Origin of the sequence: Clostridium sp. HMP27, from assembly GCF_000765165.1 — a bacterium.
Taxonomy (GTDB): domain Bacteria; phylum Bacillota; class Clostridia; order Clostridiales; family Clostridiaceae; genus Clostridium_AK.
This window is the reverse complement of the sequence record NZ_JMFY01000002.1, coordinates 115343-230685: the sequence shown is the minus strand read 5'-3', so window position 1 is coordinate 230685 and position 115343 is coordinate 115343. Positions and strand designations below refer to the sequence as shown.

General features: G+C 33.1%; 113 protein-coding genes and 3 pseudogenes (2 of these 116 running past the window's edge). 19 read left to right on the top strand and 97 right to left on the bottom strand.

Annotated elements, in window-relative coordinates; translation table 11 throughout:
• On the top strand, positions 1-10 hold the 3' end of the coding sequence (locus DP68_RS02515) for a (2Fe-2S)-binding protein (protein ID WP_035305566.1). The gene continues 317 nt to the left of window position 1, outside the view; the window shows 10 of its 327 coding nt (coding positions 318-327); the start codon falls outside the window, past its left edge; the stop codon is at positions 8-10.
• A 97-nt stretch (positions 11-107) separates the two neighbouring features.
• On the opposite strand, the gene DP68_RS02510 is transcribed toward DP68_RS02515, so the two are convergent.
• The 3 genes from DP68_RS02510 to DP68_RS02500 form a co-directional block, all read right to left on the bottom strand.
• Positions 108-854: a class I SAM-dependent methyltransferase gene (locus DP68_RS02510; protein ID WP_035305564.1), complete on the bottom strand. Its 747-nt coding sequence runs from the start codon at positions 852-854 to the stop codon at positions 108-110.
• Between the two features lie 114 nt (positions 855-968).
• Entirely contained in the window at positions 969-1232 is a 264-nt protein-coding gene (locus DP68_RS02505; protein WP_035305562.1) for a CD3324 family protein, read from the bottom strand.
• 241 nt (positions 1233-1473) lie between these two features.
• Positions 1474-2043, bottom strand: coding sequence for an XRE family transcriptional regulator (locus tag DP68_RS02500; protein ID WP_035305560.1), 570 nt, complete (start codon positions 2041-2043; stop codon positions 1474-1476).
• Between the two features lie 88 nt (positions 2044-2131).
• Here DP68_RS02500 and DP68_RS02495 point away from each other — a divergent pair, with 88 nt between their 5' ends.
• On the top strand, positions 2132-2716 hold the full coding sequence (locus DP68_RS02495) for a LysE family transporter (RefSeq protein WP_035305559.1): 585 nt from the start codon (positions 2132-2134) through the stop codon (positions 2714-2716).
• Between the two features lie 460 nt (positions 2717-3176).
• Here the strand turns inward: DP68_RS02495 and DP68_RS02490 are convergent, their stop codons facing one another.
• Both DP68_RS02490 and DP68_RS02485 read right to left on the bottom strand, forming a co-directional pair.
• Entirely contained in the window at positions 3177-4103 is a 927-nt protein-coding gene (locus tag DP68_RS02490) for a DUF2935 domain-containing protein (protein ID WP_035305557.1), read from the bottom strand.
• A gap of 132 nt (positions 4104-4235) precedes the next feature.
• Positions 4236-4649, bottom strand: a complete 414-nt coding sequence (locus DP68_RS02485; RefSeq protein WP_035305554.1) for a CGGC domain-containing protein — start codon at positions 4647-4649, stop codon at positions 4236-4238.
• A gap of 163 nt (positions 4650-4812) precedes the next feature.
• Between DP68_RS02485 and DP68_RS02480 the strand changes: the two genes are divergently transcribed.
• Complete coding sequence (locus tag DP68_RS02480; RefSeq protein ID WP_035305551.1) at positions 4813-6219, top strand: PLP-dependent aminotransferase family protein; 1407 nt, start codon at positions 4813-4815, stop codon at positions 6217-6219.
• 191 nt (positions 6220-6410) lie between these two features.
• Here DP68_RS02480 and DP68_RS02475 read toward each other — a convergent pair whose 3' ends face one another.
• The 16 genes from DP68_RS02475 to DP68_RS02400 all read right to left on the bottom strand — a co-directional run bounded on the left by DP68_RS02475 (position 6411) and on the right by DP68_RS02400 (position 20856).
• Complete coding sequence (locus DP68_RS02475) at positions 6411-6809, bottom strand: GNAT family N-acetyltransferase (RefSeq protein WP_035305549.1); 399 nt, start codon at positions 6807-6809, stop codon at positions 6411-6413.
• Positions 6810-6881: 72 nt separating this feature from the next.
• Positions 6882-7352 (bottom strand): YbaK/EbsC family protein, encoded by a 471-nt coding sequence (locus DP68_RS02470; RefSeq protein ID WP_035305546.1) that lies wholly within the window; start codon positions 7350-7352, stop codon positions 6882-6884.
• 198 nt (positions 7353-7550) lie between these two features.
• Complete coding sequence (locus tag DP68_RS02465) at positions 7551-8927, bottom strand: APC family permease (RefSeq protein WP_035305543.1); 1377 nt, start codon at positions 8925-8927, stop codon at positions 7551-7553.
• Between the two features lie 253 nt (positions 8928-9180).
• Entirely contained in the window at positions 9181-9681 is a 501-nt protein-coding gene (locus tag DP68_RS02460) for a GNAT family N-acetyltransferase (RefSeq protein ID WP_052085600.1), read from the bottom strand.
• 197 nt (positions 9682-9878) lie between these two features.
• On the bottom strand, positions 9879-10355 hold the full coding sequence (locus DP68_RS02455) for a hypothetical protein (protein WP_035305540.1): 477 nt from the start codon (positions 10353-10355) through the stop codon (positions 9879-9881).
• Between the two features lie 145 nt (positions 10356-10500).
• On the bottom strand, positions 10501-11568 hold the full coding sequence (locus DP68_RS19425; protein WP_035305537.1) for a response regulator: 1068 nt from the start codon (positions 11566-11568) through the stop codon (positions 10501-10503).
• Positions 11569-11588: 20 nt separating this feature from the next.
• Complete coding sequence (locus DP68_RS02445) at positions 11589-12812, bottom strand: PocR ligand-binding domain-containing protein (protein ID WP_035305533.1); 1224 nt, start codon at positions 12810-12812, stop codon at positions 11589-11591.
• Positions 12813-12925: 113 nt separating this feature from the next.
• The gene (locus tag DP68_RS02440; RefSeq protein WP_035305530.1) at positions 12926-13630 is read right to left on the bottom strand and encodes an MIP/aquaporin family protein; all 705 of its coding nucleotides are present in this window, start codon (positions 13628-13630) and stop codon (positions 12926-12928) included.
• A 111-nt stretch (positions 13631-13741) separates the two neighbouring features.
• Entirely contained in the window at positions 13742-14899 is a 1158-nt protein-coding gene (dhaT, locus tag DP68_RS02435) for a 1,3-propanediol dehydrogenase (protein WP_035305526.1), read from the bottom strand.
• A 44-nt stretch (positions 14900-14943) separates the two neighbouring features.
• A complete protein-coding gene (locus DP68_RS02430) occupies positions 14944-15369 on the bottom strand; it encodes a heme-binding protein (protein WP_035305523.1) in 426 nt (141 codons plus the stop codon).
• A gap of 30 nt (positions 15370-15399) precedes the next feature.
• Positions 15400-15915, bottom strand: a complete 516-nt coding sequence (locus DP68_RS02425) for a cob(I)yrinic acid a,c-diamide adenosyltransferase (protein ID WP_035305520.1) — start codon at positions 15913-15915, stop codon at positions 15400-15402.
• An 18-nt stretch (positions 15916-15933) separates the two neighbouring features.
• A complete protein-coding gene (locus DP68_RS02420; protein ID WP_035305517.1) occupies positions 15934-16284 on the bottom strand; it encodes a glycerol dehydratase reactivase beta/small subunit family protein in 351 nt (116 codons plus the stop codon).
• Positions 16284-18125, bottom strand: coding sequence for a diol dehydratase reactivase subunit alpha (locus tag DP68_RS02415; protein ID WP_035305515.1), 1842 nt, complete (start codon positions 18123-18125; stop codon positions 16284-16286). The genes DP68_RS02420 and DP68_RS02415 overlap by 1 nt, the downstream gene beginning before the upstream one ends.
• A 27-nt stretch (positions 18126-18152) precedes the next feature.
• Complete coding sequence (locus DP68_RS02410) at positions 18153-18575, bottom strand: diol dehydratase small subunit (protein ID WP_035305513.1); 423 nt, start codon at positions 18573-18575, stop codon at positions 18153-18155.
• 21 nt (positions 18576-18596) lie between these two features.
• On the bottom strand, positions 18597-19172 hold the full coding sequence (locus DP68_RS02405; RefSeq protein WP_035305510.1) for a propanediol/glycerol family dehydratase medium subunit: 576 nt from the start codon (positions 19170-19172) through the stop codon (positions 18597-18599).
• A gap of 19 nt (positions 19173-19191) precedes the next feature.
• The gene (locus tag DP68_RS02400) at positions 19192-20856 is read right to left on the bottom strand and encodes a propanediol/glycerol family dehydratase large subunit (protein ID WP_035305507.1); all 1665 of its coding nucleotides are present in this window, start codon (positions 20854-20856) and stop codon (positions 19192-19194) included.
• Positions 20857-21358: 502 nt separating this feature from the next.
• Between DP68_RS02400 and DP68_RS02395 the strand changes: the two are divergent.
• A pseudogene (locus DP68_RS02395) lies at positions 21359-21799 on the top strand (NUDIX domain-containing protein).
• A 265-nt stretch (positions 21800-22064) separates the two neighbouring features.
• Here DP68_RS02395 and DP68_RS02390 read toward each other — a convergent pair.
• The 11 genes from DP68_RS02390 to DP68_RS02340 all read right to left on the bottom strand — a co-directional run bounded on the left by DP68_RS02390 (position 22065) and on the right by DP68_RS02340 (position 32562).
• On the bottom strand, positions 22065-22634 hold the full coding sequence (locus DP68_RS02390) for an NAD(P)H-dependent oxidoreductase (RefSeq protein WP_035305504.1): 570 nt from the start codon (positions 22632-22634) through the stop codon (positions 22065-22067).
• Between the two features lie 120 nt (positions 22635-22754).
• Positions 22755-23102 carry a hypothetical protein gene (locus DP68_RS02385; RefSeq protein ID WP_291546919.1) on the bottom strand — a complete coding sequence of 116 codons (348 nt, stop codon included), beginning with the start codon at positions 23100-23102 and terminating at the stop codon, positions 22755-22757.
• A gap of 113 nt (positions 23103-23215) precedes the next feature.
• The gene (locus DP68_RS02380) at positions 23216-23587 is read right to left on the bottom strand and encodes a DUF1232 domain-containing protein (protein WP_035305501.1); all 372 of its coding nucleotides are present in this window, start codon (positions 23585-23587) and stop codon (positions 23216-23218) included.
• A gap of 411 nt (positions 23588-23998) precedes the next feature.
• Entirely contained in the window at positions 23999-24541 is a 543-nt protein-coding gene (locus DP68_RS02375) for a hypothetical protein (RefSeq protein WP_035305498.1), read from the bottom strand.
• A gap of 28 nt (positions 24542-24569) precedes the next feature.
• The gene (locus tag DP68_RS02370) at positions 24570-25142 is read right to left on the bottom strand and encodes a GNAT family protein (protein ID WP_052085598.1); all 573 of its coding nucleotides are present in this window, start codon (positions 25140-25142) and stop codon (positions 24570-24572) included.
• A 61-nt stretch (positions 25143-25203) separates the two neighbouring features.
• Entirely contained in the window at positions 25204-25752 is a 549-nt protein-coding gene (locus DP68_RS02365) for a GNAT family N-acetyltransferase (protein WP_035305493.1), read from the bottom strand.
• 58 nt (positions 25753-25810) lie between these two features.
• Complete coding sequence (locus tag DP68_RS02360) at positions 25811-26281, bottom strand: GNAT family N-acetyltransferase (protein ID WP_035305490.1); 471 nt, start codon at positions 26279-26281, stop codon at positions 25811-25813.
• A gap of 225 nt (positions 26282-26506) precedes the next feature.
• Complete coding sequence (locus DP68_RS18795) at positions 26507-28588, bottom strand: methyl-accepting chemotaxis protein (protein ID WP_052085597.1); 2082 nt, start codon at positions 28586-28588, stop codon at positions 26507-26509.
• A gap of 763 nt (positions 28589-29351) precedes the next feature.
• A complete protein-coding gene (locus DP68_RS02350; protein ID WP_035305487.1) occupies positions 29352-30890 on the bottom strand; it encodes a DHA2 family efflux MFS transporter permease subunit in 1539 nt (512 codons plus the stop codon).
• Positions 30891-30902: 12 nt separating this feature from the next.
• A complete protein-coding gene (locus DP68_RS02345; protein ID WP_035305486.1) occupies positions 30903-31556 on the bottom strand; it encodes an efflux RND transporter periplasmic adaptor subunit in 654 nt (217 codons plus the stop codon).
• A gap of 19 nt (positions 31557-31575) precedes the next feature.
• Entirely contained in the window at positions 31576-32562 is a 987-nt protein-coding gene (locus DP68_RS02340) for an efflux RND transporter periplasmic adaptor subunit (protein WP_035305484.1), read from the bottom strand.
• 233 nt (positions 32563-32795) lie between these two features.
• On the opposite strand from DP68_RS02340, the gene DP68_RS02335 reads away from it, so the two are divergent.
• Positions 32796-33446 (top strand): TetR family transcriptional regulator, encoded by a 651-nt coding sequence (locus DP68_RS02335; RefSeq protein ID WP_035305482.1) that lies wholly within the window; start codon positions 32796-32798, stop codon positions 33444-33446.
• 85 nt (positions 33447-33531) lie between these two features.
• Here DP68_RS02335 and DP68_RS02330 read toward each other — a convergent pair whose 3' ends face one another.
• From DP68_RS02330 to DP68_RS02315, 4 genes are all read right to left on the bottom strand, one after another.
• Complete coding sequence (locus DP68_RS02330; protein WP_035305480.1) at positions 33532-34443, bottom strand: PhzF family isomerase; 912 nt, start codon at positions 34441-34443, stop codon at positions 33532-33534.
• A gap of 121 nt (positions 34444-34564) precedes the next feature.
• Entirely contained in the window at positions 34565-35176 is a 612-nt protein-coding gene (locus DP68_RS02325) for a class I SAM-dependent methyltransferase (RefSeq protein WP_035305478.1), read from the bottom strand.
• Between the two features lie 131 nt (positions 35177-35307).
• Positions 35308-35673, bottom strand: a complete 366-nt coding sequence (locus DP68_RS02320) for a DUF4180 domain-containing protein (protein ID WP_035305475.1) — start codon at positions 35671-35673, stop codon at positions 35308-35310.
• 71 nt (positions 35674-35744) lie between these two features.
• Positions 35745-36224: a helix-turn-helix domain-containing protein gene (locus DP68_RS02315; RefSeq protein ID WP_035305472.1), complete on the bottom strand. Its 480-nt coding sequence runs from the start codon at positions 36222-36224 to the stop codon at positions 35745-35747.
• A gap of 401 nt (positions 36225-36625) precedes the next feature.
• Between DP68_RS02315 and DP68_RS02310 the strand changes: the two genes are divergently transcribed.
• The gene (locus DP68_RS02310; RefSeq protein WP_035305469.1) at positions 36626-37285 is read left to right on the top strand and encodes an elongation factor G-binding protein; all 660 of its coding nucleotides are present in this window, start codon (positions 36626-36628) and stop codon (positions 37283-37285) included.
• 254 nt (positions 37286-37539) lie between these two features.
• On the opposite strand, the gene DP68_RS02305 is transcribed toward DP68_RS02310, so the two are convergent.
• Both DP68_RS02305 and DP68_RS02300 read right to left on the bottom strand, forming a co-directional pair.
• Positions 37540-39888, bottom strand: a complete 2349-nt coding sequence (locus DP68_RS02305) for a PEP/pyruvate-binding domain-containing protein (RefSeq protein ID WP_363330940.1) — start codon at positions 39886-39888, stop codon at positions 37540-37542.
• Between the two features lie 21 nt (positions 39889-39909).
• Entirely contained in the window at positions 39910-40521 is a 612-nt protein-coding gene (locus DP68_RS02300) for a TetR/AcrR family transcriptional regulator (RefSeq protein ID WP_035305465.1), read from the bottom strand.
• Positions 40522-40766: 245 nt separating this feature from the next.
• On the opposite strand from DP68_RS02300, the gene DP68_RS02295 reads away from it, so the two are divergent.
• Both DP68_RS02295 and DP68_RS02290 read left to right on the top strand, forming a co-directional pair.
• The gene (locus DP68_RS02295; RefSeq protein WP_035305462.1) at positions 40767-41642 is read left to right on the top strand and encodes a response regulator; all 876 of its coding nucleotides are present in this window, start codon (positions 40767-40769) and stop codon (positions 41640-41642) included.
• Positions 41624-42085 carry a chemotaxis protein CheX gene (locus DP68_RS02290; protein WP_035305459.1) on the top strand — a complete coding sequence of 154 codons (462 nt, stop codon included), beginning with the start codon at positions 41624-41626 and terminating at the stop codon, positions 42083-42085. Before DP68_RS02295 ends, DP68_RS02290 begins: the two co-directional genes overlap by 19 nt.
• 82 nt (positions 42086-42167) lie before the next feature.
• On the opposite strand, the pseudogene DP68_RS19130 reads toward DP68_RS02290, so the two are convergent.
• A pseudogene (locus DP68_RS19130) lies at positions 42168-42293 on the bottom strand (DUF2812 domain-containing protein); the annotation flags it as partial.
• A pseudogene (locus tag DP68_RS02285) lies at positions 42276-42484 on the bottom strand (PadR family transcriptional regulator); the annotation flags it as partial. The pseudogenes DP68_RS19130 and DP68_RS02285, both read right to left, overlap by 18 nt.
• A 285-nt stretch (positions 42485-42769) precedes the next feature.
• Here DP68_RS02285 and DP68_RS02280 point away from each other — a divergent pair.
• Positions 42770-44509: an ABC-F family ATP-binding cassette domain-containing protein gene (locus tag DP68_RS02280; RefSeq protein WP_035305456.1), complete on the top strand. Its 1740-nt coding sequence runs from the start codon at positions 42770-42772 to the stop codon at positions 44507-44509.
• Positions 44510-44672: 163 nt separating this feature from the next.
• On the opposite strand, the gene pepF is transcribed toward DP68_RS02280, so the two are convergent.
• From pepF to DP68_RS02235, 9 genes are all read right to left on the bottom strand, one after another.
• On the bottom strand, positions 44673-46481 hold the full coding sequence (gene pepF, locus DP68_RS02275) for an oligoendopeptidase F (protein WP_035305452.1): 1809 nt from the start codon (positions 46479-46481) through the stop codon (positions 44673-44675).
• Positions 46482-46657: 176 nt separating this feature from the next.
• Complete coding sequence (locus tag DP68_RS02270; protein WP_035305450.1) at positions 46658-47008, bottom strand: PqqD family peptide modification chaperone; 351 nt, start codon at positions 47006-47008, stop codon at positions 46658-46660.
• Positions 46998-48917, bottom strand: coding sequence for an oligopeptide transporter, OPT family (locus DP68_RS02265; RefSeq protein ID WP_035305448.1), 1920 nt, complete (start codon positions 48915-48917; stop codon positions 46998-47000). The genes DP68_RS02270 and DP68_RS02265 overlap by 11 nt, the downstream gene beginning before the upstream one ends.
• A 246-nt stretch (positions 48918-49163) precedes the next feature.
• The gene (locus DP68_RS02260; RefSeq protein ID WP_035305446.1) at positions 49164-50621 is read right to left on the bottom strand and encodes an aminoacyl-histidine dipeptidase; all 1458 of its coding nucleotides are present in this window, start codon (positions 50619-50621) and stop codon (positions 49164-49166) included.
• A 219-nt stretch (positions 50622-50840) separates the two neighbouring features.
• Complete coding sequence (gene hflX, locus DP68_RS02255; protein WP_035305444.1) at positions 50841-52109, bottom strand: GTPase HflX; 1269 nt, start codon at positions 52107-52109, stop codon at positions 50841-50843.
• Between the two features lie 91 nt (positions 52110-52200).
• Positions 52201-53679 (bottom strand): Lsa family ABC-F type ribosomal protection protein, encoded by a 1479-nt coding sequence (locus tag DP68_RS02250; RefSeq protein WP_035305442.1) that lies wholly within the window; start codon positions 53677-53679, stop codon positions 52201-52203.
• A 562-nt stretch (positions 53680-54241) separates the two neighbouring features.
• On the bottom strand, positions 54242-54940 hold the full coding sequence (locus tag DP68_RS02245) for a DapH/DapD/GlmU-related protein (RefSeq protein WP_035305439.1): 699 nt from the start codon (positions 54938-54940) through the stop codon (positions 54242-54244).
• A gap of 160 nt (positions 54941-55100) precedes the next feature.
• The gene (locus DP68_RS02240) at positions 55101-55580 is read right to left on the bottom strand and encodes a GNAT family N-acetyltransferase (RefSeq protein ID WP_291546906.1); all 480 of its coding nucleotides are present in this window, start codon (positions 55578-55580) and stop codon (positions 55101-55103) included.
• 29 nt (positions 55581-55609) lie between these two features.
• Positions 55610-56083, bottom strand: coding sequence for a MarR family transcriptional regulator (locus DP68_RS02235; protein WP_035305434.1), 474 nt, complete (start codon positions 56081-56083; stop codon positions 55610-55612).
• Between the two features lie 226 nt (positions 56084-56309).
• Between DP68_RS02235 and DP68_RS02230 the strand changes: the two genes are divergently transcribed.
• Entirely contained in the window at positions 56310-56768 is a 459-nt protein-coding gene (locus tag DP68_RS02230) for a MarR family winged helix-turn-helix transcriptional regulator (protein ID WP_035305431.1), read from the top strand.
• A gap of 197 nt (positions 56769-56965) precedes the next feature.
• Positions 56966-57355, top strand: coding sequence for a hypothetical protein (locus DP68_RS02225; RefSeq protein ID WP_035305428.1), 390 nt, complete (start codon positions 56966-56968; stop codon positions 57353-57355).
• A 473-nt stretch (positions 57356-57828) separates the two neighbouring features.
• On the opposite strand, the gene DP68_RS02220 is transcribed toward DP68_RS02225, so the two are convergent.
• The 9 genes from DP68_RS02220 to DP68_RS02180 form a co-directional block, all read right to left on the bottom strand.
• Positions 57829-58806 (bottom strand): Gfo/Idh/MocA family oxidoreductase, encoded by a 978-nt coding sequence (locus DP68_RS02220; protein ID WP_035305426.1) that lies wholly within the window; start codon positions 58804-58806, stop codon positions 57829-57831.
• A gap of 16 nt (positions 58807-58822) precedes the next feature.
• Positions 58823-59557, bottom strand: coding sequence for a copper homeostasis protein CutC (locus DP68_RS02215; protein ID WP_291546904.1), 735 nt, complete (start codon positions 59555-59557; stop codon positions 58823-58825).
• Between the two features lie 56 nt (positions 59558-59613).
• Positions 59614-62148 carry a transglutaminase-like domain-containing protein gene (locus tag DP68_RS02210; RefSeq protein ID WP_052085596.1) on the bottom strand — a complete coding sequence of 845 codons (2535 nt, stop codon included), beginning with the start codon at positions 62146-62148 and terminating at the stop codon, positions 59614-59616.
• A 39-nt stretch (positions 62149-62187) separates the two neighbouring features.
• Positions 62188-63168 (bottom strand): ABC transporter ATP-binding protein, encoded by a 981-nt coding sequence (locus DP68_RS02205; RefSeq protein ID WP_035305423.1) that lies wholly within the window; start codon positions 63166-63168, stop codon positions 62188-62190.
• Positions 63161-64180, bottom strand: a complete 1020-nt coding sequence (locus tag DP68_RS02200) for an ABC transporter ATP-binding protein (protein ID WP_035305420.1) — start codon at positions 64178-64180, stop codon at positions 63161-63163. Before DP68_RS02200 ends, DP68_RS02205 begins: the two co-directional genes overlap by 8 nt.
• Positions 64181-64191: 11 nt before the next feature.
• Positions 64192-65118, bottom strand: a complete 927-nt coding sequence (locus DP68_RS02195) for an ABC transporter permease (protein ID WP_035305417.1) — start codon at positions 65116-65118, stop codon at positions 64192-64194.
• A gap of 7 nt (positions 65119-65125) precedes the next feature.
• Complete coding sequence (locus tag DP68_RS02190) at positions 65126-66064, bottom strand: ABC transporter permease (RefSeq protein WP_035305414.1); 939 nt, start codon at positions 66062-66064, stop codon at positions 65126-65128.
• Between the two features lie 129 nt (positions 66065-66193).
• Positions 66194-67813, bottom strand: a complete 1620-nt coding sequence (locus DP68_RS02185; protein WP_035305411.1) for a peptide ABC transporter substrate-binding protein — start codon at positions 67811-67813, stop codon at positions 66194-66196.
• Positions 67814-68028: 215 nt separating this feature from the next.
• Positions 68029-68988, bottom strand: a complete 960-nt coding sequence (locus DP68_RS02180) for an ROK family glucokinase (RefSeq protein ID WP_035305408.1) — start codon at positions 68986-68988, stop codon at positions 68029-68031.
• A 498-nt stretch (positions 68989-69486) separates the two neighbouring features.
• Between DP68_RS02180 and DP68_RS02175 the strand changes: the two genes are divergently transcribed.
• Positions 69487-70518, top strand: coding sequence for an ROK family protein (locus tag DP68_RS02175; protein ID WP_291546899.1), 1032 nt, complete (start codon positions 69487-69489; stop codon positions 70516-70518).
• A 194-nt stretch (positions 70519-70712) separates the two neighbouring features.
• Here DP68_RS02175 and nagB read toward each other — a convergent pair whose 3' ends face one another.
• From nagB to DP68_RS02140, 6 genes are all read right to left on the bottom strand, one after another.
• Positions 70713-71480, bottom strand: coding sequence for a glucosamine-6-phosphate deaminase (gene nagB, locus DP68_RS02170; RefSeq protein WP_035305402.1), 768 nt, complete (start codon positions 71478-71480; stop codon positions 70713-70715).
• Between the two features lie 3 nt (positions 71481-71483).
• A complete protein-coding gene (nagA, locus tag DP68_RS02165) occupies positions 71484-72620 on the bottom strand; it encodes an N-acetylglucosamine-6-phosphate deacetylase (protein ID WP_035305399.1) in 1137 nt (378 codons plus the stop codon).
• 17 nt (positions 72621-72637) lie between these two features.
• Entirely contained in the window at positions 72638-73372 is a 735-nt protein-coding gene (locus tag DP68_RS02160) for a GntR family transcriptional regulator (protein WP_035305396.1), read from the bottom strand.
• 295 nt (positions 73373-73667) lie between these two features.
• Positions 73668-74081, bottom strand: a complete 414-nt coding sequence (locus DP68_RS02150) for a hypothetical protein (protein WP_035305389.1) — start codon at positions 74079-74081, stop codon at positions 73668-73670.
• 120 nt (positions 74082-74201) lie between these two features.
• A complete protein-coding gene (locus DP68_RS02145; protein ID WP_035305386.1) occupies positions 74202-75158 on the bottom strand; it encodes a DUF4367 domain-containing protein in 957 nt (318 codons plus the stop codon).
• The gene (locus DP68_RS02140) at positions 75148-75663 is read right to left on the bottom strand and encodes a sigma-70 family RNA polymerase sigma factor (RefSeq protein ID WP_035305383.1); all 516 of its coding nucleotides are present in this window, start codon (positions 75661-75663) and stop codon (positions 75148-75150) included. Before DP68_RS02140 ends, DP68_RS02145 begins: the two co-directional genes overlap by 11 nt.
• Positions 75664-75859: 196 nt before the next feature.
• Here DP68_RS02140 and DP68_RS02135 point away from each other — a divergent pair, with 196 nt between their 5' ends.
• Positions 75860-76621 carry an SIMPL domain-containing protein gene (locus DP68_RS02135; RefSeq protein WP_035305379.1) on the top strand — a complete coding sequence of 254 codons (762 nt, stop codon included), beginning with the start codon at positions 75860-75862 and terminating at the stop codon, positions 76619-76621.
• A 59-nt stretch (positions 76622-76680) separates the two neighbouring features.
• Here DP68_RS02135 and DP68_RS02130 read toward each other — a convergent pair whose 3' ends face one another.
• Entirely contained in the window at positions 76681-77304 is a 624-nt protein-coding gene (locus DP68_RS02130; RefSeq protein WP_035305377.1) for a TetR/AcrR family transcriptional regulator, read from the bottom strand.
• 155 nt (positions 77305-77459) lie between these two features.
• On the bottom strand, positions 77460-77840 hold the full coding sequence (locus DP68_RS02125) for a hypothetical protein (protein ID WP_035305375.1): 381 nt from the start codon (positions 77838-77840) through the stop codon (positions 77460-77462).
• A gap of 283 nt (positions 77841-78123) precedes the next feature.
• On the opposite strand from DP68_RS02125, the gene DP68_RS02120 reads away from it, so the two are divergent.
• A complete protein-coding gene (locus DP68_RS02120) occupies positions 78124-78615 on the top strand; it encodes an RNA polymerase sigma factor (protein WP_035305372.1) in 492 nt (163 codons plus the stop codon).
• The gene (locus DP68_RS02115) at positions 78608-79750 is read left to right on the top strand and encodes an anti sigma factor C-terminal domain-containing protein (protein WP_035305368.1); all 1143 of its coding nucleotides are present in this window, start codon (positions 78608-78610) and stop codon (positions 79748-79750) included. Before DP68_RS02120 ends, DP68_RS02115 begins: the two co-directional genes overlap by 8 nt.
• Before the next feature lie 122 nt (positions 79751-79872).
• On the opposite strand, the gene ppsA is transcribed toward DP68_RS02115, so the two are convergent.
• The gene (gene ppsA, locus DP68_RS02110; protein ID WP_035305363.1) at positions 79873-82497 is read right to left on the bottom strand and encodes a phosphoenolpyruvate synthase; all 2625 of its coding nucleotides are present in this window, start codon (positions 82495-82497) and stop codon (positions 79873-79875) included.
• Between the two features lie 148 nt (positions 82498-82645).
• Between ppsA and DP68_RS02105 the strand changes: the two genes are divergently transcribed.
• The gene (locus tag DP68_RS02105) at positions 82646-83245 is read left to right on the top strand and encodes a TetR/AcrR family transcriptional regulator (protein ID WP_035305360.1); all 600 of its coding nucleotides are present in this window, start codon (positions 82646-82648) and stop codon (positions 83243-83245) included.
• Positions 83246-83415: 170 nt separating this feature from the next.
• On the opposite strand, the gene DP68_RS02100 is transcribed toward DP68_RS02105, so the two are convergent.
• The 5 genes from DP68_RS02100 to DP68_RS02080 form a co-directional block, all read right to left on the bottom strand.
• On the bottom strand, positions 83416-83922 hold the full coding sequence (locus DP68_RS02100; RefSeq protein WP_035305357.1) for a cysteine hydrolase family protein: 507 nt from the start codon (positions 83920-83922) through the stop codon (positions 83416-83418).
• 169 nt (positions 83923-84091) lie between these two features.
• A complete protein-coding gene (locus DP68_RS02095) occupies positions 84092-84439 on the bottom strand; it encodes a helix-turn-helix domain-containing protein (RefSeq protein WP_035305355.1) in 348 nt (115 codons plus the stop codon).
• 45 nt (positions 84440-84484) lie between these two features.
• On the bottom strand, positions 84485-85414 hold the full coding sequence (locus DP68_RS02090) for a DUF5107 domain-containing protein (protein WP_035305351.1): 930 nt from the start codon (positions 85412-85414) through the stop codon (positions 84485-84487).
• Positions 85415-85431: 17 nt separating this feature from the next.
• Entirely contained in the window at positions 85432-86595 is a 1164-nt protein-coding gene (locus DP68_RS02085; RefSeq protein WP_035305348.1) for a galactokinase, read from the bottom strand.
• A 13-nt stretch (positions 86596-86608) separates the two neighbouring features.
• Positions 86609-88168, bottom strand: a complete 1560-nt coding sequence (locus tag DP68_RS02080) for a UDP-glucose--hexose-1-phosphate uridylyltransferase (protein ID WP_035305641.1) — start codon at positions 88166-88168, stop codon at positions 86609-86611.
• A gap of 360 nt (positions 88169-88528) precedes the next feature.
• Between DP68_RS02080 and DP68_RS02075 the strand changes: the two genes are divergently transcribed.
• On the top strand, positions 88529-89416 hold the full coding sequence (locus tag DP68_RS02075) for a MerR family transcriptional regulator (RefSeq protein ID WP_035305346.1): 888 nt from the start codon (positions 88529-88531) through the stop codon (positions 89414-89416).
• Between the two features lie 148 nt (positions 89417-89564).
• On the opposite strand, the gene DP68_RS02070 is transcribed toward DP68_RS02075, so the two are convergent.
• The 18 genes from DP68_RS02070 to DP68_RS01985 form a co-directional block, all read right to left on the bottom strand.
• On the bottom strand, positions 89565-90101 hold the full coding sequence (locus DP68_RS02070; RefSeq protein ID WP_035305344.1) for a nitroreductase family protein: 537 nt from the start codon (positions 90099-90101) through the stop codon (positions 89565-89567).
• A gap of 78 nt (positions 90102-90179) precedes the next feature.
• Positions 90180-91361: a CoA transferase gene (locus DP68_RS02065; RefSeq protein ID WP_035305341.1), complete on the bottom strand. Its 1182-nt coding sequence runs from the start codon at positions 91359-91361 to the stop codon at positions 90180-90182.
• A 28-nt stretch (positions 91362-91389) separates the two neighbouring features.
• Positions 91390-91767 (bottom strand): hotdog fold domain-containing protein, encoded by a 378-nt coding sequence (locus tag DP68_RS02060; protein WP_035305337.1) that lies wholly within the window; start codon positions 91765-91767, stop codon positions 91390-91392.
• A 54-nt stretch (positions 91768-91821) separates the two neighbouring features.
• Positions 91822-92280, bottom strand: coding sequence for a beta-alanyl-CoA ammonia-lyase (locus tag DP68_RS02055; protein WP_035305334.1), 459 nt, complete (start codon positions 92278-92280; stop codon positions 91822-91824).
• Positions 92281-92360: 80 nt separating this feature from the next.
• Complete coding sequence (gene brnQ / locus DP68_RS02050) at positions 92361-93722, bottom strand: branched-chain amino acid transport system II carrier protein (protein ID WP_035305331.1); 1362 nt, start codon at positions 93720-93722, stop codon at positions 92361-92363.
• Positions 93723-93844: 122 nt separating this feature from the next.
• On the bottom strand, positions 93845-94951 hold the full coding sequence (gene acrA, locus DP68_RS02045; protein WP_035305328.1) for an acryloyl-CoA reductase electron transfer subunit beta: 1107 nt from the start codon (positions 94949-94951) through the stop codon (positions 93845-93847).
• A 21-nt stretch (positions 94952-94972) separates the two neighbouring features.
• Positions 94973-95776: an acryloyl-CoA reductase electron transfer subunit gamma gene (gene acrB, locus DP68_RS02040; protein ID WP_035305326.1), complete on the bottom strand. Its 804-nt coding sequence runs from the start codon at positions 95774-95776 to the stop codon at positions 94973-94975.
• Positions 95777-95794: 18 nt separating this feature from the next.
• Positions 95795-96940 (bottom strand): acryloyl-CoA reductase, encoded by a 1146-nt coding sequence (acrC, locus tag DP68_RS02035; RefSeq protein ID WP_035305640.1) that lies wholly within the window; start codon positions 96938-96940, stop codon positions 95795-95797.
• Between the two features lie 275 nt (positions 96941-97215).
• Positions 97216-98121 (bottom strand): hypothetical protein, encoded by a 906-nt coding sequence (locus tag DP68_RS02030; protein ID WP_052085594.1) that lies wholly within the window; start codon positions 98119-98121, stop codon positions 97216-97218.
• Positions 98122-98149: 28 nt separating this feature from the next.
• Positions 98150-98785, bottom strand: a complete 636-nt coding sequence (locus DP68_RS02025) for a DUF5412 family protein (RefSeq protein WP_035305324.1) — start codon at positions 98783-98785, stop codon at positions 98150-98152.
• A gap of 206 nt (positions 98786-98991) precedes the next feature.
• Positions 98992-99453 carry a DUF1097 domain-containing protein gene (locus DP68_RS02020; RefSeq protein WP_035305322.1) on the bottom strand — a complete coding sequence of 154 codons (462 nt, stop codon included), beginning with the start codon at positions 99451-99453 and terminating at the stop codon, positions 98992-98994.
• Positions 99454-99681: 228 nt separating this feature from the next.
• The gene (locus tag DP68_RS02015) at positions 99682-100803 is read right to left on the bottom strand and encodes a DegT/DnrJ/EryC1/StrS family aminotransferase (RefSeq protein WP_035305319.1); all 1122 of its coding nucleotides are present in this window, start codon (positions 100801-100803) and stop codon (positions 99682-99684) included.
• Between the two features lie 31 nt (positions 100804-100834).
• Positions 100835-101605, bottom strand: coding sequence for a DeoR/GlpR family DNA-binding transcription regulator (locus DP68_RS02010; protein ID WP_035305318.1), 771 nt, complete (start codon positions 101603-101605; stop codon positions 100835-100837).
• Between the two features lie 211 nt (positions 101606-101816).
• The gene (locus DP68_RS02005; protein WP_035305316.1) at positions 101817-103703 is read right to left on the bottom strand and encodes an endonuclease MutS2; all 1887 of its coding nucleotides are present in this window, start codon (positions 103701-103703) and stop codon (positions 101817-101819) included.
• Between the two features lie 356 nt (positions 103704-104059).
• A complete protein-coding gene (locus DP68_RS02000) occupies positions 104060-105406 on the bottom strand; it encodes a radical SAM protein (protein WP_035305314.1) in 1347 nt (448 codons plus the stop codon).
• Between the two features lie 65 nt (positions 105407-105471).
• Positions 105472-105681, bottom strand: coding sequence for a helix-turn-helix transcriptional regulator (locus DP68_RS01995; RefSeq protein WP_035305312.1), 210 nt, complete (start codon positions 105679-105681; stop codon positions 105472-105474).
• Positions 105682-105691: 10 nt separating this feature from the next.
• Positions 105692-106168: a DUF2975 domain-containing protein gene (locus DP68_RS01990; protein ID WP_035305310.1), complete on the bottom strand. Its 477-nt coding sequence runs from the start codon at positions 106166-106168 to the stop codon at positions 105692-105694.
• Positions 106169-106368: 200 nt separating this feature from the next.
• Positions 106369-107748, bottom strand: coding sequence for a cell wall-binding repeat-containing protein (locus DP68_RS01985; protein WP_052085593.1), 1380 nt, complete (start codon positions 107746-107748; stop codon positions 106369-106371).
• 151 nt (positions 107749-107899) lie between these two features.
• Between DP68_RS01985 and DP68_RS01980 the strand changes: the two genes are divergently transcribed.
• Positions 107900-108823: an AEC family transporter gene (locus tag DP68_RS01980; RefSeq protein ID WP_035305308.1), complete on the top strand. Its 924-nt coding sequence runs from the start codon at positions 107900-107902 to the stop codon at positions 108821-108823.
• Between the two features lie 114 nt (positions 108824-108937).
• On the opposite strand, the gene DP68_RS01975 is transcribed toward DP68_RS01980, so the two are convergent.
• The 6 genes from DP68_RS01975 to DP68_RS01950 form a co-directional block, all read right to left on the bottom strand.
• Positions 108938-109753: a CPBP family intramembrane glutamic endopeptidase gene (locus DP68_RS01975; protein ID WP_035305306.1), complete on the bottom strand. Its 816-nt coding sequence runs from the start codon at positions 109751-109753 to the stop codon at positions 108938-108940.
• 315 nt (positions 109754-110068) lie between these two features.
• A complete protein-coding gene (locus tag DP68_RS01970) occupies positions 110069-110671 on the bottom strand; it encodes a TetR/AcrR family transcriptional regulator (RefSeq protein ID WP_035305305.1) in 603 nt (200 codons plus the stop codon).
• Between the two features lie 50 nt (positions 110672-110721).
• Positions 110722-111108 carry a VOC family protein gene (locus DP68_RS01965; protein ID WP_035305304.1) on the bottom strand — a complete coding sequence of 129 codons (387 nt, stop codon included), beginning with the start codon at positions 111106-111108 and terminating at the stop codon, positions 110722-110724.
• A 233-nt stretch (positions 111109-111341) separates the two neighbouring features.
• Positions 111342-111863 carry a PadR family transcriptional regulator gene (locus DP68_RS01960; RefSeq protein ID WP_035305303.1) on the bottom strand — a complete coding sequence of 174 codons (522 nt, stop codon included), beginning with the start codon at positions 111861-111863 and terminating at the stop codon, positions 111342-111344.
• 26 nt (positions 111864-111889) lie between these two features.
• Positions 111890-112738, bottom strand: a complete 849-nt coding sequence (locus tag DP68_RS01955; RefSeq protein ID WP_035305302.1) for a sialate O-acetylesterase — start codon at positions 112736-112738, stop codon at positions 111890-111892.
• A gap of 357 nt (positions 112739-113095) precedes the next feature.
• The gene (locus DP68_RS01950; RefSeq protein ID WP_035305300.1) at positions 113096-113476 is read right to left on the bottom strand and encodes a hypothetical protein; all 381 of its coding nucleotides are present in this window, start codon (positions 113474-113476) and stop codon (positions 113096-113098) included.
• A 159-nt stretch (positions 113477-113635) separates the two neighbouring features.
• On the opposite strand from DP68_RS01950, the gene DP68_RS01945 reads away from it, so the two are divergent.
• Positions 113636-114358 carry a MerR family transcriptional regulator gene (locus tag DP68_RS01945; RefSeq protein ID WP_035305298.1) on the top strand — a complete coding sequence of 241 codons (723 nt, stop codon included), beginning with the start codon at positions 113636-113638 and terminating at the stop codon, positions 114356-114358.
• Positions 114359-114599: 241 nt separating this feature from the next.
• On the opposite strand, the gene DP68_RS01940 is transcribed toward DP68_RS01945, so the two are convergent.
• Positions 114600-115343 carry the 3' portion of an ABC transporter permease gene (locus tag DP68_RS01940; RefSeq protein WP_035305295.1) on the bottom strand. It continues 21 nt past the right edge of the window, so only the last 744 of its 765 coding nucleotides appear in the window; the start codon falls outside the window, past its right edge — the gene reads right to left on this strand; its stop codon occupies positions 114600-114602.

Below are 115343 nucleotides of genomic sequence, written 5' to 3'. Positions count from 1 at the left end.
AGGCAGATAATAACATAAGTCTAGTTAAATATAGAGTTTAGAGTCCTATGTTTCTAAGCTCTATATTTAATTGATACATATTTATGTTCCTTTAGATGCAGGCGTTATTAAAAATTATCGTTACCTTTTTTTGCGGATATAATCAGCATCATTGGTCTACGTAATTCATCCACCATCCCTGGAATGGTATGAATAAGCTCTTCTGCTGGTTTTGGCTCAACAAGTCCTGTTATTTTAAATCCTGCTTTTATAAGAGAATTTACGTATGTTGTCAATGTTTTATGATACTTTGTAACTTCCTCGCCTAAAAAAATGGCTTTACGCTCACCCTCGATAAAATACCTATCAACAGGCCAATGCATAGGGTTCCTTTCAATATCATAATACCAATCCTGTGTTCCATATGCAGTAAAAACTGGATGCTCTACCGAAAACACAAAATCCCCACCATTTGAAAGACATTTATTTATCTTCTCCAAAATTTCTTCAAATGATTGAATATAATGAAGAGCTAATGAACTAATAATCACATCAAAAGAATTAGGTGGCAAATCAATATCCTCTATAGGCATGCATGTATACTTAATTTGCTCAGACTTTGTTTTATTCCTTGCCTCATTTAACATCCTTTCTGAAATATCAATTCCAATAACTGATTTTGCCCCATTTTCTATAGCGTATCTACAATGCCATCCAAAACCGCAGCCCAAGTCCAAAACCCTTTTGTTCTGAAAACTAGGCATCATTTTTCTCAATTCATGCCATTCTCCAGCAGCTTCAAGTCCTTTTTTAGATCTATCCATATTACTATATTTATCAAAGAATATATTATCATCATATTTGTTTTCTTTCATTTCATCTCCTCCATTCTAACTATATTTTATTAATTCATTATGATAGATTCAAGATAATATATGATTCTATGTTGTTTTATAAAAACAGGGCTGCCTACTGGCAACCCTTGTAAATCACTTTTTATAAATTATTTGTTTTATTGAATGTATAGAAAGACAATACTCCCCTGCTAAATCTGCTATACTAAAACCCTGCTTATGTTTTTTTATGATTTCCTCATTTCTACATGCTAAAATTTTACGTATTCCAGACTTTTCTCCCCACTTTTTATAACTGGACTTTAGTGCAGGAATATATAGATATTCACCTTGAATATATTTTTGTATTTCAAGTAATAAATATTCTGGTAATATGTTATTTGCATTTTTATATTTCATACAAGCCCACTCCTAAATCTTTAAACTAAATTAGGAAACAAAGCCGTATGTATTAAACTTTTATTAGCGGCTCATTACTCCATACAAAATGCCGCTGCTATTACATACCAACTTTGCATGGAGAAAATCAATTTTTTGACCTATAATCATATTTACACCCCCAATATAACATATTGTAAATTATCTAAAGTAAAACATCAATTAAATCCTCTATATCAAATTTAAAATACACACTACTAATTTAATAATTATTAAAAAATCTTGAATAATAAATAACCATACTAATTCTTGTTAATTTGTCACCCGAATTATGATATATATGCGGCTGGTCAGCTTTTAACCTTATAGAATCCCCTTCCTTCACAGTAAATTCTTCATTATTTACTCTTATAGTTAACTCACCATAGAAGACGGTTATAAATTCTTCTGTGCCTTCTCCATGGGAATCCGCACTTAAATACCCACCTTTTTCTATCTCAACAGTATACATTTCAAATTGTCTTTCACTCTCATAAGGAAAAAATGGATATACTTTATATTTCCCATTATCTTCAACTAATGGATTGATACTTTCTTTGTGAATAACTACAGCATTTTCTTGCGTGGATTTTATCAATTCAGTAAATGATATTTTTAGCCCATTTGCTATTTTCCAAGCAGTAGTAATTGTGGGGTTTGATTCACCTCTTTCAATCTGGCCAAGCATGCTCTTACTTACACCAGTCATCTGTGCTAAATTATCAAGGCTCAATTTTCTATCTTCTCGAATTTGTTTTAAGTTTGTTGCTAATATCATATTTAAATTTTCCAAAATACTTTCACCTTCCCTTGTGCATTATAACGCACATATTATATAATTATATTGTACGCATTTAATTTTTGTTAGGGGGCTTCAAACAATGTTTAGTTTATCCGCATTTTTATCCTATGTGTTTGTATCCAATTTTACACCAGGGCCAAATAATATTATGGCTATGTCCAATGGAAGTAATTTTGGATATAAAAAAACGTTTAAATTTGTTTTAGGTGTTACTACTGGTTTCGGAATAATCATTTTGTTATCTAGTTATCTTAATTTAATTTTACTTAACTTTATTCCAAAGATTAAATTATTTGTTGATTTTGTTGGATTTGTGTATATGGCTTATTTAGCTGTAAAGATTTTAAAAAGCAAACCTCAATCAGATGATACCATATCTAACAACACGAATACTTTTCTTATAGGGATGGCTATGCAGTTTATTAATCCAAAAGTGATAATTTATGGCATAACTGTAACCTCAAGTTTTATAATACCATACTATAAGACAAATTTATCACTCTTTTTATTTTCTATTTTTCTTGCATTAATAGGATTTATAGCAAATTCCTGTTGGACACTTTTTGGTGCTTTATTTCAGAAATTTTTAATGCAATATACAAAACTTTTCAATACTTTTATGGCATTACTCCTAATATACAGTGCAATATCTATTATAAATTAGTTTATTTGATCATATCTTAAAATCTATTAGTCCTGTTTATTATCAATTTAAACAGGACTAATGCTTTATAATATTATAGTTTTCTTATCTCTAATTTATTTTTTATGACCGGTCACTAGCTGCAAATTCTTCATAATATCTACATATTGTTTTGTTATTTTGTAGCTATTAATTTAAGGAGGTGCTCTATGGTTGGCTTAGCTTTAGCTCAATGTATCCAAGCATGTGATGCTTTAGGACAAAATTTAGCAAGATGCATATCAATGATGTTAAATATGTAATTAAAATTTTTATAATTTTTCACTTAAAAAAGACTTGTGATTTAAATTATCACAAGTCTTTTATTAAACTATTAACCTATATATTCAAATGGTTTCATTAATAAACACTACTGTCCTTATATATTTAACCTTATATATTTAAAATCACTTCTTTAAAGGCTTCAATTTATCCTTATATTCTATGATCCTTGTTTAAAGTTCTTTAGCATTCTAATATAATGATTTGCTTCCCTAACCACGTGGTCACCAAGCAAAGGAAACGCAATAGATTTAATTTTACATTGTGTAAGCCCTTCCGTACCCTGTCTTTTAAAATCTCGAATATCAATTGTATTTTTAAGACTCTTTTCAGTTACTGCTGGCAAGAGGCCTAAATTATTAGCCAAGTTTTTAGCCTCAGCTGTAAGTTCATCGAATTTTCTTCCAAAATCATTTGCAGTGTCAAATAATTTATCTTCAGTGGGATCTAAGAGTCCTCGAATAAATTTTGAGTGCTCAGCCATTATCCTATTCCAAAAAGTTTCCTGGAAGGCAGCTTCTCTAGCTAAATCTATCTCTTTTCGACTTTGCAATATTCTAAGTAGTCTTAAATAAAATTTTGCTTCTCTAAGAATATGATCTATAAGTAATGGGTAATTTGAGGTAAACATCCTGCAGGATAGCACATCTCTTAAGATTCTGCTCTTGAACATTGCAATTTGCTCTGCAGCTTTAATTGCTCTATTGTTTAAATCTTCTACCATTCTTACAGTATTCATGGTAATTTGTTTTGGACTACTGCTAGCTAATGATGCCTCCATTATAGTTATATTAGGATCAATAAAAATATCAGTGTAAAATTGAGTCTCTCTTTCTGCTAGTAAAGTCAAATCAGTTATAAGTTCTCCTGAGTTTACTGTTTCCTGACTAATTATACCATCAGACATACAAATAGTTTCTACTAACAATTTACTGAATATATTCTTTAATATTTCTGCTTGTTCAATGAATGGGTGATCTCTTGTAGTAAATCCCGCTTCTAAAAAAATAGAGTGCTCCTTTGCAATTCTCATAAAAAACAAGTTTAGCTCCAAAGATTGTCTTACAAATTCACTATTTGATAACATATTAAACTCCTATATTATTTAATCACCCTAATATATATTATTAACTCGATTAACTTATTACTATTGAATAAAATATAGGCACTCATTGTATATAAATGAATTAATTTTCATTACTACATATTAAGATCCATTTTACTCATAACAATTATATATACCTTCTTCTCTTTTCCTTTTTGCATTACCACTTACATAAGACCCCTCCACTATATTTTTATAGCCCTTCTTGTGGACGATACTCTTAATATAATCTACGTGTGGACATCTATCGTAATGATAATTGTCGGTTACCATGCAAGATGATAAGTGAACTATAACCTCATCTTTACTAATATTATTTTTCTTATATAACTTATTCGATAAATGTTCTAATTTGGAGGCAACTCCCTTTCCACAGCATCCACCACAAGTAAATGAAATATATCTTGTAGTATCCTCGTAATCCTTAAAAACTTCATCCTTATTGTAAAAAGCATTTGTACATGCAAATCCACTACACCTTCTGTGTGCAATATCGCACTGAATAATAACCACATATTTAGTATTCATACTTACCCCTCCCTATATTGATTAATTTAGTTTACAAGTTTGTACTAATTTTATGTCCTTGTTTATTTAAGATGTATTATTTCAATTATAATTTCAATCTGATATTATTGAAAGTATCAGATTTTATATTTTTAATAGTATCAGTTATAGGAGGGCTATAAAAATGCTTGAACTTATGCCTACTTTAGATAATACAAAAGATACTCCACTATATGTTCAACTTTATAAGTATATAAAAAAAGAGATAGAAAATGAGACAATTAAACCAGGGATAAAGTTACCATCAAAAAGAAAATTGGCAAACCATTTAGGAATAAGCCAAAATACTATTCAAACTGCCTATGAACAATTATGTGCAGAGGGATACGCAGAAAGTAGTCCGCGTAAAGGTATATTTGTAGCAAGTATAGAAGATGATTTATTTCATCACTCGCCAATTGAAACTAAGCTGGTCAAACACAAAGATGAAAAAAAAGAGCTAGAGTGTCTAATCGATTTTAACTATGGTAAAGTTGATTTAGACTATTTTCCCTACTCTACTTGGAGAAAGCTGACAACTCAATCATTATTTTTAGAAAACAGTAATATTTTATTATTAGGTGAACCACAAGGAGAGAAATATTTACGCAAAGAAATATCAAAGTACCTTTTTCAATCAAGGGGAGTTAAATGTTCATCAGAACAGGTTATCATTGGAGCAGGTACACAATTTCTTCTTATATTGCTATGTACGCTTATAGGAAAAAAACATAGTTATGCCTTTGAAAATCCTGGTTTCTATAGAGCAAGGCATGTTTTTAAAGACCAAGGCATTGATATACACTCTATCTCAGTAGATGAAGATGGTATTTGTATAGAAGAGTTAAGGAAAAGTTCTGCTAAAGTTGTCTATGTTACCCCCTCTCACCAGTTTCCATATGGAATGGTTATGCCAATTTCACGAAGGATGGAACTATTGAAATGGTGTACAGAACGAGATGGATTTATAATTGAAGATGATTATGATAGTGAATTTAGATACAAGGGAAAACCTATACCTTCTCTACAAGGATTAGATGCCATTGGCAATGTTATTTATATGGGTACATTTTCGAAATCTTTAATACCTTCAACTAGAATAAGTTACTTAGTTTTACCATTAAAATTAATGAATAAGTATGAAGAACATTTAAAGGTGTATAAACAAACTGTATCTAAGCTTCATCAAAATACACTTTATAAATTCATGAATGAAGGACATTGGGAAAGGCATTTAAACAAAATGAGAACAGTATATCGAAAGAAACATAAAATATTGCTATCTGCAATTAATAAACATATGGGTATGAAAGTGGAAGTTATAGGCGAAAGCTCCGGATTGCATATCTTATTAAAGGTTAAAAACGGCATGTCAGAAGAAGATTTAATTAAAACTGCTCTAAATATGAAAGTAAAAGTTTACCCAACGTCAATATATTATGACAAATATGAAAATAACGGATTGCCTTGTGTAATGTTAGGCTTTGGTGGATTAAAGGAAATGCAGATTGAAGAAGGTATAAGTATATTAAAAAACGCGTGGCTATTATAGTTTATGAGTTTTTCAAGAATTTTTATTAATTTTACTATTACCATTATATCATTGTTTGTCTATGACCAATTTCCAAGAAAGTAGATAATTTGATCAATAAAAGTTATAATGGAAAAAGTATGCTAATCATTTTACAAACATACTTTTTCATTTTTTTAACTTATATGAATACCAAGTATTGTAATAACTTTTCAACATCTATAAAAACGGTTGTTTTGGTTATATGTAAATCCAAACTTTTTATAAAATCTATCAAGCTCACTTATTGCAATCAGCCCAATAATAGCACCTTCTACACAATTCTCATCAATGTAATCCATTATTTTTTTCATAATTAGCGTACCAATCTTCTGCTTTTGATATGAAGGCAGAACTATTATATCTTGTATGTAAAAAACTGTTGCACCATCTCCAACAATTCTGCCAAACCCTATTATATCACCTTGGTCCTCCACACAAACACAGTAAGTTGAATTATTCAATCCTTCTTCAATTTTACCATGCTGCAGTACTTTCCAACCAATAGAATTTCTGAGTTTAATATATTCTTCAACTAAGGGTTTCCTTTCACTTATTGTAACACTACTCATATTTAAATCCTCCAATTTTCAATCCTTTTTGCAAAAATGAAGCAACACAAACTGGCTTATTTTTCTCAAGCACTACTCCCATCCTTTACAAACGTCAACCCATGAAGAATAGTTCGAGTACTTCTCGATTTCATCAATCGTTAATTCGATTGCACTATTACTGCTTCCACAAGCTGGAAACACTGTTTTGAATCGTTTTAGAGAATCATCAAGATAAACAGTGACACCATCATTAATACCAAATGGACATACCCCTCCGACAGCGTGACCTATCAAATCAATTGCTTCATCTGGTGTAAGCATCTTTGCTTTTGTTGAAAATTGTGCCTTATATTTTTGATTATCTATTTTGGTATCTCCTGCTGCTACAATTAAAATAGGTTTTTCACCTACCATAAATGATAAAGTTTTTGCTATTCTTTCAGGTTCACAGCCAACTGCCTGTGCAGCTAATTCAACCGTTGCACTTGAAGCATCTAATTCAAGTATTTTATCTTCCACGCCCCATGTCTTAAAATATTGTCTTACTTTTTCTATTGCCATAATTGCCCCTCCACATTTATAAGATATATACTTTGTTTTCTTTTATCTATAATTATAGCTTAATTTTAATATTATTATATAAAATATAGGTATTCTTTGTATATAGATGAAATATTTTTCAATGACTCTCTTAAATAGTAAAAAATAAGAGAGGTGCTTTAAAACTAATTAGTTAGTTTTAAAGCACCTCTTAATTAATTAAAGATCCTTACTAATGAAACCTTGACTTGCAGACTTTGATTTATCAAAGAACACGCCAATTAACATAATCCCTGCAAAAGTAATAAGATACCATACAACTGCCATTTTATGAGAAAAACATGCCGCAACAATCATAAACAGGCATCCACAAATTGCAAGGATAGGAGCAACAAAACGCTTAAAGACTCCCAAATCCTTTTCATTTTTAATAAGCATAATGAAAATTGGAATATATGCAGCATAAATTGTAACGATAGGTAGCTCTGTCATGTCAAAGTTAAAGAAGCCGAACCACGACTCAGTAAGCTGTGAGCCATAGAAATAAAGCAGCCATATCCCGCAAAACAGCAAACCAAGAATAGCAGAGTTTGTTGGCATATTTGTTGCCTTATCCACTTGCTTGTATACGTTTGGAGCAGGTCCCATATCACGAGCAGCCAGAGCATATATACCACGAGTACAGCCAAGCATGAGACCGTTCAAAGTCCCCAGACAAGAGATTACAACGAATACGAATAACGCAGTACCCCCGACCTTTGAGAAAACCTTCTCAAAAGCTATTCTTGCACCTTTCTCACCACTCTCCATCAAGGCTACGTTACTCACTGCTCCTGAAAGTCCGATATAGTAAAGTATATAGGTAATAACTACAATAAGTGTTCCAATGACAAGAGCTTTAGGGAGATTTTTCTTAGAATCCTTCAATTCAGCATTGATAGAGGTTGCAATAATCCATCCTTCATATGCAAACGCAGTGGCTACAACAGCCGTAAACAAAGCACCACCTGTGCTGACTTGTTTAGTTACGGTGGTAAAGTTTGCAACTGTCATACCAGTGGATAATCCTACGATGGTACCGATAACGGCCATGATGAATAGTGGAATCAACTTAATTGTGGTAGATGTTACTTGGAACTTGCCCGCAAGCACAGGGGACAATGCATTGACAGCATAACTTGTTACAAGATAAAAACCGGTAATTGCTAGCGCCTCGGGACCAACAATAGAAAAATCCAGCAGTACACAGGTATAACGAGCTGAGACCCATGCTAATGCAGCGGTAAGAGTTGGATAATATATAGTAGACATAAACCATCCGATGTAATAACCATACTTTTTACCCAATGCAACCTCTGCATAATCTACAATACCATTAACATACTCATAACGGGTTGCCATAATGGAAAATGTGTAGGCACATACGACCATGATTGCTCCACCGATAAGCCATGCTAGGATACCTAACGTCAAGTTGCCACCAGTTGCAGTAAGGACCTTTTCTGCCTTAAAAAACACCCCGCTTCCAATAACGATACCCACTACCATAGCAATAGCGGTGATTAGACCATACTTTTTGTTAAGATTTGATTCCAACTTTCATCCCTTCCTTCTTATAATTTTAATAATGCCAAAATATTTGTTCCCACAGATTTACATCTATGCAAACTTCAACATTTTTATACCAATTTATGTTATATATTTATGATAAAATCATTTACCCCTAGTTGTCAACAAAATAAAAGAAGAATCCCTATTATTTAGAGACTCTTCTTCTTTATTGTTTCCAATTTTCCACATTATTACTTTTAACATTGTTATCTTAATTGTAATTAGTCTTAAAATAAAATTACACCTTCATAAAATCAGACTTTTTTATTGTGGCAGGAGTGACTAAGTCGCCATAAAAATCTTTTGCTTCTCCTGTGGCTTCGCATCCGAACTTTTCTAACATCTTTAAAGTTATATATCTTGCTTCAATAAAGATTTTATCAACCTCAAGATCAAAAAGTTCATTTAATGAAAATATAGCTATTTTTTTACCAAGACCTATACCACGTAATTTCTTGTCAACAGCAAATCTTCCCCAATGCCATTTATTCTCTTCTCTCCAACCTGCAGCCACTCCAACAATATCTTCACCAGCTCTTGCACACCACCAAATTGGATTAAACTCTTCATTTATAGGTATTAAGCTTTCAGGGATATTCTGCTCGCTCGTAAACACGTCTGTGGCTAACTTGATTGCATTTTTCATATGATTTGATGAAACTTTTTCTACTATTATTCTAGCATCACTTTTTATAAGACTATTCTTTAATGCAAGATTACTAAATTCCTCTTTATTCATATCTTATACCTCGTTTTTGTTGATATTATGAATAAGATTGTACTATTCTTGGGTATACATGACAAGCTGTATAACTACTTTAATAATGTAAAACACATTTTTACCCTTCTTGTAGTAATAAGCAAGACCTATAGCACCTCATCCATAGGTCATCAATATACTATATATATTTATATTAAAAGCTATAAATAGATTTGTTATGCTGACTGTTGCATTTCAATTACGCGCTTACAAACTTCATAGCATTCATCAATATGCGAATTGCCTAAGTACTTCATAGCGCCAAAACTAATCCCTGCAGAAACAGCTTGCCCTACAAAGGGTATGAATTTGCTCACCTGCTTAACTGCAACACGAACTCCAATTTTTTTCAACATAGCTACTACTAGTTCTTTTGTTATAAATTTACCAACTAATTTGCTCCCTAATGAGGAAATAATAACAAGAATTTTGGCTTTAATTTCTCCATCCAATTGGTCAATTTCTTCAGGAGATAACCCAAACCTTCGATTGATTGCAGGGAGAAGCTCCATCATTATAGTAACGTCTGCTCCCAAATCAACTCCTGGTAATGGTACTACAGCAGCGGCTGCTGAAGCAGTTGCCCGCTTATTTACCATGAACTTGCAGGATTCTCGTACTTGATCTAGTTCTGCCATTGTTTTTGGTATCATATTTTGCACCTCCTATTTTATCCGAAATTTATAACTAAATTGGATAAACATATTCAATACTCCTTATTATATACTAGTTTATTTTACTCATACACTAACTTATATTTAGAAATATCCAAAATCAAAACAAAATCTAAATTCTTTATCATCTAAAATCTTTCTTACTTCTATACTCTGTAGGTGTTATGCCTTCTATCTTTTTAAAAACTTTAGTGAAATACCCACATTCATAATACCCAAGTTCTGATGCAATATTTACAATAGGTATATCTGTATTCTTAAGCATCCACTTAGCTTTTTCTATTTTATGTTTTGTTACATAGGTTGTGAAATTCATTCCCATTTCTTTTTTAAATAACTTGCTAAAATAATATGGGCTAAGATTTGAAACACTTGCTACGTCCTCTAGTAATATTTGTTCTCCATAATTTTCTTCAATATATTTTAAAGCTGGTTCTAATGCTTTATTTAAACATTTTGGCTTTACAACATCACTTTCCTTTACTTCTATATTATTTTGTGATGTTTCTAAAAATATCAATGTTAAAATACTATATATATAATTACGAATAGATTCTATATCTTCAAAGAATTCAAATTTATATAAGGCATCTTCTTTATTTATCCAATTGCCGTTTCTAAATTTAAACTTAGATGCTACTTTAATCATCTTTTCTGAAAGCAACTCAACCTTCTGTTTAAAATACGATGCATCTTCATTACTTGCTAAGATGTAGCTTTCAATAATGTCATTTAATAGCAATTTTGCATCATTTTCTTCTTCAGATATAATCTTATCTATCAGCAATAATTCTTTCTCTTTAATTCTACTCTTATCAATTTTTAAATTATCAATTTGAATGCGTAAAACTTCTAATAATTTCTCACCTTTAACAGGTTTTAAGATATAATCATTTACCCCTAAAGTTAAAGTTTTATGTATTAAATCAAAATCATCATATGCAGTAAGCATAATGATTACCTTATTTTCATTTTGTTTTTTTATAATTTCTAAGGCCTTTATTCCGTCTATTCCTGGCATTTTTACATCCATAAATATTATATCTGGATTTAGTTTCATATCAAGATCTATTGCCTCTCGTCCATTTCCTGCTTCTCCTACAACTGTTACCTCATTTTTAAGTTTTCCAAGCATTATCTTTAATACTTCTCTTTCCAAGATCTCATCATCTACTAATAATATCTTATACATTATAGGTCTCCTGTACATGTCTATTTTGGTAAAATAATTTTAACCTCTGTACCTTTATCTATTGCACTATTTACATTTAGATAATATTTATCCCCATAGTGGTATGTGAGCCTTTGTCTTATATTAATAATTCCTATTCCACTTGAAGTATTTCTTCTATATTCTTCATCTTTCCCCTCATTTATTAATTCAATCATACTATTTTCAATTCCTACTCCATTATCTTCTATGCATATTACTATAGAGTTACCAGATTGATAAACGGTTATTTTTATTACACCGCCTTCTTCTTTTGACTCTAATCCATGGATTATAGAGTTTTCTACAAAGGGTTGAATAATCATAAAAGGGACTTTAACTTTTTTACATTCTTCTTGTACATCAATATAAAATTTTAATCTCGATCCAAACCTTACCTTTTGAATTTGTAAATAAGCAGTTACATAATTAATTGCATCTTCTAATTCTACCATTTGATTTACTTTCTTTAAAATATACCTAAGCATTTTTGCTAAATCACAAATAACGTCGTGAGTTTTTGGTGCTTCTTCAATTAAAGCCAGTGCAGAAATGCTATTTAAAACATTGAATAAAAAATGAGGATTTACCTGGGATTGTAACGCCTTTAGCTGAGCAGATTTTAATTCCTTTTCTATTTCTATTTGCTCTCTTTTTGCTTCCATATACTTAATATTTTTTTCATTTAGCTCCGTTTGCACTATTTTTAAAGCACTCTCATTTACAATATAATTACTAATATGAAACATCATCTGAACAATGGACTCAATTCTATCAAAGGGTATAGTTGGTAATCCTTTATACGCTTCCATAAGTTCTTTATCTTGTTCAATATTAGTATTGCATTGAATAATGCTCTCTAACTCTGCCCCTTTACTCTCATCGGTCAAGACCTGACCTGCCATTAATGCTCCTAAATATTGACCTTGTACAGTAATAGGTACTGCAAAATCTACTAATCCCATGTGGCACTTATATATATATGGTTTACCTTTTCTTACTGCCTCAAGACCACCCCTTGAATCACACTTTTCGCATAATTCTCCAAGCCTACTGTCTTTACGTACAATACTACAAAAATCGGTACGCCTGCTGTGTCTAGTTACAGGTTTGCCTTTATAATCCGTTGTAATAATTGCAAGTCCAGTTGCATCTGCTATATCGTCCTGTATCTTTTGAAACACTTTAATATCTATAATATTCTGCAAATTAAGCGCGTAATCCAATTATTCATCCTCCACATAATTTGTTTTTATAAATCACTGCCTAAATTATATTAGAACTACCGATAAAATTCAATAACATTAAATGCGACATTTTAAAATAATGTCGCATTTTTCTAGAATATAATACTGTAACTTACTGCTGCTATTATTCCTCCAAGTATAGGAGCTACTACTGGAATCCATGCATAGCCCCAATCGGAATCCCTTTTATCTGGTATAGGTAAAATCTGATGTGCTATACGTGGTCCTAAGTCCCTAGCAGGATTAATTGCATAGCCAGTTGTTCCTCCTAAAGTAAGTCCAACGGCCCAAACTATACCCCCTACAACTATAGGAGCTAATCCATCAACCATAGGTGTATTTGCAATACCTAATATTCCAAATACTAAAATGAAAGTACCAATTACTTCGCTTATAAAGTTTGAAGCTGTGTCTTTTATTGCTGGACCTGTACAAAACACGCCAAGCTTTGCATCCTTATCTTCGGTAGCTTCAAAGTGAGGTCTATAAAATACCCAAACTATTACTGCTCCTAAAAAACCACCAACAAATTGAGCTGTCAAATAACTAGGTACACTTCCCCAAGGGAATTTCCCTATTGCAGCAAGACCAAGTGTTACTGCTGGATTAAAATGAGCTCCACTTATAGTTCCAAATATAAAAACTGGTATAGTTACTCCTAAAGCCCATCCTGTTGTAATAACAATCCATCCTGAATTTTGAGCCTTTGTTTTATTAAGTACTACATTAGCAACTACTCCATCTCCTAAAATTATGAGAATCATTGTTCCTAACATTTCTGCTAAAAAGTTTTCCATATCTTGTTCTCCTTTATAAAAATAATGTTTCTATAAACTCTACTCTGTATAATACCCTTGATTTTTACATCAAGGGTATCAATAGTACTTTGACTTTAAGTTTTACTAAAACTAAAATGCAGCTTTAAGTATTGAAATTATGTCTTTTTCATTTCCTTTTCTTGGGTTACTGAATGCATTACCATCCTTTAATGCCATTTCAGCCATGTATTCAAAGTCTTCTTCCTTAACTCCCATTTCCTTTAAGCTTGCTGGAATTCCGATATCCTTTGAAAGTCTGAACATAGCATCTATAGCTTTTTCAGCAGCTTCCATAACTGATAATCCAGCAATGTTTTCTCCCATGAACTCAGCAATATCTGCAAATTTCTGTGGGTTTGAAATTAAGTTGTATCTTTCTACATGTGGAAGAAGCATAGCATTAGCTACTCCGTGCGGCATATCATATAATCCACCTAATTGGTGAGCTATAGCATGCACATATCCTAGGTTAGCATTGTTAAATGCCATACCTGCTAGTAATGATGCATATGCCATATTTTCTCTAGCTACTAAGTTATCACCTAAAGCAACTGCTTGTCTTAAGTTTTGAGCTATTAATTTGATAGCTTGTATTGCAGCTGCATCTGTTACAGGGTTAGCATCCTTTGAAACATATGCTTCAACAGCGTGAGTTAAAGCATCCATTCCTGTAGCTGCTGTTAATCCTGCTGGTTTCTTAACCATTAACATTGGATCATTGAAGGATACTAAAGGTAGGTTTCTCCAGCTTACTATAACAAACTTTACCTTTGTTTTTGTATTAGTTATAACGCAGTGTCTTGTTACTTCACTTGCTGTTCCAGCTGTAGTGTTTACTGCAACTATTGGAGGAAGAGCATTTGTTAAAGTTTCAATTCCTGCATAATCATAAAGATCTCCTTCGTGAGTTGCAGCAATACCTATACCCTTACCACAGTCATGAGCACTTCCCCCTCCAACTGTAACGATCATGTCACAAGCTTCACTATTAAATACTTCTAAACCTTCTTTTACATTTGTATCCTTTGGATTTGGCTCTACTCCATCGTAATATGCAACTTCTATTCCAGCTTCAATTAAGTGTTTAGCAGTTAACTCAACTGCTCCGCCTTCCATGTTTCTTAAGAATTTATCTGTAACTATTAAAGCTTTCTTACCACCTAATATTTTACATCTTTCACCAACTAGGCTTATGCAGCCAGCTCCCATAAAATTTACACTTGGAACTAAATAATCATACATTCTCATTTTATATTTCCTCCTAAAGTTTTTATATTTATATAATTGATGTTTTATTTATTAAATACTTCTACAGCAGCTTGTGCTATAGCCATATCTTCTTCAACAGTTCCACCGCTTACTCCAACTGCTCCAACTACTTGTCCATCTACTATTATTGGAAACCCACCGCCAAAAGTTACTATCCTACAGTTGTTAGTTAACTGTAATCCATAAAGACTTTCTCCTGGTTGAATGTTTGGAGTTACTTCATGAGTTCCTATTTTTAATGCTGCTGAAGTAAATGCTTTGTTTACAGCTATGTCTACACTTGTTATAAATGCATTTTCCATTCTGTGCATAAGCATTAAGTTTGCACCTGCATCTACTGCTGCAAATACTACTGGTACATTCATGCTAGCAGCTTTTGCTTCAGCTGCCGCAGCCATTTCTTTTACTATCTCTAAACTTAACTGTTTTATTTCATTTAGCTTTTTCATAATTCTTATCCTCCTTCATAAATAACTTTATTATCTTTCTTCTTCAAATCTAGCCATAGCATATAGGGCATCTGAAAGTCTATTTACATATTTTTTAACTTCTTCTCGAACGTCGTCTTCTCTGCCCAAAGTAATTATTACTCTCTCAGCTCTTCTTGCCACAGTTCTTGCTACATGAAGCATTGCTGATACTCTATTCTTTCCTGGAGTTACAAAACCCTTAAAAGCCCCTGCATTCTCCATGTACTTATCTATAATTTTCTCCAAAATATCTATATCACTTTCCTGAGTTACTTCCTTTAGATATTTCATCCCATTTTCGTCACTAGCAAGCTCTGCACCTAATACAAATAACTTTTTTTGAATATCTATTATTTCGGTTTTAAGCTTTTCATCTTCCATAAAGGAATAAGCTGCTCCCATAGTAGAAATTAATTCATCTATAGTTCCATATGCTTCTACTTTTAAACTGTCCTTTTCTGCTCTACTGCCTCCAAATAAGGCAGTACTTCCTTTGTCTCCAGTTCTCGTATAAATCTTACTCATATAACCACTCCATAAAATTTACTTAAAAGCTATTCCCTTAACCAATCTTCCTGCATTAGCACCTAAATTTCTTATAATTTTTTCTTCAGAATTTAAGCTGCTTATAAATAATGGACTTTCTTTCTTTAGCTTATTAAAGGTAAGTGCTATTTTACCATTTGAATGAATTCCTATACCTACAGCTAATCTTGAGTCTTGAGCAGCCTTATAACTTAACTCTACAAAATCTGCTTCATTTTGCTCTTTAACTTTATAAGGTATACCTTCCTCCTCTATTCCAAATAACACTTCATTAAAGGTGGATATATCCTTTATTTCAGAGGAGTAATAAATATATATACTTGGCTTATCATACTTATATTCTCTCATTAGTTACCTTCCTCATTTCCATTAAAGGCTAATATAAGTCCTGTAGCTACAGCATTTCTTGGTCCTTCAGTGCCTCTTATATTTCCTCTTCCAGCTACTACCCCGTACTGAGATAGTGCATCTGTTACCAGTTGAGGCACTTCAAAGTCCAGTGAAGAACCACCTACTAATACTACAAATTCTATATCTCTAATGTTTCCAGTTGGAGAAACTATACTCAATGCTCTAAGGCAATTAGTAACAAATACTTTTTCCTTTGCACTTCTTCTTATGATTTTTATCTTTTCTAAAGAGGTTTGCCCATCTATAGGAATTAGCATTCCTTCTTTTAATATAACTACCTTTGCAAATACAGAAGGGTCTAGTGGATTTTCAAAAAATTCTACTGTTCCATCCTCATGTCTTATATGGAATAAACTTTCAACCTTTGCTAAAGGATATTTCTTAATGTCTTCAGCTAAATTAAAATCTTCTAGCCCAAGTTCTGATTTAATTAGCATTGTTACCATGTTTCCCGCACCAGCTAAATGTATAGAGCATATTTGATCCTGCTTATTTATTATTGATGCATCAGTTGAACCAGCACCCATATCAAGTATTGCAAGAGGCTTACTGCTTCCTGGAGTAGTTAGAGCTCCTCTGATAGCCATGTCAGCTTCCACTCCTCCAACTTCTACAGTGACATTTAACTTTTCCTGAAGCTTATCTGCAATCATTTGCATTTGAAGCTTATCTGCCTTAACCATAGCAGCTATTCCTACTGCATTTTCCATGGAAAACTCTTCTGCGAGCCCACCTTTAACCTTTTGAGGTATAAAGGTATCTACTGCTAAAAGATCTTGAATCTTTATATCAACTATTTTCTGCTTAGTAAGCTTTGCCATTACCTGTCTTACTCTTTCAAGCATTCCACCAGCATTAGTTCCACACTCACCTTTTATATCCTGTACAGGAACGCAGAGTTTAACGGCTTCCATTATCTTTTCAGCGCCCTCTTCCACATCTACCATTTCTTTTCTCTTTAGCCCGTCTATGTGGATTTTACCTGCTGGAATTCTTTTTTCCTGCACATCACCCTTAGGTGTTTTTATAACCACTGCAGATCTATTCCCTATAAGTGCTCTGGATACAGGAACTATAAGTTTTGTTTCCTCCGAGGTCAATCCAAATACTGTAGCAATACCATAAGGATTTGATAATGTTTCAACTACTCCACCCTGCTCTGCTACCTCTACGGCTGCTTTCATCCCCACTGGAACCTTTTCTAAAAGCATTACTTCATCTACAATAGGTATCTTTTTTTCTAATCTATTATTTATTAAAACCCCATCATCTCTTTGAACCACAGCAGCTGTTATGTTTATTCCCTTTTCTACAGCTGCATTTATTCTCATAGCTGCCTCTATGAAATTTACCTTGCTTAATATCAAAACTATAAATTGGTCCTCTTTAGTTAATTCTTCTAGTTTTAATTTATCTAAGTCTTCAATATATATAGTCTTTCCTACACCAAGGCCTATTCCCCCTGGCGTAGTTGGATTATGCCCAATCATAGTAGATTCTGTTATTATAGTTTCAGTTATAGTTTCCATAGCCACATCACCTATAACTGGTGCCGCCTCATTTATTCTTACCAAATCTAGATCTGTAAGTTCCATGGATACTTTTTTTAAAGCTTGCTTTAAGGAGGAAAAAACTCCTTGTATATTTTCTTCTGTACCCTTTATTCCTGTTGTTGGAACAATTCCACTGGAAAGAAAATCTACCTTACCATTGTCTACTCTAGCTAAAGCTACTTCTGTTGTTGCATTTCCTATATCAACACCTGCAATAATCTTCATATATTCCCCTCCTTAATTAAAGCTTACCTATTCTTGTCTTAACTTTTCTCTCTTTTCATAAACTTCTGCTGCTTCTCTTACAAAGTCTGCATTTACTTTTGCTTTATATTTATTTTCAAGTTCTTCTGCTATATCTAAAAGTTCTTCTTTTGTAGAACGATATGGTCTTAAAGCGTTATAAATTTCTAGTATTCTATCATCTGGAACTGCTATAAGCTCTGCTGCTCTTCTAAAGTTTCTAGCCATAGCATGTCTGTTCATTCCTTCTGCTATTTGAGCCTGCATTTCTAATGTTTCTGGTGATATTCTAACGTCCTCAGGTTTAATTTCTCCACTTAGTACATTTTCTAAAGTTACATCTTCTAACTTCTTTCCTGTTGGTGTTTTTATGATTTCAGGATTTTTAGTAGCTAAAGGATAATCCTTAGGATTCATCTTTCTTTGTTCCATAATTTTTTTCTCCCTCCCAAATTAAAACTTAACTTCTATTTCTAAAGGTTTTGCTCCAACTCTTACATGCTTAGTTTCTTTGATATGAAGTAAAGCTGCTTTTGCCATAAACTTAGGTCTTGCCATTTGATCATTTTTAATTGGAACTGGCGTTGGGGATTCCCCCTTAGCATACTTTGCTGCATTTTTTCCTATTAATCTAAAAATTTCAAGTGTTAAAAGTGGTGCTTGTGAAAATAGTTCTAAATTATTTAAAGGAAGTAAGTCTTTTTGATGAATAACTGTTGTTCCCTTTGACTGAACTCCTATTCCAATTCCAGATCCGCTGAGCTTCGCTGCATCATTAGATACAAAGGAAACATCAGAAGTTCTTATTATTCTAACCACGCGAGCAGTTAATCCTTCTTCTTCTACCCCTGCTATAATTTCTCTTAACACATCGCTGTGACTAACACCTGCTATAGTTTTGTTTTGGAACTTTAGAAAAGCTGGTGCTAAACCTATAACAACTTCATCTGCTTTTGTTCCAACTTTTGCTTCACCTACTTCTGTAAGCTGAAGTTCTGGTATAGCATATTCATTTGATACATTCTCCATAATCTTTCACCTCTGTCAATTATTGAATATCTTCTGGATTTATTACATTCTTAATATCCTTGATTTCTTCCCATCTCTCTTTGCTTATTCTATAGCCTGTTCCTGGTCCTCTATAATCATTGATATCATTAACTGCGCTTATAACATCAAAGTTCTCATCAAGTATTGCTGATGTCTGTAGATAATCTCCAGTTACTCTTTGTTTAAGCATGTTCAATACATTACTTGCAATATCATCAAATCCATTTTTGCTTAATGCTTTAACTATATCTATACCAGTGATTCTCTTCTTAAGCATTTCTTCTGCTGCCTTTAAGTCCTCAACTACATTTCTCTCTGGCATATCTTTACTTCCGTGAGCATAAGTTGCTGCTTCAACTTCTTCATCAGTTACAGTTGGGAATCCTAATTCCGCAAATACTGCTTGTATTGCTTTTGCTGCTTTATTTCTTATTGCAATGGTTTCTTCTTCTGAAACTGGTCTTAATCCACCATCTACCATTAAGTCTCTTTGAAGTACGTTGTAATCATCAAAGTCTTCTGCATCGAAGTTTGAGCCTGCGAACATATTGTCATAGTTAGGAACTGCACTATATCCTGAGAATATAAAATCTGTTCCTGGAAGCATTTGCATAAGTGTTCTTGCAGTTCTTCTTATGTCAGAGTGTGAGAAAGTTTGGTCATTTGCTGAAGCAACTTCTATATCAAGCATAGTAGTTATTAAGTTTTCAGCAAGTACTGCTCTTATCCCTGAAGGAACTGCTCCTGTCATACCTATACAGCTAACTGCTCCATTTTGAAGCCCCTGAACCCCAGCCCCTTTTGTTATGTATATACATCTTGCTTCCAAGTAAAGCATTGATTTCCCTTCTGAATATCCCATTAATGCTTCTGAACCTGTACCTGATGTAAATCTCATCTTAAGTCCTCTTGAAGCATAGGATGATGCTAAGAATGCTTTTGACCATGGAGTATCATCTCCATCAGTAAATACTGCTTCAGTTCCATATACTGAAACTGTTTCAGCATAGCTTGTAAGCCCTCTCATACCAAGGTCAAGCTCTGTAGCTTCTTCTATTGCACATTGAGTTAAAACTCCTCCACGTCCTACTTGAGAACCTATAAGTATTGCTAGCGCATTGAATGGTGCATATCTTACTATACCAACTGTAGTTTCTTGTTCTGAGAAACCTCTTATAGCTGCTTCTGCTGCATCTGCTGCAATTTGCACTGGGTTGTCCTTTAAGTTTGTAACATGACATTGATTTGATGGAGTTTTTCTAGCTCTCATCTTTTGAAGTGCCATCATCATTTCAACTACGTTCATGTGTGATACAACTTCTACTATCTTTGCTGGTGTTATTGATGTCGTTATATTTACAATTTCATCTCTACCAACATTTATATCTACAAGCATTTGAGAAATTTTTAACGAATCTAAGCTCATTGATTTTTCAGCATTTTCTAGATTAATTGCGTAGTCTGCTATAAATCTATCTATTGTATCGAAATCTTCTCTGTTCTTTCCATCAAGTTCTACTACTACTCCATTTTCCATTTTTATAGAAGGCTTAGGATCATTTGGGCTATCCATTGCTATTATTCCTTCTTCTGGCCATTCACCTATAAGACCGTCTTGGTTTACAGGACGCTGTGCTAAAACTTGAAATCGTTTTGATCTCATTAATTATTCCTCCCTTTTCTTACACTTACTATTTATTATTAATTTTCTATTTTCCTATGGATTGTTACATTTTTATCTATGTAATAATGATACAATAAACTTGTTTAAACTTTATCAAACTATATTGGCATGTATTTGTACATTTTTGTCTGGTTTAAATTGGCTAAATTTGCACTTGTAAATTCTTGCTATAGACAGTTGTACTTTTTTGTCCTACCTCCCCTCTAACCTGTTTATAAATAGGAATCTCACCAGTTTTAATTGAGCACAACTAGCAAAATAATTTAAAGTTTGTTATAATTTAATAAATAAACTCATGAACCGGGATGGGGTAGCTAGGGTTCCGCCTTACAATAGTTAATGGCATGTGACCGAGGGCTACAGATTCTGCTGAGGCAGGAGGCACCTATTGGCATAAAAGGCCCGAGGGGGAAGGTTCGGCGTATTTCTCATGCGCTGAATCTTTCCTCTCGGGCCATTATTTTTAAGGAGGTATATTTATATGGTTGAAGTTAAAGAAATTTGTCCGGGGGTAGCTATAGTTATATTTAATAAAGAGGGCCAAGTACTGCTGCAAAAAAGAGCAGATGTGAAACTTTGGGGAATACCTTCTGGGCATGTAGAACCTTGAGAAACAGTTAGAGATGCTGCAATAAGAGAGGTATTAGAAGAAACAGGCCTTCAAGTTGAAATAACTCGATTGATTGGAGTTTATTCTGAACCGAGTTCCCAAATCTTCAAATATCCAGATGGACGTATTACTCATTTTGTAACCTGTTGTTTTCAAGCTGAGGTAGTAGGTGGCAATCTTACAATTTGTCCACCAGAAACACTGGATTTACGCTATTTCCCCTGTGACAATTTACCATCAGATATCTTAAAAATGCATCCGCTGTGGCTATCAGATGCTCTTACTCCAACATTGGAATCTTTTGTCCGATAACTCATTTCTATAAAAATACCGTAGACAATCAGCCTTTTCAACTGGGCTGATGACTACGGGTGTAAAGATTAAATTTATATTCATATCAATTATTATATTTTCTTGCTTCCATCTTTATTAAATATCTTCCTTAAATGTATATCCCTAATAATTATTATAACTATAGCACCCATTAATGAAAATAATAGTTGGTTTTCTTCATTAATGACATGCATTAGTTTCCCAATTGATAAAATGTAAAAGATACCATTTGGAATTTATAAAATCAGATACCACTATAGTTTATTTCATTTTTGGACTTTTCTATAATCGCTTCTACATCAGCTCCCTTAATATCAAGATTTTCCGCCTTATAGCACATTACCTTCTGAATTCCATAAAACATTTGTGACAATGCCTTTATATAATCAAATCCTAAATTAAATCCTTCTATCGGCCCACCCGCAGTAGTAACATAAATAATCCTCTTTGCTTTACACAGTCCAGTTGGGCAACCTTTAGGTGTATACATAAAGGTTAACCCATTAACCGTTACAGCCTCAAAATATACTCTAACTGTTGCTGGAAAAGCTAAATCCCAATAAGGAGCTGCTATTACAATTTCATCCGCCTCCGCAAACTGTTTCGCATATTGAAACATTGGCGCAGAAAATTTTTTTGATTTAACATAAGCATCTCGCTCTTGTAATGACCGCCAATTTAATGGTTTAATATCTTCCCTTTCTAAATTTACTTCCTCAATCTTACCATGTAATTTTTTCAATACACTTTGCGCCAAAATATAAGTACGAGAATCAGGCCGTACACAGGCATTCACAAACAAAATCTTATTCATTTTCCACCCCACTAAATTACTATTTTTTAAGTCGCTTTACATCTTTTATATGCAGCATTGTTTTACTCTTGTGACACACTACTGTAAGTTATTGTTTTTATTTACCAGCATGTCTACATATTATTTTTGTTTTGAACATTTGAATGCTATAGCAGACACAGTACACATTATTAAAGAAATGACCAATACTATAATATCGATACCCACAAAGCTTTCAACAAAGAACCTAATTCCATACCACTGACCCCAAAGTAAGATTACGAATAAAGCTAATATTCCACCACTACTATCTGTAGAATTTACATATATCATCAACAGGCTAAGAATTATCATTACAATCCAAAATATAAGTAAATACTTTGCTATTACACGTTTTTTACTTTTTAAGTTAATTCCTAAAATGACAAGCCAAATCACAAGGTAAGTACATGTAACAATAACATTTTTAGCTGTAGCTGGACTTCCCATCAAAAACTCTGGAAAATTCAATATTAATCCACCCAATAACTGATGCAACTATTAAATAAGCTAGAATATGAAATATACCTTCTGCAGTATACATTTTATTTCTCCCCCAATTATTAATATGCAACAACTAATTTAACAATTAAAAATATTATTATCACCCATACTAAAATTATTGGAATAGCAAAATACCACTTTTTGGGTTTCCCACCATTCCATAAATTTTCTGCTTCGGCTCTACATTGTTCAATTATTTCTTCTGGTATAAATTTTATTGTTATTGCTATAAGTATTGGAAGTAAAATTATATCATCTAATAGACCTATTATGGGTATAAAATCAGGTATAAAATCAATAGGTGACAAGGCATATCCAATCGTAATTCCTGCAAAAATCTTTGCTATTATTGGTGTTTCTTTCTTCTTCAAGGCAATGAACACAGCCGGAGTATCTGATTTTAATTTTTTTGCTCTATCTTTAAAATCCATTATTCGTTTCTCCTCTTCATTGTACTACTTTTAGTTCGTATTATATTACTATTACGACGCAATATAAAAATATACTGTATTGCTATTTCTCTTAAGGATACTCAGATTGCTTTTAGTATAAAATATCTTGTACTAAAGTATTGATTAAAAGCTTTCTTTTGTTGTTATTTAAATTATGATATACTTCTTCTTTATTGTACTCAGTTATTATAAAGCTGTTATAGATATTCATTAAACTTGCTAAATATATACTAAAATCATAATGACTTACTGGTCTTTCTCCTGATATATTTATTACTCCTGTAAGTTTGCTATATGCAAGTTCAATTATTGTATTCGCAAGGTATTGTACATTAACGAAACTGGAATATATATTAGCTATTTTTAAATAATATTTAATCTAGGAATTTACTAAGGTAGTTCTTGCTCTACAATTCGCAGCAAACTTATCATTATTTTATCTTCTGTTTTGATATTTTCTAATCTAGAAGTATATTCATCCTCGCCATAAATCATATCTATACCAAAATCAAGAGTTGCTTCTGCACTTATAAGAAAAAATGCTTTTTTAACCCTAATTTGTTCTTCTGCACCATTATCTAAATTTAGTTTAAAGGGTGTAGGATTTTCATAAATAAATTCAATACATCTCCAAGAATTCTTAGCTTGATTTACTTCATCTAGCAACAAATCTTTATTTTCTGAGATAGATATTTTATTTGACGAGTCTGTGGAACTTATTCGTTCACATATTAATTTTATAATCTTATCAAAATTTTTATCGTCTTCATATATTGTTTTATTTTTGCTGTTATTATAAATAATTATTTTCTTAGGTTTTGGTATAGTTATAGGTTTACTGGCTAACTGTATATTTTGATATATTAAAGGGCTAAATAATGCAATTACCATAGAAAAAATTGAAATTATCATAATCTTTTTTCTGAAAATCATAAAGATATTCCTCTCTAAACATATACATTTATTGATTAAATTCTTTTTTTAACAAAGAAAACACCAGATGATCTCCAATTTCATTATTTCTAAAGAAACGTTCCCTTAACTTTCCCTCTTCTACAAATTTAAGTTTGTGTATAAGTTTCAATGATGCCGTATTTTCTGGATTAATAAAAGCCTCTATTCTGTTAAGATTCATTTTAGTAAATCCATATTCAACTATTTTTTCAACGGCCTCAGTCATTAACCCCTTACCTCTATATTTTACATCTGTGATTTCATATCCTATTTCAGCATTTAATTGATGAATATACCAATAATGAAATCCGCAACTGCCGATTATTTTCCCCGTTGTCTTATCAATAATCTGCCATATCTTAAAAGTCATACTCCAAGTAGCAAAACCTTTCTTATAATTTTCTTTTTCTAGGTTTAAACTTATATTATTCATTCCGAAAAAATTCATAAGTTCATCATCAGTAAAATTTCCAAATACATAGTCATAAATCTCAGGGTTTAATTCTCGAAGAAATAAATTTTTAGTCTCAATTATCTGTATATTAATTTTAATACTATGTTTCAAAACTTTATTCTGCATTTCCACTCGTCCTTTTTATTTTTAATTATTTCAGATAATCTTTAAGGTAAAAAGTGAACATTTATTTATCCAATAATCTTGACATTATAACTGTATTATAATAGTTCCCATCTCTATGAATACGGTCTTTTATTAGTAATCCTTCTTCTGAAAATCCATATCTTTTATACAATTGGATTGCATTTGTATTTGTTTCTACTACAGTTAATGAAATTTTCTCAATTCCAATAGTATCTGCCCACATCAAAATATTTTCTAGTAGTACTTTACCAATTCCTTGCCCCCAGTATTCCTTTAATATACATATACCAAACTCTGCTTTGTGCCTAAATCTGCTTAGTTTGCTTCCTTCACAACGAGTAAATCCAACAATTTTACCTTCTGCTTCTGCAACTAAAAATATAGTTTTTTCCCCTATTGAATCTTCATAGATAAGTTTTTCAAAATCCTCCGAATCGCGCAATCCTTCTCCAGACTCTCTATCAAGATTTTCTGTTTCTCCATCAATTTTAACTCTTAATTTAGATAATTCAATTGCATCATATTTTGTGGGGCACCGAAGTATCCACGTTAGGCTTTTACCTTCTATTATTTTACTTTCAATTATCATCGCTACCTCCAACAGTTTATTAATGTCAAAGCTATATTATTATTTATAATTGTGGATTCTACAAAATCAATTTTGCTACCATTTCCCCATCTTCAATATTACCTGTTTCTGCAAAACCTAAAGATGCATAAAGTGTTTTTGCTGTAACATTTTCTGGTTCATAGGAAAGTAAAACTACTGAAGCTTTTCCATAAGGGAAGGTTCTAATCAGCTCAAGTGACTTTGTCATAGCTTCCTTACCATAGCCTTTACCCTGATATTTTTTATCAATCATTAACCTGCATACCCAATAAACATTTTCATCATTATTCTCATCTGCCTCATTATATGATAACATTATGAACCCTACCATAATATCACTATGATAAATAGCATAAGGCATAGGAACACACTCATTATTCGTTAAAGCAACATATGCCTCTGCAAGACTGCGTATATTACTTGCAACAAAGCTTTTTTGTTCTTCTCTTGGTTCTAATTTAATACATTCATCAAAATTATGATCTGTGATTTTCTGTAAATCTATCATAGTTATCCCCCTTAAATAAAATGATTCTTTCACATGGCTACCATACAGTTAAGCCTTCAGGTATATGAAAATTATACCATATTTAAAAGAGAGCTGGAAATCTATATTGATTTCTAGCTCCCTTCTTCCCATTTATCTAATAATACTAACTTGAACATTTTCTCATATTGCCCTTAACATTACTGAAAGAAAAATACACACTAACAATATATGAAATTTTACAATCTAAATCTTAAACTTCAAAATTTCTTCTTTTAATCTTTCTGAACTATCTTTTGATTTCTTCGTTAATTCTAAAATATCATTAGACTTTGAATTTATTTCTGTTGCCTTTTGCGCAATATCTGCTGTCCCACTAGCTCCTTCAGCAGCTGCCTGGGCTACTCCCTCAATTGTTTGTAATACATCCTGCATTGTATCTAATAATACTTCTGAAGTAGAACTAAATTCTGTAACAAGGCTGTCTACAAATTTTGCATCTTCACTATAATACTCTGCAACATCGAGCAGAGTATTATAATCATTTTGAACATCATTTGCTACAAAGTATAATAATTTACTTGAACTATTTGAAAGTTCACTAACTGATTCTATGACCTTAACTGTAATATTTTGTATACCAATTACTGTATTCTTAGACTGCTCTGCGAGTTTTCTAATTTCATCTGCTACTACTGAGAAACCTCTTCCTGCTTCACCTGCTCGTGCAGCCTCGATATTTGCATTTAATGCAAGTAAATTAGTTTGCTCAGTTATTTGCATTATAGCTTCAGATAAAACACTTATTTGATCAACTACTTTTGAATTATTAATAGCTTTTTCAAGTTCTTGTTTTGTTATAAGTAAAATATCTGCTGCTTTTTTCTGTGCAGAATTAACATTCTCTTTTATATTAATTGCTCTTTCTTTAATTTCTAAAACTTTGGTTGTTCCATTTTGCGAGCTGCTTGCTAAAGTTTCTGCAGACTTTTGGATTTCCTGTGCAGTTGCATCCATTTCTTCTGCCGATGCCGCTGTTTCTTCCATACTTGCTGATAACTCTTCAGTACCTGCAGACACATCTTCTATATTGATATTTAACTCATTTATATTATTTTTAACATTTTCTACTGCTTCCTCACAAATATTTGCTTCATTCTCAACATTCTTAATAAGTTCTTTTATTCCCTCTTGCATTGATTTTGTAGATCTTACAAGTAGTCCTATTTCATCATTCATTTTTAAATACTTTTCAGAGATTTGCTGTGTTAAATCCCCCTCTGCTAATATGTTCATATGCTTTGAACATTCCTCTATAGGTTTAGATATTCTTTTGCCAATATAAAATGCAATTAATACGGATATTAATACCCCTATAAGTATCACTGAAATGATAATATATATAAGCTTGTTTAAACTCTTAAACACCTCTGACTCCGGTACACTTACACCCACAATTTGTCCATTATCCATTCTATAGTAGCTCATTAAAGTTTCTTTCCCTTCATAATCTGCTTCTATAATGGATGATTTATTATTCTTCATCTTATCTGTTATGTACTTGTATATTCCATTGTTCATAGTAGCTAAATTATCTTCATTTGTTTTATTTTGGTCAACCAAGAAGTTATAATCATCACTTAATAAAAAAGCATTTCCGGTATCATATATCTTTGTAGATAATATTAAATTTTTTAAAGTGTCAAATGATATATCTGCACCAGCTACGCCAATTAATTTATTGTTAGAATATATAGGCATAGTGTAAGATATCATACTTACTTTAGTGATGCTGTCTTCATAAATATCTGACCATACTCCTTTCTTAGCTTTTATAGGGTTGTAGTACCAGTCTAAATCCTCATTATCTTCTTTAAATTCTTCGAAATTATATGAGTTAGTATTAATAATACCTTCCTTTTTACTTTCATCATATAAATAAGCTACGTCAAAGCATGTACTTCCACTTGTAAATTTAGGATCAAAATTTACATATAGGCCTACTATCTCCTTGTTACTGCATCCTATATTTTTAATTATATTACCTAATTCTTTTTGATACTTATTTATATAGTTATCATCTTTAGCCTTAGAAATTTCTATACTTCCTAGTACTATTCCACATAGATCATTTACTATATTCTCAGCCTTTGAAGTTTGTATAGAGTACTCATTTCCCCTACTTGAAGCTATATTTAACAATTTCTCTTTAGCCTCGTTTTTAATAACACTTGAAGCCCTTATCATACTTATAATACCTACTATAGATGATATTAAAATCGAACATATTACTATAGAAGTAACTATTTTAGTGCTTAACTTTTTCATTGTCTCTCATCCCCCTCATAAATTATTCATTTCTATCTGCCGCTATTATGCATTCTTTTGCACAAACTTAACTTTATGGCATATTAGTTTTTATAAAACAAAAAAGCCCGTCAAAGTAACTACCAAAAATCACTCTAACTGACTGCCCCAAAATATACTATTGAGTTTCACACTGATTCTTTATCTTTACGAAAGTTCATAATAATCTTCCATTTTTCAAGCACAGTCATTCCTCTATTGTCAATATACTCTTCTGTAAATGCGTTTGTACAAAACTATAATCCTAATAGCAAAACACCCATAAATTCCTCTCATGGTGTCGACTATCACCAAAAGCTCATTTCAACCCTCCTTTCCCATATTTAAAATTTAAATATCATATACCATATTTATAATATATTATCATGTTTGGAACACAATTACCATATACTCATATTAATTCATGTACTTTTATATAGTAGTATACATTAATGTTATATTCAGCTTACAAATATCTCCAAAAACATTATAATAAAAAAGTGACAAGTCAAAACTTTGCCACCGATTATTTCTTTAATAAAATATAATAGTTATCATCTCTGTGTTTACTTTTCCTTAATATACAATTATGCCTTAATTCTCATGAAAATTATACCATATTATCAAACTGCCTTACATTATTTAAACTACATAAAAACCGCTAATGAAATTCTTTCACTAGCGGTCTTAGAATATTTTCTATTATCTTATTAAAAGTATTAATAAGATTTCTTATCCAGTTACATTATTTATTTTCAACAGGTGTTTTGCCTTTCATAAATAAGGTTAAAATCAAAGCCACTGCCACTGCACTAACTGTTACTGTAACAGCATAGGACATTCCATCAATAGTCGCTTGACCTTGTAACATTTGTGCTAATCTAGATACTGCAGAAACCTTAGCCATACTTTGTGACATTCCTGCATGCATATATGACTTTGTTAGTGTACTTAACATATCATTTGAAGCCTTATTATAGATAGTTATTTGTTCTGCCAACTTACCATAATTATAATCAGTTCTTCCCTGCATGAGTGTAGACATTATAGTTACACTAAGCGCACCTGAAATTTGCCTTATGGTATTATTAAGAGCTGACGCACCTGGAACTAATTCTTTTTTTACAGCATTCATTCCCACAGTACTGATTGGCATCATAGCAAGACCTAATCCTACAGATCTAATACAAGTAATTAATACTATGTACTCTTTACTTGAATTCATATTTATAACACTTGCAAGCTCATAAGAACTAATGCCTAGTATTATAAGTCCAGGTATTACAAGTGGTTTTGCACCAAATTTATCAAATAAGTTACCACTTATGGGCATAAGCACTGCTATTACAAGTGAAGAAGGTAACATTATAAGCCCTGCTTCCATGGGAGTATACCCTCTTATATTTTGCAAAAATACTGGTAATATATAAGATGCACCCATTAGAGCCAATGTTAATACACTACTTATTATTAAGCTTATACTAAAGTCAAATAGCTTTAAAACTCGCAAATCTAGTAGTGGATTGGGATGCGTAAGCTCGTTTACTACAAATAATATAAGACTTAAAATACCAATAGTCATTAATATTGGATTTTCAATTTTACTCCAATCAATTGATGAACCTTCGCCAAGCACATATAATACACTTACTATTCCAATTGTAGAGGATAAAAATCCTATTATATCAAAGGCCTTGAATGGCTTTTTTTCTGAGTCCTTTAATATAATTGCTGCCATTATTACTCCAACTACTCCTATAGGAACATTAATATTAAAAATCATTCTCCAATCCATCTTTTTAATAATAAATCCCCCAAGTGTTGGACCTATAGCAGGTGCAGCCATAGATGCTATCCCCCAAAATCCGAGTGCAAGTCCTATTTTCTCCTTAGGAAACAATTGATATATTATTGACATTCCTACTGGCATTATCATTCCACCACCAAGAGCTTGTACTATACGAAAACCTATCATAGTTCCACCGCTCCATGCAAAGCCGCATAATAATGATCCTATCGAAAACATTCCTAATGCAAACATATATATTTTTTTAGGACCAAAAACATCCTGAAGATATCCTGTTAAGGGTATAATAGCTCCAAGTGTCAGTGAGTAAGCTGTTATTATCCACTTAGCTCCATCTAATGATAAACCGAAAACAGACATCATCTTAGGAAGAGCAATGTTAACTATACTACTGTCTAGTATAGCCATAAAGGTTCCTATTACAACTACTCCTAGCCCTAGCCAGCTATTTAATGATTCATTATTATTCTCTTCCATGTCATCCCTCCGTTACTTAACATGGATCTTAACAACGGCATTTGTTCCTGGAAGGATTTTGCTGTCAAAATCATCAAGTTCAATTTTTATTGATATTCTTTGAACTACCTTTGTAAATGTACCGCTGGTTGATGATGATAAAAGTGATAAGGCTGAATTTGAAACTTCTCCTATAGATTTAACTTTTCCAGTAAATTTTTTAGAGCTATATTGATCTATAGCTATCTCAACAGGTTGTCCAACTTTTACTTTCCCAAGTTTTGTTTCTTCTATATTAGCGGCTATGTATATTTTGCTAGGATCCATTAAAGTAATTAAAGTTTGACCTTGTGATAAAAGTTCTCCAACAGTTCCCTGTCTTTTTACAACAACACCGTTAATAGGTGATCTCACCAAGGATTGTTCAACACTTGTATCTGGAAGACCATTCATATCTTGACTAGCTAGTATTTCATTTTTTGTGACCTTATCGCCTTCATCTACATTTAATTCTAATAATTTCCCTGAAATTTGAGGTGTCACGCTCACAAAATCAGCACTAACTTTTGCATCTTCAGTTGAAACATAATTTGTATTTTGATACCAATAATAGTATACTATCCCGCCTAATGCTACTAACATTACCATTAATATTCCAATAATCAACGTCTTACGTTTTTCCTTCATATTATAATCACCTCTTTCGTTATTTCTTTAATCCAATCTCTGCCAACATTCCCGGTTTTAGCTGAGACTTCGGATCAGCTAATGATACCTTAACTAAAACATTTCTGCTTTGAGAATTTAATTTAGTATTTATCACTAATATTTTTCCTTTAAATTCAGTTTTTTCTACTTCAGCTACTTTGACAACCACATCTTGTCCTTCTTTAAGACCATTTACAATATCCAGTGGAGCATAAGCATTTACAACTAAAGAATCATGATTAGATATTGAAGCAAGGCTTGCACCTGGTGAAGCTATTTCACCAACATTAATATTTTTAGAATTTACAACTCCTGAAATTGGAGATGTTATAATTCCATTATTCAATGCAGTTTGTGCTATTTTTAAAGCCGCCTCTGCTTGTTGCACTTGCGCTTTGTAAACATTTACAGTAGTTTCTGTTACACCATTTTTAAGTATATTTAATTGTTCCTGTGCTGATTTCTTTTGCGTCTCAGCTGCAACAACTTGTTGATGCGCTGCTTCTAACTGCTGCTGCGTATTTATTCCTTCTTCAACTAAAACCTTCATTCGTTCATAATTTTTGGTTACAACTTTATAATTTTCAGTTGCACTATCTAGTGATGCTTGTGCTTGAGAAATTTGTTCAGGGCGTATACTATTTACCGCATTAGCTAAGTTTGCATTTGCAGTATTCACTGCTGCTTGAGCCTGACCAACTTGAGCTTGTAGATCTGTTGTATCTAATTTAATAACAACATCTCCTTGGTTAACCTTTGAACCAACATTGATTAATACTTCAGAAACCCTTGCTGAAATTTTTGAAGCTATATTCACCTGATCATTTGTATCAATTTTCCCAGCCATTATGTATTTATTTTTGGTATTTTGCTCAATAGTTTTAGTAGTTTCTTCGCTCTTATTTGTACTAACACTGCTAGTTGCACTACAACCATTTAATACCATTGTTAAAGTTAAACAAAGTAAAAAAGTAACTTTTTTCATATTATTCCTCCATATTAAAATTATTTAACTATATAGATTTTTGCAGTAAATACAACATTAGCTAATGCACCAATAGTCATACTATTACAAAAATAAGTTACACTATGTAATTTACGTTTTTAAGTATAAATTACACAGTGTAACTTGTCAATATTTTTATCATATTTTGACAACTTGTCAGTTCACACTTCATTTGTTATTATATAATTGTCAATTCACAAGGAGGTGCCAAAATGGTGTTTAAACGCGCACGCAGCGAAGAACAAAAAAATATTAGGCGTGACCAAATCATTGAAGCCACCATTAGGCTACTGGAAAATGAACCATTAGAAAAAATCACTCTGGCTTCAATCGCTAGTGAACTGAATTTTTCAAGAGCAAATTTATATAAATATGTAACTACTAGGGAAGAAATTTTCCTATGGATTGTTGCCTCAGATGCTGAGAAGTGGGTAGAAGGACTCCAACAGAGCTTGGAAAACTATGATCATTTGGAACTTAAGACTTTTTGCTATATTTGGGCAGAACAAATATATCAGAATAAGCGCCTAGTTAAGCTGTTTTCTCTTTTAACTATAGTGCTTGAAAAATCTTCAACTTTAACCGCATTTGAGACATTTAAGCAAGATTTTTATAGCAATTTTAGCCAGCTGAGAGTTATTATAAAAAGATTACTGCCTGACTTATCTAATGAACAGTTTAGGTACTTCATTCACTATCAAATGCATTATGCTTTAGGACAATTTTCTTCCATTGTTTCAAATGAAAAACAACGGCAGGCATTAAAGGTAGCTAAATCATCCTGCCACAAACGTGATTTCGTATTAGAATTTGCAGAGTATCTTGAGGTAATTATCACAGGGCTTCAAACAGTAAAAAAATAGCCCCCTAAAACTAAGGGGGCTTAGAGCCTTGCCTGTTGTGCTTTAGTTCAGAACCAAAAATAACTTTAGAGTTTTTCAGCATTTATTAATCATTTAATGATAATTCAGATTTAAATATTATTACAGCATTTCCAGAAACCTTAACTTCAACAGGTTCTGTATCTTCTATTTTCACCTCAACTTCAATAACACCTGTTCGGTTTATAGCTTCCCCTTGTTTAGCCTTGAATCTAAACAAACAATTATTGTGTTTGACAAGATTATGATGCACAAGATACGCACCTAAAGGCCCATTTGCATTACCAGTGACAGGATCTTCATTAATACCTATTGCAGGTGCAAACATTCTACCGTGTATTAATATATCACTATCTTGTGAATTAACCGTAAAAACATAGTACCCATTACATTTAATAATTTTACTCAATCTAGAAAGTGCATCATAGTTTGGCTTTAATGTGTTTAAAGTATCAATGCTTTTTATACCAATCATAACCTTAGAATGACCTGTTGAGACAATTTGAATTTCGTAGTTTTCCAGCAAATCATTATTTTTTATATTAAGAGCTGATAAAAGTTCTTTTTTATTTTCTCCATCAATAATTGTGCCAAATTCAACTTGTCCCTGTGTCATAACAATTTTGTAATCATCATTTTCTCTTATTACGTCTACAGGCAAAATTCCAGCACCTGTTTTATGATAAACTCTTGAAGAGCCCAGTCCATTTTCAACAGTACGTGCATAATGCGCAGCAATAGTAGCATGTCCACAAATTGGCACTTCATTTGTTGGAGTGAAAAACCGTATATGAGCATCATATTCATTGCTATTTGAAGAAAAGATAAAGGCTGTCTCAGAGTTATTAAGTTCTCTAGCTATTTTTTGCATTTCGTAATCAGTTAATCCATCTGCATTTGTTATTACACCTGCTGGATTTCCTGTGAATTTTTCCTTTGTAAATGAATCAATTTGATATAAATTATATTGTCTTGTCATGATTTTCCCCCTAAATATATCATAAATTTTCAGATTATATTTTAAATCATTAGTTTGCACAAATAAATTGCTAGTATTTTAACTTGACATGTTAAAATAAGAAGCTTATGAATTAATTACCTTATGTTTTTTTTAAGATATATTCAACTAATCCTTGTCTAATTATTTCACCTTCATACATTCTTTCAAAAACTCTATTTTCTTTATATATTATTTCCATACCGTAAAAATATCTATCTGGATCACACTCTTCAAAATAGGAATGTATTACAGAAATATCATCTTCTATTTGATCATATTGATTTTCACCAAGGTCTATACCTTGTCCACATCGAAAATCTTTTGTGGTAAGAAAGTTCACAAAAAGTAACCCATTTTTCTTTAATACTCGTTTCATTTCATTTATAGATTTTGAAACATCTGATTTTACCATATGAAATACTGAATTATAGGAATACACAAAACTAAATGTTTCATTTTCAAATTTTAAATTCCTCATATCTCCAAGTTCAATATTTAAGTTCTGGCTTTTTTTATTTGCGTATTCATTAGCTTTTTCTAATTGTTTAGTATTAAATTCTATTCCATGCGTTACATATCCATATTCTGAAAACAAGCTTAGCGGTGGACAATTACCTCCTGCACCACAGTCTAATACTACCTTATCCATATTTGTTTCATTACAGAACATGATAAATCTATACAATGATATTTGTCTAAATATTTCACCCATGTTATGTTCTTTCCCCTTCTTTATCAAAATATAGCTAACAATAATTATCCCGTATATGCCTAGATGAAAATCCTTAAAAAGCGTCTTAACAACACTATCTTTTCTTCAGTTAATTACATTAATATAAAAACTTAAGCATTACTCAATTTTTCAATAGCTTCTTTTTCACTTGGCAAAAAGAATATATCTCTTCCTTTGTTACTCTCATAAATGAACTCTCTCAAGCTCTTACTTGAATACATAGAAAAATCACCAACTATTGCAATTTTCATATGATAGTTAATAAACTTTTGCAAAATTTCTCCTGCAAGTCGTGTTTTTAAATCAAAAAACTCCTCACATATTGAAGCCTTATTTATAATTGTACGATCACAATCTGTTTCATATCTTACCGTTCCAATGAAATCCAGCGATGACTGAACATCAGTTATCAAAATCTCGCTGCTATTTACAATAGCAATCTCTACATTATTTTCTTTTATCTTAGCTATTTTCATAATTGTCCTCCAATAAATTAATATTTTTCATTGCACTATATACATATTTTTATGTAGAACTTGGCAGCACTTTATTGTTCTACAAGCATTGAAATAGTGTCTAACATACTTTCTATAAATTTTACACTGCCCCAAAGAATTACTCTTAATCTTTTATCATTCTCATCATACTTTATATTAACTGTAGATCTTCCCATTTCTGGATCTTTGCAATTTGCTATAGCTATAATTGTATTTGATATTCTCATATAGTCATCTTTTCCAGTTTCCTTAATATCTATTACTGTTGATACATTTATCCTATCTGATATAGTATCTTCTTCATCACTTGTAGTGAAGTAATCAACATTTAATTCCTCATTTATTTTTTCACTTCCCATTTTACCACTGTTTCTTTCCATAAAGGTACTTAAATCATGTCCTGATATTCTCCATTGCTTTCCAACTTTGCTTGCCCCAAGTTTGCCTTCAGTTATAAATTTTCTTATGGTTTTATGATGCATACCTAACAATTCTGCAACTTGATCTATTGTATAGAACTTATCTTCCATTATGCTTTTTCATCCTTCCACAATTACTTTATATCCAAATTATAATAAACCTTCCCTATATGGTCAATTAATTTATTGCACTTTATTGCATTTTCTTAGATTTTATTCAACCTCATTGCATCTTACTTAGATTTTATTACATTTCTTTTGTACATATCTCATTCCAAATCCTCTTGTATACAGTTTTCGTAACTATTTTATGAAAACCGTGTTTTCTCATAATCATTACAGAATTATTTATTAGATTGAATACTTATCTTCAAACATGTTATGATTTCACTATGGCATGCCAATAAAAGTTATATTTTAAGATAACCTTCAGAAAAAAACTGAAGGCAAGGTCTTATTTACTTAAATTAATAATAAAAATTACACATGTTAGAAAAGAGGTGCCGGATTTTATGAAAGCTTTTATAGAAAAATATAAGTATAACTATATAAAAAAATGTTTGCTTAATTTAAAAAATGCTTTAAGAGATTGTGTAGATATTAATGTTGTTGAAGTAAATAAAGCGTATACACATAATAAAATATTAGGTATTTTTGAAAATTTATCTGAGGAGGAAAAGGAACTACTTGATATTAGCAAAATAAATAATCCTTCACAAATTGATAATTATTTATCCGAGTTGAATGAGTATGTATACGGTATGCCAAGTATTACCAAGCCACAAATTAATAGATTATTCAAAAAAGAAAAGAATTTTAAATTACCAAATTTAAGTGATCAGGATTCAAAAAATGTATATTTAGGTTGGATTGATGAATCTACTAGAAAACTATTTATAGCTTACAATATGGATGACAAGCTTATCGGTATGGTGTGCAAAGTTCCAAATTATGGTTCCAACAACACTCATGTGTGCGCGCTTTGTAATCATGTAGGTCTTGAAGATGAAGTAGCCTTTGTTTCATCTATCTGTAAAACATCTAATAGTGGAGAAGGTGCCTATAGGTCTATAGGCTTTAATATATGTTTAGATAGCCAGAAGTGTAATGATCGAATTGTGTCTGTTGAAAAGCTTGAGGAAATTTTAAAGGATGTTAATAATATAAAATAACAGTGCCATACATATTGACATTCTCTTTCCCAATAAAAAATTTATAATTATATTATTATGTTGCTTATAAAAGCAGCCTTAACCTAGTAATATCACTAGTTAAGGCTGTTCTTTATATATAGAATTAAATTTCTTACCTTTCACAAATAACTTAGCAAAAAAACAAGCACTAATACGTCAAAATTAGTGCTTTATTCTCAATTATTATATACTATTTTCATTCTCACTGATGACACGTAGCTTTTCCACACACATTATTCCAATATCTGTACAGTTCCTTGACCTCCATCAACTAGTACCCGAGTCCCTGTCTTAAGTCTTATAGTAGCATTTCCACAACCTACAACAGCTGGAATACCAAGCTCTCGAGCTACAATTGCAGCGTGGGACAAAGGTGCTCCTACATCAGTTATTACTGCTGCAGCCCTAGGGAATAAAGGGGTCCAACCTACATTAGTTGTCGTAGCAACCAAAATTTCTCCTGATTGAAGCTTTTCTCCTTCTTCGGGGCTTACCAGAATACGTACTGTTCCTTCTACTCTACCCGCTGCTCCTGAAAAACCCTTTAATACTTCAGAATCAGGTGCAATAGTAATTGACATGGTTGCATCATAGAAATCCATTCTTCTATTTGAATCCTTCATCCATTCACAAGGATTGAAGCGTCCTCGAATAATTGATGGGAATGGGGGTATAGATTTATATTTCTCATAATTTTCTTTTCTTGCTGGAACATATTCTACTTTTACATCTCTATTAGACAATAAATCTTCTACTTCATTAATATAGAGAAAAAATACATCCTCCCCTATTCCTGTAATCTCACCTACCCTAATTGCAAATGCTCTAAGAACTCTAAATACCCTTACGAACTCTGAACGGCATGCTTCTCTAATACGAGCACCTTCTGATGCTTTTGCTATCTGCTTTTCAAGCCATTTTACTTTGCTGGGAAACCGCTCCTGAAACCTCTTCCAAGCCTGTTCATATTGAATATGCTGCTTCTTTAGAAGTTTATCTACATCAGTATTAGAATCCTTAAATTCCTCAATCTGCCTTTCAAGCCAGTTTGCATCCTCCAAAGAATCGGCAATTGATAGCTCGAACTCATGAGGGCCTCGATGCCCATTTTGTTTAAGATATTCCTCACGGCTCATTTCTCCATTAACAATCTTTGATATGCCTACAACTGGCCCAAGGCTTGCCAGCTCTGAATCCCCCCTTAGGTTAGATAGAAGGGTATTAGCATCTTCAGTCCCAACCAACTTTGTAAGCTTTTTGCTCAATGTCAAAGCAAGAACAGCTTTAGTCCCACTAATAATCAGTCCCCACCAAGCCTTTTTATTATAGGGCTCAAGCTCATGCTTCCATAGTGTAAGTAGTTCTTCCTTTGTATTTACTTTTTTTATTTCTTTAGTTACCTCCCTGCACCATCCCGGTGTACTTTGAATATACTGAGGCATGTTTTTTGAAATTTCTCGATACATTTTAAAGTAATATTTTACTCTCGGAAAGATCTTTTTTATTAAATCAACCCTATTAAATGGATAAACCGGAATTGTTAGTCCTTCTGGTAATTGGCCGAAAACCTCACTAATCATTTTTTGTGCTAACTTTGAACTACCATATAATGCAATAACAGCTGATAATCTCTGACTAATATTTGAGTATATTCTTCCACAAATATTACCCGACCATAAATAATATCCTGGTATAAAACCAGATTCAATATCTAGCGACCTTACAATACTCCAAGTCAATGGAGTAACAACATCTGGAATTGCTTCTCCCACATTTGTATTTACCCAAATAGCATCTCCAGCTAAGCTCTCGTTTATTTCATAGGTATCTAGATTTCCGGAAGTAACTGTGGTTATGGGTCTTGCCTGCAAAAGATATAGTTTTCCATTCGCTACAGCCCATTCGATATCCTGAGAGTTTCCCAGTTCCTTCTCAAGCTTTTCTGCATATTGATACAAGTTACGAGCATATTTCTTAAACTCATCAGGACCCTCATATTTTCCCTTTGGCCTATTTAGTTTAAAATCATATGCATTCTTTTCTCCAGAAACAAGCTGTTCTCCCAATCCATGTACGTAGTTGCCTATCATACTTGAATAGCTGCCTGTTATAGGATCGGCAGTAAACAATACCCCTGAAATTTCAGACTGTACCATAAGCTGTATAACTACTGCTATCTGATGAACCTGATCCATACCTTGAACAGAGCTATAAGCTCTTACTCGCTCTGATTCTCTTGACCTAAAAACTTCATCAATGGCTTTCTTTATATCTTTATCCGTTTCAACATTAAGAATAGTTTCAAACTCCCCTGCAAATGAGGCTTTGACTGAATCTTCGCTTAAAGCTGATGATCTTACCGCAAATAGAGCTCCTTTATTTTTATTTCTAATATCGCCTAATAAAGCTTGCACCTCATTCCAGGCCTGATCACTAAGTTTTTCATTTCTAAAAGCAGAGGGTAAAATAACAAAACCGTCTGGAACTGGATATCCCTCTTGATGCATCTTTGCCAGCATGCGACCTTTTCCTCCTGCATATATTTGTAACTCAGGAGTTAAAGCTTTAAAGCTTTTAACCATATTCTCCACAATAAACCCTCCCTATTTTTGAATTCCATATCGTATCATATCAAAAAAGCCATTCCTCTCTTCAATAAAGTTTTGAAAATAGGTTTCATTCAACTCCTTATCTTCTACTAGGTCTGACAGGTATTTGTTCTCAAAATAATCTAATGTAATTTTGATTATTTCAAATGCCTGCTTTCTGTCTACACCTTTCCTTAGAGGAACTTTTTCAAATAACAGCTCCATTACTTCATCCCTTTTGTTAATTAGTTTTCCATATTTTTCGCAAATCTCCATTTTCAATTCTTCTGGTGTATTATAAAAGGCCTCTATTATAACTTTATATAGTTCAGGATTTTTCCTGTAGTAGTTAAACTTTATATTACTTATCTTTTCCTTAACCTCAAAAAAATCTCCCTGTTCCAGTATGTTATCAAAGCTAATTTCAATACTTCCCTTTTCAAAACACCTATCTAATAAGGATAGATATAAGTCTTTTTTACTCTTAAAATGATGAAATATTAGGGATCTAGATATCCCGGCTGCCTCTGCCAACATTACTGTGGAAGTTTTCTCATATCCATGTCTGGCAAATACAGCCAAACAGGCATCTAAAATTTGTTCTTTATCATAAAGCTTTGCAGGCATACTAATTTCCTCCTTGAATTTTACTGACTTATATGTTAGTAAAAATATAACATATGCTGACACCCATGTCAACATGCTTTCCTCATACTCTATAATTTTGTTTGTATCTATAAAAAAATTGATATATTTCCAATTATTGTGAAGGAATATTGAAAAAAACGTCGAAATACTTTAATAGGCCTATTTTGCAAAAATTACGTATTTATTTGATTTGACATTATGATATTTTGAGGAGGGTTAATAAAATGAGTAAAACAAGAATAGTTATTGTAGATGATTCACCTTTTCAAGTTTCTCTTTTAAGTGATTTATTAAGTGAGAATGGATTTGAAGTCCTTGGAAGTGCAGGTTCTCTTGATGAGGTTAAAGAAGTAATAAAATCCTTAAAACCTGATTTAGTAACAATGGATATGACTATGCCAGGTACTGATGGACTTGAATGTACTAGAGCAATACATGACATAGATCCTAATATCAAGGTGATTATTGTAAGTTCTATGATGGATGATGAAATTGTAAGAAAAGCTAGAAAAAATCATGTTTCAGGTTATATTCAAAAGCCAGTAGACAGCGAGGAAATTACACTATTAATAAACAGGATAATGGCAAATGAAGAATTGTTTCAAGAATTAGAAAGTTATTATAGTAAAGTATTTAAAGAATCACTATTAGATATATTTAACAAGTTAACAAAGACTATTCCAGAATTCACAAATGAAAGTACCAACAATATAGCTCAGAGCTCCAGAGGAGTTTCAATTGTTTTAGGTATAATCGGAAAATACTCTGGTAGACTGATTCTTGATATGTCATACGAAACGGTATCAAAGCTTTCAAATATCCTACTGAAAAGAGAACCAAAAGATAATGAAGAAATGCTAAATGTTATGGGTGAAATTGCCAACATGTACGCTGGCAATGCTTCTTCTATGATAAATAAGAAGAATAAATTATTTGGATTAAGAGTTGCACCACCTACAATTTTCCACGGTGAATCAATTAATATATCCAAAGGAGAATTAGAAACAAGCTTTTCTGCAATTGTAAATTCTGCATTTGGAGAAATAACTATGAGTATTGGATTCAATCGAGGTGATGAAGAATGGATATCAAATATATAACTCCTTTTGTAAATTCCTTTGCAAATATACTTCCACAGGTTGGTTTATCAGATATTAAAAAGAACGGACTTTCTTTAAAAGGTAAATATTTAGAAAGTTCAGGGGTAGTGATAATAGTAGGATTAATGGGTGATATTAAAGGAAATATTATTTATAATACTTCAATTGAAAACGCTAAAAAAATTGCATCTTCAATGATGATGGGAATGCCAGTAAATGAGTTTGATGAATTAGCTCAAAGTGCAATTTCAGAGTTAACTAATATGCTTACAGCTAATGCAGCTACAGAGTTTTCAAATATTAATATTAATGTGGATATTTCTACTCCCACACTTATACATGGAAATTTTACTGCTAATGCAAGTATTGATAAGGTAATATGTGTTGAAATGTCAGCTAATGATATTTCTTTTGATATCAATATTGCTCTGGAAACCCCTTAATAATTTTATTAGAATGCTCCCATAAACTAAACCCAGTAGTAAGCAATCAGAACTGCATTACTACTGGGTTTTAACCATTTGCCTCTGTTTGATAATCTAAACTATATATTATGTCTTGAGGTTTATCGTTTTTTAATTTATAAAAAAAGCCTCCAATTATACCCTCTAGTATCCAGCCCTGGCTTGCATATTTTTTTAATTTCTTCATATCACTTTCTTCACTAAAGGCAAATCCACTAAATCTGCTGCTAAAAGCTTTTTCAGTGTTGTATAAAGTGATGCAGGACCAATACTAACTTCATTATTAGTAAGCTTCTCAATAGTTTTCATAATTAAGTATCCGTGTTTTTCGTCAGTAACACTAGATAAAATATAAAAATCAGATTTTTTGTATATCATTTATTGATATATCATTAATTGAAGCTAATAATATATATTGGATTTTCATTGGTTATAATTGCAAAAACAGCCTAAGATACTTCATTTATTAGAATAACTGAGACAGTTTTTGTTGCTTATACGAAATGATTGAACTTAGTGAAAAAAGATGTTATGCTATCAATGTTAAACTTAATAAAATTCTTTACTACATAAAAACGAAGTATGAAATTTTAATTGACACGTTAATATATTAAAGAGCTTATTTTTATAGGCTCTTTTTTAATGATAAAGAGAGGTAATAATATGATAAAAGTTGATAACTTGTCCTACTCATTTCCCCAAAAGAATCTATATAATAATATTTCATTTACATTAGAAGATGGCCAACATTGTGCCTTTATAGGAACAAATGGCAGTGGAAAAAGTACGCTGATAGATATAATTATGGATCCTGAAAAATATATGTTCGATGGTACTATAGAGATGTACCCAAATTGTAGAATTGGATATGTAAGTCAATTCCCACAACTAGACAAAATAAAAGACATTACAGTTTTCGAATATATAGCTGAAGAATTTATTAATCTACAAAATGAAATAACATCTATATGTACTGAAATGGAAACATCTTCTGATATTGATACTTTACTAGAAAAGTATCAGCAAGCTTTAGACTTATTTGATGCAATTAATGGGCATGATTTCCAAAATATTATTGATAAAAAGCTAACTCTTACAAACTTAATTAAGTATAAAGATCTAATGATATCTGAACTTAGTGGTGGAGAATTGAAACTTATTCAAGTAATTAAGGCAATGCTAAATAGTCCAGACTTACTGATTATGGATGAACCAGATGTGTTTTTAGACTTTGGAAACCTTAATTCTCTCAAAAATCTAATTAATTCACACAAAGGAACAACTTTAATTGTTACTCACAACAGATATCTATTAAATCATTGTTTTAACAAAATTATTCATCTTGAAAACATGGAACTACAGGAGTTTGATGGAAGCTATATTGATTATAACTTCTCATTGCTTCAAACTAAAATTGAGCTACAAGAGCTTGCTGCTGCTGATGATGAAGAAATTAATAGAAATGAGATCTTAATAGATAAATTAAGAGTTCTAGCAACTGAAAATGCTGAACGTTTCAGAGGGAAAACTCTAAATGCTAGAGTTAAAATTCAGGAAAGATTAGAAGAACGTAGAATTAAAGCGCCATTTGTAGATATTAAAGAACCTAATATCAATTTCTTTACAGATAATGAAATGGAAGAGAACATTGCTTTAAAGGTTAATGATTATAGTGTTGCCTTTGATGATATACTTCTAGAAAATGTTAACTTTGAGGTTAAATCTACTGATAAAGTAGCTATTATCGGTTCAAATGGTACCGGTAAAACTACTTTGCTTCAAGAAATCTTTAAAAATAATCATGATTCTATTGAAATAAATAAAAATGTTGAAGTGGCTTATTTATCTCAACTCCAAGGCAAAACACTAAATGATTCTAATACAATACTTGAAGAGTTCTTCGATGCTGGTTTTAAAACTTATGAAGAGATTAGATCCCATGTTTCAAACTATGGTTTTGAAGAGGAATTAATTAATCAAAAGATAGGTTCTTTATCTGGCGGAGAAAAAAACATACTTCAGTTGGCTAAAATTGCTGCTAATAAAGCAACCTTGCTACTTCTTGATGAACCGACAAGTCATTTAGATACATATTCACAAATCGCACTGGAAAAAGCCATAAAAAACTATAAGGGTTCGATTCTAATGATTTGTCATGATTTCTATTCTATAGTAAACTGTATGGATTTTGTTTTAATCATTGAAGATAAGACCATTAGAAAAATGAGTATGCGAAAATTTAGACAGATGATTTATGCTAGTCATTTTGACAGAGACTATTTAGAAATTGAACAAAATAAAAAATTAATTGAAACAAAAATAGAATTGGCTTTAAAAGATACTGATTTTACGCTTGCAAAAGTTTTATCTGAAGAGTTAGAAAAGCTGATTAAGTTACTCTAAAATTAAACTAATAGGTCTAAAACCTCGACAACACATTTTTGTATTGTCGAGGTTTTCATGGTGGCGGCGAGGAACGATGGTTGAAGTCCACAAAGGTTTTATTTCTCATCAGAACATTAGGATATAATTGGAAATTATCTTTAAATAAAGTTAGAGTATAAAGTTACGCTTCAATTTCATCAGTGAGCTTAACTATCTCATCAATTATGCTGCCAATGTACTCAATAGTATCAAGAAGCGGCTTATCTGTGGTTATATCTACTCCCGCCATTTTTGCAAGTTCTACTGGTGTTTTAGTTGATCCTGCTGCAAGTACTGCCTTCCAATCATCTATAGCTCGCTCACCTTCTTTTAATATTCTCTTGCTAACTTCTGTTGCTATAGTAAGTCCTGCGCTATAAGTGTAAGAATAAAGTCCCATATAATAATGAGGCTGCCTCATCCAGGTTAATTCTGCTCCATCAACTATCTTTACGTCATCTCCCCAGAACTTTTGAAGTACTTCTTTCTTTATTTTACTAAGAGTTGAAGCCTGAACACTTCCTCCTTCATCAATTATTTTGTATACTTCCCTTTGATAAGCCGCTTCTAAAAGATGAGTTACAAAATTATGATAATAAGTATGGCCAATCATTGAAGATAAAACCCATCTTCTGAACCTTTTATCCTTATTAGTCTTTAAAAGGTAATTTGCCATAAGAAGCTCATTCATGGTGGATGGCGCTTCTACGAAATATGTAGAAACATCTACATCAAATATATTTTGACTTTTGTTGCATGATTTGAAATGGCCTGCATGACCAAGTTCATGGGCTAAGACAAATACCTCTGCCATCTTTTCACTCCATGATAGTAATATAAAGGAATGACTTGCATAAGGACTTGCGCAAAATCCTCCTGTGGATTTCCCCTTATTTTGTGCAAAGTCAATCCATCTCTCATCGTAAGCTTTTTTAACCATTTCTAAGTAATCGTCACCTAATACAGCCAAAGCACCTTCAATATATTTTTTAGATTCTTCTATAGTTACATTAGGATCGTACTCTGGATCCACTGCAATCTTCAAGTCTGCAAAAGTCATTTCATCAAGTTTGTGTATTTTCTTTAAGAGTCTTGCATACTTTCTCATATGAGGTGCTAATTTTTCAGTTATAATATCTATCTGTCTGTTATATAAATCTCTATCAACCTTTTGAGGGAACAATAAACTATCTATAACAGAGTCAAAACCTCTTAAGGCAGCTATATTTTTTTCTTTTTGAACTTGAATCTGATAAGCTGCAGCTGTAGTATATTGATATTCTTTTAATTTATCCGAAAATGCTTTAAACGCTGCTCTGCGCACCTTTTCATCAGTTTCATATTCATATTCATTTTCAAAAAGTGCATAACCAAGAGGATATTCTTTTCCATCTACAGTAAAGCTCTTAAAATCCATATCTGCATGTTTAGCTTGTTCATAAACTTGATAAGGTGCCTCCAAAGTTCCAGATAAAGCAGCTAATACTCTTTCTACCTCTGGATGAAGTGCATGTACCTTTTCTCCTTTTTTATCCTTTAAATAATTGCTGTTTTCTTTAGATGCAGTTATTGCAGCATCTAAAACTTCATCATCGGCTTGGATAATTTCACTTGTTATAAAGCTTAATCTACTTTCAATGTCGGATATTATATTTACCATTTTAGAATATCTATCCTGATTTTCATTATTTGTATAATCCACTGAAACCAAAAGCTCTACATAAGAACTTGTAAGACCCTTAAGTTGAAATAATTTTCTTAGCTGGTCTAAACATTCATTAATCTTGCTTGCTGTATTCAATCTACCCTTATACTCTTTTTCTATTTCCACCGAAAGCTCTTTCATCTCTTTTACAGCTGATTGAAATTCTTCATCTGTAGCATAAATAGCAGATAAGTCCCAAGTAAGTGCTTGATCTATATCTTTTCTTTCCTTTAAAACTTTTCCCATTAACAATGCCCCCTTTTATATATGTTCAATACAACTTACACTTTATACCTTTTTATTCCCTCAGTCCACTTAAATTGCGTATTAAATATAAAAAATCGTACTGGATTTTCCAATATGGCCCCCCTAAGCTTGCTAATAAATAAAGATGGCACTGAAATCCAGTGCCATCTTTTGTATTAGAAATTTGTTTTTTCTATATAGTGACAATTAACGTCGATATGGTTTAAGAACAACAATAATCTTTCATAGAGTGGGTAAGCTTTATCACCATACTTCGCTTCTAGATTTTTCCCAATATCTTTTATAGTTTTTTTGCCATCTATTTGTAAAAATGCATAGCTTGCATACTCATCCATAAAAATTCTTTTATATTCTGGAATTCTAAATTTAAGTTTTCTAAAGAAGTTTTGGACCTTGTGATCTTGTTTTTCAAGTATAGTCACAATATTGTCCTTATCTACTTCATATTCTAAGCTATCAGAGATTTTAAATATTATGCTTAAGACCTCTTCGTTATTATTCAGCATTTTTCACCTTACTATTCATTATAGGTATTATAGTAGCTATTACTAGACCTACTAATATTAAAAATGCCATTACATTAGAAGCAGTGAATCCACTTGGTCCAGCTCCTTTTATAACACCTGTTACTTGAAGTATTATACCTACAAGTCCTATTATAGAACCACCAGCAACAAGTCCAGATGATAAACTTATACCATTAGAAACTTTAACTTCCTTTTCTTTTTCAGATTTACAAGTTCTTTCTACAAATAAACGAACCAATGCACCTATTAGTATTATAGAGGTTGTAGATATTGGTAAATAGAACCCTATAGCAACCGTCATTACAGGAAGGTTTAATAAGAATAAAACAACTCCCATAACAGCACCAGCAATTATCATAACCCACGGTAATTTACCTGACATTATACCAGCAGTTAATGTTGACATTAAGTTAGCTTGAGGTAGTGCAAATGGGACGTTATCACCAGTCATTGCAAGTTGGTTAGAAAGTAATAATATAGTACCAACAACTACTGTAACACCAACTATACCAGCTATAGCAAAGTATTTTTGCATTTCATTTTTGTCCCCACCTATTATAAAAGTAACCTTTTGCGATTGAGAATAACCACCAGCCATAGCTATAGCAGTAACTATAAATGTACCAAATAAAAGTAATGATCTATTGCTTTCAGGATTTTTCCATCCCATTGCAACGAATAATAATGTTACAACAACTATAGAAGCTATAGTCATACCAGATACAGGAAGGTTAGAAGTTCCTATAGTACCCGTTAAACGTCCAGAAACTATAACAAATAGTAATGACAAGAATAATGATAAAATAGAAGCAGCTATTGCCATTAATATATTACCGCCAGATATCAAGAAACCGGCTATGAAACCTATTACTACACCACCAAGTAATATTATATTTCCAGCAGATGATCCCTCACCACTATTTGAAGACTTAGCATTAATAGTTTCTTTTATGGAAGATGCTATTGTAGGTATAAGCTTTATAGCACCTATTAAACCACCAGAAAGCATCATTCCAGCACCGATATATTTTACATAACTACCAGCTATATCTTTAACCTGCATAGCTTTTATAGCGACATTAGGATTATTCCATACGGCTGCACCGTCTTGTCCGAAAGCAGAGAAATAACCTATTAAAGGCATAATACAGAAGTTAGATAATATAGAACCAGCAAACATAGTTAAAGAAACCTCTAAACCAACTATATATCCTATACCTAATAATAGGGGATTGACTTCAACTTCAAATTTCCACTTGTAAAAGGTTTCGTTTACATAGCTTATAACGTTGTTAGCTACATTTAAAAATGAACTAGTTACAATAGTTATAATACCACCTATTCCAAACCCGATTCCCATGTACTTCATTGATTCTCCAGCACCTTCTGAAGCAACAAGTGTTTCAGCTATAGCCATTGACTCAGGGTACATTAATTTGCCGTGTTGTTCAACCATTAAGTAATTATAAACAAGAGAAGCTATTCCTATACCGAATAAAACTCCGCCTACACCAACAACAAAACCTTCTAAGAAAGTAACTTTAGAACCTATTAATAGAATTGCTGGTAAAACAAATATTATACCACTAGCAACAGATTCTGCACCACTTGACATACCTTGAATTAGGTTTTTACCAAGAATACCTTTTTGTTTAGAAAATGCTGCTATAAGAGCAGATCCTAGTATAGAACCAGGTATACCAGCCGCAACTGTAAGACCTGATTTCATACCTGAATAGGCAGTAGATGCCGCGAATAAAGCAGCCAAAATGATACCAATTATCAATATGACAACGTTTCCACCAGATTTAGAACCACTAGAAACGTAAGGTACGTAGTCTTTACCAGCTACACCTCCATATGCATATTTAGATAACTTATTATCCACGATATATCCCTCCAATGTATTTTATATACATATCATACATATTCCCCATTAAAATATATTATTCCTAAAATATCATATCATGGTTATTTTTGCCAACATGATTGCAATGAGACTACTAATTATAATAATAAAATTTACATTTAAAAGACACAGAACAATTTGTAAGTATAATAATAACTTAGTTAACTAGCACAAGGAAATAAATTATAAGGACCAAAGATCAAAATCTTTGGTCCAAACATTTAATTATTTTACATTCTTCAATACTTCCAATAAGTATTCCCACGTCCTCTGAACTGAGGAAATACTCATATGTTCATTTGGAGTGTGAACATCATATAGATTGGGTCCAAAAGAAATGGCATCTATTTGACCAAATTTTTCTGCAAACAATCCGCACTCAAGCCCAGCATGAATTGCAGTTATATGAGGTTTCTTCCCGTACATTTTTTCATATATATCTTCAAAAATTGTTCTTATTCTTGAATCAGGATTATATGCCCATTCAGGATAACCAGATTCGGCAACAACACTTCCACCATTCAGTTTAGCCGTTGCAACCAGTCTATTATATAATTCGTTTTTTAAGCTTCTAACGGAACTTCTGATTGAGCTTATGAATTCTACCGAATCTTTATGCGTAAAAATCACTCCAAGATTCAAGGAGCTTTCTACTAAACCCTTAATATCCATGCTCATCGAAGTTACCCCATTTATAACTAAGTATAAGTAGTTAACTACATTATTAGTTGATTCTTTTGAAAGCATTTCTGGAGGCAAGGTAGGTAAACCTTCGAATTCTACTCTTACGTCAGGATCTGGTGTTCTCAATTCAGTTTTAAGCAATTCCTCACACTCAGATATTTTTTGCTCAACTAAAGCTTTATCCTCAGCTCTTACTAAGATAACAGCATCTGTCTCACGTGGAATAGCATTGTGCTTAGATCCACCCTTTAATGAACTGAGTCTAAAATCTATTTCAGATAAAATAGACATTAGTATACGACCCATTAATTTATTAGAGTTACCTCTTTCTTTATCTATTTCCATTCCAGAATGTCCACCTTTTAAGCCTCTTATTCTAATTATATATGGAACAAGGTTTGCATCTATTGCTTCCCATACTGCAGGAATTGTTGTTTTAGCTGTAACCCCACCAGCACAGCTCACTAATAGCGTACCTTCTTCTTCGGAGTCTATGTTAATAAGTGTTCTTCCTTCTATATTTTTAGGTTCTAATGCCATTGCTCCATCCATTCCTGTCTCTTCTGAAGTGGTAACAAGCAATTCTATTGCCGGATGTTGATATTCATTAGAAGCCAAAATTGCTAGTCCCATTGCAACTGCAATTCCATTATCTGCTCCTAAGGTTGTGCTAGTTGCATATACCATGTCATCAATTATTCTTAACTTTAGCGGATCCTGAGTAAAATCATGTTCTATACCTATATTTTTTTCGCATACCATATCCATATGACCTTGCAAAACAATAGCAGGACTGCTTTCATATCCGGGTGTTGCTTTCTTTTTTATAACAACATTTAATGCGGAATCCTGAACATATTCTAGATTATGCTCCTTAGCAAATGATACTAAATAGTCGCTAATCCCTTTTTCATTTCCAGACCCTCTTGGAATCTGTGATAGCTTTTCAAAGTATTCAAATACTTCAACTGGTTGTATACCTTTAAGTACTTCTGTCATCGTTTTTACCATCCTCTCCCATTTTATACTATTTACAGAAATATTTCAAAATATTATAAATATCTCTATAGGTATATTTACCACAAACTAAAATAAAAATCAACATGTATAATTTTACGTATTTTTTATATAATTAAACTATTATAAATTATTTTAATAGATTTATTTTAAAGTCGATAAGACCTACCAATAAATACTAGTGTGACTATACGTAGATAACTATATTTTAACCAGGCTTTCAAATTGCTTATATCTTTCATAATCTGACTTATTACATTCCATGGATATCAGCGCTCCATCACTGTTATACTCATTTGATTTGATATTGGCATTGTCGTTAAAGTATGACAATATATTTCCTTTTTCATAGGGGATTAGCAGCTGGCAGCAAACATGCTGTGGGAAAACCCTCTTGCAAATTTCATTTACTAGCTCATCTATTCCAGCTTTATTTTTAGCAGAAATATATATGCAATCTTTCTCATCTTTTGTGATCTCACCATCTACCAAATCTGTCTTATTATAGGCATAAATAATAGGGATATTATCTGCACCTAATTCTTTTAATGTGTTCTTTGTAACTTCAATATGCTGTTTATAATTAGGATTTGAATAGTCAACTACATGAACTAACATATCAGCTTCAGTAATTTCCTCTAAAGTTGAGCGGAATGCATTTACAAGCTGGTGAGGCAGCTTACTGATAAATCCTACTGTATCACTTAACAGGAAAGATTTATTATTGGGCAGTTTAATGTTTCTTACATAAGTTTCTAAGGTAGCGAATAACATATCCTTTTCAAATACCTTCTTATCAATTGAAGAGCTGTACAAATCAATCATGGAATTCATAATGCTTGACTTACCTGCGTTTGTATATCCTACCAAAGCAACTGCAGGCATTCCTGATTTTTTGCGTTGTTTTCTTTGGTTCTTACGCTCTACTACAAGTGTTTCCAGTTCTGCGTTCAGTCCACTGATCCTATCCTTGATCTTTCTGTGATTAAGTTCAAGTTTTGTTTCTCCAAAGCCCCTGCTTATAAACCTGACACTTCCCTCCTGCCGACCTAGTGATCCTTCAAGTCCAGCTACTCTCGGCAGAATATATTGTAATTTTGCTATTTCTACCTGCAGCTGTGCTTCTTTGCTTTTAGCTCTCTTAGCCAAAATGTCAAAAATCAGAACCGTTCTATCTATTACCTTGCATTTTAAAGCTGTATCTAAATTACGAATTTGTGAAGGAGACAACTCATCATTAAAAATAACCATGTCCACATCTTTCTCATGAATTAATGTAAATAATTCTTGGATTTTTCCCTTACCTAGATAATGAGAGGAATACACTCGCTCTAATTTTTGAGTAATTTCACCAACTACCTCAATATCACATGCATCAGCTAGGCTAGACAGCTCCTTCATCATATTTAAAAATTCTTTATCATTCTTGAGATTACAGCCTACAATTATTGCTCTTTGTTTTTGTTCCATATAACTTCCTCCGTTCATTGCCATTCCACTTTATACAAATAAAAAGGGTAGTCCTGTCACTACCCCTTTTAATATACTCTCATTCATAAAGCTAAAGCTCAAAAACCTTTGTTGCAATATTTTTACAAAATTCACTGTCATGTTCCACAAACAGTAAAGTTGGTGAGTATTCAATCAGTAACTCCTCTATTTGCATACGTGAGATAATATCAATAAAATTAAGGGGTTCATCCCAGATATGCAAATGAGCTTTCTCACAAATACTTTTTGCAATGAGCACTTTTTTCTTTTGGCCGCCGCTAAAAGATAACATATCTTTTTCAAATTGCTCTCTGGAAAAATCAAGTTTTCTTAAAATAGATTTAAAAAGACTTTCATCAATATTGTTATTTGAAGCGTAGTCAGTCAGATTGCCCTTAAGATGCGATGTATCCTGGGACACATAGGATATTTTAAGCTGACTTCCTTTATTGAAATTACCTGTGTAGTTTATATCCTCACCACAAATAAGCTTGATAAGGCTTGATTTTCCTGAGCCATTTTTACCTTTAAGTGCAATTCGGTCACCTTTCTCAATATTAAAGCCAACATCTTTACAAACCATGGTGTCGTCGTAAAAAATTGAAACATTCTCAAGTTCCACAAGTTTGTTTTTATGATAAACAAGTTGGGAAATCTTCAAGCTGTCGGAGCTTTCAATATTTTTGAGCAGCTTAGACTTTTCTTCAATAGCAGCTTGCTGTCTGCTTTCAATTGACTTAGAGCGTTTCATCATTTTAGCAGCTTTATGGCCAACATAACCTTTATCCAGCTTAGATCCAGAGTTTGTTGTTCCTTTCTTGGATTTTTCTACTTCATTGGACCAATTACCTGTTCGTTTAGCCGACTCTGATAAGCGATTAATATCTTTTCTAAGCTTCTCATTTTCTGCAAGCTCAAAGTTATCCTGCATTTGTTTATTTTCCCACCAGCTAGAAAAATTACCCTTTTGTATTTCTATATTTGTCTTATTTATTGAAAGCACATGATCAATACAGTTATCCAAAAAATACCTATCATGTGAAATCAGAATAAATCCTTTCTTTTTTCTAAGGTAATTACTTAGTTTTTTTCTAGCTTCAGCATCCAAATGATTTGTAGGTTCATCAATGAGTAGGAAGGAGTTCTCCTTCAAAAACATTGCAGCAAGCAATGCCTTGGTCTGTTCTCCTTTTGATAGTGTATGAAACTGTCTGTATAAAACATCATCGTCTATATCTAAAAGCGATAATTCTTTCATTATTTCCCAATCCATTGAATTCGGACTGATTTCTCTTATGATATCTATAGTGAAATTTTCTTGTTTCTGCACCTCATAAGGAAAATATTCAAGCGTTACATTCGCCGAAATATTTCCAGCATATTCATATTTACCAAGTAAAAGATTCAGAAAAGTAGTTTTTCCTCGTCCATTTCTCCCGGTAAAGCCCAATTTCCAATCGGTATCAATTTGAAAGCTTACATTTTCAAAAATATTATCATAACTGCCTTCATAAGCGAAGGTCAGGTTTGTTACATTTATTAAAGACATATTCTTATCCTCCTTTGTAATTAAAAGTACACATAACAAAGTCGGAAACATAGGCGACTGGTATTACTCCATATAAACAGAGTTCTTAGTGTCTTTGACACTTAGAACTCGTTATCCAGGGACGTAACCGCTCTTTACTTCCCCTTAGAGAGGGAGAGTATTAGAGCGGGTAGTCATCGGATAAATGTCGCCCAAAGTATCCGGCTCTATATGGAGATTGTCATGCGTTAGCGAAGTATCTTTATGATCCATTGTATAATCCCTCCTGCTTATTATTCTCATGATCTGTAAAAAAATAAGAGCTGCAAGAAATTATTATTCTTGCAGCTCATAAATACAGCGAAGACAAACCCCTATTAGGAGCATGGCGAGTATATATTTTCTGAGCGAAAAAACAATTAATTTCTTGCATAGGCACAACAAAAAAGCGGCATTGTACGAACCCACAATTTTATTATGCTTGGTAAAACTAGCAAGAAAAATTAATCATCTTTTCAACTCCAATCATCATATTTCTTCAGATTATATCATACTTACTTTCAAAATGCAACAAACATTTTCTCTAATTGTGAATTAAGGTTTTATGATTACAACAAAGACCGCAACTGCAACGTGTATCACCAAATTTTAAATCGTAAACTTCTGAAAGCTCTACATTAACTTTAATAACCTTTTCTGCAAAATCTGATTGCGCTTTTGGTACTTCTAAAAGATTATCTGCCTTAGCTTGTGTATTTATAATTGCACCAATTGGAACATATCTATTTGCAACTATCCTAATTCCTCCTGTTACAATTGCTCCAGTATCAATATAGCAATTGTCCTCTACTATAGCATTAAATACAATTGAATTAAACCCAACAAATGTATTGTTTCCTACAATAGCTGGTCCATGAATTAATGCTCCATGAGCTATACTTACTTTATTCCCAATATATATTGAATATCCTATACCATTTACAGAGTACTTAGCATCTTTTAGCCCATGAAATATTACTCCATCTTGTATGTTAGAATTATAACCTATATAAAATGGCGTTCCCTCATCTGCTCTTATTACTACATTAGCACCTACAAATACATTCTTTTCTATTGTTACATCACCTATTACACTTGAAAATGGTCCTATAAATGCACTTTCGCTTATTTGAGGATACATACTTACAGGATTAAATGAAGTAATTGGATTTTCCCCAACAAAGTAAGCATATAAATTAGTTGGCCCTATTGGCTTATGATCTTTTTTTATACTATTACACATTATAATTTTCTCCTTAAATTAATATTATATTATATTAAACTTAATATTAATTTGTTAATGATTCTATAAATATAAAAATGTACCAGCATTTGCTGGTACTAATAAAATAAAAATTTAAAAATATTTTCAAAAGCGATTAAGGATACTATTCTTTTATATATTAAATATATTTTGACATATGTATATCAGTATTTTTAAAACCAACCTTCTCATATAAGCTTATAGCTCTCTTATTATGCGCAAATACATGTAATGATACTTTACTTATACCATGTTTTTTTACTTCATCATCAAGTGCTATCATTGATTGAGTGCCATATCCTTTACCACGAAATTCTTCAAGAATTAAAAAATCGAATATAAAGGCAGTCCTCCCAATTAGACTTTCACTAAACTCAAGCCATAAATAACCTACCTTCATATTTTTATCATTATCAAAAATTGAATAAAGATACTCTCTTTCGGTCTCAATATCATTTGGAAGTAATTTTTTAAATGATTCTTCTGATAGTTTATATGCTTCATCTTCTGCCCAAGTACCTGCTTTAACTTTTTCAATTGCATATGCATGAATTGCTATTGAAATATAGTGGTCAAAATCTGATTGGGCCATCTTTTCTAATTTTACTATAATAATCACCTCTACTTTTAGTATTATATAACCTTTTATTATAATTTAAAATAGTTATCACTCATGTGTTTCTTAAGGTTTTCTAAACATTTCAAAAAATCATCTATATCTCTATCATCCATATTTAATATGGAATTAAATAAAAATTTACTGCTTGCCTGTTTATCTATTGAATCAATTAAATTTCTTCCTTTATCTGTTAGATAAACTCTACTTATTCGCTTATCATTTTTATCCTTTATTCTCTCCACAAGCCCCTTATTTTCAAGTCTTGTTATTTTTTCAGACATCGTATTTTGTGAATTATCAACATTCTTTGCTATTTCTCCAATAGTAGGAGCTTTTACTTCATCATTAACATACAACATAAGGTCATCTAATTCTATTAGTAAATGAAACTGTTCTAAACTCAAATCATATTTCTGCGCCAGTTCATGATACTTTCTATGTATAATATTATCTATATCATTTTTATATTGTACTATAATTTCTATTTTTTCTTCTTTGTTCATAGTAACGACCCCTTTATATCGTATAGCGATTATTTCGTTATACGATATATTATATTATCTTCTATGATAATGTCAAGAAAATCATTCAGTAATAGAGTTATATCAGAAGTTGCCTTTATTTTTTTATTATCCATATTGTTGGCGAAAAATCTGCAAATAAAAACTTGTAAACACATAGACAAATTTATTATAATAAATTAACATATACTCTATGAGGTGAATTTTTTTGAATAAACAATCAAATATAGATATAAGAAAATTTATAGACACTTTTGAAGCTTTAGCAAGAATTGAAAGGCATAATCAAACTATAATGGGAATAAAGAAAAGCGAAGCTCGAGTTTTACTTTGTATAGACTTTCTTTCTAAGGAAAAAAAATGTAAAGTTAATATTTCAGAAATTAGTAAAAATCTTTCTATTACTTCTCCAAGCACCACTGAATTCGTAAAAAATTTAACTAATAAAGGTTACATAGAAAGGCATATTAATCAAAATGATAAAAGAGTTATTGAAATAACATTAACTGATGAAGGAAAAAAAATAGTACAGGATTTAAAAAAGTATTTTAATTCTTTATTTTCTGGCATTATAGAAAGATTAGGAATAGAACAAAGTGAATTATTAATTGAATTATTAGATAAAGTTAATATCTATTTTAATGAATGGTATAGTAAGATTAATTAATAATTAGCCCCAAATAGAAACTAAATTTCTATTTGGGGCTAATCTATTTTTTATTAGCTTTATAGAAGCTATTCTATTTGCTATTGACTAATTATTATAAACATGCTAGTATATTAGTTAGGTAGCCTACCTAACCAATATACTGTGAACATATATAAATTAATATAAAAATTTAAATTTTTGAGGTGAATAAAATTTTGAGAAAATCATACGTTGTAATGTCATGCATGTTTTTAATTGCATTAGGTGTAATTTCTAAAGCATTTATTTTAAATGAAGGAATAAAACTATTTTTACTAGTGTTCTTCATAGTTGGTTGTGGTTTAGGTTTATTAAGATTATTTGTTAATAATTCAATCAAGAAAATGAAAGGTAAAGATTGGAAGATAAAAGCTCTTTTTGTTGGAGTTTTACTTGGTGTAGGTCTTCCTTTCCAAACTTGGTTTAGAACCAAGGTATTATTTAGCATGAATTCTGAATATTTACCTGGAAGTATTTTTATAATGGTTACAGGTATCATTTTTATGACAACTTTCTTTGTTTTTCTAAAAGATACAATCGCTAAATCTAAATTAGAAATAGTATAATATTTATTTAAATTTCATAGAAAAATAGCCTTACCGAAGTAATATCAATAGTTAAGGCTAAAACCTCATTTACTTATGGTACGGTTAACCTCTCCAAATTCCAAATCTGTACATAAGGAAAAACCCTAGACTAATCTCATTGGTTGAGGATTTCATTGTTTGAGACGAACGTTTGTCTTCTATCCCCCTTTCCACTACTCTAAAAACCCATATAAAAATTATGCCGCATTTTTAATGGAATTAGTATCAAAACATATAAAAAACAAAAGCCCATAGGATCAAAAATCCTCTGGGCATATGTATAAAAAGTTATCGTCTTTGACCTTGTTTCCTGTGTTTTCTTTCAATGCTACAAATTGTTCATGGTAGTTCTTTTCGGCTCTCTCTTTGCAGATTTCAATACCCTTGATACAATATCATCATCCGTTTCAATATAGATACCCTTATGTCCTTGAAACAATAACCATACCATATTACTTGGTATCTGTTAATATTTTCTCCATGATTTCTACACCTGTTATGATCTGTTCACGACTGATTCTATTGGATGAAACGCCTTTTTCGATACATGAAATAAAATGATAAAGCTCACGATAGAACATCCCTGTGGATGGTAAGTTGATGCTTGTTGGCACTATAATATCTTCTTCCAAATTATAATAAAATGGTTCTTCATTAGGCTGATACAATGCCACCGTATTGCCGTCACTTTCCATAAGTCCTCTTTCAAAGTAAACGCGCCAGCTTGCCCTAAATGGATAATTGCAATTGAACCACGCAGCTTCTGCAGTGACGTTCAAATTCTCAAAGGAGTAGTTAATCCTGTATTCCTCCTTGTAACTAAGCTCTTCTTTTCCACAGCATGTATAGTTGAAACCTTTGGGTTTACCAAAAAGGCTGATAATCAAATCCAAGTCATGTACGTGCAAATCAAAGGGGAGAACTCCGCTTTTCTCCTTGTCAAAAATCCAATCCCCTTTAATCCACTGAGGACGCCCAGAGACCCTTTGAAAGTATCCATCTAAAGGCCTGCCATATTTACCACTTTTAACAGCCTCACGAAGGATTTCAGATTCCTTTGTAAACTGGACAACCTGAGCTACAAATATAAGGAGTTTTTTCTCATAGGCTAAGTTAAACATTTCTTCGGCATCTTTCTTGTGAAGCGCAATAGGCTTCTCCACAATGACATGTTTGCCTAGGTTCAGACTTTCGAGAACCTGCTCTTTGTGAAGGTAGGTTGGTGTACAGATATCTATTACATCTACTTCCTCATTCTTTACCATGGATTCTATATTTCTATAAGGGGCAATTTTATACTCCCTTGCTTTTTCTTCACTTTTCTCAGAGCCGCACACAGCTGCAACAACTTTACATCCATCGATATAATTATAATTATTATAATGAACATTACCCATTCCTCCGATTCCGACAATACCAACCCTAACCATTCTCTCCCTCCATCATCTATGACTTGAGATTTTTAAATATCTCAATCAGTTCTTTAAGACTCTTGCTGTCAACATCTCCGAAACAAGATTTATTATATCGCACCGCAGTTCCAAAATGGTATTCTGAAGCTCCAGTTTCTTCAATTATTTGTTTCACATTGTCAAAGTTCAGGCCTCCTCCTACCATTACTTCTATGTGACCTGAATTTTTAACCATATCTTTTATGGTCTGAATATTCCTTAATATATTCCCTTTTCCTCCTGATGTCAGCACGGTCTTTATCTGAGGATATCTAGAAAGTAACTTTATCCCCTCAACAATATCAGGCAGCTCATCGATTGCTCTATGAAACGTTATGTCAAGGCCGCTGCAAAGTTCTATTAATTCCTGAATACTATCTTCACATATTCTACCATTACCATCCAGAGCCCCAAATACCACACCATTAGCTCCCAGTTCTCTGGCAACAGCAATATCCCTTTTCATGGCATCTATTTCCTCGTTGGTATATACAAAAGATTTAGAGTGAGGTCTTATCATAACATTTACGGGGATTTTTACCGTCTGAACAACCTTCTCTATCATTCCATAGCTTGGAGTCAGACCACCTTCAGAAAAAGCGCTAATAAGCTCTATCCTTTCTCCCCCACAATCTTCAATACGTCTTGCATCATCAGGTGTCATAGCAATAATTTCAATCATACAATCATTCTCCTCTATATATCCTGTATAACTATACTTAAGAGGCACCTCCCTAGGCCCCTCTTAAGTTTTTGCATAATGCTTATTTTATAATCGCACTATACCTACAAGCTCATAATTTTTACTATTAAACCTACTACTCCAACATTGTATCCGCTACAAGCGTATATACCTTTGCTACCTCTTGTAGCTACTGTAAGAGGTAAGTTTTCAGGATTAACATACATTCTACGAGCCATAGTAGCTGCAGTATCAGAGAAATCGGAGTAATACACCTTTGCAGTTGGAATTGCCTTACATGCTTTTTTAAATGTCTCGTTACCTAGTGCATTCTTATCTCTGATAATAAAAATAATTTCACAATCCATCTTATTTAAAACATCCTGTGCCTGAATAAACTCATTTAAAACATGCTCTGTAGGCTCATGTCCTTCCTCTAGCCATACAAACACCGCGGGTTTATCTTCACTTACAACCTCTGTTGAACTTACTTCTTTATCTTCATTATATAGCTTGAATGGTGTAAAGGATATATCGGTAGTTAAATTCGATATATCTACCTCACGCAATGATATAGCAAGAGTCTTTAATCCACCGGTTTCCAGTTTGAAACAATATTTTTTTGCAAACTGATTGCCGTTAGGTGTTCTATTTGATGTTATAAGTCGATAATTGCCAGGTTTTAATGAAAGCTCCATCTGACCATTTGACCAGTTGTAATCAGCAAGCTCCAAGGTCTGGTACATACCTTCTATTAAAACAGCGATAGTCCAATTGTTCAAATAAAACCATTTTTCTTCCCCGCCTACAAGAATTAATCTGGCATTACCTTCATCTTCACCAGAATTATCCTCTACATTTATAAACCTGTCCTTCTCATAATACTGAAGAGTCAAGTCAACTGGATTAATACGTGCAGGTATGCCTAGAGTCCTGCAAATAGCTGTAAAGAGTATCTTTTTACCTTTTAAACCTGCAAGACCGCTGCGAATAATACCTTCAGGTGTTCCAACAAGCCGTTCATGGTACCTGCTGGAGTCTAATTGAAATCCTAAGACATACTCCCAAATCCTCCTTGGATGCTCTTTGAAAGCCATCTTCGTTTGATTATCAAAGACTGAAGAAATATATTTACGATATGGTGTGAGCTGTTCATAATGCGCTCTTGGGCACATAATATATTGTACAAATATTTCAACAGGATAGTCCTTTTGATACTTCAATGCCTCTTTAAAATGTTCTGCAAGAACACTGCATTTCACATCTCTATAATCTTTTTTCACTAGGGATTGAAGCATTTTAAGCTGCAGTTCTTTGTTTTCCATGCCAAAATCCATTAAAAGAAAATCATGTATTTCCTTAAAATTCCCTTCCGCAGCCTTCAAAATATCCATTACTTGCTGTGGCTGACTGAACTTAGCAGCTAACTTTTCCGCCTTTTCTTCCTTATAAAATCCCTTTGCGTACTCTTTTCGTTTCTGTTCTGAACTGCTTATTACCTGATGTCGCAGTTTCTTTTGCTCTTCTGTAAGCTGGACATTATTCCTCATACTGTCCTTTGGTGCACTAAAGTTAAACTCTTGTTCATATTCTGGTTCTATTTGTACAGCCTTTGAAAAATCCAGTGTGATAGAATCTGTATCACTTGTATCAATAATAGCTTCAACAAATCTACAATCCTTCTCTGCGTGAATATGTATACTACCAAAACCAAGTGTTAGACCTGCACATCCTGACTCCTCAGTTACAATTGAGGCAAGAGGGAAAAATTCCGATCCATTAAGCATCTCAAAATGTACAGTAACTCCAGCCATAGGCATTGGGTCTTTTACAGTTACAGTGAAATATCTCGACGGCGCATAGCGGCTCAATTCGTTAAAAATAAGGGTTTGTCCATTTCCGGTAACAACCTCTTCCTCTGCAACCGGCAAATAAGCTTTTGCATCCACTAGCATAGCCCTTGCAGATGCATTATTGAACCAGCCTCTATTTAAAACAGGTTCTGGCTCACAGGCTCCTAGGTAGTACCATTCTCCATCACACCATACCTCTACCCATGCGTGATTATCATCACAATGAGCCCATCTTGGGGTATATACCTGCCTTGCGGGAATGCCCACGCTGCGCATTGCTGTAGCCAACAAAGTAGACTCCTCCCCGCACCTTCCGTAAGAAGATCTTAATACTGTCAAAGGTGAAGCTGTTCTTTCATCTGTAGCTTGATAAGTTACATACTCAGCACACCAAATATTCACTTCAAGAGCTGCTTCCTTCATATTTTTCCCCATGACTCTATCCTTTAGTGCGTTATATAAAAACGGTCTGCAGTCTTCAATATTTTCGTTATTAACTCTATAGTACAAAACAAAATTAAAGAAAATGTCTTCTGGAATCAAATTCTTCCACTGAGAGTTTTCTGCAAGGAATAGTCCGAAGTTTGCAAATTTCTTATATAAAGAAAAATCATAATCCCCAATATCTGCAGCAGGCATTGTGCCGTAAAAAAACTCTAATATCACCTTCTCATCTTCACTGCAATCCTGCAGTTTCATAAGAATTTCCTTTTCAAGCAGCCCTAGTGGCAAACTTTCCATAAACTTATTGTGAATTGTATTTTTTATGATTTTCGTAAACAACATTTCGTTTTCCTCCCGTACATACTCTGTTTATAAAAAAATCTAAACCTCAGTATCTTTTATGTAATGGCAAGCAACCCAGTGACCAGGTTTAATCTCAGTCATTTTTGGCATCTGTTTCTTGCAGATATCTGTAGCCTTTGGGCAGCGTGAACAAAAATGACAGTTGTCATCTAAATTAATTGGATTTGGAATTGTTCCTTTAAGCGTAATGCGGCTGCGGGACATTTCCAAATCTGGGTCAGGAAGTGGTATAGCTGAAATCAGCGCTTGTGTATAAGGGTGAATAGGGTTTTGAAACAATTCATCGCTGTCAGCCATTTCTACCATGCTGCCCAGATACATTACTCCTACACGATCGCTGATATACTTAACCATCGAAAGGTCATGAGCAATAAAAAGATATGTCAAATTGCCCTTTTTCTGCAATGTCTTTAGAAGATTAATTATCTGAGCCTGTATTGAAACATCAAGTGCTGAAATAGGTTCATCCGCAATAATAAAATCTGGAGTAACCGCTAATGCACGTGCAATGCCTATACGCTGCCTTTGTCCTCCCGAGAATTCATGTGGGAATCTGTTAGCATGCCCTTGCTGCAAACCTACTAACTCCAAAAGTTCCACCGCCATCCTGGTGCGTTCCTGAGCATTTTTAGCCATACCATGAGCATCAATACCCTCTGCAATAATGTCTATAACCTTCATTCGAGGATTTAGGGACGCATAAGGGTCTTGAAATATCATCTGCATACGCCTTGAAAGCTCACGCCTCTGCGTAATATTAAAATTGTCATGAACATTTATTCCATCAAATTTAACAGTCCCACCACTTGTTCCATAAAGCTTGATTATTGTACGTCCTAGTGTGGACTTTCCACATCCAGATTCTCCAACCAGTCCAAAGGTTTCACCTTTATAAATATCAAAACTGACGTTATCTACTGCTTTTAGAATTTTATTTTTTCCTACATTAAAATATCGCTTTAAGTTTTTGACCTGTAATAATACCTCTTTATTAGACATTTTTACCACCACCCTTTGCATCCCTAACAGCCCTAGCCTTTGCCCTGTCATCTAGCAGCCAACAAGCTGCGCAGTGCATATCTGAGAGCTTAGTGTAGTCAGGCATATATTTTTGACAAACCTTCATTGTATGTTCACATCGTGCAGCAAAAGGGCAGCCTTTCGGCGGATCCATTAAATCAGGTGGAGTACCTGGGATTGAATAAAGCTGCTTATCAGTTTTGTGCATGTTGGGAATAGATGCCAAAAGCCCCCTTGTATATGGATGTGAGGCTTCATAGAACAATTTCCGTTTGCTACCTACTTCCACCAGCTTACCACCATACATTACAGCAACACGATCCGCAATGTTTGCAACGACACCTAAATTATGCGTAATAATAATGATGGAGGTGTCAACTTTTCCCTGCAATTCCTTCATTAAATCTAGTATTTGTGCCTGTATCGTTACATCCAGCGCCGTGGTTGGTTCATCAGCGATTAAAACCTTAGGGCTGCATGCTAATGCAATAGCAATGATAACACGCTGACGCATACCACCGGACAATTGGTGCGGATATTGATTAAACCTTGTTTCAGGATTGTTTATTCCAACCAATTCAAGCTGCTTAATTGCCTTTGCTTTCATCTGCTCCCTAGAAAGGTCACTGCAGTGCTCCTGCAACACTTCCATAATCTGTTTACCAATAGACATGGTAGGGTTAAGCGAAGTCATGGGGTCCTGAAATATCATGGAAATTTCACGACCACGGATTTTAAGCATCTGACCCTCACTTAGTCCTGAGATACGTCTTCCCTCAAGAAATATAGACCCTTCAACTATTTTCCCATTGGATGGTAGCAGTCCCATAATACCTTTCATGGTAATAGATTTTCCAGAACCAGATTCACCTACTATTGCAAGAATCTCTCCCTTATCTAATGTAAAGCTTACATTGGATAAAGCTTGAACTACACCCTGATGCGTTTTTATATGAACATTTAAATTATCCACTTTTAAAAGATTATCCATTTTACTCCCCCTTACTGCCTCATTTTAGGATCCAGCGCATCACGAAGCCCATCCCCTAAAATACTAAAGCATACCATGATTAAAACAATAACTATAGCAGGAAATATCAAAAGGTACGGATAATTATGAAGCACCTGATACCCGTTGTTAATTAAAACACCAAGGGATGCCTTTGGCTCTGCAAGGCCTATGCCAATAAAACTTAAAAATGCTTCAGTAAATATAGCAGATGGAATTGTAAACATTACATTAATTACAATAACTCCAATTGTATTGGGAATTAAATGCTTAAGTATTATTCCCCTGCTGCTTGTGCCTAAAACCTGGGCAGCCATAACAAACTCCAGATTCTTCAATTTAAGAATTTGCGCACGTACAAGACGTGCCATATTAACCCAACCCGTTATTGAAAGCGCTATGACAACCGTCCATACTCCCGCTGGCATTACCATCATCAACAAAATAACAATTATAAGATGAGGGATACCTACAAGGATTTCAATAATACGCTGCATTATGGCATCTATTCTACCACCAAGTAAAGCTGACACTGAACCAAAGGAGACACCAATGAACAAGTCAATACATGCCGCCGCAACAGCAATTAACAATGAAATTCGTGTTCCATGCCAAATTCGTGTCCATTGATCCCTGCCAAACTGGTCCGTTCCGAATGGGTGTGCTATAGTAGGTCCTTGATAAGTATTCTTATAATCTGTGGCGTAATATGAATACTTTGAAAAAACTGGTCCAAAAATAGCAGCCATGATAATTATAGCTAAAACCGCCAAGCTAACAACTGCAGCCTTATTCTTTCTTAAACGGAGCCAGCCATCTTGAAATGCAGTCAGGCTAGGACTGGCAATACGCTCTTTTTCACCGTTGTCTACTATTGCATGTTCAAAAAGTTCTATAGGAATTTCAGTTTTTTGCATCATTGAATTACTAGTCCTCCTCTCCTGCCGCAAGACGAATTCTCGGGTCAATCACCGAATATAATATATCAACAATCATTATTATGAAAATGTAAAATGCACTATAAAAAATAGTAATACCCATAATAGTAGAATAATCATTTGTTTTGATAGAATCCACGAAAAGGCTGCCTATACCTGGGATGCCATAGATATTTTCTACCACAAGGGAACCGGTCAGCAGATTTACAATAATAGGGCCCAAAATAGTAACAACCGGGATAATGGAGTTTCTTACCGCATGCCTCATGATAACCTTAAACTGGCTAAGACCCTTTGCCCTTGCAGTAATAATATAGTCCTGCGCTAGCACATCAAGCATTTCAGTACGCATAAATCGTGCAATCATTGCAGTAACACTAAAGGATAAAGCAATAGATGGGAGTACAGAGCTCCTCCAGCTTTCCCAAAATGCCACTGGAAATATACCCCACTTTAAACCTACGTAGTATTGCAGCAAAGCTGCAACTACAAAGTTAGGCACAGAAACGCCTAAAACAGCCATTATCATTGTAAAATAATCAATCGCGCTATTATGCCTCCATGCAGCTATAATGCCTAGAACAAGTCCAATTGAAAGACCAATCAGCACCGCTTGAATTCCAATTAGAGCAGATGGACCGATTCGTCCAAAAACCACATCGGTAACAGGCTTACCTGAGTAAAAAAATGAGGTTCCCAAATCCCCCTTGAAAACATTAATAATATATTTTCCGTACTGCACAAGCAAGGGATCCTTTAACCCATACTTTTCTAAAAATTGTGCTTGTTGTGCTTTAGGTAATAGCGCAAAACGTTCCGAATCAAATGGGGTCCCAGGGAGATTTTTCATTAGAAAAAATGTGGCAGTTAGAATAATTAACAGGGTAATTATCAGATAAATAATGCGTTTACATATATACGAGAGCATCTTATATACCTCCTTTTCGAAAAGTAGTGACTTTAATATAAATTGATTTTTGAATAGTTTAGGTGTTAAAAAGGTGGGAGGACAATTAATTTATCCTCCCACTTATTCCTACACATATATTTAAAAATATTATTTTAAGGAAGCATATTTAAACTCAATTGGCGGTCCAAAAGGATGTGTAACCAAATTCACCACATTTGGTTTTGTCAAAATAGCAAACCCTCTGTAATAAAGCGGAGAAACTACTGCGTCTTCAGTAAGTAGTGTTTTTTCCGCATTCAACATATCCTGAAGGCGTTTTGAGTCTTCTGTTTGTTTTTTTGCATCTGCAATCAAGGCGTTGTATGTTTTGCTCATATAATTTCCTCTGTATGGTGTTCCATTGGTCCAAAGATCCAAATATGTCATCGCATCATCATAATCAGCACCCCAACCAGTAATAGCCATTTGGTAATTGTTGTCATCCATCAATTGATTCTTTGCTTTCTTAGTCTTTGAATCTATTTTTACATCTACACCTAAAGTCTTTTTAAACTGACTCTGTACATAGGTTGCAACTGTTTTTGTCACTGAATCATCCTCTGTAAGAAGGGTTAATGAAGGTACCCCTCCAAGCTCAGCAACTCCCTTATTCCAGTATGCTTTCGCTTTTGCCTCATCGTAAGTAGTAACATTAGGGTTTAACTCACGGAAGGACTTTGTACCGTCACCATACATTGCGTTCGCTATAAGGCCAGTAGCAGGTGCGGAACCGTCACCCAAAATTGTATTTGCAAGAGTATCACGGTCAATTGCATATCCAAGAGCAAGACGGATATTCTTATTTGAAAGAGCTTTATCTTTTAGATTATATTGCATATATGTTGTTCTAAATTCGCTTATAGAGCTAAATTCAGGATTTGACTTCATTGAAGGTACATCTGAAGAAGCAAGGGTTACTTTAGAAAGTTCCCCAGACTTATACGCATTCAGGGCAGTAGATTGATCCTTAACAATACGAACATTTACATTTGGAACCTTAACATTAGCTGCATCCCAATAAGCATCGTTCTTTTTCAGTGTACTGCCGCTTGCAGGGTCATAGGAAACCAATGCATAAGGACCACAATAAATCATATTTTCAGCTTTCATACCGTACTGATCACCTTTGGACTTCACAAACGCCTCGTTTAGAGGGAAGAACATAGGAAGAACTGTTAGTCTTACAAAGTACGGTGTAGGCTGCTTAAGCTTAACCACTAATGTACAATCGTCAAGAGCTTTTATCCCTACGTCAGCAGCATTTGCCTTATTTTCAAGATACTCAGCACCGTTAACAATATAATCCGTCATAATGAAGGAATATCCATTTGTAGCGTCAATACTCATCTGTTTAAGCCAGGAATACACAAAATCCTTTGCTGTAAGCGGAGTGCCGTTGCTCCACTTAAGATTTTTCTTAAGTGTAAAGGTATAAGTTAGCTTATCATCAGAAACTTTATAGTTTTCCGCCAATGCTGGTTCAGGTTCATGCTTTGCATTTAGCCTGTAAAGTCCCTCTGATACATTGTTCAGAATCGTAAAAGAGTTATTGTCTGAAGCAGCCCACTGCACTATAGTCCTGACATCATTAGTGTCATAAACTGTAATAGTATCATTAGATTCTTTTACTGTACTGTTTGTCTTACTTGCTGACGTAAAGCCACAGCCACTGGTTCCAACAGCTGCGGTCATTATCAGGGACAAAACAGCAATTTTCCATTTTTTCATAATACACCTCTCCCTCTTATTTTTGTGATTTTGCTTTGTTTATTATAGAAAGCATTTGTAATTTGTTATGAGCTAAATATTTTCATATGCTTTCTACTTAATATACTAGGCTTGTACAGCAGGAAAGAACCTTTTATGCATTAAAGCCTAATTTATTAAACATTGTATCAATGCCCATCTTGTTTTCAACATAATTATAGATACTCTTTACAGTCTTATTGGTCATTTATATAGTATCCCAAGAAAGCTGATCCAACTATACCTGCATTGTTGCCAAGAGTTGCAATCACTATATCTCCATATTTTATATCTGTGGTATAAATCATCCTTGCAACATTTTCCTTAACCCGTTTAAGCAAAAAATCTCCCGCCTTTGACACTCCGCCACCTATGGCTATTATGTCTGGGTCAAGCACATTGTATATGTTCATTATGCCCTTTGCCAGATACTTGCACATTCTGTCTACTGCTTCTAGTGCAAGGTCATCACCAGATTTTGCTGCAGCAAAAATTTTTTCTGCAGTTATATTCTCTATTTCATTATCTGCAAGCTCTAATATCTGCGAGTTTTTTCCATCATCCTTGATCCTATGCTGCGAATATCTGATTATGGAAGTTGCAGAAGCTAATGTCTCAAAACAGCCGTTATTTCCACAGTTGCAGTCGTAGAAATTCTCTCCAACTATCATATGTCCTATTTCAGAACCAGCTGCATGACTTCCGCTGTAAATACGTCCATTGATTATTATTCCACTTCCTATTCCAGTGCCAATGGTTATCAGTACCGAATTGACTGCTCCCTTTGTAGAACCGAAAAGACTTTCAGCCAACCCAGCTACTGTAGCATCATTTTCTACATAAACTTTTCTTCCTAGCCTAGAATAAAGTTCTCTTCCCAGCTCTATATTCTTCCATGAAAGGTTGGAACAATAAATGACTTTTCCGGTATCATACTCCGCCAGTCCTGGTACACCAATACCAATTGAATGTATGTATTCTATGGGGATGCCCTGGGCACCCGCCAGTTCCTCAATCTGTTCTGCAATGTCATTTATTATGGACATATGCCCTTTTTCAATCCTGGTAGGCCTTGAATTCTGCCTTAAAATATTCCCTTCAAAATCCACCAATCCAGCCTTGATGGACGTACCTCCTAAGTCTATTCCAATAAGCATATGTTCACCTTTTATAATGTAAATTAGAATATTTCATTACATATTTCCCTTTCTGATTGTCCTTAATATACTTTTACTAAATCATTGAGGTTAGTTTGTTCACTTTGTGAACTTTCTATAATTATACATTATCACATAATTATAGAAAAGTCAAAGCTGGAATTTATATTATTCATAATTGGTTGAATATTGCCTTATAAATTCTTTGTCATTGTATTTATAAATGTGTTATGCTATTATTATGCTATTATTATAGTATATTTACAAAGTTTACTAACTCTCGATATAAGTAGGTAATATGAAATGAAACATACTGTAGATCAAACACACATAAGGTCAATAAATCAAAGAGTCTTATTAGACAAAATATACTCTAGACGGCATATATCCCGAGCGGATCTTGCACGTGAATTACACGCCAGTAAGGCTGCAGTGACAGTGAATATTGCATCATTGCTATCCAAGGGAATTATTCAGGAAGTCGGAACAGGAGTTTCTATGTCATCCGGAGGAAGAAAGCCCATTTTATTAAAGTTCAACAATACTTACCAATACATTGTTGCTATTGAATTAAATTTTGAAGATCCAATTTTTGTACTAGCTGATTTGGATGGGGAAATACTAAATAAGTTTACAATAAGCATACCTGAAGCTTCATCTTATTCTACAAGGCTGAAATATGTACTAAATGCAGTTAAATCCTTAATTTCCTTAAGCAAACTAGACAGCAGCAAACTAGCTATCATAGCAATTTCTTGTCCCGGTATCTATGATTCTGTAACAAGAAATTTTATTGCAAGCCCAAATTTTGCAAATTGGAATATAGGTGATCTTTCACAGCAACTAGAATCTCACTTCAATACCTCCGTACTTGTTGTCAACGATGTAAACTCAGCAGCTTTAGGTGAATTTACCTATGGAGCAGGAAAATCTGCAAAGAACTTAATATATATAAGCGGCGGTTTAGGAATCGGGGCTGGAATAATACTGAATGGTACTATTTTCGGGGGAACCTACAATTGTGCAGGAGAAATTTCATATGAAATAACAATTGAAAATGATCTGAGCTCTGCACGTAAATATTCATTCAACAATTTGGTTGATTCTACTAAAATAAGTGCCTTTATGGCTAAGGTTAGAAATGAAGCTCCTAAAAAAACCTCAGATGCATTTGCTGCATTAGGGAAAAGCCTTGAAACATCCACCTTTAAAGATCTCATTAAGGTTTGGCAAGGTGGCGATAGTTTCCTTGAACAATGCATAGAAGATATTGCTGTAATTATCGGTGGAACAATTTCTAATATAGTTTGTCTCTTAAATTGCGATCTGGTAATTTTCGGTGGAGAGTATTCTGTTTTTAATTCTCAAATACTTCCGATACTTAACCGTATTGTGAAGGAAAACGCCTTCATGCCAGTTAGGGTAGTTCCTGCCTTGCTAGGGGAAAATTCTGGGGTATACGGCCTTTTTTCACTTTCTAGGAATATCATATTTGATAAGTTATGTAACTCCGATCATAGCAAATCCTAGATTAGTCACTGTGGTTGTATATCACCTTAAGCTGCAGGTTGTTCCTTAAAAAATTATAATTTCCCCCATATGTTAGAAATAGACGAAATCCCTTTATTTTTTTTAATAAAAAAATAAAGCCTATCTTCAAAAGAAGATAGGCTATTTTAATATCCGAGCATTATATGAATGCATTTTATAGTTGTAATGTACTTTTACCTTTGGACAGCAATGTTAGATTCGTGTAATAACTGACCCCTGATAAATACAGCTGCATCCCTATCCACTATGATGGTAACATCAGGATGAAGCTGGAGTATGGATGCCGGAACCTTGGGAGTGATTCCGTCATATATGGCCTTATATATAGCCTCTGCCTTGGATTTGCCGCTTGCAAGCAGCAGTATTTTTTTTGACTGCATAATCGTCTTTATACCCATACTGATTGCCTGTTTGGGAACATCTTCTATATCATTAAAAAATCTAGAGTTTACATTAACGGTATTTTCATCCAATCTCACCAAATGAGTAGTTGCCTCAAATTTCAGGTTAGGCTCATTAAAGCCTATATGCCCATTGTTTCCAATGCCTAGCACCTGAAGATCAATTCCGCCCCTTTCCTGTATCCTGTTCTCGTAGTCGTTACATTCCCTTTCGATATCAATAGCCATACCATCTGGTATGTTTGCATTATCTAAATCAATGTTTATATGCCTCAAAAAATTGTCATACATATAGTGATTATAACTATTTATATTACTCTTCCCCAATCCTATATATTCATCAAGGTTAAAGGTCGTAATTTCGCCAAAATCCAGTTCCCCAACTTTATATCTCCTTATAAGCTCTTGATACATCTGGAGTGGTGTACTGCCTGTTGCAAGACCTAAAACACTATTAGGCTTCAACAGAATTTGTGCTGCAACAATGCTTGCAGCCTTTTCACTCATATCTGTATAATCTTTCGCAATTATAATTCTCATATTCTACCTCCTATACACAAGCCTGCCATTAACTATAGTTGTACAAATCTCTATATCCTCATTAAACAGTACCATGTCAGCATCCTTACCTGATTCAATACTTCCTTTTCTCCCTTCTATACCCAAGGCCCTGGCAGGATTCCAGGAAACCATTCCTACCACATCCGGCATGGCTATTCCATGATTGTGTATGAAATTCTTTATTGCTCTATCTATTGTAAGTACACTGCCTGCCAAAGCCCCATTATTCAACCTCGCCTCTTTGTTCCTCACAATCACTTCCTGCCCTCCTAGATCGTATAAGCCTTCTTCCATCAGACATGCCCTCATGGCATCTGTAATAAGTATCAACTTATCAGCACCTTTAAGTTTAAGTAGTATTTCTTGTGCAGCAGGATGTACGTGCACATTGTCCACAATCAATTCACAAGTTGCATCACTCAGCATAGCTGCCCCTACAACCCCCGGATTCCTATGATGCATTGGTGCCATTCCATTGTAGGTATGGGTGATATGACATGCACCTGCCTCTATGGCTCTAGCTGCCTCATCATAACTAGCATTACTGTGTCCTATTGATACCACTATTCCATTCTTTCTGCACTCTCTAATAAACTCCATACTCCCATTTCTCTCAGGAGCCAATGTCACTATTTTTATAATATCCTTATATTCCTCAATGAATGAGAAACTTGGATCAATAATGTGCTGACCATCCTGGGCGCCTTTGAATTTACTGCTTATGAAGGGGCCTTCCATGTGGCAGCCGAGTATTTCTGCTCCATCAAGACTGCCCATTTTTTCCCTTATATTACTCAGGGCCATCATTATCTTATTCATTTCCATGGTCATTGTTGTTGCCAGGAATGCAGTGACCCCTGTTTTTGCAATGGCTTTACTTATATTGTTCAAGGTTTCCTCTCCTGCATCCATAATGTCCTCACCAGAGCAGCCATGTATATGAATGTCTATAAATCCTGGTGCTAGGTAATTGCCCTTACCATCAATTAGCTCATCTATCATATAATTTTTAATATCATTTTCCGGGATTATACCTACAATCTTCTCATTGAAAATTACAGCCTTCTTTTCAATTACTGCATCCCTTGATATTAGCCTGCAGTTAAATATTGCTTTCATATGCTTCACCCCACCATCTATTTTTTCAAGGTTATTTCAAATTTATATTTATCAGTTCTGTACGTGGATCTTGTAACCTCAAATGGTTTACCTGATGAGGTGCACGTCTGCCTGATGAACAGCAGTGCAAGAGAGTTTTCCTTAATTCCTAGCAACTTACCTTCATATTCATCAATCATGATTGGCTCAATCGTCTGATTTGCATACTCCATATCAAGACCGTATTCAGTTCGCAAGACAGAATATAGTGATTTGTTTTCCAGTTTATTTATATTGAAATCATGACATAATGTGAGGGGTATATAAGACACCTCAAGTGCATAAGCAACCCCTTCTACTTTCCTAAGCCTTATGATCTTATATACCTTTTCCCCTTCCTCCAGCTCTAGAGAGACTCTAATTGACTTACTTGGAGATTTCTCTTCAAAGGATATTATCTCAGTATTCACTTTCAGTCCTCTCCTTATAACCATTTCTTCAGTTAATCCTGAAAGTCCTGATATTCTATAATTCATTTTAGGATCCGCCACATAAGTTCCACTTCCCTGCTCCCTGTACAAATATCCTTCCGTAACAAGACTGGTGATAGCCTTATTTACAGTCATCCTGCTAACGCCATGATATTGACACAGCTCTCTCTCTGAGACTATTAGATCTTTGGGCTTCAACTCTCCATTATCAATCATTTCCTTTATTATTTCCTTTATCTGATAGTACATTGGTATTGGTGAATTCTTATCAACCTTCTTCATATTACCTCCATAAATTGTATATGATGTCATGTTGTATATACCAATTTCCATAATACCACATATCTTAAAGATTTCAAGTACTATCTTACGGTGTTTTTGTCAAGTGAAAATCGCTTTACACAATCCAAAAAGAGTTAATCCGCGAAAACCTTTTTATAAACGGGCAAAAACCCTCGACATATCTATCGAGAGTTTCAATGGTGAAGACGAAGCACGACCTTTAAGATCTACTGCCCCCCTATATATGAAAAATGTACCAGCATTTGCTGGTACTAATAAAATAAAAATTTAAATTCTACATACGAGGTGTATATCCAGTTATAATTAATGTTGACCATTCACTATCTTCCTTATCAATCCACTGGCATTCAACATCTAAATATTTAAGCCATGCATTAAGTCCATAACTTTTCTTACTTACGTTAGGAGACTTTCTGCCATGATGTTCTTTTATAACCTCTAGCAATTCAGTTTGCTCATCCTTACCTAACTCTTTATCTACAAGTTCTAATATTACTTCAAGACATTCTGTATATGCTCTCCCATCTCCAAGATAAATTTCATCTGAGTAAACTTGTCTTTCCTTATTTAAAGCATCAATAATTTCATTAATTTCTTCTTTATTAGACAAATAATACTTTGCTCTTCTTAAAGCTTCAATATCTCCATCTAATTTATTTATCTTCTTTTCTAAGCTTTCTTTTATCATAAACATACTCTCTCTTTTCATATATTAATTGTTCTTCATTAAATACATTAATAAAGACCAATTAATTATATCAGCAATAATGTATTATTACTATTTATTTTTATATTTAAATTTTATTATTTAATTATTAATAGATTCCGCTATCTTTATTAGAGAATTTTCTGGCAAGGTACTGGATAGTAAATATTGCACATCATCTATTATCCAGGTAATTTTTGTAGTTATAACACCTGTCTTTTCATCTTTCATAGAGTCAATGTACGCCGTATTATTCCCAATAGATATACTCTCAGTTCCTGATAATTCGGATAAACTTTTACTTTGTAATATCTCAAAATCAGCTGAACTTGAGCTGTATTTCAATTTAACACATTTTTCATTTTCATCTGGAATAGATATATCAGTTAGTGTAAACCCTTCTGGAATATAGGAAGGAATCAAGATTTCACTTTCAAAGTATTCTGCAGCTTTTTCAATAGTTAATGTTTCAGGAACTAATGCTAAGCTAGTATCTGATTGAGCTTCTGTGTTCATTTCACTATCACTAATATCAGCCCTATTTTGCAAAATACTATCAGAGGCTTTACTAGAATTCTTCCTGCTTTGCGAATCAATTTCTATATTTTCTTTTACTGAATCAATGGTTTTATTTTTAGGAATATTATTTGAACCCTTCATTGCAATATCTACATTCTTCTTCTCTGATATAGCCACATTGTTTTTTATATTGATTTCGCTATTTGAGGCTGCAGGGGAATGCTTGCCCAAATCACTGCTGCCTGTTGTTTTGGCCGCTTCTTGTATTTTGCTTTCATTATCTAAGGAATTTTTCTGTTTCTGATTTATGGATTTTGCTATGTTGTTATTATTAATAGCCTGCTTATGAAACAAAGAAATAAATATTCCAACAAAAATTATTAAAGCGCCAGAAAAGGCTGCTGTTAATTTTACATTCATTATCGATTCTTTTCTATGAGTACATTTTTCTAAAGTTTTTCTTTTTAATTCATCAGTAACGTAAATATTTTCAAGTACTAAGTTTGATGCTTCTCTAAAGTTTTTCATATTATCTTCCATATTCAATCTTCCCCTTTAAATTAGATTTCAATATCGTTCTTGCACGGAAAAGGCGGCTTCTTACTGTTCCTTCTGGTATTTTTAATGCCGCACTTATATCCATTGTAGATAGTTCCTCATAGTAATAAAGAATGATAAGCTCTCTATATTTAAGAGGAAGATTCATAACTTCTTTTAATAATTCCTCATATTGCATCTTCCTTGCAATTTCTTCATCCACATTTTCATGGGTACTTTTTAGTGAATCATCACCAACGTCTTTAAAAAAGCGAACTTTTTTAAACCAGGAAATCCTTAACATATCTCGACAAGTATTTGCTGTAATGCTCATAATCCATGTCTTTTCACTGCTATTATTTTTAAATTTATTATAATTTTTATAGACTTTTACGAATACTTCCTGGAAAGCATCTTCCGCTAAATGCTTGTCCTTCAAATATAAATAAGCAATCTTCAAAACGTCATTTCCATAATCACTTATTAGTTGTTCTATTTTTTCATCCATTTCTTATCTCCTGTTAAGCATCTATGTAATAAAATAGAAATATATTTAATTAATTACTATATTTAATTAGACGTATAAAATTTGAGTTTAGTTTCATATATTTAAAAATTTTTACATTGTTACATAAATTTATGGAGCAAATTTATATTATAGCTCGTCTAATATTATGAAAACAAATATAAAGGAGAGATTATATATGAAAACTAATAACTTATTAAAGTCAAGATGGTCATTCATTTTCGCATTTGCAGCTGCATTTATCCTATTCTTTAACTTTGGAGCTTCAAAAGTTCTAGCTGCAGATTCCAGTGCAATAACTGCTGATTCATCAAGAACAATAAATGTTACAGGAAGTGGTGAAATAACTGTAACTCCAGACATAGCCTACTTATATTTAGGAGTAGTAACAGAGAAACTTACAACTATGGAGGCTCAAAGTGCTAATTCAACTGCCATGAACACTATTATCGCTGCTATTAAAAAAGAAGGCATAAAAGCTGAGGACATTAAAACAAATGATTACAGTATAAATCCTAAATATGACTATGACAAGAACACTGGAAGAAGTTCAATTGTTGGATATACAGTATCTAATACATTAAAGGTTACTGTTAAGGATATCATGAAGGTTGGACAAGTAATTGACATAGCTGTAAAAAATGGAGCAAATACTTCCAATAGCATAAGTTTTGGTATTAGTGATTATGACACATATTATAATAAGGCTTTACTAAAAGCATTATCAAATGCACAAGGTAAAGCACAAGCAATTTCCAGTTTTTTAGCTGTAAAACTTACGACACCTGTAAAGATAATAGAAAATTCAAATGGAATCCCTAATGACTACCCAATTTCATTTAATGGCAAATTAGAATCAGCTGCTTCTTCAGACTCCACGTCTATTCAAGCTGGAGTTTATAAGGTAAAAGCAGATGTGAGCTTAGTTTACCAGTATTAAGCGATAAAAAGGCCTTAAGAGATATATACCTCTTAAGGCCTTTTTATTAAGGAACTGTTTCATTTATAAAAGGTATTTTTAAATAATTCTACATAAGAATCCATTTCTATTAATATTTCATTATACTTGAGTTCAGCTAATGAAAGTGTTCTTGCCTTTTCCTTCTCTTTTTCGGATATACCTTCGAGAGTCCATAAAATCACATTTATTGCTCTAATAATGTCTATGTTGTCTCTAAATTTAGAAGTGTCTATATTCTCTAATACTTTCCTATAACTATATTCCTGATGTTCATTATTTTTATCATCTAAATATTTTTTTACTTCTTCTGATTCTTCAAGGTTTGCTGTTTTTATAAAATCAAACATGTCTGGGTGTTTACCTACCAAAACATATTTACTTGATAAAAATTGTCGTAACCTTTTTAAAATATCCCTTTCACTTAGGTCTATTTTCCCATAAAGCTCCTTCATAAGAACATCTAAAGTATAGTCGTATAAAAACAAAAATAAGTCTTTCTTACTGGTAAAATAGTGAAACAACATTCCTTTTCCAATATTCGCATTTTTTACAATTTCATTTGTGGACGCATTATTAAAACCCTTTTGTGCAAATTCCTTCATAGCTGCATTCAATATACGTTCTTGCTTTTCTTTATCTAAGTTTAAGAACTTTTCAAACAAAGAGAGTCCTCCTTTTAAGGTAACAATTCAATTACGTTGACCACTTCGGTCTACATAATATTTTAGCATTATAGTTTGTATAAATCAATATATATTAATAATAAAATTAATTGATAATCATTACCTTAATAGATCCTTTATCTTAAATTGTCTACCTATAACCTATAGCTTATCACCAAAGCTACAATAGCCAATATGCAGACGATTCCCAATGCTATTCTGGTGGATTTTATTCTAAATTCATATTTTGCATTTTGTGATACCTCAGGCCACATAACACATATAACGCCTTTAATAAGAGCAAGCCATGCAATGAGAGTGATAATTACAGGCCAACTTAAGACCCAAACATTATGCAAAATCACTGTTGGTAATGACACTAATATTGATACAATCCCATACATAAGCTGGAATCCCCTATTCTTAACCATTATAGTCTTTACTTCATGAAGAACTGATGGTCGAGCAAAAAACATGAATGCTACTATAACTGTAACCCATCCCCAATACTGAGCAAAGAAAATTGTTGTGTTCATTTTAATTTCCTCCTCTTAAATATTTTATAGACCAAAGCGGTCTACATTGTTATTATAACATCATAGACCACTTTGGTCTACGGTTTTTAAAAAATTTTAGATTTTTCTAAATATAAAAAGAGAACTATCTCACTTCACACTGATAACTGGATACCCCCGATGCTTGGAACTATATAAAGATCATATTATACTATATAATATTTTTGTAAAGTTAGCGCGATACTTTGTCAACTTAATCGTATATATAATGACACTGTTTAAAGAGATGGATGGAGGTGACGGTTTGGAGGATGATATATTTATTAAAATCTATAAAGAGTATTTCCCTTACGTTTATAAATACCTTTATGGGCTTACGTATAATCATCAGACAGCAGAGGATTTGGCACAGGAGGCCTTCGTTAAGGCTCTGTGCGTTCTTCAATTTCCTAATGAAAGTATCAAATCCTGGTTACTGACCGTTGCCCATAACCTCTACGTCGATTATGTTAAGAAAAACAGGCGATTGGATTTTCGGGAAGATGATATGTTAAATCAAACAAAGGCACAAGACTTTATTGACGAACTAATACTAAAGGAAAGTACCAAATCGGCTTTTGAATTAATTCATCAGCTTCCTGAAAATCAGCGTCAGGTAGTGCTGCTATGCTTGGTAAATGAACTTTCATATCATCAGGCAGGAGAGGTCTTAGGAATAAGTGTTTCAGCAGTGACAAATTTGATTTACAGGGCTAGAAAAACTCTTAGAACTTTAAGGAGGAGTATTAATGAGTAATGATTTTGAGGAAAAACTGCAGCTATATAAAAAAGGCAAATTGAATCAAGATGAGATAGCACAAATAGAATGTGATATCGATAAGTTCATTGCCATATCAGATTATCTTAATAACGATGAAATGGATTTTTTAGAAGAGATGAAGCAGAATACGCCGGCAGGCAACGTAGATGATAATAGAATTGCTAAATTGTTAAAACGCAGAGTAAATCTAAAAATTATCATGCTAACAGCATTTTCGTTTTTTTCCGCTTTGGTAATCTTTATTTTTATATACTTTACGGCATCAAAGATTACTACGTCCTGGTTTGGATTAGATTATAAGGAAGCATACGTAAAGAGAGAAATAATGGTTCAATTATCACAAATGTTTCAGCCCAAATATAAATCCTATAGAAGCGGCGTAGATACATCAAATTTTGCACAACAAAATATCAAAGTTTCCCTTGAAAATACCATTGGAAACACTAAAATAGATGAAACCGAGATAAGCGTCAGATATAGTTTTGGCAAACCTGTCAAATCAAGAACAACAGTAGTGCCTCCATTAATATTTGAAGATTTTTCTCATTTTGTTGCTCATGAATCTAATTCTATATCTGGTTTTAAAGTCCTGGAAAATGCACCTAAAGGTACAAAGGCAAAAATATTTGTTGAGTTTAATAAAGCTTTAACATCTCAGCAGATAAAGGAGAATTTTATAAATAAAATAAGTAATATAGATACCGCACCTTTAGATATTACACCTATAGCATCAATCGATTCAAAGTTTGTATTAGCAAACCCTTCATATTACCAGGTTAGATCCATTTTCCCATATGATGCTAATAACACTAAGCAACTCGAGGGTAATGGTTTAAGGCAAAATCAATATGAGAATATGGACGATGAGGCTCACAAAGAATCTTTAATCGGCAACCTCAATCTTATAAAGAGCAACCTAAAGCTGCTGCAGTCAATGTACTATGAAGATATGTTCAAAAATATTAATATTGATGATATGATTAAACATGTTGAAGATAATGGTGCCGAATATGTTGGTATGTATATTTCTGCAGATAGCAAAGAACTATTAAACCTTAAAGGCAGTCCACTTATTCACTGTATGGGAGTTGAGAATATAGTTATATGGTAAAGCTAATTATAATTTATAGAGAGGATAAATGTCAGAGTTTATCCTCTTTTGCTTAGATAAGCATAATGTATAAATTATAGTATAGAAGCTCGATTTGAAAAAGCTTTTCTCTTTTTATTATGTCACCCCAGTATTTCCACATAGCCTTCCGTTCCGTTCACCCGAATCCTCTGACCATCTTTTATTAGTTTTGTAGCATTTTCCACCCCTACTACTCCTGGAATACCATATTCCCGTGTAATAACAGCACCATGAGTCATCAGTCCACCTACTTCAGTTACCAAGCCTTTGACAGATACAAACAGCGGTGTCCAACTAGGATCAGTAAATGCTGTTACCAATATGTCACCCTCTTCTATTATTGCATCATCTACCTTTAAGACTACTCTAGCTCTGCCCTCTATGACACCTGATGAAACCGGTACACCTCCTAAAGCGCCCTGTGGAATATTGCCAATGTTGTATTCTCCAGATATAATTTCGCCCTCCGAGGTCATTACTCGAGGTGGTGTGAGCTTATCATAAACCTCGTAATCCTCTTTTCTTTTGGCTATTATACTGTAGTCTAACTTATTTGTTCGAACTACTTCACAAAGCTCCTCAAAATACAGATAAAAAATCTCCTCCTGCTCCTTAATGACACCATTTTTCACAAGAACATCCGCTTCCTTTAGAATGGCATTTTTATAAATTTGAAATCTTTTTATGAAGGAATATTTAGGGTACTCTCTAAAGCCAATCACATTTCGTAAAACACTTATCATGCGCTTTGTCTTTTTGGATTTTCGTTTTCCACCGGGTAATTCTTCTAATCTTCTCAAAAGCTCTCTTTCCTTTTCTTCTGCTTCTTTTCGACCCTGATCAAATTTTGTTATACTTGAATGCACCTCATTGCTTTTTATATTGCTTATAATCATAGGTATGATTGCTGTAGGCTTTTCAATCCAACGAGGTTTTGTAATATCAATTTCACCAGGGCAACGCATACCATATTTTTTAAGAAATTTTCCCATATAACCCCATACCAAATCCCCACCTTTGATCTTACTTAAATCTCTCATAATAGTGTTATCATTAGCATGGTTGAGATATTCCATTACTTCTGGATATTTACGGACTATATTAGCCACATCTAGAAGTTCAAGACCCATTTCCGAGGTAACATTATTAAATACTGATTTAGATAGTGCATCAACAGCACTCTTTTCACCTAACCATTTTTCCATCTTCTTATTAATCCAATTGCTAACAAAACCTCCTACCGCCATCAAGCCCATATTTTGGGGTCCAGTCAGAACTGATTTCAAATCCTTGGTATCCTTTAAAATAAACTCTAATAGTTCGGCTCCTGTTACCATTTCTATTTTTTGCTCCATATCCTTTATGAGATCTTCATTGTATGAAATGGTATCCTCAACCACCCTTACATCATTTTTTCGATATGCTTTAATTGCAGGTTTTAGCCATCCTACGACTCCTGAACTCATATTTATAGATCCCTTACCTTTAGGCAAGGTCTTCACAAATTCCTTTCTATCCATTAAATTTACTAGGGCATTCTTCATCAAGATATCAGCATTGCCAGTACTTGTGAGTAAGACCTTTCTTCCTATAGGTGATGCTAGGTCATATGTTCCATCTATAAAAAGTCTCCCCCCTGCTGGTGTTAAATTTTGCCCAAACCAAAATGATAACATTTGACAGAAAGACATCCCTAGAGGCTTTATGGTATCTGTCATCATCTGTAGATGTCCCATAGAGACATATATACGATTCTTTCCGTCGTTTTGTGGTACAGGGTATAGGGTAGTAATAGGACGACTCTGAACAATATAGAATTTTCCTTCAGCTAAGCACCATTCAATATCTTGGGGGCTAGCAAAATGTTTCTCAATTCGTCTGCCTATATCTGCAAGCTGTAAAATCTGTTCATCTGACAATGTTTGAACATTTCTCATATCTTCTTCAATTTCCTGTTCCCGGGTACCACCATCTTTTAATGTGTATATTGCTATTTTTTTTGTAGAAATCTTTTTATCAATTATAATTCCATCACGCAATTTATAGATATCGGAATTTACTAAACCCGATACCAAGGCTTCACCAAGTCCAAAACTTGCATCTATAGATAACACTTTCCTGTTAGACGTGACTGGATCCGCTGTAAACATAATCCCTGAAGCTTGAGGGAAAATCATCTGCTGAACCACGACCGCCAAAAATACCTTCCTATGATCGAAGTTATTTTGAATACGGTAAATAATTGCGCGTTCTGTAAATAGGGATGCCCAGCATTTTCTTACATGTTGAACAATTGCATCCTTCCCAAATATATTTAGATAGGTATCCTGCTGCCCCGCAAATGAAGCTGTTGGTAGGTCTTCGGCAGTAGCACTTGATCGTACTGCATAAGCGTGTTTTTCCCCAAGCTTTAATATATTTTCATTTATTGCTTCCTCTATTTCCTTTATAACCTCTACTCCCTCTATGAGATTGCGAATTTTTTCACTTAGTTCCCCTATCTGCCCTCTTTCAATTACCTTTAGCTGTGATAACTGATTCAAGAGTACCTCTAACTCATCGTTAAGTTCTACTGTTCTTTTGTAAGCCTCTACTGTAACACAAAAACCTTTTGGTACCTGTATTGCAGGGATTTTTGATAATTCTCCTAAATTAGCTCCTTTACCTCCTGCCTCAGGCACATTAGTACTGTCAATTTCATTAAGCGATAAAACATACTTACTCATAGAACTCACCCCTTTGTAATTTTTGAACTAATACATTGTATTTATTTCATAATACATGATACAACAGGATTCTGCAATATTATTTTTGAAATTATTTTATTGATATATTTCAAAACTTATAGTATTCTATTCTTGAGGTGAGTTATATATGGATGGTTTTGAACGACGTACAGAACGAAAAAAAGAAAATATCCTCAAAGCAGCATTCGAATTGTTTTCTACTTATGGTGTACAAAGAGTTAGCATAGCTGAAATAGCGAAAAAGGCAAGGGTGTCCCAGGTCACTATTTATAACTACTTCGGAAGTAAGGACGAACTTCTAAAGGATGCCATTTTATCACTTCTTAATAAACGGCTGCAGGAAGATATGGAAGTGATTGAAAGCGATCTACCCTTTCCTAAAAAAATTGAGACTTTTATCTCTGAAAGAACTAGTGAATTATCGGCAATGAATCCTGATTTTCTTAAAACAATGAAGTCAGAGGACCCCACTATCAGACAGATTGCTGAAGATTTTACTAATAATAGATATATTCCCTTGATATTAAAACTAATAGAAAAAGGTCGTGAAGAAGGATATATTCAGCATAATATTTCCAATCAAGCTATACTAATCTATATTAATATGTTTAGAGAAGGCAACCGCTCAGATTCACTCCTTAACCTTAAGCACAGCAGGGATTTATTCAAAGAACTAGTCACACTATTTTTCTATGGTATCTTTGGTAAGGCTATAGACAAACAATAATGTATATTAAAAAATTAAAACCTCCCAAGGCTAAAGCCGCCCTTGGGGGGTTTTAATTTTTGATTCCTTAAAAATACAACATCATGTATGGAAGCCTTTTGTCATGTTTAGAAACTTCGTATCTCTAGATGTGTTGTATATAAAAATATATCATATAATTTAGCAACTTTTTATATAGCCTCATTATAATTTAATAATTCTACACGTGTTGAAACTCCTCGAAGTGCAATTAGGTGTATTTGTTCATTTATAGTCGTACAGCAATCAGGTAGTATCTTTACACTATATTTTTCTGCTTCTTTAGAAATAGCAGTGAAAATAACACAATTTTGTGTCATCATTCCACACACAAGAATTTCTTCTACTCCAAGTCGTGATAATACTTCCCCTAAGTTTGTTTTATAAAAGCCATCTGCAAACCTTTTTATAACTTTCTTTGCATTTGGAGCAGCTTTTAATATCCTTTGATGAATTTCTGCTCCTTTGGAACCTTCGGTAAAAAGTGTAGACCTAGCATCTGAAGCATGTTGAACTAGAATTACAGGGATATTATTAGTATTGGCTTTTTCAATAGCTTTTTCCACATTATTTAAAGTATTTTCAGTATTCCATAATGGAAGTTTGCCATTTTCAAAGTAATCATTTTGTATATCAATAACTATAAGAGCCTTTTTCATTCTTATAACCTCCTCAATTCAGCTTTATTTAAATTTATCTTATTTCAATTAATTCATCAAAGTTTACTGTATTAATAATAGCATGGATTATTTCATTATAAAATTACCCACTTTTTTGTGTGTATTACTTTTATATATTTAAATAAAATTAATAAAAAACATCAATGCTTTAATCAGCACTAATGTTTTTTGTTTGCTCATTTAAATATTCTCGTCCTACTTCCTGCATAATTTCTAAAGCCTTTATTATTTTACGACCCCTATCTTCTGTCAAAAAATACCCTACCCTGAGGGGATAACCTTGATACTGAATCTTGTCTACTAATCCAAATTCTCTTAATTCGTTTAGTTGCTGCAGTAACATCTTTTGGCTTATCCCCTTTATGTCCTTTTCCAACTGAGATAAGGACGTTTTACCATGATACTTTAATTGCCAAAGAATAACTGTTTTCCATTTGCCTTTTAATATATCGTGTGTAATTTCTAATGGACATGTGTATTCTTTGCGAAGCTTCATATAAATCCTCCTCCACAATTAATTTCAGCCCTTATAAGCATATTTCTATTTCAATTCAATTTCAATCTTAAATTTCAAAGTTTCTTTTGGTTTCAACACTAAAACCTTTCCTTCCTTAGAAGCTATATCAATGCTGTCATAATAACCATTTGTAGGTTCAAGTGCACAGTTATAATCTCCTCTGAAGCCCCCTTCAGTAACCCAAAAACCAACATAGGGAAGCGTTTCTTTATCAAAATATACATTGTAGTTTACATCTTTAGATGGATAATAAGCGCCGCATTTTCCTTCCTTAACTGCTCCCTCTACATAATATTTTTCTTCATTATTGGAAGTTATATCAAGCACTTTATCTAAATGAATGTTGTTTCCATTTTCATCCTTTGTAACAGGATAAGAATGAACTTTAGAAACTTCACCAAGATATTTACTTTCATGTACATTTATAACCTTATCGGTTCCCTTTGGAAAGAAAAGCTGCATATCCTTTTCACAATTTATAAGACAGTGCATTGCCCATATACAGGGGAATTCCGTTTCTCCCAAATTTTCTATACTATATTCAGCTATTATCCTATCACCTTGTAAATATATAGTTTTCTTATAATCATAATCTAAAATAGTACTTTTATAATTTAAAATTATCTCTTCATTTTCCAATTTATAATTAAACTTTGCAGTCCATATTTCACCATGGTCTGGATAAACTATATTTTTCCTATTTATAAGTACATTGCTTTTATCGATTGTAGGAAAAGCATCATCAAATCCTGAGGCATCAAACTCTTGAAAGCATGAATATAATTGTGGAATTTTATAAAATTGCTCTTTATTTTGAAATAAAAGTTCAAACTCCTTATCTTTTCTAAAAATTGAAGCTATTTTCCCTCCTAGTTCTGGAATCACTATAACCCTTAAGAAGTTATTTTCAATTTCAATAGCATGGCGTTCTTTAAATTTTATATTTAAAATCATTATTTTCCCCTTTATCCTCAGGAATATATTTCCTCAGTTCCATCACCAATGCAACTAAGGTAAAAGCTTGGCTCATATCCTATTTTATTTTTGTAATTTTCTCTTACCATATTAATAAAGTTATCTAATTTAGCTTTTTTCACAATAGCTATGGCACATCCCCCAAAACCTGCACCAGTCATTCTCGCGCCAAGACATCCCTTAACTTTTAACGTTTCAGAAACAATGGTATCAAGTTCCTTACCTGAAACTTCATACAAATCTCTAAGGGAATTGTGAGACTCTGTAAGAAGTTCTCCAAATTTTTCTATTTTACCTTCGTTAAGATACTTATAAGCTTCCTTCGTTCTCTGGTTTTCATAAACTGCATGTTTGGCCCTTTTTCTCACATTATCTTCTCTAATTAGCTTCTCCATTTCATTAAATTCTTCTGTACTTAACTGGCAAAGAGCATTTATTTGCTTTTGTGTTTGAAGTATTCTTAAAGCTTCTTCACATTCTGCTCTTCTTTCATTATATTTTGATTCATTTAAAGCTCTTCTCTTATTCGTATCTAAAATTACAAGATAATTATCTTTAAGATCTACATTGCAATAGTTATACTTTAATGTATTACAATCTAATAATATGGCTTTATTTTTCTTGCCCATCCCTATAGCAAACTGATCCATTATACCGCAATTTACTCCTACAAAGGTGTTTTCTGCCCTCTGACAAAGCTTCACAAGTTCAATCCTATCTAGCTTTCCTTCATTAAACAGGTTATCAATAATCACTGCCATTAGCACTTCAAGGGATGCAGAAGAGGATAAACCAGCACCACTAGGAATATTTCCGCTGACAAGTATGTCCATGCCATAAACCTTATATCCCCTTTGCATCATTTCTACTATTACACCTTTTGGATAATTAGCCCACCCATCACTTTCACTGAACTTTATTTCATCAATATCAACTTCTACTTTTAAATTGAAGTTTGTTGAAGCAAAATTTATTTTTCTATCGTTCCTTTTACGAGCGCAGGCATAGGTTCCAAAGTCTAACGCGCAGGGCAGAACATATCCCCCATTATAATCTATATGTTCTCCAACTAAATTTACTCTTCCTGGAGAAGTAAATGTTCTCATTTCTCCGCGCCCATAAAGCTTTCTAAATTCCTCTTTTAATTCATCAATCTGCATACCTTATCCTCCTCTACATCCCTTCAAAGTTTACTGTATTTACAAACTTTATTAACCCTTTAAATCCTTCTTCATTCCTTTTGTAAACTCCAGCATCCATAAGAACATTTAAAAATTTGTACCCCACTTCATCTTTAATTATTTTGCTGCTTTCCTCATTACTGCAGCTTGTTCCATATTCATAAATTAACTCTTCTATCCATGACATATGTTTATATAATGAGTGATTTTCATCCTTTTTCATTTCATCAGTAAGCTTTGCACTTCCTTGAAGAATTTTTTCTATTTCTTTAAGCTCTATATTAAGTCTCGCAGGAAGTACTGCTAATCCCATAACCTCAATTAACCCTATATTTTCTTTCTTAATATGGTGAAGATTTTTATTAGGATGAAATATTCCATCTGGATATTTATCCGTTGTCCTATTATTACGAAGAACTAAATCCATTTCAAATTCACCATGTTTATTTTTTCTTGCAATAGGCGTTATAGTATTATGATTAATAATCTTTCCGTTTCCCTTAGTAAAAGCAATAATGTCTAACTCTTCGTCACTATACTTACGCCATGAAGTTAAAATCTTTGATGAGTACTCAATAATCTTATCTACATTTTTCGAAGATAATCTTATGACAGACATAGGCCATTTTACAATTCCTATCCTAATTTCTTCATCTTTTCTTGAAAAGTAATATTCAATAGGCGCCTTTTCCATTGGAAAAGTATGTCTTCCTCCTTGAAAATGCTCATGGCTGAGTATTGATCCGCCAACTATGGGTAAGTCTGCATTTGACCCCATAAAATAGTGCGGAAACTGTTCTACAAAGCTAAACAATCTACTAAATGTTTTATTAGAAATTTCCATAGGAACATGCTCTTCATAGAAAAGAATGCAGTGCTCGTTATAATAAACATAGGGAGAGTATTGTAAATACCACTGCTCAGCATTTAAATTTATGGGAATAACCCTATGGTTTTGTCTTGCAGGATGATTAATCCTCCCAGCATACCCTACATTTTCAATGCATAATAAGCATTTGGGATAACCTCTTTCAGGCATCATTTTAACGGCTGCTATTTCCTTAGGATCTTTTTCAGGTTTAGATAAGTTAATTGTTATATCTAAACTTCCGTAATCCGTTTCTGTATTCCAGTATAAATTTTGTGATATTCTATCCATTCTTATATAATTAGATGCCTTTGAAAGCTCATAATACTCAGCGGTAGCATATTCTGCACCCTTATTTTTATAAGTATTAAAGAAATTCTTAACAACCTCAGATTGTCTTGGCATAAGAAGTCCCATGAGTTTTGTATCAAATAATTCCCTATATGTTACTGTGTTATCTTGTAATAATCCTTTATCTATAGCATAAGCTAAAATATTATCTAGGATTTTCTGTGGTGTTTCTATGTCTTCATTAGATATGTCTGAATGTAAATATTCATCCACATTGAGTAAATCAGTTAAGGCATTCCTTGAAGGTATGATATCTATCTTTTCAATCATTTTATGTTTTAATGCAAATTGTAATAATCTATCAATTTCTAGAGAAATATTAATTTTCTTCATATTAAACATCCATTCCCTTCCCTATGTTTAATGAAAAAGGCCTCTCAAGTAAACACTTAAGTATTTTAGATTTCTATTTACTTTAAAACCCCATTACCATACTTATGTATTAAAAATGTATAAATTTTATGATTAATATTTCTCCTATTTTAAAATTAGTTTTGGGAACAATTTTATACATAATAATAAATATAATTTTTTATGTTACTTTACTTAATAAAATAAGAGTTTAGAATATTTTTATTTAATCCTTATTATAATTATAGCAAGGATGCTTAATTTCTAATTATTAACCTATTGCACTTCTTTCACATTAATGGTAATATATAGAAATAAGAGCATTATCTGGGGGGATTATAAATGAAAAAAGAAGATAAATATTCTATAGGTGAAGTAGAAGAAATTTGTAATATTCCTAGGAAAACATTGCGTTATTATGACTCCATAAAATTGGTTGTACCTAAATTTAGAGAAGAGGAAAATAAATATAGATATTATAGTAAGGATCAAATGGTAACAATATGTATAATTCGCAAATTAAGAATGCTTGGATTTACATTAGAGCAAATTCAGCAAATTGTAAAGGATAACAAAGCTGAGCCTCTTAAAAAAAGTATAGAGTGTAAACTTTTAGAAATATCTGATGAAATAAACAGCCTCCAAAAGAGATATTCTGATGCTTATGCTTTTTTGGAAAGACTAAAAAAAGGGGTAGATATCATTTCCTACTGTGACAAAGAGGACAAAGCAGATATTATTACTAAGAGTATTCAAATTGAAGAGATTCCCGAAATAGATTTAGTATTTACCCGAAAAGTAATGAAAAATTATTCAAATTCAGAAGTGTCTTTAGAAAGATGGGTGGAAATAATTAATTTATGCAATAAGCTACAGCTAAAAAGCAAAGGATCAATTGTTGTTACATACTATTCAGATCCCCTTGAGCAGTTTCTCTTTAAAGATTCAACTGTTGAATTTGGGATGTGCATAGAATCTCCAATTAAATCCGATAATTGCAGGAAGTATGGAGGGTTTACTGCTGCTACTACTACTCACGTTGGAGACTACTCCACTATTGTAAACACTCATATAAAAATGATACAGTGGATTAATAAAAATGGTTATAAGATTACCGGTAATATATCGGAAGAATTTATTATATCACCCTTTGATGTAAATAACGTGGACGAGCATATTACTAAAGTAATAATTCCCGTAGCAAAAATCACTTGTCAGGATAAAAAATAGGCTCTATTCTTGTTTTTGAAGTGATACCCCTTGGGTAGTATTATTCACTAACTGAAATTACTACGAAGCTAATAATGATTTTGACGAATCTCTGCTCTGTAGTATATTCACTAACTGAAGCTACTACCCCTTTTTAATTGTGTCTTTTTCAATGATAACGCAAAATTTCTGAAACTTCTTTTCTTCTTGGGGCCTTTGGCTCCTCTGCTGGATATCCACATGCAACCAATGCAATAATCAATTCGTCTTTCGGCAAATCAATAAGTTTTGTAACCCCTTCTTCATCAAAAGAAGCCATAATTACAGTCCCAAGCCCTAATTCCTCTGCTGCAAGGCAAATATTTTGACATGCAAGCCCAGTGTCAAACATCTCCCATGTTGCTCCCTTAGCGGTAGAAGTAGACCCATCTCTTTCGTAGCCAGAACGGTTCTTTACAATAGAAAGAGCCAGAAGCATTGGAGTATTTTCAACAATCCTTACATTTTCAGGTGCTACCAAAGTACTCGCAATTGTCTGTATCTCATTGTCTTTCTCAATAACTGTATATCGAACAGCTTTGCAATTATTCCAGGATGGGGCCCATCTTGCACAATCAATAAGCTCTTCTATCACCTTATGTTCTACCTTATCTGCCTTATATCTACGGATGCTTCGTCTTTTTTTAATACATTCTATTACATTCATATTAATTTATGATATCCCCCTATTTTTCACGTGACTGCCTGTTAAAGCAGTCACGTTATATATTGCTATATACTTAGCTTATAGTACACCTTCTGCAGTTAGTTCTTTAAGTTCTTCTTCTGTAAGTCCGAAAACTTCTGCATTGTGTTGTCCGAGCATTGGAGATGGAGTTTCTACGCTACCTGGAGTTTCTGAAAGCTTTATAACACAACCCTGGAAGTACTGGTCTCCTGCTGTTGGATGCTCACAATGCACCATCATTTCACGAGCCTGAATATGTGGATGCTCTATTGCTTCCTTAATATTTAATACTGGACCGCATGGGATTCCTGCATCATCCATTATGTCTTCTATTTCTTTCTTTGAGTGCTCCTTACACCAGCTGCGGATTAAATTTTGTAATTCTGGTATATAATTTTCGCAGCGTAATACGTTTGTTTTATAGCGAGGATCTTCTATAAGTTCTTCATGTCCGATAGTTGAGCAGAATTTCTGGAACAATCTATCATTGCCCACCCCAAGAGCAACGAAGCCATCCTTGCAGTCAAATATATCGAACGGAGCTATAGATGGATCTACATTTCCGTTACGTTCTGGGATAAAGCCACCTACTGTGTAATTTACAATTGCATTTTCAAGTAAACTAAAGATTGTATCAAACATTGCTACGTCAACATGCTGGCCCATACCTGTCTTCTCACGGTTATAAAGAGCTAAAAGTACACCTACTGATAAATAAATACCTGCAACGTGGTCTGCAACTGAAGGACCAACCTTTACGGGATTTCCATCCTTAAAGCCTGTAAGGTTAACCATACCACCCATAGACTGTGCTACGATATCATAGCAAGGACGGTGTGTGATTGGTCCATATTGACCAAAACCTGATCCTGAAGCATAGATAATATTTGGATTAACCTTCTTTACAGATTCATAATCAATACCAAGCTTCTTTGTAACACCACCCTTATAGTTCTCAACCAACACGTCAGCATCTCGAACAAGCTCATAGAACATCTGTCGTCCTTTTTCGGATTTAAGATTAAGAGTGGCACCTTTTTTATTACGGTTTACAAAGCTGTAAAAACCACTTTCACCGCTCTTTTCATCAATTGGTCCCCATTCACGGCACTGTTCACCGCCAACTGGTTCAATTTTTATAACATCTGCGCCATAGTCTGCTAATATCATTGTACAAAACGGTCCATTTAATGCTGAAGTAAGGTCAACTACTTTTATACCTTCAAGTGCTTTTCTCATTTATAACTCCCCCTATACCTGTAATTTATTAATAGGTCTCGTAAACAAACTGAACTACTGTTGATAATGGTGGATCAGGTAGTACATCAATAGAACTTGGGAATTCAGGATTTTCAGGAACTTCAATAATCTTGAAAGAACGAACCTCAATTAATGCACGGTTTCCATCTATGCTTTTAATTCTTGCAATATACTCCATGTAGTCACCTGCATGTGAAGGAACATAAAGGCGAACCTTCTTTACTTCAACACAATGACCTGTGTTTCCAAATACCTTTGCCATAAGACGATTTGCTGTATCATTCATAAGTGTGATGTTTCTTGCTCCATTTACAACTCCGCCACCATAAAATACGTCACGGTCTGACATTCTATAACGATATGTTACTGTTTGTTGTTCATTCATAACACAATTCCCCTTTACTCTATATTTTTAGTTTAACTCTTTTCAAGCCTTAATTTATTCTGGAAAGTCTTCAAGTGGGCGCCATGGATTAATTACTACTCCGTCTGGCTGTTCTCCACGCTGTAAGTGCTTCTTAACCACAAGTCGAACATTTCCTTCTGTACAAAGTACAGGCTCATCAAACCAAACCATATCTCCTGGTTTACAATCTGTCTTACCTTCACGGAAAGCAGGTGTAGCAAGCTTGAAAACTTCTATTTTACAGTCACGGGATGTGTTTCCTATGTGTGTAAGAGTTGCTTTAAAGTCAACCATATCCCCTACATAAATATCCTTATAACATTTAACATCATGATATCCAAGACAAAGTGACTCATCACCATCACATAAAATCATTTCTTCTGTCTCAACGTCTCCTATGAAATCAAACTGACGTCCAATTGGCACTAATCCATCTGGATTATTGGCATCTGCTGTTGTCATATTATAGCTTAAAAAAGATACTTTTCTCATTATGACATCCCCCTAATATTTTATATTATTTAGACGCTTGCAGAATTCCACAAGCATCTATTAACCTAAGTTTTAAGCCGTTAAACTTCTATATTTCCCTCTACCGCTGCTTTGTTTTTTGAGAATACTACATAGCCAATAATTCCCGCAGCTACTGTCCATGGGAACCATGCAAGCTTTTCAGATGCTAGTGGAAGGCTCTCATAGAATGTATTCAAGAACCCTAAATTTATATTTAATTTAATTCCATAAGTGTAAACGGTATCTAAGATACCAAATACCAATGCTGTTATCATTGCATAACGGCATAGGTTTAAGTGTCTTCTATTTTGGTTATTTGGCATTAATGAATAATATATAACAAGTACAATAGCTGCTGGATATATACCATCAAGTATTGGTCCGAGGATTGTAAGTATTGAAGCAAGACCCATACATCCAAAGAGTGTACTAAAAATCAAAACTGCAATAGATGCCTTCTTATAATCAATCTTTCCTCCTGTTACATCCACAAAGAACTCAGCACATCCGGAAGTCATACCGATTGCTGTTGTAAGGGCTGCAAAGAATAGTGCAATTGAAAATAAGATTCCTCCTAAATGTCCAATAAGTTTAGTAGCAACTGCTGTATAAAGAGCTGTATAACTTAAATCAATTGTGCCCCCTGTAGAAGCACCTATTAACATATGACAAAGGTGTGTCATGCTTAGCATTGCTATACCAACAACGCCTACTCTGATAATATTTCTACTCATACGTTCATCAGAAACACCTTTTTGTTTAAGTCCATTTAGGATAACAACACCGAATATTAATGAACAAAGAATTTCAGCTGTTGCATAACCATTTGTGAAACCATAAGCAAATGCGGAACCTGGATAAGACTTTGCAACTGGCTCTGCAATTGGAGTAATCATTCCCTTGCCTACAACGATAATAACAATAATAATAAGGAATGGGAAAAGAATTTGTGAAATACGATCCATTGTCTTTCCGGGGCTCATTAAGAACCAATAAGTTACCAAATAAAATAATACAGTAAATATTATCAGCGGTAATCTTACTTCTGGATTCAAACTAAAAGCTTGTACTATGGAGTCCCAAGCTGCTGCACTCATACGAGGAATAGCATACAGAGGCCCAAGCACAACAATAGTTATGACTGTATATGATATGCCTAGTTTCTTTCCAAGTACGCGTCTGGTAATTTCATTATAAGTGCCTTTACCTTTTGATAATGCAACATAAGCAAGTAATGTAAGTAATAAAGCTGTTATAAATGCTCCAGCAAATGCAACCCATACAGATGAACCACTTTCTTTACCCCAGTTTACTGGCCATACCATACTCGATGCACCAAAGTGCATTGAAAAAAGTGCACCACCCATTAAAAATAATGCTGGTAATTTCAAGTCCCCATTCTCATTTAAATTATTGTTCATACACATCCCCCCTAATACTATTATATTAATTACATTTATTGGAAAGTCAACCCTATATTTGATATTTTTTTAACGCATATTTGCGAATAGGCACCTTAACTGTGCCCCTAGGGTAAGGTTAGTTATTTATTGTTTTTTACGTTTGTAATTTCCTCAATCATCATTGGAACAATCTTAAATAAATCTCCAGTGATACCATAGTCTGCACAGTCAAAGATTGGAGCCCCCGCATCCTTGTTTACTGCAATTATTAGTTCTGAATCCTGCATACCTGCCTTGTGCTGAATTGCTCCAGAAATACCAAGTGCAATATAAACTTTGGGATGTACAGTCTTACCTGTCTGCCCAACCTGATGATCTGCTGAAAGCCAGCCAGAGTCAATAACAGCACGACTTCCACCTACAACCCCGCCGCCAAAAGCTTCTGCAAGCTTATGTGCAAGCTCGATTCCTGCATCAACATTTTTACCAATACCACGACCTACAGAAACGATAACCTCTGCACCAATTAAGTCAATCATCTGTTTTGCTTCTTTAACAACCTTAAGAACCTTAGTCTTTATGTCACTCTCAGAAATAGAAACAGGATATACCTCTATTTCACATTCATCTGCCTTAGCCTTACTAAACTCTGCCTTCTTCATAACTCCTGGACGTACAGTTGACATACAAGGCCTGAAACGTGGACAGATGATTGTTGCCATAAGATGTCCTCCAAATGCTGGACGTGTCATCTTTAAGTTCATATCCTCCATCTGGAAGGTTGTTTTGGATAAATCAAGTGTAGAAGATGTTTCAAGAAAATCAACATACTTCTTCATGTCAATATCAAGGTGTGTGCAGTCTGCTGTAAGACCTGTATGCAAACGAGCTGCTAATCGCGGTCCAAGATCACGACCAATGTTAGATGCACCAATTAAGATAACTTCAGGCTTTCTCTCCATTGCAACTTCAGAAAGTACCTTTGTATATGCATCTGTTGTGTAAACATTTAACGCAGGATCGTCACATACAATTACCTTGTCTGCACCATATCCTCCAAGTTCCTTAGCAATATTTTTTATATTGTGTCCAAGAAGTATGCCGATAAGCTTTGAGCCTCGTTCGTCAGCCAGTTTACGACCTTCAGAAATTAATTCGAAATCAGTATTCATTAATTTTCCATTACGCTGTTCACAAAATACCCAAATATCATTGAATGCACTTATATCGGAACTATTAAACATCATATTTTCATGTCTCCTTTCAAATTATATAACGTGGTCACTTTGTAATCTGCCTACAAAATCTGATATTGCCTCTCTGTTATCACCTTCAAACATTACACTGACACCCTTCTGTGGTGGTGTGAATGACTTGAATATGTTAGTAGGTGATCCTTTAAGCCCAATTGTGTCAATCTCAATTAACGGCTCGTCCTTAAGTGCTTCGAAGTCAAGGATGGTAAGTGGTTTCTTATAACAATTCATAATACCGTCTATAGTCATATAACGAGTAGGAACATTATTGTCTTTTATACATGTGATAAGACATGGTGTCTGAACCTCAAGCATCATATAGCCATCTTCAAGCATACGCTTTACAACTAGAACATTATCTTTCTTATCAATTTCAGTTGCATAAGTAACCTGAGGAATATCAAGCTTTTCTGCAATCTGTGGCCCAACCTGTGCTGTATCTCCGTCAATTGCCTGACGACCACAGAGGATAATGTCATCTTTACCGATTACAAGATGTGTAATTGCTGCTGCAATAATCTGTGATGTTGCAAATGTGTCAGAGCCGCCAAACTCGCGTGAAGAAATTAAAACAGCATCATCTGCACCCATTGCAAGAAGCTCACGAAGCATTCCTTCTGCTTGAGGAGGCCCCATTGTTACTGCTGTTACCTGGCATCCAGTTTCATCCTTAAGTATAAGTGCCTGCTCCATTGCGCTCATATCATCCGGATTAGTGATACTTAACATAGAAGCACGATTCAAAGTTCCATCTGGATTTACAGCAACCTTTCCTGAAGTATCTGGAACTTGTTTAACACAAACGTAAATTCTCATTATTCCTACACTCCTTTTTTATTTACTCATCACTGCTCTGGAGATAACTACTTTATGAATTTCTGAAGTACCTTCATAAATTTCTGTAATCTTAGCATCACGATACATACGCTCTAATGGATAATCCTTCATATAGCCATAGCCACCATGGATTTGGAGGGCTAAATTTGTAACAAAACGTGCATTTTCAGAAGCATTAAGCTTACACATAGCAGCCTCTGTTGTGAAAGGTTTCCCAGCATCCTCAAGATATGCAGCATACTGTACAAGAGTTTTTGCAGCCATTGTCTTTGTTGCCATATCAGCTATATACCACTGAATGCCTTGTAAATTTGCAATTGGCTTACCAAACTGTACACGCTCATTTGAATACTTAATAGAAAGGTCTAAAGCGCCTTCTGCAACTCCCACAGCTTGAGCACCTACACCTATACGCGCTCCATCAAGTGCCTGCATTGCAATTTTGAACCCTTGTCCTTCTTTTCCAAGAAGGTTAGCAGCTGGAACACGGCAGTCTTCAAATACAAGTTCAGCCGTTTCAGAACCGGCAAGGCCCATCTTTGTCTCAATTTTACCAATACTAAAACCTGGTGTACCTTTTTCAACTATGATTGCGGACATGCCCTTTAATCCCTTATTAGGCTGTGTAAGTGCAAATATTATAAGTATATCCGCACGACTGCCCCCAGAGATAAAGCACTTTGTCCCATTTAATATATACTCATTTGTTTCAGGATCAAAAATAGCCGTTGTCTTTGCGCATCCTGCATCAGAACCAGCATTTGGCTCAGTAAGTGCAAATGCTCCTAAAGATCCGCCCTTTGTAAGCATGGGAAGATATTTCTGCTTCTGCTGTTCATTACCATATTTAGATATAGCTTGGGGTGCAATTAAATGGATTGATAAAATCGCTGCTGAAGACATACATTTCTTTGCAAATTCTGAAACAGCTATAACCTTTTCCAATGCACCACCGCCAGAACCTCCGTACTGACTAGGAACGCCAATCCCTGTAAAGCCTAATGCCGCCATTTTTTTTAAATTTTCCGCTGGAAAAGCATGCTCAAGGTCAACATCTGCTGCAACTGGTTCTAATTCATTTTCAGCAAACTGCTTAGACAACTTTTTAATCATTTCCTGTTCTCTGGTTAATGAAAAATCCATACTTTCTTCCATCCTTTCTTTTAATATACAAGTAGAAACATTTCTTGAAATCATACTTAACGCATACGTTTTCATGTTTCAAACCTATTTTTAATATTCTTTTGACTATCCTTCATATAAAACTTTACTTTATACAGTTGGTGGAAGGTCAATAGACTTATGGAAATTTTAACCACAAGTATATCCTATTTTCTCATTAAGCCCTCCAGCCACTGTAGAGAAGGAAAAAAGGAGCCCAAAAGAATTATTTCTCTTGGACTCCTTTGAATCTTAATTTAATTATTTATAGCCGTTATCATTAGTTTAGAACTACCATCAGTAGATGCAATTCCATTAATCCACATATTGTAATTACCTTCTCCAAACATAACTCCCTTGTAGTTTGCAAACATATATTTTGAAAATGCATTAGTCATTACTTGTTTATACTTAGAATTGAAAATAAAATCATAATTCTTAATGAATTCAGCTTTATTTTGTATTTTTCTAGTCTTATCATTTATTTTAACATTAATTGGATAATTTATTTCTCCAGCTAACTTTTCTTTATTATCATTTATTATATAACTTTGAATTTTGCTAGCAAATTTCTCTACATCTTTATCACTTATTTCACCTACTGCTACTGCATATCTTTTTCCATATTCACTTCCAGGAAGAATACTCTTAAGGGATAAACTAAATGGGTAGTTTATTTTTCCATCTCCACTTATCCAAGTTCCCTGGATTTTATCTACTGTGTCCATAGTCCCTTTAAATATCCCTGTATTCTTACCTGATTTATCATATTCATATAGTATAATTTCTTTTTCATCTGCTTTACCTTTTAACTTAATTTCTTTTCCCTGCTTATTATAAAAATACGAGCCAACTATTTCATTTGATAATGGATAAATACTCATTTCAATTAAAAGGTTATTATTTATAGTACCTTGATAATCGTAATATCCCTTTTCAAATTTACTTTTTGACATATCTAAGCTTTTATATTCATTGTGTAAATCATCTAGCTTTTCACCACTGCCATTGCTTGAAGTTTTTAAACCTTCATTAGTTGAATTATTAGTAACTTCTTTATTTGTACTAGATGTGTTCTTTACCTGCTTTGATTGATTAAATGCAGTAAGCGAAGCTAACACAACAATTATAGATAATATCCTTATAAATCTGCTTTTAATCATAATAAAATTTCTCCTTACATATAAATTTTTATCGTAACGTAACATCTATAATCTTACTTTGAATTTGAACATGATTACTGTCTACCCATCTAACATCCCTATCTTCTCCATAATCTCCAAGGTAAATACGCTGATTTTTCTTAAATATATAACAGTATTTTTTTCCTAAATCTACACCAGTAGAACCACCTAAGGCGCCTTGGTCTATAGAATAAACTTCAACTTGCTGCTTATTATTTGGAGAATTTATTGTCTTTACTAATGTTGTAGATGTAAAAAATAATCTTACAAACAAAGTAAATGACATCATGACTAGAAGCAAAATATATGAAATAGCAGAAAAAATTTTAAATACTATATGGCACTTTTTAGCGCAAAGCAAAGGAAATATAAGAATTAGAGGTAACGCAATAAAATGATCAAGATATGCTACAAATATAACTAAGAAATTAAATATTATAAATACTCCATGGTGAATTCTTAAATCATACTGTTTACGGATAGTTAGAATACCTATAATTGATAAAGCAACATATATTCCATAATAAATATTTTGTGCTACATTGGAAATAAAATAAACTTTATTTAAAGTTAATATAGTGCAAATCAACAGTGCTATTCCTAAGACCCAAATTTTTTCTTGAATTATATTTTTGAAGTCCATTTAGTCCCCCTTATAAATTGTTAACATCTAAGCATATTTGGTTAAATGAAAATATCAAATTAAACTCAACCCCTTACAATATAATTTCTTAGCTATCCAATATGAATATATACCCTATTCTAACACTTACTGTAAAATCATTAAAGTATACTTCTATATAAAAAGAACACCTGCAATTATTTGCAGATGCCCAAAATATGCTTTTTCTAATTTTCTACTTCTTTATTAACAACTTTGAAAAGCCAGGCTCCACTCCACTCACATGCATATCCTAATATACCGCCTAGTACAAGTGAAGGTAATACAACTTTCCAATCTCCATTTGCAGCAAAAGTTGAGAAACTTCCAAAGAATGTTCCTGGTATATATTCAAGCCATTTACTTTTTGCTTGAGCACACATACCAAAGGTTATTACAACTGTCATAATGGCTCCTGCTGCTGGAATATCGATCACAGGAGTTAATTTTATTGCAATCATGGCCCAAATTACTCCAGTTATATTTGCAATAGTAGATTTTTTTAATCCTTCCCTTTTTCCTCCCGCCGCAAAGAAACTTGTGCACCCGGAAAATCCAGCCCATCCTAAAAGACCTACTATCCCAGCTACATAAACCCAAACTCCACAAAGAACTGCTGTTGTTAATGAAAGTGCTATTAAAGAACTCATCTGTCACCTCTGATTTAAATTAATGTCTTACTATTCATGAAGCATTAGTTGATTTTATTTGTACAAATTTCTCTAAACTAATTCTTCCCTGAACAACCCTATAAGTATACATTAATGCCATTCTAAGTTCAACTCCTGATACTCCATTTAGCATTTTATCAAATGAGTTTATTCCTATTAAATAAAAAGATACCCCTTAAATTTAAGGGATATCTATAATATCTACACCTATTTTTTATAAAATTTCTTAATTGTTTCACATACAAATTCAACTTCTTCAGTAGTTATTTCAGGATAAATTGGAAGCGCAATAATTTGCTCTGATACTCTTTCAGCTACCGGGAAATCACCCTTTTTATATCCAAGATACTCAAAACACTTCTGCATATGAAGAGGCATTGGATAGTATATACTGTAGCCAACTTCATTCTTCTTCAAGTACTCTGCTAGTTCATCTCTTTTTTCAGCCAATATATTAAATACATAATAAACTTGCTTTTGGTCACCTTTAACTTTAGGCAATCTAATATTTTCACAATCACTTAACCTGTCAAAATATAACTTAGCTATTTCATCTCTTTTCTTTAAAGCCTCGTCTATATATTTTAATTTTACTGATAAAACAGCTGCCTGAAGTGTATCTAATCTTGAGTTATATCCTATGAAATCATAATGATATTTCTTGGAGGCACCATGCACTCTGAAGTATTTTGCAAGCTTTGCTAGCTCCTCATTATTAGTTGCGATCATGCCGCCATCACCGTAACCTCCAAGGGTCTTAGTTGGAAAGAATGAGTATACTCCAAAGTCTCCAATAGTTCCGGAATGCTTATATTCGCTGCCGTTTCCTTTCCATCTCATTCCAAAGGCCTCTGCAGCATCTTCTAATACTCTTAAATCATGTCTTGTTGCTATATCCATTATTTTATCCATATCTGGCATCTGGTCAAATAAATGTATTGGTAGTATTCCTACTGTGTTCTTGTTTATTTTTTCTTCAATTTTATTTACATCTATTCCAAAGGTATCTTCATCAATATCTACAAAAACAGGTTTTCCCTTGTGTTTTGTTATACATGATGTGGAAGCTAGGAATGTAAAAGGAGAAGTTATAACTTCCTTTCCTTCCTTAAATCCAAGTATGTCTGATGCTATAATTAATGCATCAGTACCTGAAGCTACTCCAATAGCATATTTTGCACCTGTGTATTCCTGAATATCTTTTTCAAACTGTTGTACCTGCTCACCAAGTATGAAATTTCCTTTTTCGATAACTGATTGAATTGCTTTGTCAAACTCACCTTTTTTCTCAAGGTATTCCCTTTGAGAAGTATAAAAATCTACTTTCATTTTTACATCTCCTTTTTATTGTTTATATTTTCTATATTTCTTTTGCTATTAAAACCTTTAACCCAAGCTTCTGAATTTCCTCAACTTCTTCCTCTGGTGCTTCCCAATCTGTAATTAGTATATCCAGATCTTTTGCACCCACTGTCTTTGAAAAAAACTCTGTGCCTACTTTATCAAAATTTGCAAGGCATATCCTTCTGCGTGATACCTGTGCTACCGTCCTCTGAAAAATGGCTCCTTCTGGTGTAGAACTGCTTAATCCATGTTTAGCTGAAATTCCTCCACCAGTCAAAAAAGCTATATCAATTCGTAGGTTTTTTATAAAGTCAGTTGCCAAGGCATCAACTATTCCTTCTTCACTCTTTATCTTTCCACATACTATGTAGGTTTCAACATTACTTAAACTCTTAAGTTTTTCTGCAATTGTAAGCGAATTTGTGATTACTGTATAATTTATATCCAAAGGCAGGTATTTTAATAAAACATAATGAATGCTGGCTCCACCTATAAATACAGTATCGCCTTGTTCTACATAAGCTGCAGCTAGTTTGGCAACAGCATTTTGATGCTCTGTTCCATCACCATATCTAATTTTTTCATCCATTGGGAGTCTTCTAACCTTAGATAAGGGTACTGCACCACCATGAGTTCTTTTTAAAAGCCCGTTTTTCTCCATTGCTTTAAGGTCTCTTCTTATGGTATCTATTGAGACTTGAAGCTCTTCCGCCAGGTCTTTTGCAAATACCCTTCCGAGTGTCTTTACCTTGGAGAGTATAAGCTCCCGGCGTTCTTCTGCAAACATTTTATTAAAGCCCCCTTCATTTGTACCTTAAGCATAGCTTTTCCTACATATTATAATAATACCACTTATTTGCCACTTTGTTAATGATTTTTTGCTTTTATTTGCTTTTTTATGCATGTTTTCTGATAATAATATAAACTTTAAAGAGGACCGCAACACAGCCCTCTTTAAAGTTTATTATATTACAATTTCATTCATATTATTTAGCAACTTATCTTAAGCTTTCTTTTCTTATTTTCTTCAATGCTTTTTTAGACCCTCTCTCAATGTCTCTTTCTAATTTTCTTTCCTTATAGCTTACAAATAACTGATTTAAATCATAACCCTCTGGATAAAGATCACTTGCCTTTAACTCTAGTTTCATTCTCTTATAATTAACTTCGATAAATTCATTGTTATATAGTACAGTCACATTATTTAATCTATCTCTTCCCTTATATACAATGGCTGACTCATTATTTTCTAAAAGAATAACTTTATCTCCTACAGAGTATTCATATAAATTCTCAGCTTCCTCTTCCTCTTTACTTTTAACACTCTTAATATCTTTTATTAAATTATAATTATAATTTTTAGTATTAATATATTCTCTTGCTCTACTTATAATTGAGTCATATATTCCCATCTTTTTAGAAATATATAAGGCATTACTATCTCCTACCTTCCCAATACTAAGCTTATATAGCGGTTCAAGAGTGTCCTTTTCAAATTCCATAGCTGCATTTTCAAAATCAGGGTGCTCCTTTGAAAAGTTTTTTATTTCTCCATAATGAGTTGTTGCTATAGTTATACATCCTTTATGATATAGTTCTTCTAGTATTGCAATGGCCAAAGCTGATCCTTCATTGGGTTCTGTTCCACTGCCAATTTCATCAAACAATAATAATGTTGAATTTGTGCTTTTTCTTATTATTTCAGCTAGATTTTTTACATGTGATGAGAATGTACTTAAAGCATTTTCAACGCTTTGATTATCACCTATATCAACAAACACATTGTTAAATATCGAAAGCTCTGTACCTTTTGCTGCTTCAATATGGAACCCAGACTGCACCGCTAATGTGATGAGTCCAATTGTCTTTAACACTACAGTTTTACCCCCTGCATTAGGTCCTGTTATTATTAGTCCCCTGTAGCTTTTACCAATTTCAAAATCTAAAGGTACGCTGTTCTTAATTAAAGGATATTTTGCTTTAATTATTTTAATATATCCATGATCATTTAACTTAGGCTTAATTCCATCTATTTCTTTGCTGTATTTAGCTTTTGCCAAAATCATATCATACTCGGATATAACATCAATATTCATCTTTAAATCCCTTATTCTCTGGAAAAGCATATCTGTTAAAGTAGCTAATATTCTATATTCTTCAACGACTTCTTCTGCCTTTAATACATTTAGTTCACTGGTGTACTTTGATATAGTGTTTGGCTCTATAAAAACAGTACTTCCCTTTGAGGATGCTTCAACAACTGTTCCTGGAACTTGATTTTTATATGCTGCCTTAATGGGAATCGTATATTTCCCATTACGCTGACTAATAAAGAATTCTTGAATATATTCTTTATTTTCACTGCTTCTAAGGAATTTATCTAGTTTCTCCTTTATCTTACCCTCACATATATCAATATATCTTCTTATTTTCTTTAATTCTTTGCTGGCATTTGAGTCAACCATACTTCCTTTAATTGAGATGTTTATTTCATCTTCAATGTAGCTTAAATCAGAAATATTTTCTCCATAAGCACTTAATGTAGGTGCATACCCATCTTTATCCTTAATAAATAGCTTTACTTTCCTGCACCCACTTAAAAAGTTTGACATCATAGTTAAATCAGCTGCCTCTAGGGATGCTCCCTTTTCAATTTTATCAATAAGAGGAAGTACATTAAAAATCCCCTTTAATGGCATATGGTAAGAAGCATCTATTAATGATCTTCCCTCTGATGTTTCATTTAGTCTTTGATTCACAATTTTCATGTTGCTGCTTGGCTCTAATTTATCAATTAATATTTTTCCTAATCCGCTAACGCAATATCCTTTTATTATTTCTTTTAACTCATAGTAATGTAATTTTTCTAATGTTTCTTTATTCATATCAATAACCCTTCCTTACTTTCTTTTATTACACTACAAGTCAACGAAATCTAGATAGATTTCTAAATTTTGTATAATAAAAAAAGCCATGGATACTTCCACAGCTTAAAATTCAACACTTAATAAAGGTAACCTTAATTACCTCTTTAAAGTAAATTCGTGGACTTGTATCTTCAATAGTACAAATTAATTCCATAGGAAATAAAGGCATAATAAAGCCCCATTTTTTTTGGAATTAATATTAAGTTAACTATTTTAGATACTAGACACTCACAAAAATACCTCTCTTCTTTGAAATCTATCTCTTATAATATATATTAATTTTAATCTAACTGTCAATGTTATTTTTATTAAACCTACTTTATTAAATAAGCTATCCATCTAAAAAATCTTCCTGTATTTTTAAAAGAAATTATGTTGCACAATAATTCAGTGAGCTTTCCAAACTTCCTATAAAAGAAGTTAAATGCTAAAAATGGAACCCACTGCTTTTTGGATTTCGGTAGTCTTTTCATTATATTCTTAAAGGTGTATACCTCTTTATATATCCATAGATATCCATTATATAATTCTTCTGCTGTCATATTCTTAGGTTTATATACCACATGCGCAGTATTATAATTTGATAAATTAAAATCTACAATTCTATTTTCCCCTATCAATGATGAGTATAGCTTTGTACCAGGGTACGGGGTGAGGATATGTGAAGTTACCGTTTCTATCTTATTTTTAACTATCCATTCTAATGTATTCTTAAATACAGAAGGGTCATCCTCATCTAATCCAAAAACAAAACTTGCATTTATCATTATTCCCCTTTTATGAATTTCATCTACAAGTTTCTCATATCTCTTTACACTATTTTGCACCTTATGGACACTATCTATCGATTTACTATTTATACTTTCAAAACCTATAAATAAGCTTTGACAACCAGCCTCCTTCATTTCATCTAGCAGTTCAGGCATGTCTACTATATTAGAAGTAACTGCTGCATTCCACTTTAGTTTAAAAGGTTTTATTTCCTTTAATAATTTTTTTGTCCACTTAGGATCTCCAATAAAATTATCATCAATAAACATTATATGCCTTGTTTTTAATGCATTTATATCTGTAATTACATCCTCTATAGGTCTGTTAATATAAGTTTTAAGTGTATCTTTGCAGCTATTATAGCAGAAGTCACACTTAAAAGGACACCCTCTGCTTGTACTAATTATATTTGTATATAAATACTTTTTATTATCAATAATGTTATAGCTAGGTGATACTATTTCCTTCCCAGAAATAGATTCCATATCATAGTATACCTTCTTAAGTGAATTTTCTTCTTTATCCTTAAGAATTTTTGTCCAAACTCTTTCAGCCATTCCCACACATATTGCGTCAAAACTATTAAATGCTCCCTCTGGGTCTGCCGTAATATGTATACCTCCTGCAATTACTGTAACGCCGCGGTTTTTAAACTCCTTTGATATTTCCACAGCTCTATTCATAACATCTACAGTGACAGTTATTGCTACCAAATCCACAGGCTCGTCAAAATCTATGTTTTCAACATTTTCATTTTGAATAATAACTTCATGCTCCTTTGGTGTAAGATTTTCTATTGTAAGTAATGCCAGTGAAGGAGACATTCTTGTTTTTAACTTTGTATCCATAGGTCTTGGCAGCATTGCAGGTTGAATTAATTTAATCTTCATATATTACCTCCTGAAATAACTTTACAGAGCATTTAGCTAATCTACTTTCAGTATTCCCTTGTAATTTATGTGTCATTTCTATATTCTAAAATGTCACCTGGTTGGCAGTCCAAAGCTTTACATATTGCCTCCAAAGTTGAAAATCTAATGGCTTTTGCCTTTCCATTCTTTAGTATAGAGAGGTTTGCCATGGTTATTCCAACTTTATCTGTAAGTTCTGTTACACTCATTTTCCTTTTAGCCAGCATCACATCAATATTGATTATAATTGCCATGTTATTCACCTCACACAGTTAAGTCATTTTCTGATTTTATATCAATAGCATCTTGCAGGAGCCTTTGAAGAACAGCAGCAAACACTCCAATGGCCATTGAAGCAAAAATTGGGACCATCCCCATTATTATAAGACCTGGGGCATCATCTTTCTCTGCTACAAGATAAACAAATGGTAGAATTACAACATACACGATACTGATTATGTTTGCACAATACTTTATATTCCTTAAAGCCTTTACAGATAGTTCCGAAAAAGCTTTGTTCTTGTCAATATAGCTTAAAAGTCTTAAAGCCTGATATAGAGCTCCGAAAAATGGTATCGCTGATACATATATACCTATTATTACAGGGTAAAGTATATGTGCATAATTTGGATTTGTTGGATTTTTAGTTAACCAATACACCCCAAATATACACAAAGCAAGAACTGGGATTCCAATAATAATCACAGCTATCCTTAGGAAAATCGTTGAATATTGTTTCATAAAAAGCACCTCTCTTTTAATTTATGTATATAGAATAGCACATCATTTATCGTTTATCAATAAAATTTTATTGAATTTAGTTATGTTTTTATTGATTTATTCGAAAGCAATTAATAATCACATGTATATAAAAATAACTGCACTGGTATAATACCAATGCAGTTATTTTTAACTTGCCACGTGCCACCCACGTGGCAAATTTATGGTCTATATTGTTGATTCATTTCTGTTACTATGCCATTTTGAAGATTTATATCAAAAATTTTCCATACATTATAATCTTTGCTGGTTATAAAACCAAAATTTCCATTAAAATCTGCCATATCTAACCCCTCATCAGTATATATTATTCCGCTGATTTTTAAATCCCTACTTACCTCTAACGTAACATTACCGCTGATAGGAGCATCAAAGCCATCATTGGTAAGAAAGTCACCATATTCATCATCGTGTTCAATTACGCTTTCTCCAGTTTCTCTTTCATATTCACGTGCTTCATCTAAATCAGAAATAAATTTATCAAAATATCCTTCTACATATCTTTTGCCGTCTTTTATATATCCTTTATTTACATGAAACAAGAATCTCTCCTGTCCATTTAATATCTTTGCTGCTACTTCACTAACAGAAGCTTTACCACCTAGTAAAAATAAATTGGAATAATTAGTAGCATCTAAATATCTCTTTTGTTCTATTATATTACTTCCATCTGTAAGTATAATTGGTGCGTTTAGTTTTGCTGCTAATGCACTTCCTGACAATGCATCCGGGAAGCCTTTTCCACTTGCAATTACTGCTGAAGTCGTATCTAAATCAAAATATTTACATATATTTAATGAAGTTTCATATCTAGTATTTCCACCAATTCTTACTATGCTGCTATCATCTAATGAGGATACTATGTTCTTTAATTCATCTATAAGAGAATTACTTAAAGACCCTTCTCCTCCTATTAAAAATACCTTAGAAGGTTGAATATCATTTATAGCATCTTTAATATCACTAGGTAAATTAATCTTATTACTCATAAGTATAGGATATCCGTTTAATGCAGCAACACTTGAAATACTTAAAGCATCTGCAAATCCATACCCATTAGCTATAACCACTGGAGTTCCCTTTGGTGCATTCATGGAATTTACGATTGTTTTATTTGTGGCAAATCTATCACTGCCTCCAAGCCTTTTTACATTGTACCCTTGAGATTTAAAATAGTCTAGAAATCTATCGTCTACGGATGCTTTTCCCCCAAGTACATAGATTGTACCGTCTTTTACCAAATTGTCTTTTATATAATTTACTGCATTGGAACTGCCGCTTACTGTTTTATCTACAAGTAAAATTGGAGCATTGAATTTTTTAGAAAGTACACTTCCTGTAAGTGCATCTGGAAAATTACTACCGCTTGCTATAATTACATTTTGTACTTGAGTGCTGCTAAATTTTCTTGAAATATTAGCTGAAGTTTCAAACCTATTTCTACCGTCTATTCTATTTACGCTATATGCTTCCTTTGCCTGTACTGTATTTACCATGGTCATAGCCATAAGTGCTGAAATAATAATATATCTTTTTTTCACTTTGTTATCCCTCCCTTTATACGCTCTATTGTAAAACCAAACTTTATTATCGGTAGATAAGACTATCTCTTTAGTATAATATTCTATATTTCATAGCAATAAAAACTATCTCCGCATAAGATGATTACTATATAGTTAAGGAGGGATTGTCGTGGAATTTTCTGTTATTATTGAAAGTGTTATTTCACTATTTCTTATAATATTAGTTGGAGTATATGGTGCCAAGAAAAAAATTATAACCCCACAAATAAATAAAGGGTTAATAGATATTCTTATACAAATAACATTGCCTCTTATGATTCTTTCTTCTTTTATCTTTACTTATGATGACGCTATTAAATCTAATGCTATAAAAACATTCTATTATAGCATTGCCGCTTATATAATAGTGATTCTTGTTTCATACCTGCTCCTTTTACCAATAAAAAATGATAAAAAAATAGTATTGCATTTTGCTAATGTGTTTACTAATACGGGTTATGTTGGATTCCCTATACTAAATTCTATATATGGCGCTGAGGGTATTGTATATGGATCAATATTTAATATGTTCTTCGTAATATTTGTTTGGACATATGGAATTATTCTATATAAGGGCAATTTTCAAAAGAAGGAATTAAAAAATGAGCTAAAAAAAATTCTTCTCAATCCATCTATTATAGCGGTGTGTGCAGGCGTAATAATCATGATATTTAATATTCAATTGCCAGGTGCAATATTATCCAGTATAAGAAATATTGGGAACATCACTGGTCCATTATCAATGATTATTATTGGAGTTATAATTTCAGATGTGAAGATAAAAGAATATATAAAAGATTGGACAATATATTACGGAATAGCTACCAAATTGATACTTATACCCTCCATCATTTACCTAATTTCATTACTTGCACTAGCAACATCCAAAGCTGTAAATACAGTTATTATTATGACTGCTATGCCAGCTTCTGCCATGACTTCGATACTAGCAGAAACTTTCGATAAAGAAAAGGATTATGCAGCTGTTATTGTATCTGTAACTACACTACTTTCTTTAATTACAGTTACTATACTATTGAAAATCATATTGTAAGGGCCAATATCAACTAAAAAAATCCCCCTATAAAATGAGGGGGATAGGTTATATTTTATTCCTTTTTCACTTGGAACCAATCAGCATATATAAAATTATTCAGAGTTAAAATAATTACGTTGCTTTCTGGCAAGACGTGAGTTTTCTGTTGCTTTTAAAATATATTCCAAGAAGAACCACTGCAACTGCCACATACAATACAGAAAATATTACAAAGAAATAAGCATCGCCTACAAAAAAAACTAATGAAAAATTAAAACAAAAGTGAATCCAAAATGCTATAAACAAATTATCACACTTCTTCATAAATATCCCCATTATAATAGTTAAAGACATCATCACAACTATATTTGCAGCAATATACATCAATGCCTGCAATCCACTATAATCAGAAGCAACAAACCAAAGCGGTGTATGCCAAAATGCCCAAACCACACCTAAAATGAGATTCCCTTTAATGAAACCATATCTTTCCTCCAGTTCCGGCCTTAAGTACCCGCGCCATCCAGATTCTTCCCCAGTTGGTCCCTGTAAAATCGTAAATAGAATGGTGCTGAATAGTGCAGATGGAACAAACATAAGTTGTGCTGTAATAGATGTTTTTTGAATTGCAGACAGAACCCATACAGATATCAAGAAAATACCGATTATTAAAACTGGTATAATTAAAATCAGACTAATTTTCAATTTTCCTTTAAAAGCCCTGTTATAAAATCCCCTAATATTCATATTAACCTTTAGATTTTTTAACATAATAAAAAGCACTATAGTTGGTGACCAGCTGCACAATACCGTAATCCACTTCATAACAATAGTTGGAGCATGAAACACCATAGATGCCAAACCGCCAATTCCTAAAATCATTACCCAAAACAGTAGGTATGCATTGATTACATACTTCCACATCACGTCAATCTTTTTCTCTTTCACCTTTGTCTCCCCCTTTCTCTATTGGCACTGCCAAAATTTTTTATATACTTTAGACTGGCAGATCTCCTGCCACTTCTCTTAATATTTTTTTCTTCTTTAGTGCACTTGCTTTTGGCTTTTGTCTCCTGAGTAAATCAATATCACCCACCATATAATTCCATATATATCAACAATATCACATACACTTTTCATAATCAATACTGAAACTATTACACAAATAAGCTTCTAAATTTAAAAAGATGACTCCTGTAAAATACAGAAATCATCTAAACAATAAAGATGTCCCTCCTATATAAAGGGGTCACATAATAAATGTTATGAGGTTGACTTTCCTTTTAGTTCATTATAAAAACTATCCCATAGACTTATTAAAGTTTTGCCTATATCATAACTGTTTCCCCTAAAGATGCTCTCCATCTCAACACCGCTGGAGGAGTTTATGAACATGTTTGCTATTTGATCATCACTCATAGGAGAATTAATTTCGCCTTTTTCTCTTGCAGTGTGAATAATATTTTTCCAACTGCTTAGCTGAACCTCTTTAGACTTTTGCAATCTTTCCTGAAAATCCGGAAAAAGCTTTATAGCATCAAAAATTAGAGAAATATAATTAAAACTTGGTGCACCGCTTTCCTCATTTTGTTGCTTTAAATTTTCTGCATAATAATTAATATAATCAATATAAAAATGATAAAGGGAGTCTTTACTAAATTGATCATAAGGAATATCTAAAACAGAAGACAATACATCATTGACCAATTCGAGAAAAAGCTGCTCTTTACTTGTAAAATAGTGATAAAAAGCACCTTTGGACAGCCCTGTCTTTTCTACAATCTCTTTAAGAGTAACTTCTTTAAAGCTCTTTTGTAGAAAAAGTTTTAAGGTAACATCCAAAATATGTTCTCTTGTGTTTTTCACACTATCCCACCTTTCCTCTAAATTTTTTCAATTTGATAATATCCACCTTATTAATCAACTAGCACTTGATGAATTTGTATAAGGTTACCACACGTATCCTTAAATACAGCAATGATGGCTCCTATTGATTTTGTTGGCTTTATAGTAAATTCAACGCCCAGTTGCACCAATCTTTCGTACTCCTTCTCGATATCTTCTACAGCAAAGGATGTTGCTGGTATACCCTGAGCAAAAATGCCTTCTTGATATGTCTTTGCAACAGGGTTATCATTAGGCTCAAGAAGCAGCTGTGTACCTTCTGGTTCGTCAGGTGATGTAACTGTTATCCAATTTATTTCAGGTATATGTACTTTCTTCACAAAACCTAATACCTCAGTGTAGAACTTAAAAGCTTTATTGGTGTCATCTACAAACACATTAGCTAATTCAATTTTCATATCATCTTCCTCCTTAATATATCGGTATTCTTTTTAAATCTTATTTAACAGAAAAGCAATCATTATGCAGTCCGTTTCTAATACCGACCGTTTGGTATGTTTGTATCATAACATTACCCTTTACTACCGTCAAGGACATTATTTCTTATTTAAAATGTATATGTAATAAAAAAACGGTAGCTTTTACTAATGCTACCGCTTATAAATACATAAAAAGTTATATTAAACATTCATTAATTTTCATTTCTTATGTCTTTTAACAATCCTTCAAACCATTGGACATTTACTAAATGATGAGAACGTGAGTTTTCTAACATTTTTCTAAAACAATTAGGGATAGTTTCACCATGTCCAAGAGATTCTTCTAATAAAGAAATTTTCTTTTTAGTTTGTTCGATTTGTATTTCTATTAGTTTTACTAGTTCCTCGCTTTTATATTCATTAGCAAATAGCATTGCTGCATAAAAAGATAAGTTTATATAATCTGTCTTAGATCCATATTTGTACATTAATTTTTCAAATTCTCTATCCCCTAGTTCAGTGAGGATATAATTACGCGTTTCTCTAGTATTGTCTAACTCTTGAATTTTTTTAATATATTGTTTTTCTTCTAATTGTTGAAGATTATAATAAAATGATCCTTTAGTGAAATTTACTATGTATTTATAGTGCTTCTCTTCCATTAAGGCTAATAATTCGTATCCATAAGAACCTGGATTTTGTTTTAACAAACCTAAAATTAGTAATGGTATCAAAAAAACATCTCCTTTAATTACAAGGTTTAATCATTGTTGATTTGCATGACCTGAGATACGAATTCATCATATGATATTTTTCCTAATGCAAAATCCATACTTTTTGTATATATCTTTTCTCCTTTGGTATGTGTTCTAGCATAACTTAAATTTAGCAACTCATCTTCATTAACTAATGGCTTCAACACATGCTGCTTATTAGAAAAGGCTTCAAAATATCGCAAACCAAATTTCCTTTGAGAAATTGCATTAATATGAATACCATCGGGATTAGAAGTTAATCCTGAGGCTGTAACAAAGTAACAATTATCCTGTTCAAAGGCAAATTTTTGTAACTCTTGATTAATGAACTTATATTCAGTACAGCTTTTCCCAAATCCTTCTTTGCCTAAAAAATCACCTAAACCACCAATAATAATTGGAATATCTGGAGCATTCAACTCTTTTCTAAGTGCATCAATAATTAAAAGTAATTTCTTGTAATAGACTTTGTAGTTACCATTCATACCATCACTTTCTCCTTGATGCCATAGAATTCCTGTGAGCTCACTACTTTGCATAGCAAATTTAGCTTCAGTTATTGCATGTTTAAAAAGCACTTCGTCTACAGCCCATTCATCTAGTGTACTTCCACCTTCAGCACAAGGAATTAAGCCAATGGTATCTTCTTGATTTTGGTGACACCATGCATCTGCAAATGAACCAGCCAAACTTATTCCTGAAACAGGACGGTCATAATTGATGGGCTCAGTCATCATTTGCCATCTACCATTACGCATCATTTGTATTCTTTCATTATAAATTGGGGGTACTTCATGAATAAACCCTCGTCCAGCCATATTAGACTGTCCTAACATTAAAAATGATTTAACCATTTTCTTCATCCTTTCTGTTTACTTGATATTTATAAAGAAATGTTTCCATTTCTCAATAAATGTTAAGTAGTTATTTATTTAATTTTTTAGCTATTGCACTCAACACATTCGTATTCATCTTCTGCCCATGTCCTTAATAGTAAGTTATTATTAATCTATTACTCCAATAGATTTTCCTATATATCAAAAACTACTAAAGTGTTATTAGTCTAATTAGACTAATTGTCAATAATATTTTTCAAAAGTAAAGCCAAAATATATTTTAGCCCATTAATAGGTGTCCAATGTAAATTCTCTTCTGAACCTACTAGTATGGCTTAGTAACTGACGAGCGGTTATTATAGATATTGTTTTTAATTACAAGTCTAATTCTCTTTCTATCAACGCTAATGAAATATGAAATGCCTTAATCCGGCGTATGGCCAGTGTGTGTTGAGGAGTACCTTCTCTAAATTTTGGCTTCACTTTCTCAATTCTTTGAATAAATAATGGTATTGCTCGCATAGCTTCCTCTAACTCCTGTTTTGAGTAATTATATGAAAAATCCTTCTCTAATGCTTTTGCTATTAATGAGGATGCTATATAGTGTACTCTGAGATTTTTAGCAACCATAGTCATCTGAGAAGTACATGGAGTCTGTTTTTGGGACAAGGTTACTTTTGCTTTCTCATTTTTGCGGATTGTTGATAATATTGCTTTCTGTGCTGCTTCTAATTCTGTTATTGTAAACTCATTCATGTAATCTTACCTCCATTTCAGTATTTATATTTTTATTATATAACATTACTGCAACGAGTAAACTTTTTTATATATATTCGATATAAACCAGACCTTGTTCCGTAAAAACCTTAGATATATAGTATAATGTTTATATCTTTATGAGCAGGAGGTAAATATATGTCAATTCGTCCGATAGATATAGCTCGACACCTTAATATCAGCACCTCGACTCTCAGATTATACGAAAAAAAAGGATTGATACCATCTGTGCCTCGCTCTTCAACTGGATATAGGGTTTACACGGAAAAGCACATAGCATATTTTATTTGCATTAGAGAAATGTCATCTGCATTTGACTTAATGTTTATTGCAAAAGTCTTGAAAGAAGTAAAAGATGGACATATTGATGAGGCACTTTGGATTGCCAACAAAGCACAATCAGATTTATGGAATGAAAGGCAAACATATAAAAAAACCGTTAAAATACTACTATACAATAATTTCAATACACCATTTACAAAAAATATGACTATTGGAGAAGTAAGCAAAGAAACAGGTATCCCCATAACAACTATTCGGTATTGGGAAAAAGCAGGACTTCTATTCCCAAAAAGAAATGAAGAAAATAAATATCGTATTTATACAAACGAACACATACGGCAGATATTGACCCTTAATGCTATAAAACTTTCAGTACAAACGCATCGATTAAAACACTTTTTCCATACAATGCAAGAAACCTATGAGGCTTTTGATTATTCAAATTATGATGATATTGCAAAGTTCTTAGATAATATATCAATTCAGTTAAACCAGATGAACCGTTTGCAATTTAAAAGCATTTATGCACTTTATAAACTCTGCCAGCAGATTGAAATTAACCTTTTTGAGCAATCGTAAAATAAATGTAGCAAACAGGATTTTTCCATCCGCCTGGCCAAACTTAACATTCACGTTGCTATAGCTGTTCCCTTGTTTGTGGACAAAAGAACTACTGTCTTCACATGTGTGAGAACATAATATCTATAAAAAGGACTGTCGCACAAAGAATAAAAACTACACTATATTACGATTTAATTTCTTAATGCGGTAGCCCCATCTACCCCTGTGGGTGAGTAACTATACTTAGTATAAGGACATGTTATAATTTCTTATAGATTCTTATTGCAAAGATATAAGCAATAACTATTATTGCTATACACCAAGCAAGGGCAACCCAGATATCACTTCCTACTGGTTGGTTTGCTAATAAATTACGAATAGCTTCTACGATAGGGGTTACAGGCTGATTTTCTGCAAAGGCACGTACTGCTGAAGGCATAGTATCTGTTGGCACAAAGGCAGAACTGATAAACGGTAAAAAGATGATTGGATAAGAGAATGCGCCTGCACCATCTGGTGTTTTAGCAGCAAGTCCAGCAATTACCGCAATCCAAGTTAAAGCAAGTGTAAATATTCCTAGAATTCCAAATACCGTCAGCCATTCTAAGATTCCTGCCGAAGAACGGAAGCCCATTAATAATGCAACAAGTATAATCACTACTACAGAAATTCCATTTGAAATTAATGAAGTTAATACATGTCCCCATAATACTATAGAACGAGCGATAGGCATAGAGTGAAAACGTTCAAAGATACCACGCTCTTTATCTATAAACAAACGGTAAGCTACATATGCAATGCCACTACCAATAGCCATTAACATTATACCCGGCAATAGATAATTAACATAATTTTTTGTACCTGTTTGGATTGCACCACCAAATACATAAACGAACAATAACATCATCGCAATTGGTGTGATACAAACTGTAATAATTGTATCCATACTTCTAAAAATATGACGCATAGAACGTCCAAACATAACACTCATATCTTTGAAAAA

Bases quoted from the DNA above. Each gene is read 5' to 3' on its own strand.
- DP68_RS02510 (WP_035305564.1), bottom strand. From the start codon at position 854: ATGAAAGAAAACAAATATGATGATAATATATTCTTTGATAAATATAGT.
- DP68_RS02505 (WP_035305562.1), bottom strand. From the start codon at position 1,232: ATGAAATATAAAAATGCAAATAACATATTACCAGAATATTTATTACTT.
- DP68_RS02495 (WP_035305559.1), top strand. From the start codon at position 2,132: ATGTTTAGTTTATCCGCATTTTTATCCTATGTGTTTGTATCCAATTTT.
- DP68_RS02490 (WP_035305557.1), bottom strand. From the start codon at position 4,103: ATGTTATCAAATAGTGAATTTGTAAGACAATCTTTGGAGCTAAACTTG.
- DP68_RS02485 (WP_035305554.1), bottom strand. From the start codon at position 4,649: ATGAATACTAAATATGTGGTTATTATTCAGTGCGATATTGCACACAGA.
- DP68_RS02480 (WP_035305551.1), top strand. From the start codon at position 4,813: ATGCTTGAACTTATGCCTACTTTAGATAATACAAAAGATACTCCACTA.
- DP68_RS02475 (WP_035305549.1), bottom strand. From the start codon at position 6,809: ATGAGTAGTGTTACAATAAGTGAAAGGAAACCCTTAGTTGAAGAATAT.
- DP68_RS02470 (WP_035305546.1), bottom strand. From the start codon at position 7,352: ATGGCAATAGAAAAAGTAAGACAATATTTTAAGACATGGGGCGTGGAA.
- DP68_RS02460 (WP_052085600.1), bottom strand. From the start codon at position 9,681: ATGAATAAAGAGGAATTTAGTAATCTTGCATTAAAGAATAGTCTTATA.
- DP68_RS02455 (WP_035305540.1), bottom strand. From the start codon at position 10,355: ATGATACCAAAAACAATGGCAGAACTAGATCAAGTACGAGAATCCTGC.
- DP68_RS19425 (WP_035305537.1), bottom strand. From the start codon at position 11,568: ATGTATAAGATATTATTAGTAGATGATGAGATCTTGGAAAGAGAAGTA.
- DP68_RS02440 (WP_035305530.1), bottom strand. From the start codon at position 13,630: ATGGAAAACTTTTTAGCAGAAATGTTAGGAACAATGATTCTCATAATT.
- dhaT (WP_035305526.1), bottom strand. From the start codon at position 14,899: ATGAGAATGTATGATTATTTAGTTCCAAGTGTAAATTTTATGGGAGCT.
- DP68_RS02430 (WP_035305523.1), bottom strand. From the start codon at position 15,369: ATGAAAAAGCTAAATGAAATAAAACAGTTAAGTTTAGAGATAGTAAAA.
- DP68_RS02425 (WP_035305520.1), bottom strand. From the start codon at position 15,915: ATGAGTAAGATTTATACGAGAACTGGAGACAAAGGAAGTACTGCCTTA.
- DP68_RS02420 (WP_035305517.1), bottom strand. From the start codon at position 16,284: ATGAGAGAATATAAGTATGATAAGCCAAGTATATATATTTATTACTCC.
- DP68_RS02415 (WP_035305515.1), bottom strand. From the start codon at position 18,125: ATGAAGATTATTGCAGGTGTTGATATAGGAAATGCAACAACAGAAGTA.
- DP68_RS02410 (WP_035305513.1), bottom strand. From the start codon at position 18,575: ATGGAACAAAGAAAGATGAATCCTAAGGATTATCCTTTAGCTACTAAA.
- DP68_RS02405 (WP_035305510.1), bottom strand. From the start codon at position 19,172: ATGGAGAATGTATCAAATGAATATGCTATACCAGAACTTCAGCTTACA.
- DP68_RS02400 (WP_035305507.1), bottom strand. From the start codon at position 20,856: ATGAGATCAAAACGATTTCAAGTTTTAGCACAGCGTCCTGTAAACCAA.
- DP68_RS02390 (WP_035305504.1), bottom strand. From the start codon at position 22,634: ATGAATAAGATTTTGTTTGTGAATGCCTGTGTACGGCCTGATTCTCGT.
- DP68_RS02385 (WP_291546919.1), bottom strand. From the start codon at position 23,102: ATGGGAAGTCCAGCTACAGCTAAAAATGTTATTGTTACATGTACTTAC.
- DP68_RS02380 (WP_035305501.1), bottom strand. From the start codon at position 23,587: ATGGATTTTAAAGATAGAGCAAAAAAATTAAAATCAGATACTCCGGCT.
- DP68_RS02375 (WP_035305498.1), bottom strand. From the start codon at position 24,541: ATGATTTTCAGAAAAAAGATTATGATAATTTCAATTTTTTCTATGGTA.
- DP68_RS02370 (WP_052085598.1), bottom strand. From the start codon at position 25,142: ATGCAGAATAAAGTTTTGAAACATAGTATTAAAATTAATATACAGATA.
- DP68_RS02365 (WP_035305493.1), bottom strand. From the start codon at position 25,752: ATGATAATTGAAAGTAAAATAATAGAAGGTAAAAGCCTAACGTGGATA.
- DP68_RS02360 (WP_035305490.1), bottom strand. From the start codon at position 26,281: ATGATAGATTTACAGAAAATCACAGATCATAATTTTGATGAATGTATT.
- DP68_RS18795 (WP_052085597.1), bottom strand. From the start codon at position 28,588: ATGAAAAAGTTAAGCACTAAAATAGTTACTTCTATAGTAATATGTTCG.
- DP68_RS02350 (WP_035305487.1), bottom strand. From the start codon at position 30,890: ATGGAAGAGAATAATAATGAATCATTAAATAGCTGGCTAGGGCTAGGA.
- DP68_RS02345 (WP_035305486.1), bottom strand. From the start codon at position 31,556: ATGAAGGAAAAACGTAAGACGTTGATTATTGGAATATTAATGGTAATG.
- DP68_RS02340 (WP_035305484.1), bottom strand. From the start codon at position 32,562: ATGAAAAAAGTTACTTTTTTACTTTGTTTAACTTTAACAATGGTATTA.
- DP68_RS02335 (WP_035305482.1), top strand. From the start codon at position 32,796: ATGGTGTTTAAACGCGCACGCAGCGAAGAACAAAAAAATATTAGGCGT.
- DP68_RS02330 (WP_035305480.1), bottom strand. From the start codon at position 34,443: ATGACAAGACAATATAATTTATATCAAATTGATTCATTTACAAAGGAA.
- DP68_RS02325 (WP_035305478.1), bottom strand. From the start codon at position 35,176: ATGGGTGAAATATTTAGACAAATATCATTGTATAGATTTATCATGTTC.
- DP68_RS02320 (WP_035305475.1), bottom strand. From the start codon at position 35,673: ATGAAAATAGCTAAGATAAAAGAAAATAATGTAGAGATTGCTATTGTA.
- DP68_RS02315 (WP_035305472.1), bottom strand. From the start codon at position 36,224: ATGGAAGATAAGTTCTATACAATAGATCAAGTTGCAGAATTGTTAGGT.
- DP68_RS02310 (WP_035305469.1), top strand. From the start codon at position 36,626: ATGAAAGCTTTTATAGAAAAATATAAGTATAACTATATAAAAAAATGT.
- DP68_RS02305 (WP_363330940.1), bottom strand. From the start codon at position 39,888: ATGGTTAAAAGCTTTAAAGCTTTAACTCCTGAGTTACAAATATATGCA.
- DP68_RS02300 (WP_035305465.1), bottom strand. From the start codon at position 40,521: ATGCCTGCAAAGCTTTATGATAAAGAACAAATTTTAGATGCCTGTTTG.
- DP68_RS02295 (WP_035305462.1), top strand. From the start codon at position 40,767: ATGAGTAAAACAAGAATAGTTATTGTAGATGATTCACCTTTTCAAGTT.
- DP68_RS02290 (WP_035305459.1), top strand. From the start codon at position 41,624: ATGGATATCAAATATATAACTCCTTTTGTAAATTCCTTTGCAAATATA.
- DP68_RS02280 (WP_035305456.1), top strand. From the start codon at position 42,770: ATGATAAAAGTTGATAACTTGTCCTACTCATTTCCCCAAAAGAATCTA.
- pepF (WP_035305452.1), bottom strand. From the start codon at position 46,481: ATGGGAAAAGTTTTAAAGGAAAGAAAAGATATAGATCAAGCACTTACT.
- DP68_RS02270 (WP_035305450.1), bottom strand. From the start codon at position 47,008: ATGCTGAATAATAACGAAGAGGTCTTAAGCATAATATTTAAAATCTCT.
- DP68_RS02260 (WP_035305446.1), bottom strand. From the start codon at position 50,621: ATGACAGAAGTACTTAAAGGTATACAACCAGTTGAAGTATTTGAATAC.
- hflX (WP_035305444.1), bottom strand. From the start codon at position 52,109: ATGGAACAAAAACAAAGAGCAATAATTGTAGGCTGTAATCTCAAGAAT.
- DP68_RS02250 (WP_035305442.1), bottom strand. From the start codon at position 53,679: ATGTCTTTAATAAATGTAACAAACCTGACCTTCGCTTATGAAGGCAGT.
- DP68_RS02245 (WP_035305439.1), bottom strand. From the start codon at position 54,940: ATGTGTAATAGTATAAAAAAAGATCATAAGCCAATAGGGCCAACTAAT.
- DP68_RS02235 (WP_035305434.1), bottom strand. From the start codon at position 56,083: ATGAACAAAGAAGAAAAAATAGAAATTATAGTACAATATAAAAATGAT.
- DP68_RS02220 (WP_035305426.1), bottom strand. From the start codon at position 58,806: ATGGTTAGGGTTGGTATTGTCGGAATCGGAGGAATGGGTAATGTTCAT.
- DP68_RS02210 (WP_052085596.1), bottom strand. From the start codon at position 62,148: ATGTTGTTTACGAAAATCATAAAAAATACAATTCACAATAAGTTTATG.
- DP68_RS02205 (WP_035305423.1), bottom strand. From the start codon at position 63,168: ATGTCTAATAAAGAGGTATTATTACAGGTCAAAAACTTAAAGCGATAT.
- DP68_RS02200 (WP_035305420.1), bottom strand. From the start codon at position 64,180: ATGGATAATCTTTTAAAAGTGGATAATTTAAATGTTCATATAAAAACG.
- DP68_RS02195 (WP_035305417.1), bottom strand. From the start codon at position 65,118: ATGATGCAAAAAACTGAAATTCCTATAGAACTTTTTGAACATGCAATA.
- DP68_RS02190 (WP_035305414.1), bottom strand. From the start codon at position 66,064: ATGCTCTCGTATATATGTAAACGCATTATTTATCTGATAATTACCCTG.
- DP68_RS02185 (WP_035305411.1), bottom strand. From the start codon at position 67,813: ATGAAAAAATGGAAAATTGCTGTTTTGTCCCTGATAATGACCGCAGCT.
- DP68_RS02180 (WP_035305408.1), bottom strand. From the start codon at position 68,988: ATGCTTATTGGAATAGACTTAGGAGGTACGTCCATCAAGGCTGGATTG.
- DP68_RS02175 (WP_291546899.1), top strand. From the start codon at position 69,487: ATGTCATCCGGAGGAAGAAAGCCCATTTTATTAAAGTTCAACAATACT.
- nagB (WP_035305402.1), bottom strand. From the start codon at position 71,480: ATGAGAATTATAATTGCGAAAGATTATACAGATATGAGTGAAAAGGCT.
- nagA (WP_035305399.1), bottom strand. From the start codon at position 72,620: ATGAAAGCAATATTTAACTGCAGGCTAATATCAAGGGATGCAGTAATT.
- DP68_RS02160 (WP_035305396.1), bottom strand. From the start codon at position 73,372: ATGAAGAAGGTTGATAAGAATTCACCAATACCAATGTACTATCAGATA.
- DP68_RS02150 (WP_035305389.1), bottom strand. From the start codon at position 74,081: ATGATAAAAGAAAGCTTAGAAAAGAAGATAAATAAATTAGATGGAGAT.
- DP68_RS02145 (WP_035305386.1), bottom strand. From the start codon at position 75,158: ATGGAAGATAATATGAAAAACTTTAGAGAAGCATCAAACTTAGTACTT.
- DP68_RS02140 (WP_035305383.1), bottom strand. From the start codon at position 75,663: ATGGATGAAAAAATAGAACAACTAATAAGTGATTATGGAAATGACGTT.
- DP68_RS02135 (WP_035305379.1), top strand. From the start codon at position 75,860: ATGAAAACTAATAACTTATTAAAGTCAAGATGGTCATTCATTTTCGCA.
- DP68_RS02125 (WP_035305375.1), bottom strand. From the start codon at position 77,840: ATGAACACAACAATTTTCTTTGCTCAGTATTGGGGATGGGTTACAGTT.
- DP68_RS02115 (WP_035305368.1), top strand. From the start codon at position 78,608: ATGAGTAATGATTTTGAGGAAAAACTGCAGCTATATAAAAAAGGCAAA.
- ppsA (WP_035305363.1), bottom strand. From the start codon at position 82,497: ATGAGTAAGTATGTTTTATCGCTTAATGAAATTGACAGTACTAATGTG.
- DP68_RS02105 (WP_035305360.1), top strand. From the start codon at position 82,646: ATGGATGGTTTTGAACGACGTACAGAACGAAAAAAAGAAAATATCCTC.
- DP68_RS02100 (WP_035305357.1), bottom strand. From the start codon at position 83,922: ATGAAAAAGGCTCTTATAGTTATTGATATACAAAATGATTACTTTGAA.
- DP68_RS02095 (WP_035305355.1), bottom strand. From the start codon at position 84,439: ATGAAGCTTCGCAAAGAATACACATGTCCATTAGAAATTACACACGAT.
- DP68_RS02090 (WP_035305351.1), bottom strand. From the start codon at position 85,414: ATGATTTTAAATATAAAATTTAAAGAACGCCATGCTATTGAAATTGAA.
- DP68_RS02085 (WP_035305348.1), bottom strand. From the start codon at position 86,595: ATGCAGATTGATGAATTAAAAGAGGAATTTAGAAAGCTTTATGGGCGC.
- DP68_RS02080 (WP_035305641.1), bottom strand. From the start codon at position 88,168: ATGAAGAAAATTAATATTTCTCTAGAAATTGATAGATTATTACAATTT.
- DP68_RS02075 (WP_035305346.1), top strand. From the start codon at position 88,529: ATGAAAAAAGAAGATAAATATTCTATAGGTGAAGTAGAAGAAATTTGT.
- DP68_RS02070 (WP_035305344.1), bottom strand. From the start codon at position 90,101: ATGAATGTAATAGAATGTATTAAAAAAAGACGAAGCATCCGTAGATAT.
- DP68_RS02065 (WP_035305341.1), bottom strand. From the start codon at position 91,361: ATGAGAAAAGCACTTGAAGGTATAAAAGTAGTTGACCTTACTTCAGCA.
- DP68_RS02060 (WP_035305337.1), bottom strand. From the start codon at position 91,767: ATGAATGAACAACAAACAGTAACATATCGTTATAGAATGTCAGACCGT.
- DP68_RS02055 (WP_035305334.1), bottom strand. From the start codon at position 92,280: ATGAGAAAAGTATCTTTTTTAAGCTATAATATGACAACAGCAGATGCC.
- brnQ (WP_035305331.1), bottom strand. From the start codon at position 93,722: ATGAACAATAATTTAAATGAGAATGGGGACTTGAAATTACCAGCATTA.
- acrA (WP_035305328.1), bottom strand. From the start codon at position 94,951: ATGATGTTTAATAGTTCCGATATAAGTGCATTCAATGATATTTGGGTA.
- acrB (WP_035305326.1), bottom strand. From the start codon at position 95,776: ATGAGAATTTACGTTTGTGTTAAACAAGTTCCAGATACTTCAGGAAAG.
- acrC (WP_035305640.1), bottom strand. From the start codon at position 96,940: ATGGATTTTTCATTAACCAGAGAACAGGAAATGATTAAAAAGTTGTCT.
- DP68_RS02030 (WP_052085594.1), bottom strand. From the start codon at position 98,121: ATGATTAAAAGCAGATTTATAAGGATATTATCTATAATTGTTGTGTTA.
- DP68_RS02025 (WP_035305324.1), bottom strand. From the start codon at position 98,785: ATGGACTTCAAAAATATAATTCAAGAAAAAATTTGGGTCTTAGGAATA.
- DP68_RS02020 (WP_035305322.1), bottom strand. From the start codon at position 99,453: ATGAGTTCTTTAATAGCACTTTCATTAACAACAGCAGTTCTTTGTGGA.
- DP68_RS02015 (WP_035305319.1), bottom strand. From the start codon at position 100,803: ATGAAAGTAGATTTTTATACTTCTCAAAGGGAATACCTTGAGAAAAAA.
- DP68_RS02010 (WP_035305318.1), bottom strand. From the start codon at position 101,605: ATGTTTGCAGAAGAACGCCGGGAGCTTATACTCTCCAAGGTAAAGACA.
- DP68_RS02005 (WP_035305316.1), bottom strand. From the start codon at position 103,703: ATGAATAAAGAAACATTAGAAAAATTACATTACTATGAGTTAAAAGAA.
- DP68_RS02000 (WP_035305314.1), bottom strand. From the start codon at position 105,406: ATGAAGATTAAATTAATTCAACCTGCAATGCTGCCAAGACCTATGGAT.
- DP68_RS01995 (WP_035305312.1), bottom strand. From the start codon at position 105,681: ATGGCAATTATAATCAATATTGATGTGATGCTGGCTAAAAGGAAAATG.
- DP68_RS01990 (WP_035305310.1), bottom strand. From the start codon at position 106,168: ATGAAACAATATTCAACGATTTTCCTAAGGATAGCTGTGATTATTATT.
- DP68_RS01965 (WP_035305304.1), bottom strand. From the start codon at position 111,108: ATGAAAATTGAATTAGCTAATGTGTTTGTAGATGACACCAATAAAGCT.
- DP68_RS01955 (WP_035305302.1), bottom strand. From the start codon at position 112,738: ATGGTTAAATCATTTTTAATGTTAGGACAGTCTAATATGGCTGGACGA.
- DP68_RS01950 (WP_035305300.1), bottom strand. From the start codon at position 113,476: ATGAATGAGTTTACAATAACAGAATTAGAAGCAGCACAGAAAGCAATA.
- DP68_RS01945 (WP_035305298.1), top strand. From the start codon at position 113,636: ATGTCAATTCGTCCGATAGATATAGCTCGACACCTTAATATCAGCACC.